Source organism: Arthrobacter sp. 10L430, assembly GCF_056395245.1.
This window is the reverse complement of the sequence record NZ_JBFTJD010000001.1, coordinates 228976-342991: the sequence shown is the minus strand read 5'-3', so window position 1 is coordinate 342991 and position 114016 is coordinate 228976. Positions and strand designations below refer to the sequence as shown.

Genomic DNA, 114016 nt, shown 5'->3' with positions numbered 1-114016 from the left:
TCGAGCAGGTGACAGAGCTCGTTAAGCAGGCGCCAGTCTGGGTCCGGGACTTCGTCGATTCCGACTTCTTCCGCACCGTCGACAACCAGTTCGGAGTGCGCGACCGCATCAACGAGGAGCTGGATAAGTTCGTCAAGAATCCTGAGGCCATGGGCGGCATTTTCGGCGGCGTTGTGGGTTTCGGCTCCACCGTGGCGAATGGCCTCTTTGGGACGCTGATCGTGCTGGTGCTTAGCCTGTACTTCCTCGCCGCCCTGCCTGCAATGAAGAAGTGGGGGTACCGGCTCGCTCCGCGGTCCCGTCGGGCCAGGGTTGAGGCCCTGTCGGAAGAGATCACCCGTTCCGTGGGTAACTACGTGATCGGCCAGGCCGTGGTTGCGCTCCTGAACGCCACGTTCGCCTTCATCGTGATGTCCATCATCGGCGTTCCATTCGCCGTGCTGCTCGCCTTCGTGGTGGCGCTGCTGGCATTCATCCCGCTGGTGGGCGGAATGATCGCGGGCGTCGTGGTCACACTGATTACCCTCACCCTGGGCTGGCAGTCGGCGGTCGCGTACGCCATCTGCTACTTCGCCTACCTGCAGTTTGAGGCCTACTTCATATCGCCCCGCATCATGCAGAAAGCCGTCGCCGTGCCCGGTGCGGTGGCCGTGATCTCCGTGATTGCCGGCGGCAGCATCCTCGGCGTGCTGGGGGCGCTGATCGCCATCCCGACGGCGGCCGCCATCCTTCTCCTCCTCAAAGAGATCTACATCGTCCGCCAGGACAAGCACTAGCCGGATAAGCCTCAGGCTGTCAGCCCGGCGTCACCGCCTAAGCGGTGGCCGTCGCCACCGGTCCGTTCCATTCCTGGGGAAGTCCGGCGGCGCCGGAACCGTCGTGCGTCACGTCGTCAACGATCTCATTCAGCACCCGCGCGGCATGCTTCTCCCCCACCCAAAGGTGCTTGGCGCCGTCGACCCCCACTACCCGCGCCTGGGGCACAACGCCGAACCGCTCAGCGGCGGCGGCCGGCCGGAGGTAGTCGTCGTGCTCGGGCACGAGTACGGTGAGTGGTTTGCCCGAAGCCGCCCACTGCTTCAGGTGCACGTCGGTGGCCCGGTGCAGCGGGGGCGACAGGAGCACTGCACCTTCCACCTGCGAGGCCACCGGCTCAACGGCGCCGTACATGAGCGCAAGTTCGGTTCCGAACGACCAACCCACGAGCCAGCGGTTTGGGAGTCCCCTCTCGACGGCGAACCGTACCGCCGCCTCCACGTCATAGCGTTCCCCGATGCCTTCTTCGAACGCGCCCTCGCTGGTGCCCCGCGGCGACGACGTCCCCCGCGTGTTGAAGCGCAGCACTGCTACGCCGGCCAGCGCAGGCAGCCGGTACGAGGCCTTCCGGTAGACGTGGGAGTCCATGAAACCGCCATGCGTGGGCAAAGGATGCAGCGTGATCAGGGTCGCTGTGATCTCGCCCGACTCCGGCACGGCAAGCTCGCCCACGAGCGTCCGGCCGTCCTCGGTATGGATTTCGATGTTTTCGCGGCGGGCGGGCAGCACCGTTGAGGCGCGGATCGCCGCCGCTTCCGACGGCTGGCTGAAAACGTACGACGACGGGTCAAAAGTCATGCGTATCAGCTTAGCTTCCGCCGGGGGCCACTATGCCCCTGCCGGACTCCCCCGGCCCCAGCCTGCTGCCGCTTCCGGCCGCTGCCGTCCGGTCAGCGGTAACGGAAGTTGCGCGACGTCCAGCAGTTGGTGTGCCAGTGACGGCGCTCGGACAGGCCCGCCTCGGCACCGAACAGGTGGTCGTCGGCCCACACCACCAGATGGGCCACCCCCGCCTGCACGGCGGTGGAGCAGCCCGGGCAGATGTAGGCTTTCTCGGCATTACGGGCCGTCATCGTGCGGACCACCCACTCGCCGTCCGGGGCGCTTTCCCGCCGGGCAATGCCTGCCCTGGCCCGCTCGAGGTCAAGCTCGGGGACCGGCCCCGAACCGCGTTTGCCTCCCGCCGCGGGCTTTCCGGACGAGGAACGCCCTGCTGAGGTACGGCGGGGTCGGTTCGAACGCGGCATGCTTCCATTCTGCCCCAGGCGCCGCTACTCCCTTGCCCCGGAACCGCCCGCCCGCGGTGCCCGGTGGTCCTGCCAACGCGGTAGTGTGTACGGCGTGCGTCTTGTCATAGCCCGTTGTTCTGTTGATTACGTTGGCCGGCTCAAAGCCCATCTGCCCCTCGCCACGAGGCTCCTCCTGGTGAAGGCCGACGGCTCTGTGCTGGTCCATTCCGACGGCGGCTCCTACAAGCCGCTGAACTGGATGAGCCCTCCCGCCACGCTGCGCGTCTCGTCACCCGACGAAACAGACGTCGAGGTGGGGGTCGTTGAACAGTGGACCGTCCAGTCCGCCAAGACGGACGACAGGCTGATCATCAACATCCATGAACAGCTCCACGACACGTCCCATGAGCTGGGCCAGGACCCCGGGCTCATCAAGGACGGGGTCGAGGCAGATCTGCAGCGGCTGCTGGCCGAGCAGATCGAAACACTCGGCACGGGTTTCTCGCTCATCCGCCGGGAGTACTTCACGGCGATCGGTCCGGTGGACATCCTGGCACGGGACTCAGACGGTGCCACAGTGGCCATCGAGCTCAAGCGCCGCGGCGACATCGATGGCGTCGAGCAGCTGACCCGGTACCTTGAACTGCTGAACCGTGACCCGCTGCTGGCACCTGTCCGGGGGATTTTCGCCGCGCAGCAGATCAAGCCGCAGGCCCGGGTGCTGGCGAAGGACCGCGGCATCGACTGCATCACGCTGGATTACGACGCCATGCGCGGCGTGGATGACATCGAATCCCGGCTCTTCTGAGGTCCGCCGGACAGGTATCGCGTCGGTGATCAGGCGTTTACTTGGGATTTGTCCAATTTTTGTCCGATTCTGCGTTTTTCCCGTTGACCAGACCGTACTGTCATGAAATTCTTAGATCAGTCTTTGTGTAGGTGTTTTTTCATGCTCGCAAGACATGTTGCGAGCGCGAAGCTCCTGCAACGCATTTCCGGTCTGACCGGGGCTGCTGCCAGGATTCTTCTCGCGGAGTGACCAAGACCAGTACGAAGTGTGCTGGCCTTAAATTAGTTCCACAATGAGGAGAAATAAATGGCACAGGGAACCGTCAAGTGGTTCAACGCTGAAAAGGGCTTCGGCTTCATCACCCCGGACGACTCCGATGGCGATGTCTTCGTTCACTACTCTGAGATCCAGACGGGTGGCTTCAAGACCCTCGACGAGAACCAGCGCGTTCAGTTCGAGATCGGTCAGGGCGCCAAGGGCCCCCAGGCTACCGGTGTAACACTGGTCTAATCGAGGTTTCTATTCCCTGCGGGGAATCGCCTTGAAAAGAATGATCCTCGGCATTCGTGCCGGGGATCATTTTTTGTGCCACAAATATTTCAGGATCTGAAAGATTCGGAGGGCAGCAGTCAGCGCCACGTTCCAACGCCAATGACCGGGCCGGCTTCAAGCCAGGAAGAAAGGCCGGTATAGGCGTCAAACTTCATGGCCAGGAAAACATCCTGCCCCTCGTACTTCAGCTCCACGATCACGACGTCGGGCGGCACCTTGACCAGCTCGGCCTCGGTGGGCTGGCGCCGCCCCAGCAGTTCCAGGGAACTGCGGGTGAAGCGGTGACGGGGACGGACGCTCAGCGAGAGCAGCTTGAACCACTCCAGCTCATTGTCCTGATAACGACAAACCCCCATCTGCCAGCTCTTTCCAGCCGTGCAAATGGAGGCGTCAACCGTGCCCAGGGCGCGCCGCAGGTTGAAGCGGCGCACCCCGAAAAGGCACAGCGTGAAAATCAGCAACGCAAAGGCGGTTGCTAAGGCGATGAACGGAAAACCAGTAACGTCCATCAAGGTCGTGCTAGCGGATCCCCGCAGTGGCCGCGTCACCCAGCTGGGCGTTGTCAGCAACAATAACCACGCGGTTGTTGTCGACGGAGAAGAATCCGCCGTCAACAACTACAGCGATGCGGTCACCGGAAACCGGCTCAATAGCCATTTCACCTTCGGCCAGAATCGCCAGCAGGGGCGAGTGGCCGGGCAGGATTCCGATTTCACCATCGCTGGTGCGGGCCTTGACCATCTTGGCCGCTCCGGACCACACGAAGTGGTCCGCTGCGACAATCTCAACCTCAAGCTCAGCCATATTACTTGGTCTGTTCCTGGATCTTGGCCCACTGGCGCTCAACGTCATCCAGGCCGCCGACGTTGAAGAACGCCTGCTCTGCGATGTGGTCGAGTTCGCCGTCGCAGATGGCGGTGAAGCCCTCAACGGTGTCCTTGATGGAAACGGTGGAACCTTCGACGCCGGTGAACTGCTTGGCGGTGTAGGTGTTCTGCGACAGGAACTGCTGGATGCGGCGTGCACGCGACACGACGATCTTGTCTTCCTCAGAGAGTTCGTCAACGCCGAGGATGGCGATGATGTCCTGGAGTTCCTTGTTCTTCTGCAGGATCTGCTTCACGCGGACAGCCGTGTTGTAGTGATCCTTGCCGATGTACTGGGGGTCCAGGATTCGGGAGGTCGACGTCAGCGGATCCACTGCCGGGTACAGACCACGGGAGGCGATTTCACGGGAAAGTTCCGTGGTCGCGTCGAGGTGTGCGAAGGTGGTGGCCGGCGCCGGGTCGGTGTAGTCATCTGCGGGAACGTAGATGGCCTGCATCGAGGTGATGGAGTGGCCCTTGGTGGACGTGATGCGCTCCTGGAGGAGACCCATCTCGTCGGCCAGGTTCGGCTGGTAACCCACAGCGGAAGGCATGCGGCCGAGGAGGGTGGAGACCTCGGAACCTGCCTGCGTGAAGCGGAAGATGTTGTCGATGAAGAGCAGCACGTCCTGGTTCTGCACATCGCGGAAGTACTCCGCCATGGTCAGTGCGGACAGCGCCACGCGAAGACGCGTTCCCGGCGGCTCGTCCATCTGGCCGAAGACAAGGGCGGTGTCCTTCAGAACGCCGGCCTCTTCCATTTCAACCCAGAGGTCGTTACCTTCACGCGTACGCTCGCCGACGCCGGCGAACACCGAGGTGCCACCGAAGTTGCGGGCAACACGGGTGATCATTTCCTGGATCAGAACGGTCTTGCCAACACCGGCGCCACCGAACAGGCCGATCTTTCCACCCTTGATGTACGGGGTGAGGAGGTCGATCACCTTGATGCCGGTTTCCAGCATCTCGGTGGAGCCTTCAAGGGTTGCGAAGGCCGGGGCCTTGCGGTGGATGGCCCAGTGGTCCGAAGCCTGGATCTCGGACTCGTCAACATCCAGCGGCTTGCCGAGGACGTTGAAGATGTGGCCCTTCACGCCGTCGCCGACGGGCACGGTGATGGGCGAGCCGGTGTCCACTACGTTGGTGCCGCGGACGAGTCCGTCGGTAGCCTGCAGGGAGATGGCGCGAATGAGGTTGTCGCCCAGGTGCAGGGCGACCTCGAACGTGATGGTCTTGGTCTCACCGTTGAGAGTAATCTCCGTGGTGAGTGCGTTGTAAATCGAGGGGATTGCGTCAGCCGGGAATTCGACGTCGACAACCGGGCCAATAACACGGGCAATACGGCCGGTGGCACCGGACGTTGCGGCTACGTGTTCGGTAGCGGTGGCAGTCATCTCTCTCACTTCACTCAGTAGATGGCGTGGGGGTTAAGTTTATCTTTGGTGCAGGTACAGCTGGATCCGGAACCGTGCTGGCTAGGACGCATTCAAGGCGTCGGCGCCAGCCACAATTTCGGAAAGCTCCTGCGTAATTTCAGCCTGGCGGGCGGTGTTGCGCAGACGCGTGTACTTCTTGATGAGGTCCGTGGCGTTGTCGCCGGCAGACTTCATCGCCCGCTGACGGGCTGCGAGCTCGGAAGCTGCTGCCTGCAACATGGCCGCAAAAATCCGTGATTCGATGTACCTCGGCAGCAGAGCATTGAGAACCTGCTCCGACTCCGGCTCGAACTCATACAAGGGCAGCAGCTCCGATTCGGAGACAGGATGCTCTTCGACGACTTCAAGCGGAAGAAGACGAATGACCGTCGGCTCCTGGGTGACCATGGACTTGAACCGGGTGTAGACAATGTGGATCTCGTCCACGCCGCCCTCTTCGAAGTCGGTCGCGAAATCCTCCAGCAGCGCCGTACCGATTTCCCGGGCGGTCTCAAACTCTGGAGCATCAGTGCCACCGGTCCAGACCCGTCCATAGGGGCGGCCCCGGAAGTCGAAGTACGCCTGTGCCTTGCGGCCGACCAGGTAGGTCGTGACTTCCTTGCCGTCGGCGCGGAGCAGCTCGTTCAGGCCTTCGGCCTGCTTGAGTACGCTCGCCGAATACGAACCTGCCAGTCCACGGTCCGAAGTGATGACCAGGACTGCGGCCCGGCGGATGTTCTCCGGCTCGGTGGTCAGAGGGTGATCGATTTCGCTCTGGCTTGCAACGGCAGAAACGGCGCGGGTGATCGCGTTCGCGTAAGGCAGTGAAGCTGCTACGCGTGCGCGGGCCTTGCCGATGCGCGAGGTAGCGATCAGTTCCATCGCCTTGAAGATCTTGCGCATCGACGTCGTCGAGGCAATCTTCTGGCGGTAGACCCGAATCTGGGCTCCCATACTTATCCTTTCCTAAGATCCCGATGGCCGGGACTGCCGGAACCTTGAAGGGTTCCGGCAGTCCCTGCCAGCGAAACTAGCGCTTCTGCCTGACGATTTTTTCCTGGTCGACCTGGCCCTCGGAGATGGCTTCATGCTCCTCGTGGCCAGCGCCTACCAGATGGTTGTCGCCTTCGCCGAAGAAGCCCTTCTTGAAGTCGACGATCGCGTTCTTCAGCGCCGCGGCGGTGTCATCATCCAGAACGTTGGTCTGAGCCAGCGTGGTGAGGATGGAGGACTTGTGCTTCAGGTGCTCCAGGAACTCGGACTCGAAGCGGCTGATGTCCTCAACCGGAACGTCGTCCAGGTGGCCCTGGGTTCCCGCCCAGATGGACACGACCTGGTCCTCAACCGGGAACGGCGAGTACTGGCCCTGCTTGAGCAGTTCCATCAGGCGCGCACCGCGGGTCAGCTGCTGGCGGGATGCGGCGTCGAGGTCGGACGCAAACATCGCGAACGCCTGCATGTCGCGGTACTGGGCCAGGTCCAGCTTCAAAGTACCGGAGACCTTCTTCATGGACTTGACCTGTGCGGCACCGCCGACGCGTGACACCGAGACACCAACGTCAACAGCAGGACGCTGGTTGGCGTTGAAGAGGTCCGACTGCAGGAAGATCTGGCCATCGGTAATGGAGATCACGTTGGTCGGGATGTATGCCGAGACGTCGTTCGCCTTGGTTTCGATGAGCGGCAGGCCGGTCATCGAGCCGGCGCCGAGCTCGTCAGAGAGCTTGGCACAACGCTCCAGGAGGCGGGAGTGCAAGTAGAAAACGTCGCCCGGGTAGGCTTCGCGTCCCGGCGGGCGGCGGAGCAGCAGCGATACTGCACGGTAGGCCTCAGCCTGCTTGGAGAGATCATCGAACACGATGAGGACGTGCTTGCCGCCGTACATCCAGTGCTGGCCGATGGCCGAACCGGCGTAGGGAGCCAGGTACTTGAAGCCGGCCGGGTCGGAAGCCGGGGAGGCAACGATCGTGGTGTATTCCAGCGCGCCGTTGTCCTCGAGCGTCTGGCGGATGGCCGCGATGGTGGAAGCCTTCTGGCCGATTGCCACGTATACGCAGCGAACCTGCTTCTTCACGTCACCGGAAGCCCAGTTGGCCTTCTGGTTAATGATGGTGTCGATGGCAATGGCGGACTTGCCGGTCTGGCGGTCGCCGATGATCAGCTGGCGCTGGCCACGGCCGATCGGGATCATGGCGTCGATGGCCTTCAGGCCGGTCTGCATCGGCTCGTGCACAGACTTGCGCTGGGTCACGCCGGGTGCCTGGAGTTCCAGGGCACGGGTAGTCTCGGCCTTGATCTCGCCGAGGTCGTCGATGGGAACGCCCAGCGGGTCGACAACGCGGCCAAGGAAGGCGTCGCCAACCGGCACGGACAGAACCTGTCCGGTGCGGTGGACTTCCTGGCCTTCTTCGATCCCGGTGAAGTCACCGAGGATAATGACGCCGATCTCGCGGACGTCGAGGTTCTGGGCGAGGCCCAGGGTGCCGTCTTCGAAGCGAAGCAGCTCGTTCGCCATGACCGAGGGAAGGCCCTCAACACGGGCGATGCCGTCACCTGCGGTTGTTACACGGCCGACCTCTACGCGCTCTGCGTTTCCGGGTTCGTAGGACGCCGCGAACTCGTTCAACGCATTACGGACGTCGTCGGCGTTGATGGTCAATTCGGCCATCTGCAGTCCCTGCTCTCCTGTTTTCGTGATCATCGTTGCTCACGATGACCGGGGTTTCTATCAGTTAAGTTGTGCTTGTCCGGCTAGCCGGCCAGTTGGCGGTGCAGCTCGCCCAGGCGGGTGAGAACAGAAGCGTCGAGCACTTCATCGCCCACCTGTACGCGGATCCCGCCGATCAGCGAAGGATCAACCTTCGTGTTGATCTGGAGCTCACGCCCGTAAAGGGAGTTGAGCCCAGCATGCAGGCGGCTGGTCTGCGTCTCCGAAAGGGGACGCGAGACGCTGACCGTTGCAATCCAGCGCTGCTGGCGCTTGGCTGCAAGCTCGGCGAAACGGCCGACGAGCCTGGTTGCCTTGATGCCGCGGGGCTGCGACACTGCCTGGCCGATGAGGACCTTTGCTTCCTCGCTTGCGCCAGGAACCACCCTCTGGGCCAGTGCGATCTTTGCTGCGGCGCTGGCCTGCGGTTCAGACAGAGCACGCTGCACCTCGTGGCTGGAAGCCACGGCCTGGTTGAATGAGAAAAGGTCATTCTCAAGTTCTTCCAGCCCGGTGATGCCGGAGGCAGAAACGGCCGACTTGTTTTCTGCAACGGCGATGACCACCGTTGCGGCAAGCGTCTCGAGTGCATCGCCGATGTCTCGCGCCGATGCCCAGCGTGAGCTGGCCAGTCCGGCCGCGATCTCCACAGCTTCAGCGGAGACTTTGCCCCTGAACAGTTGCCTGATCAGCGCCGGCTTTTCCTCACCGCTGCGGGACGGGTCAGTCAGGGCGCGGCGCAAGCCAGCCGAGCTGTCCACCGTTCCCAGGATTCCGAAGAGTTCCTTTGCCAACTGCAGCGATGCAAACGGAAGCTTGGCTTCCAGTTCGGTCAGCGCCTTGGTCAGCGATTCGCTCGATACACCTGCCATTACTTTGCTACACCTGCGTTCTGGTTCTCCAGATCAGCCAGGAAGCGGTCAACGACACGTGCCGCGCGCTCGTCGTCGCTAAGGGACTCGCCAACGATGCGGCCAGCCAGCGTGGTGGCAAGGGTGCCCACCTCTGAGCGCAGCGACACAACGGCCGCCTGACGCTCGGATTCGATCTGTACGTGTGCCTGCGCAGTGATACGCGCCGACTCAGCCGCAGCCTTCTCCTTCAGCTCCGCAAGGATCAGGGCGCCTTCGGCACGGGCTTCCTCGCGAATGCGGTTGGCCTCTGCACGTGCGTCGGTGAGCTGCTGCTTGTACTCTTCGAGTGCTGCGGAAGCCTCGGCCTGGGCCTTTTCAGCCTTGGCGATGCCGCCCTCGATGGCCTCGGCACGCTCTGCGAACGTCTTCTCGAACATCGGGACAACAAACTTGACCACGATGAAAAAGAGGACAGCAAAGCCGGCGAGGACGACGCCCATTTCCCAGACATTGGGAACGAGCGGGTTAGCCGCTTCGGCGGTGGCGGCTGAGATGATCAGCTGATTCATTTTTCACCCGTCCTTATCTACTCGGTTCTGAATGTTCGCTTGGTTCTGAAGGTTTACTTGAGAACGAAAGCGAAGACCAGGCCAAGGATGGCGAGGGCTTCAGTCAGCGCAAGGCCGAGGAATGCGATCGGCTGCAGAACGCGCTGTGCTTCCGGCTGACGTGCCACACCGTTGATGTAAGCAGCGAACACGAGACCCACACCGATACCACCGCCGATGGCGGAGAGGCCGTAGCCGATGAGGTTGAGGGAGCCGTTGATGGAGCCTTCCATTTTTCTTCCTTTCAAGATGCCATCTCTGTGGCAGGTTGTTTGGGTTGCTTCATCCCCGTGAGGGGAAGTTTATGGGTGCCTAGTGGCTGTCGGCGTGGAGTGCGCCTTCAATGTAGATCGCCGTCAGCAAGGTGAAGACATAGGCCTGCAGCGCCATGATGAGCGCTTCGAGCATGTACATGGCGATCGCGCCGGCAAGGACGAGAACAGAGGTGCCCTTGAGCAGAACGTTCTCCTGCATGACAAGGTATTCGATTCCTGAACCGGCGATCATGACGATCAGGTGGCCGGCCAGCATGGTGGCAAACAGACGGAGGCTGTGCGTAACCGGACGGACCAGGAAGTTGGAGATGATCTCGATCGGGATAACGATCGGAAGGATGTACACCGGCACTCCGGACGGCACGGTGGCGAGCTTGAAGTACCTCAGGCCGTTCTTCTTGACACCGATGGCGATCCAGGTGATGTACACGATGACGGCCAGCACGTACGCGCCGCCAACATGGGAGAAGCTCGGGAGCTGGATCACGGGGATCGCGCCGTAGATGTTGTTCACCAGGATGAAGAAGAAGAGGCTGAACAGCAGCGGGACGTACTTCATGAAGTCTTTGCCGCCGATGATGTCCTTGGCGATGCTGTTGCGGACGAAGCCATAGGCCATCTCACCCGCGAACTGCAGCTTGCCAGGAACCAGCTGCTGCTTCCGCGCAGCTAGCAGAAAGAATGTAGCGATAATGACGACGGACAGGATTACCAGCAGCATCTGCTTGGAGAATCCGTCTGCCGCACCCCACGGCAGGATTGCCGGCAGGTGCATTTCTTCAATTCCGGGAGGAGTGAACTCTCCTGAATTTTGGGCCGGGAGCGCAAGCGCGATCAACGCGTTTCCTCTCTGCAGTGTCCATCGTTGGGCGTTGGTCGGGTTCCGGCGTGATTCATGTTCGCCCTCCCCCTCGTGAAATTATTTGGCATTACTGTTCCCATCCTCAGACGGGCCGCTGGCTGCACCGCTCCCACCAGCTGGATTTCTCGAACTGGTGAGGCCGTGCATATGGGACAGATAGAACCCTCCCGCAGCTCCAAGCAGAGCGCCTACGAGCACAATCCAGCGGGTTCCCCACAGATAATCCAGACCCCACCCTATCAAACTCCAGACGATGATTCCGCCAACAATGTAGCTAAATACGGCGATTCCAGCGTTGTAACCACCGTCACCATTTTCGGCTGACACGCCAGGAGCTCCGGTCCTTTTGCGAGGGTCACCGGACGCATTATTGTCGGTGCGGTTTCGCCTAGACATCAGGAGTGCCCCTATCGGGCTGGGGGTCGTTATAGATCTGCAGCCGGGCCCTGCTGAAACCATAGATTTCGGCGGCTTGCCAGACGACCACGGCGACGACTGCCCCGATGAGGAACCAGCGTCCGTGAAGCCATTCGGGCGCGCCGAGAGCGAAAAGAACCACCGCAAAGCCAATGACTTTGACGAAATACGTCGCTACGAACAGGCCTATGGCACCTGAGGGGTTGTTCCTGCCCACAAAGTGCCCGATCAGCAGGCTGATGGCAAAGAATGCCATCACCAGCAGACCGCCGAAGGAACTCGAAAATACGCCGACCCAGCCGTTGAAAATGAGGGCCACAATGCCCGTCAGGATCAGGGATGCCCCGGCCGCGGCCGAGCTGAGTGCCAGCAGGCCGAGCCAGAGGGACCGTGTGGGGCCGGAGACACCAACGGTTCCGTTGCCGGACGGAGGTCCGGACTCGGCGTCGGAGGTCATTCGATCCCAATCGTCAGGCCCAAGGGGTGGATTCTGTGCAGGGAAGACCTGCCCCTGAATTCTACACGAGATAGAAATATTCGGAAAAGCAGCGGTCTACCCCTGGGCATTGGTGCCACGGCGGCTCAAATACGGCCATGCCGTGATGAGCCCCATGCCCAAGGTCGCTACCAGGTCCACGGCAAGGACAATCTGCCAGGGGTACACGGCAAAGGCAAGGCCGCCGAAGGACAGAACGGCGGTCCACATGTACATCAGCATCACCGCGGTGCGGTGCGAGTATCCGATATCCATCAGTTTGTGGTGCAGGTGTCCGCGGTCGGCGGACCAGGGCGAGCGCCCCACGGCCGTGCGCCGGACCACGGCAAGGCAAAGATCCAGCAGGGGAAGGAAAAGCACTGCGAAAGGCAGCAGGATCGGGATGATCGTGGGAATACCGTTCACACGGTCGTAAAGCCCGGACGTGATCTGGCCAGTGGACACGACACCTGCCGAGGCCATGAGCAGGCCAATCAGCATGGCTCCCGAGTCACCCATGAAGATCTTCGACGGGAACCAGTTGTGTGGCAGGAAGCCTGCGCAACTGCCCACAAGGATCGCCGTCAGCAGAGTGGCGAGGTCGGAGAAGTCCGTCAGCGGAGCGTTGCGGTGGACCCAGTAGGCGGTGAGGAAGAAGGCAGCCCCGCCGATGATCGCCACGCCGGCGGCCAGGCCGTCCAGGCCGTCAATGAAGTTGAAGGCGTTCATCGTGGTAACGATGAGACCCGCTGTGAGGAGCACGTTGATGATGTCCGAGTCGAAGCGTATGGGTTCCGGGATAAACGGAATGATGGTCATCCGGACACCCCAGATGGCCACCACCAGGGCGGCTATGCTCTGCCCGATCAGCTTGATCCACCAGCGCAGGTCGAGGAGGTCGTCGGCCATGCCGACAAGCACGATGACGGCAGCACCGGCGAGGACACCCCACGGCGCCCCGTTGTGGCGAAAAATGTCCTTGACGAAGAACGACTGGCTGGCGACTACGAGTGCGACGAGCACTCCCGCGAAGATCCCCAGTCCGCCGAGCCGCGACACCGGGCTGGAATGCATGTCCCGGCTGCGGATGGGCGTGAACAGTTCAAGCCGGTTGCCGATGAGTCGGGCACCCCAGGTGGCTCCGTAAGAAACCATCGCCGCAGTCAACATCATGAGCAGGTACATGATCATGGCGTGGCCCCCTCTCCGCGAACGCAGTGCGAAAAGCGTCGGGGTGGCCAACCGGCGCCCGGGCAGTCACCGGCCCGCGGATCATGCCGGCGCAGATCGGGGGTTCGGTTCGGGGGACCATGGGGGTTCGTTAGCTGTGGATCTGACGTGCAATAAATGAAACTTCTCCGTCGCGCCATGCGCACAGACAGGCAGTGCATAGTGCCTGACAGGGCTGTATTACAGTGGACTCTAGTCAAGATACTAACGCCAACGGGTACATGGCTTCGCGTCACACGGCCTATCGCCGGCGGGGAACTTGCCGACGGCAGTGCTGAAAGGAACCCGCAATGTCAGTGTCGGTCGCAGTTGCCGCCGTGACGTTTGACCGTCCCCGCGAGCTGGCCGTCTTGTTGAAGGCCATCAACAGCCAGACGGCTGCCGTAGCCTCCATTTGCCTGGTTGACAGCGGCACTGTGCCGGCCCGGGATGTGGCCGAGCAGCACGCCAACGTGGACTATATCCGTTCGGAAGCCAATCTTGGCGGGGCCGGCGGGTTCTCCCTGGCCGTCCTCAAGGCCGTGGCCAGCGGTGCGGACTGGGTCTGGATGATGGACGATGACGCCGAGCCGGCGGACGCCGAATGCCTCGCCACGCTGATCCGCGAGGCCGAGTCCCGGGAACTTGACGCGGTGGTCCCGCTCGTGGTCGCGCCCGGCCACCCTGACCGGCTGTCCTTCTTCTTCCGGCTGGACGGCAAGGTGACCCACGACCGCGCCGCGTTGGAGAAAGTGGGGTTCCTGCCACAGGACGGGCATTTCTTCAACGGCGCGCTGATCCGCTCGGATGTTTTCTTCAAGGTGGGCCTGCCGGACATGCGCCTCTTCATCCGGGGCGACGAGGTGGACTTCACCATTCGACTGCGCAAGGCCGGCATCCGTTTCGGCACCGTGACGACGGCGGCCATCACCCACCCGCACGCGTTCTCCGAAACCAAGCACGTTTTCGGCGCCCGGTGGCACGTGATTGTTCCGGACTCGGCGTTCAAGCGCTACTACTACTACCGCAACCGCGGCTATCTGATCCGTCGCTACTTCCGCATCAAGTCCCTGACTGCCGACGTTGGCGGATACCTCGGCTACTTCCTGCGCCGCGGTGACTTCCGCGGACTGGCCGACTGGTTCCGGGCGTTTTCGACGGGCCTGCGGGGCAAAGGGTTCGCCCCGCTCAAGGACCAGAAGTTCTAGCCGTGCTGACGGTTTAGCCGTCCTGGGCCGGCCGGCGTTGCAGGCGGCGCCGGACCAACAGCCCCAGCAGCACCCACGGCTCGCCGAAAACGCGGTAGGCGACACGCCGGGGGTGCAGCAGAAGACGCCACGCCCACTCCAGGCCAAGCCGGCCGAGCCAGCGCGGTGCCAGCTTCTGGATTCCTGCAATCTGCTCGATGGCACCGCCCACGGCGCAGTAGACCGCGGGCGGCAGCGAGCCGAGGCGGCGCCGCAGCACCTTTTCCTGGAGTGGCATGCCCAGGCCAATAAGCACGAGCTGCGGGCGCTGTTCCGCCAGCCAGGCTGAGGCAGTTTCCTCAACGTCGTCGTTCCAGCCTTCGCCGGGCATGCCGGAGACGCTTGCCCCCGGCACGATGCTTTGCAGCTTCGCCACCGCGCGGGCGTTGGCAACGGGGCCCGCCCCGATGACTGCGATGCGTTCCAGCCCGCTGACCTGTCCAAGCGCCGGAATCCAGTCAGTTGACCCGAGCCGATAGTCCATGACGGGTCCGGAGGGTTTCCTGCCTCTCCCCCACAGCCACAGGACGGGAGCGCCGTCGATGAGAACGACGTCGCTGTTCTCATAAAACTTCCGGAATTCGGGTTCGGCATGGAACAGCGTCACGCTGTGAAGGTTATGCCCGACGACGGTCCGCGTGGTCCCGTCCGCCACGAACCTGTTGAGCACTCCGGTAAGTCCGGCGACGTCCAGCGGTGTGGCGTCCACCCCGAGAACTGGAATGGTCTGCCGTTGCAGGGTCATTCGGCGTCGGGCGCTATTTCGCCCGCTGGCCCGCTGGATGTCTTTTCGCCGGGCTCTTGTTCTCCGGATTCCGAAAGCTCATCCGCAGCCGGGTCAGGGACGCCAGCAGCCTCCGGCTCCGGAAGCTTCTCCGGCTCCGTGGTGGCCGCAGGTTCAGCAGACTCCTCCGGCTCCCCAGCGTTGCCGTCAATGTCCAGCAAGACGGGAACCACCTCCCGCAGCCGCTCCAGGCTCACCGCTCCCTCGCGGACCACCCGCAGCGGCAGCGACGTGGCGTCCACGATGGTGGACGGCATGGCGTCAGTTCCCTCGACGGGGCGGAAGCCGCCTTCCAGATAGACCTCCACCGATTCAGCGAGCTGGGAACGGGCTTCGAAAGCGGTCTGTGCCGGCGCCTGCCCCGTCCTGTTGGCGGACGAGACGGCCAGCGGACCGGTCAAGGTCAGCAGTTCCTGGGCCACTTCATCGGCCGGGATCCGGAGGGCGACAGTTCCTTTTGTGTCCCCCAGGTCCCAGTCGAGTGAGGGCTGGGCGTGCAGGATCAGGGTCAGTCCCCCAGGCCAGAACGCCTCGGCAAGCTGCCGTGCCTCCGGAAAAACGTCCGTGGCCAAACCGTCCAGGGCATTCAGCCGCGGAATGAGCACAGGAGGAGGCATGCTCCGGCCGCGGCCCTTCGAAACCAGCAGCATGGTGACAGCCTGCGGCGAAAAAGCATCCGCGGCGATCCCGTAGACCGTGTCAGTAGGGAGGACCACGCATTTCTTCTCGAGGATGGCACGCCGTGCGTGTGCCAGTCCTGCGGTACGCTCATCATCGGCCATGCAGTTATACGTAGTGGTCACTGCCCTATTCTTTCATTACTCGGAGTGGGGCTGTTTACTGCGCACGCGGCGCGGCAAGAAGGGCGCTGGTTGCCCGCTCCTTGCCGTTGAGGTCCAGATGCGTGGTGACGTCCGTCCACCTGCCCGCTCTGTTCAGCATCGCCACGATCCAGGCGGCCTGCACCTCGGCGTGTTCCATCACGAAGAAGCCCCCGGGGACCAGGAGCCGGGCAGCGGAAGCTGCTGCCGCCGTCGGAAGTTCCATGCCGTCCGCTCCTCCGCCGTAAAGGGCTTCGGGCGGGTCGTGCAGCGCCACCTCGGGTTCGTTGGGGATTGCCTCTGCGGGGATGTACGGCGGATTGGACACCACGACGTCGAACGTTCCGTTGAGTTCCGGCAGCGCGTCCCGCAGGTCGCCCCGAACGAGGCGGACACCAAGGGGCTGGAGGTTCTTCTGCGCCCAGGCATGCGCGAATTCGCTGTACTCGACCGCATGGACCTCGGCCTCCGGCACCTCATGCGCCACGGACCCCGCGATGGCCCCGGAGCCGGTGCCCAGATCCACCACTTTAGGGCGGAACACGCCTGCCCGTTCCAGCGCCCGGAGCCGGTCGATCACCAACTGGACCACGGACTCTGTTTCCGGGCGGGGAATGAAGACGCCGGGACCCACCGCGAGTTGAAGGTAACGGAAATGCGCCACACCGGTGATGTGCTGCAGCGGAATGCGGCGGGCCCGTTCGGCAACCAATTCCGCATAGCCCGCCGGCGCCGGGGCATCGCCCAGCATCATGGCCCGCAGCCGGCCCAGGCCGACGCCGAGCAGATGGTCCGCCAGCAGTTCGGCGTCGACCCGCGGGCTGGGGACTCCGGCATCGGCAAGCAGCGCCGTGGCCTCGCGGACGGCATCGGCAAGGGATTGGACCGTTTTGGCCATCTGGTGCTTGGACGTCATGTGGTTCAGTGGTTCCGGCTAGTCGCCGATGGCGTCCAGGCGTGCCTGCTCGTCCATCTCGATGGCCGACTGGATGACCGGTTCGAGGTCGCCGTTCATGACCTGGTCCAGGTTGTACGCCTTGTAGCCGGTGCGGTGGTCCGCGATCCGGTTTTCCGGGTAGTTGTAGGTCCGGATCCGCTCGGAACGGTCCATGGTGCGGATCTGCGACTTCCGCTGGGCGGAGTTCTCGGCGTCGATCTGCTCCTGCTGGTGCGCGAGGATACGGGCGCGGAGAACGCGCATGCCGGCTTCGCGGTTCTGCAGCTGCGACTTCTCGTTCTGCATGGCCACCACGATTCCGGTGGGAAGGTGCGTGATGCGCACCGCGGAGTCGGTGGTGTTGACGGACTGGCCGCCGGGACCGGAGGACCGGTAGACGTCGATCTTGAGGTCATTCTGGTTGATTTCGAGCTCTTCCGGCTCGTCCACCTCGGGAAGCACCAGCACACCCGCGGCCGAAGTGTGGATACGGCCCTGCGACTCAGTCACGGGGACGCGCTGCACACGGTGCACGCCGCCCTCGAACTTCAGCCGCGCATAAACGCCTTCGGCGGGATCGTTCGAGCTGCCCTTGACGGCCATCTGGACGTCCTTGTAGCCGCCGAGGTCGGATTCCGTGGCAGAAATGAGTTCGGTCTTCCAGCCGCGCGACTCCGCATAGCGGGTGTACATACGCAGGAGGTCACCGGCGAACAGTGCGGCTTCGTCGCCGCCTTCACCGCCCTTGACCTCAAGGATCACGTTGCGGGCATCGTCCGGGTCGCGGGGAATGAGCAGCCGGCGAAGATTCGCGGCCGCCTTCTCCAGTCCGGCCTCCAGTTCGGGAACCTCAGCAGCAAACTCGGGATCCTCCGAAGCCATTTCCTTCGCAGCAGCGAGATCATCCTGAATCGCATGCCACCTGTGGTACGCCTCCACAATGCCGTTCAGCTGCGCAGACCGCCGCCCCAACTTACGAGCCAGCCGCTGGTCAGCATAGACAGCAGGATCCCCCAGCTGCGCCTGGATAGCATCATGCTCATCAAGCAGGCCCTGTACGGACTCAAACATTTTCAAAACCTCTTTCGACTCTTACAAGTCTAGTAACTGCAAGGCGGGGTCACTTACCGCCCATTTCAACGGCCTTATTGGGCTCGATGTGACCCCGCGTTGCTTTTTGAAGCGGAGGAACCGGTTAACGCAACAACCGCCCGGGAAATTGGCGGCCCGGGAAGGGCCGCCAATTTTCGGGCGGTTACGCGGCGCTACTTGTCGTTATCCGACTTTGCACCAAGCGTCGTCTTCTGAACCTGCATGAGGAACTCGACGTTGCTCTGGGTCTCCCGGATCTTGTTGGTCAGCAGCTCAAGGCTCTGCTGCGTTTCGAGTCCGGAAAGGACGCGGCGCAGCTTCCACATGATCTTGACTTCCTCGGGAGAAAGGAGGTTCTCTTCGCGGCGGGTACCGGACGCGTTGACGTCCACGGCCGGGAAGATGCGCTTGTCCGCCAGCTGGCGGGACAGGCGAAGTTCCATGTTGCCGGTGCCCTTGAACTCTTCGAAGATGACCTCGTCCATCTTGGAGCCGGTCTCGACGAGAGCGGTAGCCAGGATGGTCAGCGAGCCGCCGTTTTCGATGTTGCGGGCTGCACCGAAGAAACGCTTCGGCGGGTACAGCGCTGCGGAGTCGACACCACCGGACAGGATACGGCCGGAAGCCGGTGCTGCCAGGTTGTAGGCGCGGCCCAGACGGGTCATGGAGTCGAGGAGCACAACAACGTCCATGCCCATTTCCACGAGGCGCTTGGCGCGTTCGATGGAAAGCTCGGCAACAGTCGTGTGGTCATCCGCGGGGCGGTCGAAGGTGGAGGCGATGACCTCACCCTTGACGGTGCGCTGCATGTCCGTGACTTCTTCGGGACGTTCGTCAACGAGCACCATCATGAGGTGGACCTCAGGATTGTTGGTGGTGATGGCGTTGGCGATGGACTGCAGGATGAGCGTCTTGCCGGCCTTCGGGGGCGAGACGATCAGGCCGCGCTGGCCCTTGCCGATCGGGGCAACCAGGTCGATGACGCGGGGCCCGATCTTCTTGGGGTCCGTCTCGAGGCGCAGTCGCTCGGAGGGATACAGCGGAACCAGCTTGGCGAACTCGACGCGGTCCTTGAGTTCCTCGGAAGTCTTGCCGTTGACCGACGTGACGCGGACCAGGGCGTTGAACTTCTGGCGGGCGGACTGCTGGCTGCGGTCCTCACCATCGCGGGGTGCACGGATGGCACCGACGACGGCGTCGCCCTTGCGCAGGTTGTACTTCTTGACCTGTGCGAGGGATACGTAGACATCGTTCGGGCCCGGCAGGTAACCGGAGGTGCGGATGAAGGCGTAGTTCTCAAGGACATCCAGGATGCCGGCTACCGGCAGCAGGACATCGTCGTCGGTGACCTCGACGTCGTCGACGTCCGGACCCTGGGCGCGTCCACGACGGCGGTCGTTGCGGTCGCGGAAGCGGTCGTTACGGGAGTTGCTGTCCCGGCTGTCCCGGCTGTCGCGGCTGTCTGACCGTTCGGTGCGGTCATTGCGGTCGCGGCGGTTACGGCGGTTGCGCCGGCTGCCACCATCGGCGTCATCACCATCGCGGCTGTCGTCACGGCGGTTGTCGTCGCGGCGGGTATCGCGGGCGCCGGCAGTTTCCGCTGAGTCGCGGCCACCGCGGGTGCGGCCTTCCCGGCGGTCAGTGCGCTGGCCACCATCGGCGGCCTCGCTTGCCTGCTCACGTGCCTCGGCACCGCGCGTTTCACCAGCACGGGTTTCAGCACCACGGGTTTCAGCACCACGGGTTTCAGGAGCGCGGGTTTCGGCGACGCGGGCCTCAGCACCACGGGCTTCAGGCGCAGCGGCCTCGGCAGGTGCTTCGGCGGTGTCTGTCTGCGGCGTCCCCGCGGCTGCCTCGCCGCGGCGGCGGTTGCGGGTACGCGGCTGGCGGCGTTCGCCGGCGCCTTCACCGGCGGCCTGCTCGGACGTTTCGGCAGCTGCCTGGGCGGCAGGGACCTCGACGGCGGCCGCGGGCTCGGCGGCTGGCTCCGCTGCAGGGGCGGATACCACTCCGTCGCTCACGGCGCGGCGGCTGCGGCCACGGCCGCGGGCACGGGTTCCTTCCTGTGCCGGGGCTTCGGCCGCTTCTGCCGGGGCAGCGGGAGCCGAAGCGCCTGCAACAGCCGCGCTGTTGTCGGTGGCCTTCTCCGCAGCCCGGGCCGGAGCCTTGCTGGCTGAAGAACCCGCACGATGCGCGGAAATGGCCGAGACCAGGTCTCCCTTGCGCATGCGGGAACCGCCTGAAATTCCAAGCTGGCTGGCAAGCGCCTGCAGCTGGGCGAGCTTGAGGCCGGCGAGGCCACTGCTCTTGGCGGGTGCTTCCGTCAACGATCCGGAAGCAGAAGATGTTGTGTCCACAGCTGGCGACAGCTCAGTGGTTTCGGTCACGAAGGATCCTTCCCCCTCGACGGCGTCCAGACTGGGAGCTGGACGCGATGATTTGATCTGGGCTGCAGTTCAGATCTGCAGCCGCGATTTCGGCCTTGCCGGATGGATTTCGGCCAGCAGGGCCGGATACTGATCGCCTTCAACGCTCCGAAATTAGGCGGGGCGGCGGACTGACAGTTCAGGTACAGAAATGATTCTGTAAAGTCCTGGGTCAGGCCAAGGAGACGGCACCGGAAAATACTGCGCATTACGAGATCACAGCAGCAGCAGATCTGAGCAGGTCCGGACCACGAAAGGCAACTGGGCCAAAATCAGGGTCTTTAGTCTGCACGGTCTATTGGCTGCAGGGCCTCTCGACTACAGAGTCGCTGTCTGACTGCAAAAACTGCGGTGACTGAATGCGGGTTTACCGCCGGTGCACTCCCACTTTAGCACCTTCGACGTCCACTGCCAGCTTCATCACACGCCAGTTGATGTCCGGAGTGTTTGCCGAGGTGAAAGCCCCGATAAAGTCCAGGACTGCCGCCGCCTCCGCTTCGCCGTTGGCCAGCACCAGGACGGTGGGCCCGGCACCGGACACCACAGCGGCATGCCCCGCGGCGCGCAGCGCTTTGATCAGAGCAGCGCTGGGCCGCATGGCCTCGGCACGGTAGCTCTGGTGGAGGTAGTCCTCGGTGCCCGCAAGCAGGAACTCCGGCTTGTGGGTCAGCGCGTGGATCAGGAGGGCGGCCCGGCCGGAGTTCATGGCTGCGGCATGGTGCCCCACCGATGCCGGCAGCAGCGCCCGCGCGGCCTCAGTGGACAGCTCGAAGTCCGGCACAGCCACAATCGGGATGACAGCCTCATCCACGGTGGCGCACGTGCTGCTGTACTGGTCACTGTCCTGCCAGGACAGTGCCAGTCCGCCGAATATGGCCGGGGCGACGTTGTCCGGATGCCCTTCGATCTCGCTGGTCAGCTGCAGGATCCAGTCGCGGTCCTGCTGCTCCCCCGTCGGAAGCAAGGCGTTCGCAGCCGTGACTGCGGCCACCACGGCAGAGGCTGAAGAACCCAGGCCGCGGCCGTGGGGGTTCACGTTTTCGGCGACGATCCTGAGGCCGGTGTGGCGGTAACCACGGCGGCCGAACGCGGCCTCCATGGCTCTGACCACCAAATGGCTGGCATCCCGCGGCAGGGAGTCTGCGCCTTCACCGCTGAGCTCGAAGACCAGTTCCCCGGTATCCAGGCTTTCAACGGTCAGGGCGTCGTGCAGAGTCAGGGCCAGTCCGAGGCTGTCATAGCCGGGCCCGAGGTTGGCGCTCGTGGCGGGCACCCGGACCGTGACCTGCTGCCCGGCCTGGATGGCGGGCAGCTGGGCCGTTTGCGGCAGCATGGTTACCAAGGCTATTTGTCTTCCAGTCCCAGTTCGGCGGCGACCGTCACGACGTCGTTGGACACCTTGACGGGCTGAACGTCGCTGCCGTCTTCGGTCCGCAGGGCCCACTGGGGGTCTTTCAGGCCGTGGCCCGTGACCGTGATCACAATGGTCTTGCCGGAGGGAACCTCGCCGGCAGCGTGCTTCTTGATCAGGCCCGCCACGCCGGCGGCCGAGCCGGGCTCCACGAAGACTCCTTCACGGGCGGACAGCCAGCGGTGCGCCGCCAGGATCTCGTCGTCGGTCACGGAATCGATGAAACCGCCGGACTCGTCGCGGGCGGCGATGGCGCCGTCCCACGATGCCGGGTTGCCGATCCGGATGGCCGTGGCGATGGTGTCCGGCTCGGTGATGGGGTGTCCGGCCACGAAGGGCGCGGCACCGGCAGCCTGAAAGCCCCACATCTGCGGGGTCCTGGTGGAAACGGCGGGAAGAGTGCCGGCTGTCTCGGACTCGAACGGCGCGGAGTACTCCTTGTAGCCCTTCCAGTACGCTGTGATGTTGCCGGCGTTGCCGACGGGCAGCACGTGGATGTCCGGGGCATCGCCGAGGGCGTCAACGATCTCGAAGGCACCCGTCTTCTGGCCCTGGATGCGGGCCGGGTTGACGGAGTTCACCAGGAAAACGGGGTAGGACTCACCCAGCTTGCGGGCGATGTCCAGGCAGTTGTCGAAGTTGCCGTCGACCTGCAGCAGGGTGGCGCCGTGGGCGATCGCCTGGCTCAGCTTGCCCATGGAGATCTTGCCTTCGGGAACCAGCACGGCACATTTCAGGCCGGCGGCCGTGGCGTACGCTGCGGCGGAGGCGGAGGTGTTTCCGGTGGAGGCGCAGACCACGGCCTTGGCACCTGACGCCACGGCGGCAGTCATGGCCATCGTCATGCCGCGGTCCTTGAAGGAACCGGTGGGGTTCATGCCTTCCACCTTGAGGTACACCTCCGAGCCGGTCAGCTCTGACAGCTTCTGGGCGTGGACCAGCGGCGTGCCGCCCTCACCGAGGGTGATGACCTTGGTGGATTCGGTGACGGGCAAACGATCAGCATATTCGCGGATGACACCGCGCCATTGGTGAGCCACTTAGACTCCTTCTACCCGCAGTACGGATGTAACGGAATTGATGACGTCCAGGCCCTTGACGGCCTCGACGGTCGCTGCCAGTGCAGCTTCGGTTGCGCGGTGCGTCACGATCCGCAGTTCCGCGGATTCGACGTTCGAGTCGGCATCGCGGTGGATGGTCTGGCGCATGATTTCGATGGAGACGCCGTGCTCGGCGAACAGCTGGGCAATCTTCGCCAGCACGCCGGGCTGGTCCGCAACGTCCAGGCCGATGTAGTAGCTGGTGTACACGGCGTCAATGGGCAGTGCCGGGACGTGCCCGGTGGTGGACTCGATGCGTCCGGGGCCCCCCAGGACGATGCGGCGCGCTGCCGAGACCAGGTCACCCAGCACGGCAGACGCCGTCGGGGTTCCGCCGGCGCCCTGGCCGTAGAACATCAGTTCCCCGGCATTCTCGGCCTCAATGAAGACGGCGTTGAAGGCTCCGCGGACAGCAGCCAGCGGGTGCTCCCGCGGAAGAAGGGTCGGGTGGACCCGGACGGACACGCCGTCGTTGCCGTCAGTGCCGGTCAGCTTCTCGGCGATGGCCAGCAGCTTGATGACGAATCCAGCCTCTTTGGCCGCGGCGATGTCAGCGGCGCTGACGCGCGTGATTCCCTCGCAGTGGACGTTCGCCAGGTCAAACCGCGTGTGGAAGGACAGGGACGCCAGGATCGCAGCCTTGGCCGCAGCGTCCAGGCCTTCGACGTCGGCCGTCGGGTCCGCCTCGGCGTAACCGAGCCGCTGTGCCTCTGCCAGGGCGTCGGCGAACTGCGCGCCGGTGGAGTCCATCTGGTCGAGGATGAAGTTGGTGGTGCCGTTGACGATTCCCAGGACCCGGGTGATGCGGTCACCGGACAGGCTGTCGCGGATGGGACGCAGGATGGGGATGGCTCCCGCAACCGCCGCTTCGTAGGACAGCTCGACGCCGGCTTTGTCCGCTTCTTCGTAAAGAGTGGGGCCGTCCGCGGCCAGCAGGGCCTTGTTGCCCGTGACCACGCTCGCGCCGTTTTGGATGGCCGTGAGGATCAGCGAGCGGGCGGGCTCGAGGCCGCCCATCAGCTCGATCACGAGGTCGGCGTCCTTGACCAGGGTTTCGGCATCCGTGGTGAACAGCTCACGCGGCAGTTCCACATCGCGTTCGGCGTCGAGGTTGCGCACGGCAATGCCGGCCAGCTCCAGGTGTGCGCCCGTCCGCGGGGCCAGGGCGCCGGCGTCGTCAATAAGAATCCGCGCGACCTGGGCCCCTACGTTGCCACAGCCCAGCAGGGCCACTTTCAGGGTTCGCAATTCGGTCATTCAGACTCCCATGTCGCGGTTGAGCAGATCTTCTTCGGTTTCCCCGCGGACAATCAGCCGGACAGATCCATCGCGCACAGCGACAACGCCCGGCCGGGCCAGATAGTTGTAGTTGCTTGACAGGGCCCAGCAGTAGGCGCCGGTACCCGGTACAGCGAGCAGATCACCGGCTGCCACGTCCTCGGGCAGATATACATCTCTAACAACTATGTCGCCGCTCTCGCAATGTTTGCCCACTACTCGGGACAGCTGCGCAGCCGCTGCGGAGGTCCGTGAGGCCAGAATCGCAGAATAATCCGCGTCGTAGAGCACCGGACGGGCGTTATCGCTCATGCCGCCGTCCACCGACACATAGCGCCGGGGGTGCGTAACGTCTTTCCCGGCAGATTCGGCGTCATTGGAGGCCGGAGCATCCACGCGGACTGTTTTCCGGGTGCCCACCTCATACAGCGTGAACGTACTGCTGCCTACGATGGCCCGTCCGGGCTCGATCGAGATCCGCGGGGCGGAAATGCCCAGTTCAGCGCACCTTGAACGGACGACGGCGGCCATCGCCTGCGCGATTTCGGCTGCCGGGCGGGGCGTGTCCACCGGCGTGTAGGCGATGCCGTAACCACCACCAAGATCGAGCTCGGGCAGCCGGATCGAGTACTTCTGCTGCATCTCGGCGAGGAAGCCCAGGAGTTTCTCCGCCGCAAGGGCAAAGCCGTCGGGTTCGAAGATCTGCGATCCGATGTGGCAATGCACGCCGAGCAGTTCGATGCTGGGATAGCTCGTGGCTGCGGCCACAGCTTCCTCGGCCGCCGAGAGGCCGGCGTGGTCTGTGGAGTCTCCGGCCATGGAGAGTCCGAACTTCTGGTCTTCATGGGCAGTGGCGATGAACTCGTGGGTGTGGGCGTGCACGCCCGGCGTCAGCCGCAGCATAACCTTGGCCGCCTCACCCCGTTCCGAAGCGATTTTGGCCACGCGCTCCAGCTCGTCCAGGCTGTCCACCACGATCCGGCCCAGTTTCATGTCCAGCGCGCGGTTGATCTCGGCGTCCGACTTGTTGTTGCCGTGCAGGCCGAGGTTGGCGCCGTCGATGCCGGCGCGGGCGGCTACAGCGAGTTCGCCGCCGGAACAAGTGTCCAGCCGCAGGCCCTCTTCAGCCACCCAGCTGGCCACAGCGGTGCAGAGGAAGGCCTTGCCCGCGTAGTACACATCCACTCCCCCGCAGATGTCGGCGAAGGCCTCGTCAAAGGCGTCCTTGAAGGCGCGGGCTCTCGCCCGGAAATCGGACTCGCTCATGACGAAAAGCGGCGTACCGAACTGCTCCTTCAGCCTGCTGACGGGAATGCCGCCGACGGCGAGTTCGCCGCCGGCGTTCCGTTCCACTCCGGCAGCCCACATGGACGGGTGCAGGGCGTTGAGGTCCGACGGCACCGCGAGCCAGTCCGGGGCGAGCGGCGAGGACTGGTTCAATGCATGGGCGGTCATTCAGTTCACATCCGTTCCGGCGCGGAAACGCCAAGCAAGTCAAGTCCGTTGGCCAGCACCTGGCTCGTGGCGTCATTGAGCCACAGGCGCGTGCGGTTAAGATCGGTGACGGCTTCGTCCCCCAGCGGGGCAACGCGGCAGGCGTCATACCACCGGTGGTAGGCCCCGGCGATGACCTCAAGGTGGCGGGCCACCCGGTGGGGTTCGCGCAGCTCCGCGGCCTTGGCCACGATGGATGGGTAGCTGCCGAGGTAGGACAGCAGCTCATTTTCCGTGGCGTGGTCCAGCAGCGAGGCATCGAAAGCGCTGCGGTCCACGCCGGCGGCCACGGCGTTGCGGGCGGTGCCGCGGGAGCGGGCGTGGGCGTACTGCACGTAGAAGACCGGGTTCTCGTTGCTGTGCTTCTTGAGCAGCTCCGGGTCCAGAGTCAGCGGGGAGTCTGCCGGGAAGCGGGCCAGGGAGTACCGCACGGCGTCCTTGCCGAGCCAGGAGATCAGGTCCTTGAGCTCGATGATGTTGCCGGCGCGCTTGGAAAGCTTGGCGCCGTTTACCGAGACGAGCTGGCCGATCAGCACCTCGATGTTGACTTCGGGGTCATCCCCGGCAGCGGCCGCGATGGCCTTGAGCCGGTGGATGTAGCCGTGGTGGTCGGCACCCAGCAGGTAGATCTTTTCGGTGTAGCCCCGGTCCTTCTTGGACAGGTAGTACGCGGCGTCAGCGGCAAAGTACGTCGGCTCGCCGTTGGCGCGGATCATCACGCGGTCCTTGTCGTCGCCAAAGTCCGTGGTGCGCAGCCAGACGGCACCGCCGTCGTCGAACACGTGGCCCTGCTCGCGAAGGCGGGCAACGGCACTTTCAATAGCCCCGGCGTCGTGAAGTTCCTGTTCGGAGAAGAAAACATCGAAGGAAACGCCGAACTCGGCCAGAGTGTCTTTGATGTCCTTAAGCTGTGCCCGGTACGCCGCCGCCCGGATCACCGGAAGGGCGGCCACATCGGTCAGCTCGCGAATGTCGGGGTGCCGGGTCAGGACCTCATGGCCGAGGTCGCGGATGTACTCACCCGGATAGCCGCCCTCAGGCACATCCCTGCCGTGGAGGCGTGCCAGCACGGAGTTGGCGAACACGTTCATCTGCGAGCCGGCGTCGTTGATGTAGTACTCGGCGGTGACGTCCGCCCCGGAGGCACGCAGCACGCGGGCGATAGAGTCTCCCAGGGCCGCCCAGCGGGTGTGGCCGATATGCAGCGGCCCGGTGGGGTTCGCCGAGACGAACTCCATGTTGACGGTGTGGCCTGCGAGCGCCGAGTTGGTCCCGTACTCCGGTCCGGCTTCGACGATCGCCTTGGCCAGCGCGCCGGCGGCGGCCGCGTCGACGGTGATGTTCAGGAAGCCAGGGCCGGCAATCTCCACTGCGGACACGCCGTGGATCGCTTCCAGGCGAGCGCTGAGGATGGTGGCGAAGTCCCGCGGCCTGGTACCGGCCTGCTTGGCCAACTGCAGGGCGATATTCGTTGCCCAGTCGCCGTGCTCCCGGTTCTTCGGCCGTTCCACGAGGACTGCGTCCGGGACGGCCGCTTCGGAAAGTGCGACCTCGCCGGCGGCAACGGCATCTTTCAGGCAGGCGGATATGGCGAGGGAGAGTTCTTCGGGAGTCACAACCCTAGCCTACCGGGGGGCCCGCCCTGCGGCGGAATTCCGGCGTAGGTGATGGCGCTGTCATGCACAGCAAACACTTAGCAGATTCACAGACTGAACCTTTACGCTGACTTGAGCGTCGTTCACTCGGCAAGTGCCCGTACAAACGAAACGAGACACCGTGAAGCCTTCCGTCCGCAAAAGCGTCTTCGCCGGCATGGCCGGGCTGTCCCTGGCCGGAACGGTAGCCGGCTGCGCGCCTTCCGCCCAGCCCGCCGCCCAGGAAACCCAGCCCGCCGCGACGTCGGCGAGCGCAGCGCCCGGATCGTCGTCCAGCGCATTGGCGGAGTCCGGCGGAGGCTACAAAGACGGCACCTACAGTGCCGACGGAAGCTACAGGTCACCCAACGGCACGGAGACCGTGGGCGTCCAGCTGACGCTGGCCAACGGCACGGTGTCCGAGGTCGAGATCACCGAGCACCCCTCCAATCCGAACACCCGCAAGTTTCAGGGTCAGTTCGCCAGCGGAATCGCGGAGCAGGTGGTGGGCAAGAGCCTTGACGAGATCAAAGTGTCCAAGGTGGCGGGTTCGTCACTGACCAGCGGCGGCTTCAACCAGGCAGTCGAAGAGATCAAGGCCCAGGCCCTGTAGGCGGCTGCAGGCGGCTTCGACGCAGGACATGGACCGCACGTTAAGGAGAGTCCATGCCGCACTCGGGCTGGCAGAATTTCACCTTTGAAGGAATAGGGACCAGCTGGGAGATTTCCACTCCCGCACCATTGGGTCCCGGGCTTCGTAGCCGCCTGCTCGCCGAGGTGGAGCGCTACGACTCCACGTGGTCCCGGTTCCGCGACGATTCCCGGGTAGCCCGAATGTCCGCTGCGCCGGGAACCTACGAATTTCCGGCTGAAGCCACGGCCTTGGCATCGCTTTACCGGATCCTGTATGCGCTGAGCAACGGTGCCATGACGCCGCTCATCGGGGGCAGCTTGGAACAGTTGGGCTACGGCCCCGGCTACTCCCTCAGGCCACGCGGCGCCTCCACACCGCCGCCCGCCTGGGACGATGTACTGGAATGGCGCGGGACCTCAATGACTGCCAAGGCGCCCGTCGTGCTGGACATCGGCGCGGCCGGAAAAGGCCAGTTGGTGGACCTCCTGGCTGAAGTGTTGGAAAGCCAAGGCGTTCCTGAGTTCTTCCTCGATGCGAGCGGCGACCTCTTGAACGGTGGAAACACGCCGCTGACGGTGGCACTTGAGCACCCGTACGACTCCAGCAAGGCGATCGGCACGGTTCCCCTCGCGCAGGGGGCTCTGTGCGCCTCGGCCTCAAACCGCAGGGCTTGGGGTGACGGCCTTCACCACGTACTGGACGGCACCACCGGTGCCCCAGTTCGGACGGTCGTGGCCACGTGGGCCATGGCAGGAACCGCGATGGAGGCCGATGCCCTGGCCACCGCCCTGTTCTTTGTTCCCGGTGAGGTGCTGGAGCGCCACTTCCGGGTTTCCTGGCTTAAAGTTTTTTCCAACGGCAGTGCGGAGTATTCCGCGGAATTCGAAGGAGCGCTGTTCACATGAGCCAGACAACCTTCCGGCCGCGGATGTCGCCGGCCACCGCGGTGGACGCCATGCTGGGCCGCGTGACCATGTACCGGCTGGTGCTGCTTGTTCTCGCTGTGCTCGCCGCGTACAGCCTCCTCCTCGACGCCCTTGGCTGGCTGACATTCGGCATTCCCCAGCTGTTGGCCCACCTGGCGTTGTGTGTGGGGCTGACTTACGCGTCCAACCGGGCACTGGCTGCCCTGTTCCGTGTCCAGCCCCACTCGGAGTCTTCGCTGATCACCGGGCTGCTGCTCTATTTCCTGTTCTGGCCTGCGCAGTTCGGGCAGGCGTTCGCCGGCATCGAACTGGCCGGAGTGGCCCTGGCCTGCGTGCTGGCGTCCGCGTCAAAGTATGCGCTCGCCTGGCGCGGGCGGCATGTCTTCAACCCCGCGGCGGCCGGAGCCTTCATCACCGGCCTGACGGGGTTGAATATCGCCACGTGGTGGGCAGGTACCCCGGCAATGCTGTGGTTGCTGGTTCCCGGGGTCCTGCTGGTGCTCTACCGCACGCGGAAAATGCTCATGGCCGCGGTTTTCACCGTGGTCGCCACGTCTATTGTGGCGGCAGGGCTGTTGCAATCGGGGGTGGACCCGGGAGGGGCGCTGTGGCAACCACTGGCGCAAAGCCCCATCATCTTCTTTGTCGGGTTCATGCTGACGGAACCGCTGACCTTGCCTCCTCGGCGGTGGCAGCAGCTGGCGCTGGCCGCCGTCGTGGGTCTGCTGTTTGCAAGCCCTTTCAACCTCGGCTTCGTGGCGAACTCCCCTGAGCTGGCCCTCCTGGTCGGGAATCTGGTGGCTTTCCCGGCCGGTCAGCGCGGAAGCGTCAGGCTGTTGTTCAGGCACTCGCGCCGGCTCACCCCGACGACGACTGAATTTGTCTTCGAGCCGCGGCGCCGCCTCCGCCACGCCCCGGGCCAGTATCTGGAGCTCGACCTCCCGCATGCGAAGCCGGACGGAAAGGGCCGCCGCCGTGTCTTCAGCCTGACAAGTCACCCCGATTCGCGGCACGTCAAGATCGGAGTGGGCACGGCCGAACCCGTCTCAGCCGCCAAGCAGAAGCTCCTGGCGCTCAAGCCGGGGGATGAACTCACGGCCACCACTGTGGGCGGGGACTTCGTTGTGCCGCGGAGATCCAAAAGCCCGGTCCTGCTGATTGCGGCGGGCATTGGCATCACGCCGTACCTGGCGCATCTCTCCGACGGCTCAGGCGGGCCGCGGGACACTGTCCTGCTCTACCTCGCCCGCAACGCCTCCGAACTGGCGTATGCCGACGAACTGAAGCAGTCGGGGGCCCGCGTCATTGCCCGGCTGGCCGACGGCTCGGCTCCCCCGGACTTCATCGAGGATGCGGCCGCCGGAGTGGAGAACTCAGGCGCGGCAGGCATCGAAGCGGCAGCAGCGGCGCCGATGGCCAGGCTGGACGGACCTGCGCTGCTGCGTCTTGTTCCGGACATCGCCCGGCGCACGGTTTTCATCTCGGGCTCACCGGCCAGCGTCGGCTCCCTGCGGCGTGCAGCCAGGCAGGCCGGCGCCCGCCGGATCCGCGTGGATTCCTTCGCGGGTTACTGACGCGGGCTGCAGCCGAGGGAGCGGTTTTCCATTCGAGGCCACCTTCCTGCTAAGCTCTAGGACGTCCAGCCGGGAACGGCAGGATCCCTGACTGCCCTCGTAGCTCAGGGGATAGAGCGTCTGCCTCCGGAGCAGAAGGTCGTAGGTTCGAATCCTATCGAGGGCACAGAACAAACCCCGTTACTTCCCGTAAGTAGCGGGGTTTTCTGCATCTCCAGTGCGCCTCCATGGATTGTCGGTGGCCGCTCGTAGGCTGATTCGCATGATCTGTTCAATCATTCCGCCCTACATGCTGCGGCGCCTTGCCGCCCAGGACTCGCCGCGGTACACCGCCGTCGCAAGGGCAGCCAAAGAGGCCCTGCTGCACGTGAAGTCCGTGCAGGCAGCCCGCGCCGCTCCCTCTGCCCCGGTGACTGCCCCTGGCATGAGGCAGCTGCAGCCGGCCCCCGTCAACAGATCCGTCTTCGACGCCAAATCCGGCGAATCGCTCCCCGGCCAGCTCGTCAGGAAGGAAGGCGAAGCGGCCATCGGCGACCCCGCCGCCGATGAAGCCTACGACGGGCTGGGCAGCACCCACAGCCTTTACGCGGAAGTCTTCGGCCGGAATTCCATCGACGGCCGCGGAATGCCGCTCAACGCCACCGTCCACTTCAGCAAGCTCTACGACAACGCGTTTTGGGACGGGCAGCAGATGGTGTTCGGCGACGGCGACGGCGAAATTTTTGAACGGTTCACGCGCTCCCTGAGTGTCATCGGACACGAGCTGGCCCATGGGGTGACCCAGTTTTCGGCGGGACTCGCCTACCGGAACCAGGCCGGCGCCATCAACGAATCGCTGTCGGACGTTTTTGGCGCCATGGTGGAGCAGTACTTCCGGAAACAGTCCACGGCCGACGCCAGCTGGCTGATCGGTGAAGGCCTCTTCATGCCGCAGGTTGAGGGTTCGGCGCTGCGCTCCATGAAGGCGCCCGGGACCGCGTATGACGACGACGTCCTGGGCAAGGATCCGCAGCCGGACTCGATGGACTCGTACGTACGCACCAGCGCGGACAACGGCGGTGTGCACATCAATTCGGGCATCCCCAACCGTGCTTTCTGCCTCGTGGCGCAGGCGCTGGGCGGGAATGCCTGGGAGGCTCCGGGGCAGATCTGGTACGAGACACTGACGGGCGGTTCCCTCCCGCCGACTGCCACGTTCAGCGTCTTCGCCAAGGCAACTGCAGCATCTGCCAGGGAACTGTTCGGTGCGGAGTCAGCGGAGCATGACGCCGTGCGCCTGGCGTGGGAAACTGTGAAGGTAAAGCTATAACCCAACGCCGGGAATGCGGCCGATCTGCGTTTCCGGCGGCCCCGGAATAACCAGGACCCCGCCATGAAAATTACAGTCGAGCGTAGCGGCGGGATTGCTGCGCTGACCCGCACCTGGACGGTTCAGGCCACCACGTCCAGCGACAAGAACCACTGGCAGCCCATCGTTGAGGCTTGCCCGTGGGATGCCGTGCCCGACTCCCGGCCAATTACCGAAGGGCAGCCTGATCGGTTCATGTATTCCATCCGCGCCGGTGAACACCGCGCCACCCTGCCGGAGAGGGCCGTCACCGGCCCCTGGCGGGTGCTGGTGGAGACAACCAGAGCTGCCGCGGAGGAACTGCGGACCGGCGGCGGGGCCGGTTTCCGGTCCTAGCCCGCCGAAGCCAGCTGGCCGCGGAATGCCCTGCGGTAGGACTGCGGGCTGGTGTCCAGCACCTTGGCGAAGTGGTGCCGGAGCAGCACCGGATGGCCGAATCCGGATTGCCTCGCCACCTCATCGATGTTCAGTTCAGTGGACTCAAGAAGCTCCTGCGCCCGCAGCACCCGCTGGGAATTCAGCCACGCCGCCGGAGTGGCGCCCGTCTCCGCCCGGAACCGGCGGGCAAAGGTCCGCGGGGACATGTGCAGCCGGGCGGCAAGTTCTTGGACGGGGTGCTCCTCGTCCAGGTTCTGCACCATCCACCGCAGCAGTTCCTCCATGGGCTGAGAGCCGCACTCAGGCATGGGCCTGTCGATGAACTGGGCCTGGCCGCCGTCGCGGTGCGGAGGCACCACCATGTCACGGGCTATGGCCGCGGCCACCGCGGCGCCAAACTCAATACGGACCAGATGCAGACAGGCGTCGATGCCCGCCGCCGTTCCCGCACTGGAGATGATCCTGCCGTCCTGGACGTAGAGAACGTTTTCGTCAACGAGGACCTTCGGAAACTGCGCGGCAAGCTCGCCGGAGTAGTGCCAGTGCGTGGTGCACCGGCGCCCATCCAGCAGCCCTGCCCTTGCCAGCGCAAAGGCCCCTGAGCAGATGGACATGACCCAGGCCCCGCGGTCGTGGGCAGCCCGCAGGGCTTCCAGCACTTCCTCGGAAACATCCTCCTCCCGGCCGTACGGCGTCATGATCACCAGGTCCGCGTCCGCGGCCGCCTCCAGGCCAAGACTGACGTTCATGGTCAGGCCGGTCTTGAGCGGGATGTCGCCGGGCACTGGCGTGCAGACCCGGAAATCAAACTCGGGCACACCGGCTCCGCGGCCGGACCGGTCAATGCCGAACACTTCAAACGCGGTGCCGAACTCAAAGATCGAGAAGTTGGGAACCACGATCACAGCTACTGATTTAAGCATGAATCCAGTATGGCAGAAATTTGCACTTTTTAGGCATTTCTGCCACTTTTTTCCGAGGCCGGCTAAGAGAACCATGGAGGTATGGAAATCTTCGCAATAGCCCTCGTAGTCCTGGTCCTCATCTCAATCGCCGCCACGTTCACCGCCGTCGTGCGGGACGGTCGCGGACATACGCCACCCGAATATTCAATCCGGGACTGGTCCGCGCTGGACCTGCCCAGCAGCAATTACACGATGCGCATCTTCTGATCGCGCACCTGGCTCCCCGCCCATATTCCGCCTCCAACAGAAAGGACCCGGCTCACAGCGAGCCGGGTCCTTTCACGCTATGGGGCCCGTGGGCGCCGGGATTGCCCCTGCACCGCCCTGCTCCGGCGCTTCCGACGGATCGCCGAGCCCCTCCCGGGCCGCAGTAGACTGATACCAGCCATGACTTTTCATATCTCCTACCCCGCCGAGCTGCCGGTCTCCGAGCGCCGCGAGGACCTGATGGCGGCCATTGCCGCCAATCAGGTGACCATCATTGCCGGCGAGACCGGCTCGGGAAAAACCACCCAGATCCCCAAGATGTGCCTGGAACTGGGCCTCGGAGACAACGGGCTGATCGGGCATACGCAGCCGCGGCGGCTCGCTGCCCGCACGGTGGCTGAACGCATTGCCTCCGAACTCGGCGTGGAGATCGGCCAGGAAGTGGGCTTCCAGGTCCGGTTTACGGGCGAGGTCAGCCGGTCCACCAAGGTCAAACTCATGACCGACGGCATCCTGCTGGCCGAAATCCAGCGCGACAAACTGCTGCGCAAATACAACGCCATCATCATCGACGAGGCCCATGAGCGCAGCCTCAACATCGACTTCATCCTCGGCTACCTCAAGCGGATCCTGCCGCAGCGCCCGGACCTGAAGGTGATCATCACCTCCGCCACCATCGATCCCGAGCGCTTCGCGAAGCACTTCGGATCAGAGGAGGCACAGGCGCCCATCGTCGAGGTCTCGGGGCGCACGTTTCCCGTGGAGATCCGCTACCGGCCGCTGTCCCAGCCGGCCGGGGGCGGCGCAGACGACGAGAACGCCTCCGACGACGAGCTCGAGGAAGACCGGGACCCTCTCGATGCGGTGTGTGACGCCGTGGATGAGCTCGCACTGGAGGCACCCGGCGACATCCTCATCTTCTTCTCCGGCGAGCGCGAAATCCGGGATGCCGCGGAAGCCCTGAACGCCAGAATCCAGTCCAACCGGCGCCTCGCCGGCACCGAAGTGCTTCCGCTCTTTGCGCGGCTGAGCCTGCAGGAACAGCACCGCGTATTCAACCCCGGCAGCAAGCGGCGGATCGTGCTCGCAACGAACGTCGCCGAGACCTCCCTGACAGTGCCCGGCATCAAGTACGTCATCGACACCGGCACCGCCCGCATCTCACGATATTCACACCGCACCAAGGTCCAGCGGCTGCCGATTGAACGCGTTTCGCAGGCTTCGGCCAACCAGCGGTCAGGCCGCTGCGGGCGCGTGTCCGACGGCATCGCCATCCGCCTCTACTCCGAGGAGGACTTCGAATCCAGGCCCCTCTACACGGACCCGGAGATCCTGCGCACCAACCTGGCCGCGGTAATCCTCCAGATGACAGCCATGGGAGTGGCCCGCGGGCCCAAGGACATCGAAAAATTCCCGTTCGTGGAGCCGCCGGACTCCCGCGCAATCAACGACGGCGTCACGCTCCTCCGGGAGCTTGGCGCCTTGAGCACGCCCCAAGCTGCCGATGCCGCAGCCTCCGCCGGACGGGGCGGCGGTTCCGGCCGCAACGGCGGCGGGCTTACCGCCGTCGGTCAGCAGCTTGCGCAGTTGCCGGTGGATCCGCGCCTGGGCCGCATGATCGTCGAAGCAGGAAAACGCGGCTGCGTCCGCGAAGTCATGGTCCTGGCGGCCGCGCTGACCATCCAGGACCCGCGCGAGCGCCCCCAGGGGGACGGCTCAGGCAAGCAGCAGCTCGCCGCGGAAAAGCACGCCCGCTTCCGTGATGAGAATTCCGACTTCACCGGCTTCCTGAACCTATGGAACTACATCCAGGAAAAGCAGCAGGAACTGTCCTCCACTCAGTTCCGCCGCCTGTGCCGGAACGAGTTCATCAACTACCTGCGGGTCCGTGAGTGGCAGGATCTGTTCGCCCAGCTCCGGCAGCTTGCCCGCCCCCTGGGCATCAGCCTGGATAACAAGCGGCTGGCAGACCCGGTGGGAACCAACGAGGGCATCCACATCAGTCTCCTCTCCGGCCTGCTCAGCCACATAGGCATCCTGGACGAGCGCAAGCGGGAGTATGCCGGCGCACGCGGCAGCCGCTTCGCGATCTTCCCCGGCTCCGCCCTGTTCAAGAAGTCCCCCACCTTTGTCATGGCCGCGGAGCTCGTGGAAACCAGCAGGCTCTGGGCCAGGGTGGCCGCCAAGTTTGAGCCGTCGTGGGCCGAGCAGGTGGCTCCGGACCTCGTCAAGCGCACCTACAGTGAACCGCACTGGTCCACGAAAATGGGCGCCGTCATGGCCTACGAGAAGGTCACCCTTTATGGCGTGCCCATCATCGCCCAGCGGCGTATCAACTACGGCAAGGTCGATCCCGTCCTCGCCCGCGAGCTGTTCATCCGGCACGCGCTGGTCGAGGGTGACTGGAAGACGCACCACAAGTTCTTCCACCGCAACCGCGCCCTCCTTCAGGAAGTGGAGGAACTCGAAGCGAGGATGCGCCGCCGCGACCTGCTGGTGGACGACGAAACACTCTTCGAGTTCTACGACGCCAGGGTGGGCAAGGACGTTGTCTCGGAGCGGCACTTCGACAAGTGGTGGAAGGAGGCCCGGCAGCAGGACGCGGCGCTCCTGGACTTTGACCAGTCGCTGCTCCTCAGCGAGGATGCCGAGGCACTGGACGACTCTGCCTACCCCAAGACATTGCTGCACAAGGGATTCGAGCTGCCCCTGAGCTACGAGTTCCACCCGGTGGCGCCAGGATCGCCGCCCAATCCCTCCGACGGCGTTACCGCGGAAGTGCCGGTCCTTTTCCTGAACCAGCTCGACGACGCCGCCTTCCGCTGGCTGATCCCGGGCCAGCGCGTGGAACTGGTCACTGCGCTCATCAAATCGCTGCCCAAGCAGATCCGCAAAAACTTCGTTCCTGCTCCGGACGTGGCCCGGCAGGCAGTTGCTGCGCTGGAGGCCGAATTTGATCCCGCCGGGGACGAACTCGAGTCATCGCTGGAGTTGGTGCTGCGGCGGATCCGCGGGCACATCATTCCGCCCGGGTCCTGGAACTGGGACGCCGTTCCCCAGCACCTTCGCGTGAGCTTCAAGGTGGTGGACAGCCGCGGCAAGGTGCTGGATGAAGGCAAGGATCTTGAAGCACTGCAGGAGCGGCTTGCGCCTGCCACCCGGCGGGCCATCGCGGAATCGCTGGGCGCCACACCGGCCACCGCCGCGCCGCGCGCCGCCAAGAAGGGAGCACCCACTGCCGCCGTGCCGACACATGGAGACCGGCAGCAGGTACACCGGGGCTTCGCTGACCAAAATTCGGCTGGCCAGGGCTTCACGGAACAGGCCGGCCTGACCGAGTGGTCCTTCGGCACAATTCAGCGCGAAATCAGCGTTACCGTCAAGGGTCATACTGTGACTGGCTACCCGGGGCTCGTGGATGAAGGGAAGTCGGTGGCGCTGCGCGTCTTCCAGTCGGCCTCGGAGCAGCAGGAGGCCATGCGCGGCGGAGTGATCCGGCTCCTGGCGTTGCGGGTTCCCGCGCCCGACCGTTATGTCCTGGAGCACCTGAACAACACGGAGAAACTGACCTTCAGCCAGAATCCGCACGGGTCTGTCGCGGCCCTGATTGCCGATTGTGCCCTCGCGGCTATCGACAAGCTCACTCCGGCGGGGCTGCCTTGGGACAGGGCTTCATTCGATGCCCTGTTCGAACAGGTCCGCGCGGAATTGATCGACACCGTCTTTAGCGTGACGGCCGTTGTGGAGCGCATTCTTGCCAGCACCCGGCGGATCGAAAAACAGCTCAAGGGCACCACCAGCCTGGCGCTCATCAGCGCGCTCAACGACATCAAGAGCCAGCTGGAGCAGCTGGTTTTCCCCGGGTTCGTCGCCCGGACGGGCTACGCCCAGCTGAGCCAGCTGCCGCGCTACCTCGCTGCCATCGAAAAGCGCCTCGAAAAGCTGCCGGGTAACGTGCAGCGCGATGCGCTTAATATGGCCGCGGTGCAGCGGCTGGAGGATGAGTATGACGACGCTGTGTCAGCCCTGCTGCCCGGCCGCCGGACGGGAGCCGAGCTGACGCAGGTGCGGTGGATGATCGAGGAGCTGAGGGTGAGCCTGTTCGCCGTCGAACTTGGAACCGCCTACTCCGTCTCGGAGAAGCGGATTCGGGCAGTGCTCAACAAGGCCCTCGCGGCCTAGTTCTCAGGCGTCGGGAACGAACTCCCCATGGCCGGCGTCGCGGAGCCCGGCGCGGAGCTTTTCCGCGTTGGCGTCCAGCGTGGCAGGGTCCGGGTTATGGTCCGCGGAGGCGAAATCGAAGTCGGCCATGCTGTTGGACGGCCAGACATGGACGTGCAGGTGGTTGATCTCGTAGCCGGCCACGATGAGGCCTGCGCGGGCTGCACCGAAGGTCTCGACCTGGACCGCGCCGATGCGGCGGGCCACCTCCATGACCCTGGCCAGCGTCTCCGGGGAAGCGTCCGTCCAGCGGTCCACTTCCTCGGTGGGAACCACCAGTGTGTGGCCGTCCGCCAGCGGGCCCATGGTCAGGAACGCGGCGACGTCCGGTTCGCGCCAGACAAACCGGCCCGGGATCTCCCCGTTGAGAATTTTGGTAAACAGCGTGCTCATGCGTCTGCCCTTTCCGCCGGTGCCTGCAGGGTGGTTGTGTCCAAAACGAAACGGTACTTGACGTCGCCCGCCACCATCCGGTCGTAGGCGTCGTTCAGCTGGTCCGCCCCGACGATCTCAACGTCGGAAACCACGCCGTGTTCGGCGCAGAAGTCCAGCATCTCCTGGGTTTCCGCGATGCCCCCGATCAGGGATCCGGCGTAGGCGATCCGGCGCCTGATCAGTGCGCCCGGGTTCACGGGCGGCATGGCGTCGGAAGGAAGCCCCAGCTGGAACAGGGCCCCGTCCCGGCGCAGTGTGCGGAAGAACGGGTTCAGGTCGTGCGGTGCTGCCACGGTGTCAATGATGAGGTCGATGCTCCGGTTCGCGGCGGCCATCGCGTCCTCGTCGCGGGAGAGGATGACGGCGTCGGCGCCGAGTTCCAGGGCCGCAGAGACCTTCGATTCGGACGTGGTGAAGACCCTAACCTCTGCACCCATGGCCTTGGCCAGCTTGACCGCCATGTGTCCCAGGCCGCCGAGGCCCACGACGCCCACAACGTCGCCTTCCTCGACGCCGAAGTGGCTCAGCGGCGAGAACGTGGTGATGCCTGCGCACAGCAGCGGCGCCACGGCGGCGGGGTCCAGGTTTTCCGGTACACGCAAGACGTAGCGGCGGTCGACCACCACGGACGACGCGTAGCCGCCCTGCGTGATGGAATCGCTGTTCCGGGCGTCCTTGGCACCGTAGGTTCCGGTCATGCCCCGTTCGCAGTACTGCTCCAGTCCCTCACGGCAGCTTTCACATTCGCGGCAGGAATCCACGATGCAGCCCACGCCCACGAGGTCCCCGGGGGCGAAATCGTCCACGTCCGAACCCACGCGGCTGACCCGGCCCACAATCTCGTGCCCGGGCACCAGCGGATAGTTCTGTGTGCCCCATTCCCCGCGCGTGGCATGCACATCCGAGTGGCACAGCCCGCAAAACTCAATGGCGATTTCGACGTCGTCGGCCTTCGGAGCCCGCCGGGCGACGGTCAACGGAACCAGTCCCCCGGTGCTGGACACGGCGCCGCGAGCGGCAGCCAGGCGCCCCTCCAGGGGCGATGCCGTTCCAGCGTCTTCGGCGAGCGGGATCTGCAGGGCAAGCGGCGGTGGTACGGGGCGTCCAGGAGTCATACTGCGACGCTACCCTCCGCGGCCGGAACAATGCCAGCCGACGCACGCCCACCGGACTGTGCCGGACGGAACGTGCCGCCGGATCGTTCCGGTCGGAACGTTCCGGTCGCCAGGTCGGGCAGGCCGGGCACGCAGACTCCTCAGCCTGGCCCGGCAACTCCGGGCTCTGCACCGGTTGCCACGGGCCGTGAGGCATCGTTGGACCATTGGGAGAAGGAGCCGGGGAAAAGCGCCGCAGGAATGCCGGCGATCTCAAGTGCCGCGATCTCATGGGCGGCGGTGACGCCCGAGCCGCAGTAGACCGCAGTCTGCGTTGCTTCGTCCACTCCCAGCCGCGAGAAGCGGAGCCGGAGGTCCTGCGCCGGCAGGAAGCGGCCGTCGTCGCCCAGGTTCCCGGTGGTAGGCGCGCTGACAGCCCCGGGAATGTGGCCGGCGCGCGGGTCCACGGGTTCGATCTCGCCGCGGTACCGCTCCCCGGCACGGGCATCAAGCAGCACGCCGCGCGTTGCCCATTCCGCCGCCTGAGCAGCGTCGATAACGCGCATGCCGCCGTCGGCAAGCGTCACGTCGCCGGGGGCGGTCTCCTCCGGCCCGCCACGAAGCGGCAACCCTGCCCGGCGCCAGGCGGCCAGGCCGCCGTCGAGCAGGTAGACGCTGCCGAAGCCGGCGTTGCGGAGCATCCACCAGAGGCGGGCCGCCGAGGTGTTGCCGGCATCGTCGTAGGCGACCACCACATCGCCCGTGCTGATCCCCCAGCGCCGGGCGGCGTCCTGGAGCTTGTGCCGCGGCGGCAGCGGATGGCGGCCACGGGCGGGCTCCGCAGGCTCCGCCAATTCGGTGAGAAGGTCCACGTAGACGGCACCGGGGATGTGATCCTTGAGGTAGTGCCCGTGGCCGTGGGGATCACCCAGCGCCCAGCGGATATCCAGCAGCACGGTGCGCTGCCCGGAGGTCATCCTGCTGTTCAGCGCGGACACGTCTATGAGGGTATCCATCGAATCTCCTGTGGCTTGGATGAATTTGGCTTGGATGAACTTGGCTTGGATGAACTGCACCCGGACGAACAGGGGCTGGTGGCACCGGGGCCGGCAGCACAACTCTAGCGGTGCCCGCCCGCTTCACCGGTAGGCTGAATCGGTGAGCAGAGCACGCAGCGCGGACCGGGCATGGGCAGACGAGGCCATCCGCAAGATCAACGCGGAAAACAACAGGTCGGCGGACACACACCTGTATTCCGTGCCGCTGCCCGAGCACTGGGGCGTACAGCTCTACCTCAAAGACGAGTCCACGCACCGCTCCGGAAGCTTGAAGCACCGGCTGGCCCGCTCCCTGTTCCTGTTCGGTTTGGTGAACGGCTGGATTAAGGAGGGCACCACCATAGTAGAGGCGTCCAGCGGCAGCACGGCGGTCTCCGAAGCGTACTTTGCGCAGCTGTTGGGGCTGCCGTTCATTGCCGTCATGACCCGCACTACGAGTCCTGAGAAGATCGCCCTGATCGAGCAGTTCGGCGGCGCGTGCCTGCTCGTGGACCACGCTTCGGAGGTCTACGCGGCAGCCGCCGAGGTGGCGGACACCAGCAACGGCCATTACATGGACCAGTTCACCTATGCGGAACGCGCCACTGACTGGCGCGGCAACAACAACATCGCAGAGTCCATCTTCCAGCAGCTCGCCCTGGAGGAGCACCCTGTCCCCCGGTGGATCGTAGTGGGTGCGGGCACGGGCGGGACCAGCGCCACGATCGGCCGGTACCTCCGCTATCACCGGCATGAGACGGAACTGGCTGTGGTTGATCCGGAAAATTCGGCCTTTTATCCGGGCTGGCGCAGCGGTGCCGCTGACTTCAGCACGGGCCTTCCCTCACGGATCGAGGGCATCGGCCGGCCCCGGATGGAGCCAAGCTTCGTCCCTGCCGTCATCGACCGCATGATCCAGGTTCCGGATGCCGCCTCGGTCGCCGCCATGCGGCACCTCCATACCCTGGCGGGACTGCACGCCGGGCCCTCCACCGGCACCAACCTTTGGGGCGTGTGGCAGCTCGTGGCGGAGATGGTCGCCGAGGGGCAGCGGGGCAGCATCGTTTCGCTGATGTGCGACGGCGGTGACCGCTATGCGGGCAACTATTACAACGCTGCGTGGCTGGCAGCACAGGGGCTCGATCCCGAGCCCCATGAAGGCACCCTCAGGGCATTTTTCGATTCCGGCGTCTGGAAGCCATAGCCGCCCGGCGGCCCTTCGACGGACCCAAACGGCAACGGAGTCAGACGTCGACGGATTCGCCGCTGGACAGGTGGGTGTACTCCGTGCCGTACCTGGCGCCCAGCCTCTTAACGTGGCCCTCCACCAGCTCCATTCCGGTCCCGTTGAGGAGTGCGTCATGGATGGGAAACGCCCGCGGCGCGCGCACGCCAATCACGAAATCCACCACCTCGCTGACCTTGTTCCAGGGCGCGTGAACCGGCACCAGGAGCGTCTGCACGCTGATGCCATCCGGAATGATGAACGAGTCGCCGGGGTGGTAGACGTTTTCATCCACGAGATAGCCGATGTTGGCCACCATGGGAACGTGGGGGTGGATCAGCGCATGCTGCCCGCCGAAGCTCCGGATCCCGAATCCGGCAGCGTCAAAACTTGTTCCGGGGTCCACAGCATGGACGCGTGACGCGGCGTCAGGTGCTTCGCTGCGGAGGTCCTCCGCTACCCCTGCCGGTGCGAAGAGCTGCAGGTCCCCGTTGTCCGTGAGGGCAGATTTCACGGCCGCCACGTCGATGTGGTCCTTGTGTTCGTGCGTGATGAGGACGGCGTGCGCGCCGTCCAGCGCTTCGGCGGCCTCGGAGAAGGTTCCCGGATCGAGCACCAGCACCTGCCCGTCTTTTTCGAGGCGCACGCACGCGTGGGTGTATTTTGTCAGCTTCATCCGGCCAGCCTAGGGAACCGGCCCCGTCAGTGTCCACGGACGTCCGGCTGGTAATCTAGGACCTTGCCAGTATCCCTTAGCGAAGCGAGTCCATTCATGCCACACGGCGCCAGCGCTGACGGCAGTCCGCTGACCCCTTTGGCGGCAGCCGGCGGAAAAGAGCAGCGCGTCACCAAGCAGCGACTGGCCGTAAGTGCCGCGCTGGACGAGCTTGATGATTTCGTGAGCACGCAGGAGCTGTACCGTATCCTCCAGAACCAGGGGGTCTCGGTCTCGCTGGCCACGGCCTACCGGATTTTGCAGTCCCTTGCGGACGACGGACTCGTGGACGTGCTGCGGAACGCCGACGGCGAGGCTGTCTACCGCCGGTGTGCAGTGACCGGGCACCATCACCACCTCCTGTGCCGTAGCTGCGGCAAGGCAGTGGAAGTCGAAGCCCCGGCGGTGGAAACCTGGGCCGCCCGGACAGCCCAGGAGCACGGGTACTCAGAGGTGGCACATACGGTGGAGATCTTTGGGCTCTGCCCCGACTGCACCGCCCGCAAGGCCGGCGCTAAATAGCCTGCACTGGCGGCGCCGCCCAGACGGCATTATGCCTTCCGAACCCTGCCACCGGCGTTACGCAGGCCGGCGCTGCACCGTCCGCATGACGCGTCCGTTGAGGCCGCGCTTGGCCCGGACGCTTCCGATCACCCTGCAGACCACGTAGATCAGGAAAGACAGTGTGGTCACGTAGGGGCTGATCGGGATGCGGCCGCCGAGGGCCAGGAGGATGCCGCCCACCGTCGCGGCGACGGCAAACAGCACGCTCAGGAGCACCACCAGGCGCGGAGACGACGTGATCCTCAGCGCGGCCGCGGCCGGGGTGATCAGCAGGGCGAGCACCAGCAGCGCACCCACGATCTGGATGGACAGCGCCACGCTCACGCCCAGCAGCACCATGAAGGCCAGTGCCAGCGCACGCACGGGAACACCGCGGGCTTCGGCGAGTTCGGGATCGACGCTCGCGAAGCTCAACGGACGCCAAATGGCGCACAGTGCAGCCATGACCACCACCGCGGTTCCGGCCAGTACCTGCAGCTGCACGGTGTCCACGGAGACGATCTGTCCTGTCAGGAGCCCGAACTTATTGGCCGCCCGCCCTTCATAGAGTGACAGGAACAGGATGCCCAGCCCGAGGCCGAACGGCATGATGACGCCGATAATGGAGTTCTTGTCCCGTGCCCGCACTCCCATGAGTCCCAGCAGGAGGGCGGCCGCCACCGAGCCGATCAGTGACCCGAACACAACGTCCGCGCCTATGAGCAGCGCAAAGGCTGCGCCGGCGAACGAGAGTTCGGAGATGCCGTGCACGGCGAAGGCCAGATCGCGCTTCATGACGAAGGTGCCTACGAGGCCGCCCAGGAGGCCGAGGACGGCTCCGGCCCAGAGGGAGTTCTGCACCAGGACCAGCAGCTCACCGTAATTTTCGAAGTTGAAAATCGACTGCAGGATGCCTTCCGGATCCATCAGGCGCCCTCCCCCGCCGTTGCGTGCGCATCGTCGTGATGGTGGGTGGTGGCGTCCGGGAGTCCGACGACGACGATTCTTCCGTTCGCGTGGATCACTTCCACGTGGCTGTCGTACAGCTCCGAGAGGACGTCCGTGGTCATGACCTCGTGCGGCGTCCCCACACTGAAGCGCCCGCCGGCTAGGTACAGGATCCGGTCGACATAGTCGATGATCGGATTGATTTCGTGGGTCACAAAGACCACTGCGCTTTCCTGCTCATGGCATTGCTTGTTGATGAGTGCGCTGACTGCCTGCTGGTGGTGCAGGTCGAGTGACAGCAGCGGCTCGTCGCAGAGGAGCACCCTGGGGTCGGAGGCGAGCGCCTGGGCCACGCGCAGCCTTTGCTGTTCGCCGCCCGAGAGCTGCCCCACCGGTACCTTGGCGTAGTCGCTGGCCCCGACCAAATCGAGCAGTTCGTCAATCCTGCGGTTGGCTTTGGCGTTTCCCAGCCGGACGCCCCAGCGGTGGCCGTCAACGCCGAGCCCCACCAGATCACGGGCCCGCATGGGCGTGTCCGGCGGGAACGGCTTTTGCTGCGGGATGTATCCAATCAGCCGGCTCCCGCGTTCAACAGGATGGCCGCCAAGACTGGCCTTGCCCGAATGCAGTTCCTGCAGGCCCAGCAGCACCTTAAGGAAGCTGGTCTTTCCGCTGCCGTTGGGGCCGAGGACCGCAAAGAACTCCCCGGGTTTGATGTCGAGGTCCAGGTCTTCCCAGAGCGCCCGCTTGCCAAACTTCAGGGATGCCTTGCGCAGGCTAATGACGGGGTTCAACTTTTTCGCTCCAGGGAGTTGCTGATGTTCCCCACATTGTCCGCCATCCACTGCAGGTAGGTCTTGCCCTCGGGCAGTGTCTCGCTGAAGTTCAGGACCGGCTTACCGGCCGCGTTGGCCGCGTTCTTCAGCGCCTCGGTCTGGGGACCCTCCGTCTGCTCGTTGTAGGCGAGGAAACGGATGTCGGATGAGGCAGCGAGTGCGGTGGCGGCCCTCAGGACGGCGGGAGGCACGTCCGTGCCTTCTTCAATCGCCGTCGTGTACTCAGCAGGGGTGCGGTTGACGAGCCCTGCCGATTCCAGGAGGTAGAGGGGTACGGGTTCGGTCACGGCCACCTGCGACCCGCCGTGGGCGGTCTTGACGGTGGCAAGCCTGGTTTCGATTTTGGTCAGCCCTGCCTTGAAGGAAGCGGCGTTGGCACGGAAGTCTGCCGCGGACCCGGAGTCGATCGATTCCAGTTTGGCTGCCACTGAGTCCGCGAGGCGGGACATGGCCCGGAGGCTGTACCAGACGTGTTCGTTGAATTCACCGTGGTCATGGGCATGGCCGCTCTCGGCATGCGCCGATGCCGGGCTCTCCGCTGCAGGGGCCAGCCCCGATACTTCCACGGCGTTGATGATGTTCTCGTGAGGGATGCCGCTGTCGTCGGCCATGGTGTGGATGAAGTCGTCGTAGCCGCCGCCGTTTTCCAGCACCAGCTTCGCCTTGGAAATCGCCAGCCGGTCCTGGGCGCTGGCCTCGTAGGAGTGCGGGTCCTGGCTGGGACGGGAAATGATGGCCGTGACTTTGACTTTGTCCCCGCCGATCGCCCGGACGATATCCCCGTACACATTAGTCGAGGCGACCACGGCGATGCCGTTGCCGTCCGCCTTGGCGGGGACACCCGCCGTCGGACCGCACGCCGTAAGCAGCAGCCCGAGGCCCGCCACGGCGGCGGTCAGGGACGATCGGACGATTCTGCGCACGGAAAGACCTCGGTTCTGGAAGCGGCATTTTGCGGGATCTGCAACCCTACAAAGTGTAGTCCTAAATGGGAATGATTCCTATTTAGGACTGGTCGGGCCGGGATTGGCAAGGGCCGCGGGGTTCGTTTCCCGCGGCCCTTGCTCCACATGCAGTTCTGTTATTCCCCGTCCGGCTGGCCCAGCCGGCGGATCCCCTTCGCCTGGGTTGCATCCCGGATTTCGCCCACGAGCTGCTCAATCACGTCCTCCAGGAACAGCACGCCCTCCGTTCGGCCGTCCGGCCCGATCACGCGTGCCAGGTGCGAGCCAGTGCGCTGCATGACGGACATCGCGTTTTCAATCTCGTCGTCCCGTGAGAGGTTCGCCAGCGATCTGATGCGACTTTCGGCAATAGGGTGCTGGTACCCGGATTCGGGGATGGAGAGCACGTCCTTGATGTGGAGATAGCCGGACAGCATGCCGTCGTCGTCGAGCATCGGGAAGCGTGAGAACCCGGTGCGGCTGACGGCTTTTTCGAATTCCAAGGGCGTGGTGGCGGCCTTCATCATGACCAGCTTGTCCAGCGGAACCATGACGTGGGCTGCCGCATGTTCGGAGAATTCGAGGGCGCCCGTGATGAGCCCGGCGTCGTCGTCCACGAGGCCGTGCCGGGTGGATTCCTGCACGATGGACTGGACTTCCTCCAGCGTAAACGACGAGTTGACCTCGTCCTTGGGCTCGATCCGCATCAGCCTCAAAATGTGGTTCGCGGACCAGTTCAGCGCAACGATGGCAGGGTTAACGATCCGTGCGATGAACATGAGCGGCGGAGCCAGCAGCAGGGCCGCCTTGTCCGCAACGGAGACGGAGATGTTCTTCGGCACCATCTCGCCGAACGTCACGTGCAGGAATGTCACCACCATCAGTGCCACGCCGAAGGCCGCGACGTCGGCAATTTCCACCGGCACGCCGAATGCTTCAAGGGGCACGGCAAGCAAGTGGTGGATTGCCGGTTCCGCGACCTGCAGGATGAGCAGGGAGCAGACGGTGATGCCCAGCTGCGCGCAGGCGAGCATCAGGGAGACGTTCTCCATGGCGCGCAGTGTGGTCTGGGCGCGCATGGAACCTGCGTCCGCCAGCGGCTCGATCTGGCTGCGGCGCGCCGACATGACCGCGAACTCGGCCGCCACGAAGAACGCGTTGCCGATGAGGAGCACTACCAGCCAGAGAATTCCGGCCCAGTCACTCATGCCGCACCGCCGTTTCCGGAGGTCGCGTTCTGTGAATTCACGTTCTCTGACTTCGCATTCTGCGACGTAGTGTTCCCCGAGTTCTCGTCGTGATGCTCGTGGTCGGGCTTGAAACAGATCCGGTCAATGCGGCGACCGTCCATCCGGGTAACGCTCAGTGTTCCGCCGCCGACCTTTACGGTGTCCCCCACCACGGCTATGCGCCCGAGCTCGCTCATGACGTAGCCGCCTACCGTTTCATAGGCAGCTTCGTCCGGAACGCTGAGCCCGGGAATCTGTTCGGACAGTTCATCCGGCCGCAGCAGGCCGGGGAAATACCAGTCACCCGAGGCGCTTTGCAGCAGGCCCGGCCGCACCTTGTCGTGTTCATCGGCTACTTCGCCCACGATTTCCTCAACGAGGTCCTCCAGCGTGGCGATGCCTGCGGTTCCGCCGTACTCGTCCAGCACCACAGCAAGCTGCAGGTTGCCTTCCCGGAGTTCCGCCAGCAGGGCATCGAGGTGGATGGTCTCCGGTACGCGGAGAACCTCCGTCATGATTGCTCCTGCTTCCAGGTTGGGCCTCCTGCCCGCCGGAACCGCAATCGCCTTCTTGACGTGGACCAGTCCGCGGATATCGTCAGCGGAATCGCCGATCACGGGAAAGCGCGAATATCCGGTGCGGCGGGCGGCGTCAAGAATGTCCGAGACCGGCTGGTCGGCGTCGATGGTTTCCACGCGGATGCGTGGCGTCATGACGTCCGCGGCGGTACGGCCCGAGAAATTCAGGGTCCGGGCGATGAAGTTCGCGGTGCCGGCGTCAAGGGTCCCCATGGCGGCAGACCTGCGCACCAGGGACGCCAGTTCCGCAGGCGTACGCGCCCCGGAGATCTCCTCTTTCGCTTCCAGCCCGAAAGCATTGAGGACCTTGTTCGAGAAGCCGTTAAGCAGAACGATGGCGGGCTTGAAGATCGCCGTGAACATCAGCTGGGGCCGCGCCACCGCCCGCCCGATGCGGAAGGACAGCGCGATCGCCATGTTCTTGGGGACCAGCTCGCCCAGCAGCATGGACAGAAGGGTAGCCACCGCCATGGCGATCACAAGGGAGACGGATCCGGCAACTGCTTCGGGTGTCCCGAAGGCGGTAAGCGGCCCCTCGACCAGCGCCCCGACCGATGGTTCCATGACGTAGCCGGTGAGCAGGGTCGTCATGGTGATGCCCAGCTGGCAACTGGACAGCTGTGTGGACAGCGACTTAAGGCATCTAAGCAGCGGAATTGCCGCCGTGTCGCCGTTGTCCACCGCGCGCTGCACGGTGGGCTGGTCAAGCGCTATAAGGGAAAATTCGACGGCGACGAAGAAGCCGGTGCCGAGAATAAGCAGAAACCCGGCTGCGAGGAGAAGCCACTCCATCTAGCAGCCTGCCTGGATACGCAGAGTGATGCTGTCCCTGCAAGCGGGGCGGCTACAAAGCCTTGGAGAAGGGCCAGGCGGAGGATGGTCGGCCGAGGCCTGCGCTGCTTCCTGGGAGATTCCAGCAAAGTGGAGCGACGGACATTGACGGGATCGTGAACGGGGTTTGCCGGCTCTGCGGGTGGGCTGCGCGGCGGTGCTGATTCTGCTCCGCTGACAGCCCCCAGGCCGGCACCTAGATTTACTGTCCATAAGACTTGCAGTCTACAGGAGCGGGGACGGGACAGGCGGTGCGTGCGCCGCCGCGCGAACTCTCCCGGAGGGGGCTCAGGTGTGCGGCCGAAGCACGCTTCCACCCGGTTTTCAGCCAGGCCCGCGCCACAATTCGGCGGCGACATGATTTGAGTCACCCTTATTGGCAGTTAAGCCGGGATCGTAACTAGACTGGCAGAGGTCTGGGTTCATAGGACACAGAAACTGGTTCGATTGTTGTGCCGTGGCACCGTGGCGACCAGAGGAATTCAAACTCATGGAAGAGGCGTATTTCAAGTGCCAGAGCAGCCTAGCCACCGTCTACCAGAGGAATTTGGCGGAAATGAGTGGCTCGTTGACGAACTGTACGAGCGTTACCAGCAGGACAAGAATACGGTCGACGCTAAATGGTGGCCCTTGTTCGAATCTTTTGATAGCGGCAACGGCCCATCTTCCAACGGCGCCCCGGGCGCGGCGTCCGCGCCGGCCCATCCGGCTACCCGCGAAATGCCCGTGGTAGCGCCTCCGGCTCCGGCCAAGGCCCCCGCAGCCGCCGCGGCTCCCGCGCCACAGCCCCCCGCAGCCCCGCCGGCATCGTCGCCGGCACAGGCCGCACCCGTAAAGAAGGCTCCGGCAACAGTCGCCCGCGACGGCGCAAAGAAGACTGAGGCGGGCACCGGCGCCCAGCCCATTCCGGCCCAGCTCCCCAAAAACGTGAAGGCACCCACCGCGCCCGAGGAAGACGTCGTCTCCGTTCTTCGCGGTCCTGCCAAGGCCATCGCCTCCAACATGGTCACAAGCCTCGAAGTGCCCACGGCCACCTCCGTCCGGGCAATTCCGGCCAAGCTTCTGATCGACAACCGCGTTGTCATCAACTCCAACCTTGCCCGAGCACGCGGCGGCAAAGTCTCCTTCACCCACCTGATCGGCTACGCGGTCATCCGGGCGCTCTCGCAGTTCCCCTCCATGAACGTGTACTACGACGAAGTCGACGGCAAGCCCGTCGCCGTCCAGCCGGCCCACGTGAACTTCGGCATCGCCATCGACATGCCGAAGCCTGACGGCACACGCCTGCTCATGGTTCCGAACATCAAGAAGGCTGAGACCCTCAACTTCTCGGAGTTCTGGCACACGTACGAGGACCTCATTAAGAGGGCCCGTTCCGGCAAGCTGACGGCCGACGACCACGCCGGCACCACGGTGTCGCTGACCAACCCCGGCGGCATCGGCACCGTCCACTCCGTGCCCCGCCTCTCCAAGGGCCAGGCTGCCATCATCGGCGTCGGCGCCCTGGATTACCCTGCTGAATTCCAGGGTGCCAGCGAGAAGATCATTGCGCACAACGCCATCAGCAAGGTCCTCACGCTGACGTCCACCTATGACCACCGCGTCATCCAGGGTGCAGGCAGCGGCGAGTTCCTCAAGCTCGTTCACCAGCTCCTGCTCGGCGCCCAGGACTTCTACGACGAAATCTTCGAATCCCTGCGCATCCCCTACGAGCCGGTGCGCTGGAGCCCGGACCTTCAGGTGGATCCCTCCGACCAGATCAACAAGGTCGCCAGGATCCAGCAGCTGATCCACTCCTACCGTGTCCGCGGACACCTCATGGCGGACACCGATCCGCTGGAGTATGTCCAGCGCAAGCACCCCGACCTCGACGTCCTTACCTACGGCCTGACGCTGTGGGACCTGGACCGTGAATGGCCGACTGGCGGCTTCGGCGGCAAACCCATGCTGGCCTTCCGCGACATCCTCGGCGTGCTTCGTGACGCGTACTGCCGCACCACCGGCATCGAGTACATGCACATCCAGGAGCCCGCCGAGCGCAAGTGGTTCCAGGACCAGCTGGAACACCCGTACTCCAAGCCGAGCCGCGAAGAGCAGCTGCGCATCGTCTCCAAGCTCAACGCCGCAGAGGCCTTCGAGACCTTCCTGCAGACCAAGTTCGTCGGCCAGAAGCGCTTCTCCCTTGAGGGTGGCGAGTCCCTGATTCCGCTGCTTGACGCCATCATCTCCGATGCCGCCGACGACGGACTGGACGAAGTGGCCATCGGCATGGCCCACCGCGGACGGCTCAATGTGCTCACCAACATCGCCGGCAAGACCTACGCCCAGGTTTTCCGCGAATTCGAGGGCACCCAGGATCCCCGCTCCGTGCAGGGCTCCGGCGACGTCAAGTACCACCTGGGCACCGAGGGCACGTTCACGTCGGACAGCGGCAACGAGACCAAGGTCTACCTGGCCGCCAACCCCTCGCACCTCGAGGCTGTGGACTCCGTGCTTGAGGGCATCGTCCGCGCCAAGCAGGACCGCCTGGACCAGGGCGAGGCCTTCCCCGTGCTGCCCATCATGGTCCACGGTGACGCAGCCTTCGCCGGCCAGGGTGTGGTTGCTGAGACCCTCAACCTCTCCCAGCTGCGCGGCTACCGCACCGGCGGCACCATCCACGTCGTGGTCAACAACCAGGTCGGCTTCACCACCGCACCGTCCTCTTCGCGTTCCTCCACCTACTCCACGGATGTCGCCAAGATGATCCAGGCACCGGTGTTCCACGTGAACGGCGACGATCCGGAGGCAGTGGTCCGCATCGGCCAGCTCGCCTACGAATTCCGCCAGAAGTTCCACAAGGACGTTGTCATCGACATGGTCTGCTACCGGCGCCGCGGCCACAACGAGGGCGATGACCCCTCGATGACCCAGCCGCTCATGTACAACCTCATCGAGGCCAAGCGTTCGGTCCGCAAGCTCTACACCGAATCACTGATCGGCCGCGGCGACATCACCGAGGACGAAGCCGAGCAGCTGCTGCGCGACTACCAGGAACGCCTTGAGCGCGTGTTCGCCGAAACCCACGCGGCGCAGACCTCGCCGATCCCGATCATCACTGCGGACTCCGCGGCGGTTTCGGACATCGAGCGGCCCCAGGCTCAGCAGTCGGACTTCGGTACCAACGCCCCGGCATCCACCGCAGTCTCGGCAGATACGCTGGCCCGGATCGGCAAGGCCCACCTCGAGATTCCGGAGGGCTTCACCGTCCATGCGAAGCTCAAGCAGCTGCTTGAGAAGCGTGAGCAGATGTCCCGCGAAGGCGGCATCGACTGGGGCTTCGGCGAGATCGCGGCCTTCGGTTCGCTCATCATGGAGGGCGTACCCGTGCGCCTCGCCGGCCAGGACTCCCGCCGCGGCACGTTCGTGCAGCGCCACGCAGTCTTCCACGACCGCGCCAACGGCAACGAGTGGCTGCCCCTGGGCAATCTCTCGGACAACCAGGCCAAGCTGTGGATCTACGACTCCCTGCTGTCCGAATACGCCGCCATGGGCTTCGAATACGGCTACTCGGTGGAGCGTCCGGATGCCCTGGTGCTCTGGGAAGCGCAGTTCGGCGACTTCGTCAACGGTGCGCAGACCATCATCGACGAATTCATCTCCTCCGCCGAACAGAAGTGGGGCCAGCGCTCGTCGCTCGTGCTGATGCTTCCGCACGGCTACGAGGGCCAGGGCCCGGATCACTCCTCCGCCCGCATCGAGCGGTTCCTGCTGATGTGTGCCGAGGAAAACATGATCGTAGCCAATCCCACGACGGCGGCCTCGCACTTCCACCTGCTGCGCCGCCAGGCGTACAGCCGCCCGCGCAAGCCGCTCATCATCTTCACGCCGAAGCAGCTGCTGCGCCTTAAGGCTGCGGCTTCTGCCGTGGAAGACTTCACCACAGGCGGCTTCCGGCCGGTCATCGGTGAGCATGAGCAGCTGCAGGCGGACGCCGTCGAACGCGTTCTCCTCGTCTCCGGCCGCCTCTACTACGATCTGCTGTCCACCCGGCAGAAGACGGGCGACACCTCGACGGCGATCGTCCGTGTGGAGCAGCTCTACCCGCTGCCGCAGGCGGAAATCGAAGCTGAACTGGCCAAGTACCCCAACGCCGAAGTGGTATGGGCCCAGGACGAACCCGCGAACCAGGGCCCCTGGCCGTTCATGGGCCTGAACCTGCCGCAGGCACTGGACCGCCAGGTTCGCCTGATCTCGCGGCCGGCCTCGGCGTCCACGGCGGCAGGTTCCATGAAGCGCCACGCCGCAGAGCAGGATTCCCTCCTCAAGCAGGCATTCGCCCGTAAGTAGCAGAGCAGCTGCCCGGCCGGACGGTGACATACCGATTCCAGCCGGGCAGTTCTGTTTAATCGGCGTGAGTTAATGGACACAGCCAGTAGCGCCGGCACAGTCTCGGGATTGTGCCGCCGTGCAGTACGGTCCAGCACTCAGGGCACGCCCTCAAAAAAGTGAAGAGGTAGTAGTGGAAGACAGGAAGCTGCGTATTGCGGCGGTTGGAGATGAACTGCTGGCCGGGCTCGGAGACCCTCGGGCACTGGGCTGGCTGGGCCGTGTCCTGGCCCGCACTCCGCAGGACGGCATGACGCTTGAAAGCTACGCCCTTCCCTGCCCCCAGGAGGGCACCGAAGGCCTTGCCGCCCGCTGGCTCGAGGAAGCCGGCCGTCGGTTCAGTGACGGGCACGATAACCGGCTCGTGATCGGCCTCTCGGGTCGTGACGTTGAATTCGGGCTGTCGACCGCCCGGAGCAGGCTCAACCTCGCCAACATTCTTGACTCAGCCACTCAGAAGAGGCTTGAGGTATTTGTCGTGGGACCGCCCCCGACGCTCGACCCGGCGCAGAACGGCCGTCTCGGTGAGCTGAACACCGCGTTTGCCGATGTCACCACGCGTCGCAAGCACCTCTATGTGGACACGTTTTCACCCTTGCTTAACCACGAGCAGTGGCGCCAGGACCTCGCAGCCAATGGAGGCACCCCTGGCCAGGCCGGCTACGGACTGATGGCATGGCTGGTTCTCCACCGCGGCTGGTTCCAGTGGCTGGGCATGGACACTCCCGAGTAAGCGAGACTACTCGCGATATATCTTGATCTTCCGGCAGTTGCGATATATCGTGATCTTACAGTCACGATATATCGCAACCGGAGGAATCATGACAGAGAACTCGTGGACCGTCACCGGTCCGCAGACCATTGACGTCGACGGCGTCTCATTGCTAAGGCTCGGCATTGTCCGCGGTCGGTTCGACATCGTGACCCACGACGAGGACGTGGCCAGGATCGAGGTCTCGGAGGTCCACGGCGACCCGCTGGCTGTCACGGTGGTAGGCGGACGGCTGGAGGTCAGGCACCAGCTGCACGGCCCCCAGGGCTGGTTCAAGAACCTCATGGGTTCGGTCAACAACAGCAGCAACAACTCGGCGGTGATCAGCATTGCCGTACCGGCCGGCGTCGAGGTTGAAGCGGGAACCGTCAGCGGCGACGGACTCGTCTCAGGAATCACCGGGCACACCAGGCTCAACACCGTATCCGGCTCCGTCATGTCGGACAGGACGTCGGGTGATCTTCATGTAAATACCGTCAGCGGCGAGGTCATCGCCAGGAACCACAGCGGCGTACTGACGGCAAAAAGTGTCTCTGGCGAGGTCACGGCGTCGGGCAAATTCAGCAACATCCGGGCCAACACCGTCAGCGGCGACCTGAGCTTTGACCTTCAGGGCTTCACCCACGACTTCGGAGCCAACTCGGTTTCCGGCGACGTGACCATCAGGCTCCCCCACGACGTGGGCGTGGACATAGTAGCCAATACTGCCAGCGGCGCTGTGGTGATCGATGACCAGAGATACGCCCAGCCCGGCGGCAGGGTGCAAACCATTGCAGGCCCGGACGCCAAGCTGATGCTGGTCCGGACCAATTCACTGTCGGGCAAGACGTCCATCTTCCACAGCCAGGCCCCCGCGGACGTCGGAACGGGCCTCTGATGCCTCCGGTCTTTGCCCACGGCGCACTCCGCCTCTACCTGCTGGCGCTCCTCGAGTCTGGCCCCAAACACGGCTACGAACTGATCAAGGCGTTGAGCGAACGGTTCGGCGGCACGTACTCCCCCAGCGCCGGCACCATCTATCCGCGGCTCGGCAAACTGGAAGAAGATGGTCTGGTGGCCACCGAATCGGAGGGCCGGCGCACCAATTACCGCATCACCGACGCCGGCCTGGCCGAGCTGAACGGCCGCAGGGATGAGCTCGCCGGCGTGGAGAACGACATTTCGGCTTCCGTGCGCCGGCTGGCTGACGACCTCCGCGCGGACATCCGGAGCAACATGCGGGGACTCCGGGCCGACCTCGCGGCCACGGCGGAAGCCGCACGGTTCGCTGCCACGTCAGGCGACTACCGCGGCTCCTCGTCCCGGTCCTCCCCTGACGCGCAACGCATGCTCAAGGAAGCCGAGATGCTGCTCCAGGCTTTCCGGGACGATCTGCGGGTGGAGCTCCGCACCCGGGCGGGCGCACATCCCATCACCCCCGTCACAGTGGAGACTGTAAGGACAGTCCTTGAGCAGGCGCGCATTTCGATCAGGAATTCACTAAAGGCCTAAGCCGTGAATACTCCCCAATGTGCCGCCAATGCCGCCGGTTCGCGGCCTGTCCCGTGATGTGGGAGACTTGAGGGCAGCTCTTTTGAGTACCGATATTAAGGAGGCCAGCTATGAGCAAACGTGCACGTAAACGTCGTGACCGTAAGCGTGGCGGCGCTAACCACGGGAAGCGCCCCAACACCTAAGCCACGGCTTGAACCGAAGCTTAAACGAAGTGCCCCGGAACCTGTCGGTTCCGGGGCACTTCGCTTTGTGGTGGGGGGCCGGCGTCAGGCGTCCACTGGCCGGATGCTGTGGATTCTGTCCAAGATTGCGTTCTTCAGGTTCTCCGGAGCGGCTTCGGTGCAGGACCGCTTGACCATGTTGCGGATGACGCACTCGAGGTCATACTGCTGCGTGCATTCCGGGCACTCGTCCAGGTGATGTTTGATCTCCGCAATATCACTGCGGGTCAGGGCACCATCCAGATACTCGTAGATACGTTGCATCCGGGCGTCGTCGCAATCGCCCAATCCCTGGCAGTCGCTCATTTCCTGTTCTCCTGTTTGTTGCTTTCCGCTGCTGCGTTGGGTTCAGCAGCCTTGAATCCCCGTTCAGCGGCGTAATCCGCGAGCATGTCCCGCAGCATCTTTCGGCCGCGGTGAAGCCGGGACATGACGGTGCCGATGGGGGTGTTCATGATGTCTGAAATTTCTTTGTACGCGAAGCCTTCGACGTCGGCGAAGTAGACAGCCAGCCGGAATTCCTCCGGAATCGCCTGCAGCGCGCGCTTGACGTCCGAATCCGGCAGGTGGTCGAGGGCCTCTGCCTCCGCCGAACGGAGCCCGCTGGACGTATGCGACTCAGCCCTGGCGAGCTGCCAGTCCTCGATGGTGTCCGAGTTGGACTGCAGCGGCTCACGCTGCCGCTTCCGATAGAGATTGATGTAGGTGTTCGTCAGGATCCGGTACAGCCAGGCCTTCAGGTTGGTCCCTGGCTTGTACTGATGGAATGCCGAAAACGCCTTGGTGTAGGCCTCCTGGACAAGATCCTCCGCGTCCGACGGGTTCCGGGCCATGCGCATTGCGGCCGAGTACAACTGGTCCACGTACTGCATGGCGTCGCGCTCAAACCGGGCCCGCCGCGCCTCCGGACTTTCAGTGGCGACGTCGATTTCCTCCGCCAGCTCCGCGGCCTGCGGCGCGCTGATCTCCGGCGCGCTAATGTCGTCGGCGGCGTTCCCTGCGTCCTCTTGCGTGGCCTCTAGGGCCGGATCCACGGTGCTCATTGCCTTCAAGTCTACTGTCACCCGCGGAACTGCCCTTGGGCCAGGGTTGGCGCCATAGGGAAGTTCGGCGGACTCCTCCAGCGGCACGTCAAATGCCGACACGTCAATAGGTCCCCGCAGCTCTACAGCGTCTTTCACCAAAGTCAAAGCTCCATCTCCACTCCACTTTCCCGCATGTCGGGCACTCGACACCCCGGGTGCTCGGTGCGCCCCAGGCCGCCAAAGCCCTGTCCGGCGGCACGTCTCCCGCGGACCGGTCCCTTGCGCAGGCTTCTGCGGCAAAAGGCCGTCCGGGACGCCGCCCAACCATGTTTCGATGCCGGCAACGGTCCAGGACTGCTGTCCCGGGGTGTTCCGGACCTGCAGTGCACAACGACGCCAAGCGGGCAAATATTCCGCAAAAGTGCAAGACTAGAACCGACTCCGCCGCAGTCACCGCGGCTCGTCCATCCAGGAGGAAATTCATGTCCTTTGTCCGTTTTCTCGCCCGGCCGATGCTGGCTTCAAGTTTCGTCCTCGCCGGCGTGGACAAGCTCAGGAATGCGGACGACACTGTGGAACAGTTGTCCCCCCTCCTGCGCCGCGCCGCGGAAACGCTTCCGTTCCAGACCAACGAGAAGGTCCTGGCCCGGGTGATCGGCGGAACCCAGGTGGGCGCCGGCGTCCTGTTCGCCGTAGGCAAGTTCGCGCGGTTGTCCGCTACCCTCCTGGCCATCATCTCAGCGCTGAACGCGTTCGTTGAATGGCGCAGTGCGGACATCAGCAGCAAGGAAGGCCGGGACGCACGCCGCAACCAGCTGCTCAAGAACGTCACCCTTACCGGCGGCGTGCTGCTGGCCTCCGTTGATACCGCGGGCAAGCCAAGCCTTGCCTGGCGCGCGGAGCACCTCGCAGCTGACGCCCGGAAAACGGCAAGCCACCTCGCCGCGGACGCCCGCAAGACCACCGGAAAGAAGCTGCACAAGGCCGACAAGGCAGTCCGCAAGGCCGTAGACCACGCGGTAGGGGCATAGGCACGAATGACAGGATCCATCACGGACGCGCCCGCTGACCACACCGGCGCCGCTCCGCACTGGCCCGCGCCGTTTGCGGAGCAGCCGGTGGACGCCACCGTGCGCGTCCCCGGTTCGAAGTCACTGACCAACAGGTATCTCGTGCTTGCGGCGCTGGCCGACGGGCCCTCCCGCCTGCGTGCCCCGCTGCACTCCCGGGATTCCGCGCTGATGATCGGTGCGCTCCGGCAACTCGGCGCCGACGTCCGCGAGGTGCCGGGCGACAGTACCTTCGGCCCCGACCTCGAGGTGACGCCCATCCCGTCCGGTTCCGGCGCCCTGGACGTCGCCATCGACTGCGGCCTGGCCGGCACTGTCATGCGCTTCGTTCCGCCCCTGGCAGCCCTGCGCCACGGTGTCGCTGTGTTCGACGGCGACCCGCACGCCCGGGAGCGGCCGATGGGAACCATCATCCAGGCGCTGGCGGCCCTCGGCGTCACCGTTCGCGGCGACGCCGGCGGGACACCCTCTTCCCTGCCCTTCCGCGTTGACGGGACGGGAGAGGTCCGCGGCGGCCATCTCGTCATCGACGCGAGCGCGTCATCCCAGTTTGTGTCCGCGCTGCTGCTCGTCGGCGCACGCTTCACCGAAGGCCTGCATCTCGAACACTCCGGAGACGCTGTCCCAAGCCTTGACCACATCAACATGACCGTGGCCGTGCTGCGCGGCGTGGGTGTGGAAGTGGACGACTCCACTCCGAACCACTGGATCGTCAGCCCCGGGCCGATCCGTGCCTTTGATGAGAAAATCGAACAGGACCTGTCCAACGCCGGGCCGTTCCTGGCCGCGGCCCTCGCCTCGGGCGGCACTGTGCGGATCCCGGACTGGCCCGAACACACCACCCAGGTGGGCGATCTCTGGCGGAGCATCCTGACGGATATGGGCGCGTCCGTGACGCTGCAGGACGGAACGCTGACCGTCACCGGAGGCAGCGAGATCACGGGCGCCGACTTCGCGGAAACGAGCGAGCTCGCCCCCACTGTCGCTGCGCTCTGCGCCCTTGCCACCGGCCCGTCACGGCTTAGCGGCATCGCACACCTCCGCGGGCACGAGACAGACCGCCTTGCCGCACTCGTCACGGAAATCAACCGGCTGGGCGGAGACGCCGAAGAGACGGGCGACGGGCTGATCATCCGGCCCGCAAAGCTTCATGGCGGTGTGGTCCGCAGCTACGCTGACCACCGGATGGCCACTGCAGGCGCCATCCTCGGACTGGCCGTGAAGGGCGTCGAAGTCCAGGACATCGGCACAACGGCCAAGACCATGCCGGACTTCCCGCAGCTGTGGGCGGACATGCTCACACAGCGGACCGGCCGCACCCAGGGGAACGACGCAGGGACCAGCGGTGGCACGCAGCACTGAGTCCTGGGACGAATCCGACGTCCGGATCCGCCCGAACAAGAAGGGCTCCCGTCCGCGCACCAAAGACCGTCCCAGCCATGACGATGCCGTCACCGGACGCATCATCACCGTTGACCGTGGCCGGTACACGGCAGTGGTGGGTGAGGACTCCGGCGACGAGCGGACGATCATCGCCGCCCGTGCCCGCGAGCTCCGCCGCTCCCCCGTGGTTGCCGGCGACTTCGTATCTCTCGTGGGTGACGTGTCAGGTGCTCCGGACACGCTCGCCCGGCTCGTAAAGATCCAGGCCCGGAAAACGCTCCTGCGCCGGAGCGCGGACGACACTGACCCGATTGAACGCGCTGTGGTGGCCAACGCGGACCAGCTGGTCGTCGTGGTGGCCGCCGCCAATCCGGAGCCCCGCACCGGTTTCATCGACCGCGCGCTGGTGGCCGCCTACGACGCCGGCATCGAGCCGCTGCTGCTCGTGACGAAGGCAGACGTCAAGGACCCCACCGAGCTGCTGGACAACTACCGCCATCTCGACTTCCCCGTCATCATCAGCCGCACGGCGGACTCTGCGGCGTCGGGCATCGACGCCCGCTCCGATGATGGCCTGTCCGCACGCCTCGACCTTGACGCCGTCTCCCAGCTGCGCGCCCACCTGGACGGCAAGGTGACTGTCATGCTGGGCCACTCCGGCGTCGGCAAGTCCACCATGGTGAATGCGCTGACCGGCGCGGAGCGGGCAACCGGCGGCGTTAACGCCGTGACGGGACGCGGCCGGCACACGTCGTCGTCGGCCCTCGCGCTCAAGCTCGCGGACGCGCCCACCGGGAGCTGGATCATCGACACCCCGGGGATCCGCTCGTTTGGCCTCGCGCATGTGGACCCGGACCGAATCCTGCATTCCTTCCCTGACCTGGAGCCCGGCACCGAAGCCTGCGAACGCGGCTGCAAGCACGATGCAACCGCCGTCAACTGCGGCGTGGATGCCTGGGTGGAAGCCGGCCATGCAGGCCCTTCCGGGCCTGCGAGGCTAGCGTCCCTGCGCCGCCTGCTGGGCACCGATCCGCGCATGGAGGCCCAGGAAGCCAAGGAACTGGGAAGCGTCAGCTAGTCTCCCCGGCGGCTCCGGCATGCGGACATCCCCGCCCCGCCGGTCCTTTGACGGTAGTTTGGAACCATGACCCAACCCGCTTCGAGCTACAACGATGACCTGCGACTGGCCCATGTACTGGCGGATTCCGTGGATGACCAGACCATGAGCCGGTTCAAGGCGCTGGACCTTAAGATCGAAACCAAGCCCGACCTGACGCCGGTCACGGATGCCGACAAAGCCGCCGAGGAGTCCATCCGGGGCCAGCTCTCCCGCTCCCGCCCCCGCGATGCCGTCCTCGGCGAGGAGTTCGGCAGTTCGGGCCACGGTTCCCGGCGCTGGATCATTGACCCCATCGACGGCACCAAGAACTTCGTCCGCGGGGTGCCGGTGTGGGCCACGCTGATTGCGCTCGTCGATGAAGGCGAGCCCGTGGTGGGTGTCGTCAGCGCCCCGGCACTCGGCAAACGCTGGTGGGCAGCCAAGGGCGCGGGCGCGTACATGGGGCGCTCCCTTGCCGCAGCCACCCGGCTGAAAGTCTCGAATGTCTCAAATCTTTCGGACGCTTCGCTGTCCTACTCGAGCCTCGGCGGCTGGAAAGAACGCGGGAACCTGGACGAGTTCCTCGCCCTCACCGAAGACGTCTGGCGTACCCGCGCCTTCGGGGATTTCTGGTCCTACTGCATGGTGGCGGAAGGGTCCGTGGACATTGCCTGCGAGCCGGAACTGAACCTGTATGACATGGCTGCGCTGGTGCCCATCGTCACCGAAGCCGGCGGCCGCTTCACCTCGCTTGAGGGAACCGACGGCCCGTTCGGTGGCAACGCACTGGCCACAAACTCCATCCTTCATTCGGAGGTCCTCAAGCGGCTCAACCCGCAGCTGGACGACCTGCTGTAGTTCGGTCCAGCAAACTTTCGAAGAATTTTCGACGGCGGGCGTCCCCTCAGGAGGGCGTCCGCCGGCGTATCTTCGGCATTCCGGCCAGATGAAGCGGGGCTGTAACAAACCGCTTAACATTCACGTTGGCCTTTTCCATCGCCCGCCGGGATGTCCTACGCTCTTTACAGGTCACGAGTGCCAGCGCGAAACCCCGGTTTGCTGGCCGGCAACCCTCCATTCGCGGTGGGGTGCCCCGGGTGACGACCAGGCCGGTCCGGAACGGACCCGGCAAGCGCGGATCCCCGTCACAAAGGGGTCCTTTCACAGCGAGGTCCCATGACTACTGCAACGTTCTCCTCCAACACCGGCGCCGGCCTGCTCGACGATCGCATTGCCGCTGCCGGACGGCCGCTGGCCGCAGTTACCGGCGCCGAGATCCAGGCTCCGCTGATCCAGGGCGGCCACGTGCGTTACGCCAACCTCGATTACGGCGCGTCGGCACCTGCGCTGTCCGTGGTGTCGGCTTACCTCAACGAGATCCTGCCGTTCTACGCCAGCGTGCACCGCGGCGCGGGTTACGCATCGCAGATCAGCACGTCGGTCTATGAGAACGCCCGGAACATCGTCCGCGACTTTGTCGGCGGCCGCCCGGATGACTCCGTAATCTTCACGCGCAACACCACGGACTCCCTCAACCTGCTGGCAGGCTGCCTCCCGGTGGAGGACCACCACCACACGGGGGAAGTCCTGTACCTCGACATCGAGCACCACGCCAACCTGTTGCCCTGGCAGGGCGTGCCGCACCGCAGCGTGGTGGCATCCGCCACCCTCGAGGCCACCATCGCCAGCCTCCGGGCTGAACTGGAGCACGGCGACGTCAGCCTCCTCGCCGTGACCGGCGCCTCCAACGTCACCGGCGAAATCCTGCCGATCCGCCGCCTCGCCGCGCTGGCGCACGAGTTCGGCGCCCGGATCGTTGTGGACGCGGCACAGCTCGCTCCGCACCGCCGCATCAACATCGCCGCGGACGACGTCGACTATCTCGCCTTTTCCGGCCACAAGCTCTACGCGCCGTTCGGTTCCGGCGTCCTGGTGGGACGCCCTGACTGGCTCGACGCCGGCACGCCGCACCTTGCGGGCGGGGGCGCTGTCAGTGAAGCCCGGCTCGACGGCGTCAGCTGGACCACCGGCCCCGCCCGGCATGAAGGCGGTTCGCCCAACGTCCTGGGCGCTGCCACCCTGGCCCGCGCAACGCAGGTGGTCGCTGCCCTGGACCAGGAGCGCTGGCACGCCCACGAGGCGGCCATCCGGTCCTTCCTCGTCGAGGGGCTGCGGAGGATCGAAGGCGTCACCGTGCACCAGATCTTCTCGGACACCGACGCGGACAACGACACGATCGGCGTAGTGAACTTCTCCGTGGAAGGCTACGACGCCGGCCTGGTGGCGGCCTACCTTTCCGCCGAACACGGCGTCGGACTCCGCGACGGCCGCTTCTGCGCCCACCCGCTGCTCAAGCGCCTGGGACTTCCGTCCGGCTCCCTGCGCGCCAGCTTTGGCGTAGGTTCGCGGCTCGAGGACGCCCAGCGGCTCCTCGCCGGCATCGAGGAACTGCGCCGCACCGGCCTTGGCTGGGACTATGTGGTGGACTCGGGACGCTGGGTTCCGGCCAACGACACCCGCAGCTACCCGGACTGGGCACCCAACACGCCCGGCACCGCCGGCGCGGCCCCCTGCGCGCTGGACTGATCCCGGCACTCCGCCAGGGCGCTCCATGCGGTAAATTCGAAGGGTAAATTTTCAGCCTGCCCTAAGGAGACGGCGCGTGGCACGCGGTGGCCCCAAACTCGACCAGTGGCGGCGTCAGGAACTCGGGCAGAGTTTCCAGGACGGCGGCGAACACTACCACCGCGTCCGTCCCGGCTACCCTGCCGAGTCCGCGGACTGGATCATTCCTGCCGGCGCCCGGACAGCTGCTGACATAGGCGCCGGTACCGGCAAGTTCACCGCCTTGCTCGTGGAACGCGGCCTGGCGGTCAGCGCCGTGGATCCCTCGCCGGACATGCTTGATCAGCTCCGCGTTGCCTATCCGGCTGTGGCGGCGGGTGAGGGCACCGCTGAGGAAACGGGACTGCCCGGCTCGGCCTTCGACGTCGTGACGGTGGCACAGGCATGGCACTGGTGCGAGCCGCTGCGGGCCAGCAGTGAAATCGCCCGGATACTGAGACCTGACGGAGTGCTCGGCCTGATCTGGAACCAGCTGGATACGTCGGTGCCATGGGTCCATAGACTCTCGCGCATCATGCACGCCGGTGATGTCCACAAGCCGGACTTCCGTCCGCCCATAGGCCCCGAATTCACGGGCCTGGAAAGCCACCTGACCCGGTGGGAGGACCCGGTCACCACGGCCGACATCCTCGAGCTGACCAAGTCGCGCAGCTACTATCTCGCCGCCAACGGGGCCACCCGCGCCAAGGTCACCGGAAACCTCGACTGGTACCTCCACGACCATCTGGGTCACGCCCGCGGCGAACTGTTGAGCCTCCCCTACCTCACCCAGACATGGCGGGCCGTCAGGGCGTGATGCCGCATCCGCAACGGGTAGGCTTGGATCTGTGAAGACCAGCACGCCATCCTCCTCGATCGAGGACTACGTCAAGGTCATCTACTCTTTCACGGAGTGGCAGGACAAACCCATTACGTCGACGCAGCTGGCCCAGCGCCTTGGCGTAGCCAATTCCTCGGTGTCCGAGATGGTGCGCAAACTGAAGGACCAGGGCCTGGTCCTTCACAAGCCCTACAGCGCCATCACCCTGACCCAGGAGGGCATGCGCCTGGCCCTTTCCATGGTCCGGCGGCACAGGCTCATCGAGACGTACCTGGTGCAGGACCTGGGGTACAGCTGGGATGAGGTGCACGACGAAGCCGAGCTGCTCGAGCATGCCGTCTCCGATACATTCATCGAACGGATGGCGGCCAGGCTCGGCAACCCGACCCGGGACCCCCACGGCGACCCCATCCCTTCCGCTGACGGCACGGTACAGATGCCGTTGGCCTACCGGATGAGCGAACTCGACGAGGGCCATACTGGCAGGATCACCCGAATCAGCGACGAAAATCCGGAGCTGCTGCGCTACTTGGCCGCCGAAGAGATCGACCTGGACTCCGACGTCGAGGTCATGGGGCGCAAACCGTTCGGCGGCGCCCTCGTGGTGCGTATCGCTTCGGCGGGCAGAAGCCGCGACTTTGATCTCGCCGACGAGGTCACCTCGGCACTGTGGGTGCAGAGCGAAGCAGGCCACCCGGGCTGCAGGATGGCCGGCTCCGGATGAACGGCCACGCCATCGCCGGGCGCCCCATGACTGCGGCAGCATGAAGGCTGCGTCGGCTGATAAGGGAACCGCAGTGACGGCGGCCGGCAGCCACGGCTGGCGGACCTGGGCCGCCGTCGCCGCGGGAGGGCTGGCGGGCACAGAGCTGCGGTACGGTCTCGGCGTGCTGTTTCCGGAGTCCGCCGGCGCCGTCCCGTGGACCACGCTGGCCATCAACGTCGCCGGAAGCTTCGTCCTTGGCATGCTGACCACCATCTGGATCGCGCGGCCGCGCACTGCCTTCTGGCTCCGTGCCGCCATTGGGCCAGGTCTGCTCGGATCCTTCACCACCTTCTCAGCGGTGGTTGCTTCAGTGGACCAGCTGGCTCGCGGTGGGCTCCACGCAGTATGGGTTCTCTACCTGTCCCTGTCCGTCCTGCTGGGCCTTGGCGCCGCGGCAGTCGGCTGGAAAGCCGGGAAAGCGTTCGGTGCAGGATACTGGGGCAGTCCATGACGGCCGGGGTCCTGGCTACGCCGCTGCTGGTGGGACTGTTCGGCATTGCCGGCGCCCTCATCAGGTTTGCCGCGGACACCTGGCTGGCCGGCAAGCCAACGCCCCGCCGCCACTGGCCCTGGGCCACGTTGCTGGTCAATGTCGCCGGGTCCCTTGTCATCGGACTTTCCATCGGTCTCAGCAGCCGCTTCGGACCGGAATGGCATGCAGCGCTGGCCACCGGACTGGCCGGCGGCCTGACCACCTTCAGCTCCTGGACCACGGCCACTGTCCGGCTGGTCAGCGAGGATCGGTACCCTGCCGCAGCGCTCAATGTCGGGATCAACCTCGTGGCTGGGCTGGCGGCCGCGGCGGCAGGCATCGCCCTCAGCGGCGGGTAGTCCCCCGGAGGCGGGCCGGCCGCCCAAGCGGCGCCGGCACCGCCGTCGTGCTCCGCTTTCAGGCTTGCTGCTGCGGGACAGGGTTGCGGATTCCGACGGCGGAGGCGGCCGCCCCGAGCAACAGCAGCACCGCCGTGGCAATCAGGGCCCGGTGCAGGCCTTCTGTCGTCAGGACCGGGCCGATGATGAACCCGGCAAAGGCGATGCACACGAGACCGGCAATCCTCGAGACGGCGTTGTTGACGGCCGAACCGACGCCGGCCTGGTCCTGCGGAACGGCACCGAGGATCGCCGTCGTGAGGGGCGCAACGGTCATTGCCAGGCCCAGACCGAAAACCAGCTGCCCGGGCAGCACCTGGGTCCAGTAGCTCAGCGGCGTGCCCACCGTCAGGGTGAGCAGGAAGCCCGCTGCGCACAGTGCCGGCCCGCATGCCATGAACCAGCGGGGACCGTGTTTGCCTGCCAAGCGGCCAAAAAATGACGCCGATACCATGAGGATCACGGTAGACGGCAAGAGCGCAAAGCCTGCCGTGGTCGCCTTCATGCCGCCGATCTGCTGGATGTAGATGCCCAACGCAAAGAAGCCGAGGGAGAATCCGCCGTAGATGGCTGCAGTGGCAACGTTGCCCCAGCCGAAGTTCCGGACGGTGAACATCCCCAGCGGCAGGATTGGTGAGTCCGTCCTGGATTCGTGTACAAGAAACAGAATCAGGCACACGATGCCCGCGGCGAGGGGAAGCCAGACCTGCGGGCTGGCCCAGCCCGCCGTCCCCTGCTCGATCAGGGCATAGACCGGCCCGCCCAGTGCCCCGACTGCCAGCAGCGCTCCCGTAACGTCGATGCTGCTCGCCGGATCGGGCGCAGCGTCCGAACTGCGCAGCTTCGCCAGCACCGGCCAGATGGCGGCAGCAGGGAGGACGTTGATGAAAAAGATGACGCGCCACGAGAGGAGATCCACGGACACTCCCCCGATCAGCGGGGCGACAATGGCGGCGGCGCTGGTCCAGGCAGACCACTTGCCGATCGCCGCACCCTGCGCGCTGTCGGAAAAGTGGTTGACGATCAGGGCCAGGGAGCTGGGAACCAGCAGCGCACCGGCGACTCCCTGCAGGCCGCGGCTTATTACCAGGACCTCCGCGGTCCACGCCGCACCGCAGAGAACTGACGTTGCGGCGAACCCGGCCAGACCCCATTGCAGCACCCTGGCACGGCCGAAGTGATCCGAGAGTGAGCCGGCGGCGAGGATCAGGGCACCCAGCGTCAGGAGGTACGCGTCCACTACCCACTGCTGGATGGGCAGCCCGCCGCCGAGTTCCCGGCCTATTGCGGGGAGTGCAATGCTGACCACAAAGCTGTCCAGGATGGCCATGAACGACGCCACGATGGCCACCATGAGGACCTGGCGCTGCAGTCTGGTAGGAACAGCGCGGGAGGCTGCATCGGTCATGCTTTACCGTATCGTGGACTGTGATGATTAGCAGACGCGATGCGGCAATTGCCCTTGATGTACCTATGGAAATGGCCCAGCGCCACGGCATTCCCAGCCGGCTGACGGAAGCCGAGCTGGGTGAGATCCTGGACAATCCCCCACAGTGGCTACTCCAGTCGCGGGCCAACCGCACGGGAAAGCGCCCGGTGTGGGTTCATCTGCGCTGCGACGTCTGTGGCTACGAGGAGGCCGCGAGGCCCAAAAAATGGTGGCCGGAGTTTACCTACGTCAGCTGCAGCCACCACAGCCCGGCTGACATTCCGGCACCGGCTGCGGGGTTCGTCAGAAGCGAATTCGACGGCGTGGGCAGCCGCTTCGTGGGCATCTCGGACGTTTCCGTCTGAGCCGCAGGTGGCTTCGCCGGGCAGTTACATTCGGCGCGAAACAGGCGTAATTTACGTAGGGAGGGGCACTCTCCTGCTCCTCGGACGAGGGAGCACGCCATGCCGGACAAGTCACCGCACACGCATCAGCTGAAAAAAGCGGGCAAGACCATAAAACAAAAACGCGCGGACAAGAAAGCGAAGGGGCCCCTTGAGGGAGCACCGGATCCCGTCGCGCATCTGAAGAAACGTTCATAGCCGCACGTAAATGCACTGAAGAGCGGGGCCGGTTCCGGCCCCGCTCTTCATGTTTGGCGGTCCCGCTCCCTTGAGCGGTCCTGGTGCCGTCCTAGCCGGGCTCCGCCATTTCCGCCGGGACGGCCACAATCTCCAGCTCGTGCCCGTCCCGCAGGACCACGATGACCATGGGTTCGCCGATGGCGTCGGCGAAAAGCAGCTTTTGCAGGCTTTCGGCGTTGCTCACCGGGCGCGATGCCGCCCTCAGCAGCACGTCGCCCACCTTCAGGCCCGCGTGCTCGGCAGGGGAACCCGAGAGCACTTCAACCACGCGCAGGCCGTCGCGCTGGCCGGTGCGGATGACCGCGCTGGGGCCGAGCCTGATGGGTGTGCTGATCACGCCCAGGTAGGCGCGGCGTACCCGCCCGTCAGCCAAGAGCGCGGCGATGATCCGTCGGGTGGTTTTATTGATCGGCACCGCCAGGCCCAGGCCCGCGCCGGCCACGGCGGTGTTGATCCCCACGATCCTGCTGCGGGCATCCGCCAGGGCACCGCCTGAACTGCCGGCGTTCAGGGCGGCGTCCGTCTGGATGACATCCTCGATGACCCTGCGGTTGCGCCCGGCCCAGACGGGGATGGCCCGGCCCAGGCCGCTGACCACGCCCGCCGTCACAGAACCTGCGAGGCCGAGCGGGTTGCCGACCGCAATGACCAGCTGACCCACACGGAGGGATTCGGCATCGCCGAATTCCGCGGGCGCCACGTGCGGCGCCCGGCCGCGGACCACGGCGAGGTCTGAAAGGGGATCCGCCCCCACCATTTCAAGGTCAGTCGCGGAGCCGTCTGCGAACACGGCACGGCCCTTCTGCGTTCCGGCGACCACATGGGCGTTGGTCAACAGGTAACCGTCTTCCGTAAACAGCACGGCGGAGCCGGCTCCCACCCGGAACCGTCCGTTGCGCCCGTTGCCTGTCATTTCGATCGCGGCGACGTGCGGCGTGACCGTGCTGGCCACCCGGATCACCGTCTCGGAGTAGGAATCGAGGGGCCCGTCGTCTCTGTCAGGACCCGGTGAAGTTGCAGGCGCCGTGGACATGGCGCGCCTCCCTTGGCCGTTTCGTGCTTGGCGAAAATTGATTGGTATCTGGAACAACCCCTGCCGCGGCCCGGCTAGTCCCTGGCGGGCTACGCCGTCGGTGAACACCGACGTAGGTCACATCGCGGCCTGAAAACAGAGCTTAAACACGTACAGCCCGGACGCGGGTCCGGGCTGTACGTGTTCGGCTTTTATACCGTGGAGATGGGGGGAATTGAACCCCCGTCCGATGTCGTGTTGTCAGGGCTTCTCCGGGCGCAGTTTGCGTCGGATTTTCTCGGCCCCAGCCGTCCTGCAAACAGGCGGCTGATCCGGGCCCAGTCATCTAAGAGTCCCGTTTACCCCGATGACGGGGGCAAACAGCAGTGGCTATCTAAATGACGCCAGGATCCGGGGCGATAGCAGCCTCGGGCTGACGGACTGTCTTACTGCTTAGGCAGCAAGAGCGAAGTCAGTGCGCTTAGATTCGGCACTTATTGGTTTGCAGACAGCGTTTACGAGATAATTCTGCATCCTCGGCCCGCTTCACCTGTCGCGACTAACATCGTCGAAACCGATCATCCCCGTATTTTGTTACCAAACCGGCTGGAACCATAAGTTCCTGCCGGACTATTTATCATAACGCATCCGTCGGGCGAGAAATTCCTAGCCGCGGTTGCGTTCCCGCATCACGCGGAGCGCCTCGCGCTTGTCCTGCTGTTCCCGCAGGGTCTGGCGCTTGTCATATTCCTTCTTGCCTCGGGCGATCCCGATCTCCACTTTGGCACGGCCGTCCAGGAAGTACAGCTGGAGCGGCACGATCGTAAAGCCGGACTCCCTGATCTTGTGCGAGATCTTGATCAGCTCCTCGCGGTGCAGCAGCAGTTTGCGGCGCCGGCGGGCGGCGTGGTTGGTCCAGCTCCCCTGATTGTACTCGGGGATATGGATACCCTCCATCCACAGCTCGTCGTTGTAGAACGTGCAGAAGCCGTCAACCATGGAGGCGTGGCCTTCCCGGAGGGACTTTACCTCGGTGCCCATCAGGGCGATGCCGGCCTCGTAGGTGTCCAGGACATGGTAGTCATGCCGGGCCTTCCGGTTGGTGGCCACTACCTTACGGCCACTTTCTTTCGGCACGGTAGAACTCCTCAGATCTTTGAAAGTTGGGTGCTTCGGCTGTCGCGGAGCAAAGTCATTCCAGTGTACGGCAGTCGTTCGGCCGGTTGCGGCGGGGTCCGGCCATCACAGCAGGCGCATGGGGTCGACTGCTTCGCCGTTCAGCCACGTCTCAAAGTGCGAGTGGCAGCCGGTGGAGTTACCGGTGGTACCCGAGTACGCGATCAGCTGCCCCTGGCTGACCTGCTGCCCCACGGAAACCACGACGCTCGTGTTGTGGTAGAAAATCGTTGTCAGAGAATTGCCCTGGACCACGCCGTGGGAGATCTTGACGTTGTTGCCGCCGCCGTCATCTGCCCAGCCGGCCGAGATCACGGTGCCGGCCGCGGGCGCATAGACGGGTGTGCCGCAGGCGGCACCGAAGTCGATGCCGGTGTGCATGTAGCCGCCGGCGCCGTAGAAGTCGATCGTGCCCGGCGGCGTTGCCCGCCAGCCAAAACCGGAGGTGATCGGGATGCCGGCGTCGAACGGGTGGCGGAGACCGAAGGCCGACGGCGGACCCGCCGCCGGCGGCACGTAAGGCTGCACGATCCGGGCCCGGGCAGCGGCTTCCTCGTCACCACGGGCGCGGGCAGCAGCCTCGGACTGGGCGCGCGCCGCCGCTGCGGCGGCCTCAGCGATGCGCCGCTGCTCCGCCAGCCAGGCTTCGCGCAGCTTCCGGTCCCGTTCAACGATCTCGGCAGCAACTTTGTCCTGGCGCGCTTTGACTGCGGCAAGTTTGCTCTGGATGCCGGGTTTGGCGGCTTCCAGCTGCTTGTTCAGGCGTGCGGTGTCCGCGATGAGCTTGTCCACCTTGGCCTTCTTGGCAGCTGCCTCGTCGCGGGCGGCTTTTTCCTTCTCCAGGGCGGCGTCGGCCTTGGCCTTCAGGTCCTGGATCTCCGCCTCAACAGCTTCCAGCCGGGCCTGCGAATTCACGTTGGTGGCATTTTGCTGGCTCAGCTTGTCCATGGCGGAGTTCTGGCTGCGCATGGCCTGGTCTGCAAGGTCGATGGTGTCGGTGAGGCTGCCGGTGTTGTTCGAGCCAAAGAAAAGCGTCAGGTTCGAAGGTACACCGCCGGACTTGTACGCCTGGGTGGCGATCTGGCCGATCAGCTTCTTGGTGCTGGCAATTTTCTGTTTGTCGGAATCAAGCTGCTGGGTGATCTTCGCCTTGTTTTGCTGGGCCAGATCCACGCGGGCAGCAAGGGCTTCCACCTCTTTCACCGCACTCGCCACCCGGCCCTGGGCCTCGAGCAGCGCCTGCTGGGCGCCGGGGAGCTGGCCACGGAAAATGACCAGGTCTCCCGCGGCTTTGGAGATCTTCGCATCAACGAACTCCAGGGATTGCTGGACGCGGGCCGCTTCGTCCTTGAGCGCGGCCTGCTGGTCTTCCAGGTCGCCGGCAAATGCGGGGGCTGACGATCCGAGCCCGGCGGCCAGCACCACCGCAAGTGCGGTGCTGATGATCCTGCGCTGGCGTCCCGAAGGGACGCCCGGCAGCTGCCGGCCGGGCTTTGCAATCATGGGCGTTCCTTCGATATGCATGGCCTATACCCTCAAGTATCGGCGGAGGGTCAACAGAGATGAAGTACCGGCCAGAACTACGCCCAGGCCGATGAGCGCCGGCGCCAGCAGCAGGGTCTGCGCTGGGGAGATAAATGCCGTGTCCGGGTACTGCTTGGACATGTATTCGCCGAGGAAGAAGTGCGCCACCGCCCAGAGGGTGCCTGACGCCAGCGCTGCACCGATCACGGCTGCGATAACGCCCTCCAGGATGAACGGCAGCTGGATCACCGTCTTTGACGCGCCCACGAGCCTCATGATCCCGGTCTCGCGGCGCCGGCTGAAGGCCGACAGCCTGATGGTGGTGGCAATGAGCAGGATTGCGCAGACCGTCATGACCCCGGCGATACTCACAGCCACCAGGGATGCTGCATTCATGACGGAAAACAGCCGCTCCAGGACCTGCCGCTGGTCGATGACCGTTTCCACCCCGGGCTGCGAGGAGAAGGTTTCACTGATGATCTGGTACTTTTCCGGATCCTTCATGTTGATCCGGAAGGACGCAGGAAGCTGGTCCGGGGTGACGGAGTCCACGATGGGAGAGTTCGAGAACTGCTCCTTGAAATGCTTGTAGGCGTCGTCCTTGGACTCGAACTGGAAGTCGTTGATGTACTGGGAAACGGCCGGTGACTCAAGGAGCGTCCGCAAGTTGTCCTGCTGCTCAGGCGTCGCTGAACCCGAAGCGCAACCGGCCGCCGTCGAACCTTCACCGCAGAGGAAGACCGCTACCTGGACTTTGTCGTACCAGTAGCCCTTCATCTGGTTGATCTGCAGCTGGAGCATGCCGGCGGCGCCAACGAACGTGAGTGACACGAAGGTGACCAGGATGACCGAAACCACCATGGACATGTTCCGGCGCAGGCCGCTGCCGATTTCCCCGAGGATGAACTGTAGCCTCACAGCCGGCCCTCCCCTGAACGGTTGGATGTATGCCTTTCCGGCGACACGTTACGCGGGTCGTCCGGCGCGGGGAATCCCCCGCCGGCCTCCTCCCGGCCGCTGGCATCGCGGAGCCTGCGGGACTGGCCGACGATCGGAATCATCGACGTGTAAAGGGCGCGGGCTTCGTCGCGGATGACCACGCCGTTCTTCAGCTCCACGACGCGCTTGCGCATTTCGTTCACGATGTCGTCATCGTGCGTGGCCATGACCACGGTGGTGCCGTTCTGGTTGATCTTGTCCAGAACGCCCATGATCCCCATGGACGTGGTGGGATCGAGGTTGCCGGTGGGCTCGTCCGCCAGCAGGATGCCGGGACGGTTCACCACGGCGCGCGCGATTGCCACGCGCTGCTGCTCGCCGCCGGAGAGCTCGTGCGGCATGCGCTTCTCTTTCCCCTCCAGCCCCACGGTCTTGAGTACTTCGGGGACGGTGTCCCGGATGACGCTGCGGCTTTTGCCGATGACCTGCATGGCGAAGGCGACGTTCGCGAACACGTTCTTTTGCGGGAGCAGGCGGAAGTCCTGGAACACGACGCCGATTCCGCGGCGCAGCCTCGGAACGCGCCAGCTTGAGATGTTGGCGACGTTTTGCCCTGCGACATAGACGGTGCCGGACGTGGCGCGGTCTTCCTTGAGCACCAGGCGCAGGAACGTCGACTTGCCGGATCCGGATGCGCCGACAAGGAAGGCAAATTCACCACGGTCGATTTCAAGGGTGACAGAGTCCAGCGCGGGCCGGGTTGTCTGGTCGTAGACCTTGGTGACATTTTCGAATCGGATCATGACCCTATGTACCCTGCAGGACACGGCCCTGTGGGCCTGGTCTGCAACCGGTGCGGGGGCTTTCTCTTGGGGGAAGGAGAGCTCCGGCTTCTCGACTATACCTACGGGGGCAGGAACTCCCGGGTGAGTCAGAGGGGCGTGTCGCAGTATAGAAAGTCGCAGTATTGAAACCGGAGGCCGGGCGGCTGGTGGCCGGCCTCCCGTCCGTCGCGCGGCCGCGCCCGCGTTGCGGGCCGGCCGGCTCGCCTACTTGTCGGCGTTGCGGTTGTCGGTGCGCCAACGGATGCCGGCCTCGATGAAGTCGTCGATTGCGCCGTCGAACACTGCTGACGTGTTGCCCACTTCGTGTTCGGTCCGGAGGTCCTTGACCATCTGGTACGGGTTCAGGACATAGGAGCGCATCTGGTCGCCCCAGGATGCTTTGACGTCACCGGCGAACGCCTTCTTCTCGGCGTCCTCCTGTTCTTTCTTCAGCAAAAGGAGGCGGGACTGGAGCACGCGCAATGCAGCGGCGCGGTTCTGCAGCTGTGACTTTTCATTCTGCATCGACACCACCGTGCCGGTGGGGATGTGGGTCAGCCGGACGGCGGAGTCGGTCGTGTTGACCGACTGGCCGCCGGGGCCGGAGGACCTGAAGACGTCCACCCGGATCTCATTGTCCGGAATGTCGATGGAGTCGGTCTGCTCGATGAGCGGAATGACTTCCACCGCCGCGAAGGACGTCTGGCGGCGGCCCTGGTTGTCAAAGGGGCTGATCCGGACCAGCCGGTGTGTGCCGGCCTCGACGCTCAGCGTGCCGAAGGCGTACGGGGCATTGACCTCGAAGGTGGCGGACTTAAGCCCGGCTTCCTCTGCATAGGAAGTGTCCATGACGGTGGTGGGGTATCCATGCCGCTCGGCCCAGCGCAGGTACATCCGGAGGAGCATTTCCGCGAAGTCGGCAGCATCGACGCCGCCGGCACCCGAGCGAATGGTTACCACGGCCTCGCGCTCGTCGTATTCGCCTGCGAGGAGCGTGACGACTTCAAGCTCCTTGAGGGACTTCCTGATCGACTCGAGCTCCGCGGCGGCCTCGCCCATCGAATCGGCGTCGTCCTCGTCCTGGCCCAGCTCCACGAGGACCTCAAGGTCGTCGATGCGGGAGACAAGCGTGTTCAGCCGCTCAAGTTCTGACTGGCGGTGCGACAGCCGTGAGGTGATCACCTGAGCGGCGGCGGGGTCGTCCCACAGATTCGGTTCGCCCGCGCGCTCGCTCAGTTCTGCGATGTCTTCCTTCAGCGCCTCCACGTTGGTGACGTTCTCAATGGAGGTGTAGGTGGCGCGCAAGGCGCGGATCTCTGCAGAAAAATCTATTTGAGCCATGGTGGTTTAAGCCTACGCTATTCGCCTCCTTCGGCCGGACGGTGGGATGGGCGGTAGGGGTGCGCACGTCAGCGAGTGAGCCTGGACCGCGCGGTGGAGGCCGCTTCAATCCGTATGCCGTCCGGCACGAGGAAGTTGACCACCGGAGGATGCACTGCCGCGCTGAGAACCACGACGGCGGTGGCACCGTCAGGCGTGCCGGTCGCCGGAGCGACGGCCAGCCCGTCGAAGCGCCCGAACGCGCCGTTCCGCCTGAGGTAGTCAGAGGCGACGTTTCTGATGCGGTCCCCGCTCAGCACGGCCGAGGGGGTGCCGCCGGCCGATTCCACCTGGCCCAGGGTGTAGCTTCCTGCGGCGGCAACGGACGCACCGTCCGCCAGGGACAGGAGTTTCTTGTGCTCGATGTAGAGGCTGGACGCGGCCATCACCACGGTGCTGACCAGGAGTGCCAGCATGACGAATCCAATGATGAGCACGGTCATCTGCCCGTCTTCGGGCCCGGCGGCTACGCTGCCCTTAGCCGCGGCAGCGGACGGTCGGCGCAGTACGGGGACACTCAACGGAACCTGCCCACAACTTGGGTCGCCGAGGCGTTCAGCTGGCTGGCGTTGAGGTGGAATGCTTCGCTGAAGGGTACAAAAGGCAGAGACACGCTGAGATGGACCGTCACGGTGACCGCAGATCCCGCGGCCATGCAGTCCCCACGATCACAGCTCACTTCCACGCGGGCGTTTTCGGCAGGATGGCCGTAGTCCGCGATGGCCAGGGCGGCTGCCTGCTCTGCTGCTGCCCGGCCGGCCGGTTCGTCGGGTTGGGCCACGAAAACCTTGGCCGCCTGGTCTGCCGCGCCGACCACCGCGAATGAGCCGCCCTGGATCTGTGCCACGGTGATGATGAAGTACACCACCGGCACCATGAGGAGCAGGCCCAGGAACGTGAACTCGACGACAGCACTCCCCCGGTCCTCCACGTCGGGCCCGCAGGAAGGCTGGCGCGTTGCAGTGCCAGGCCCTGCATCCAGGATGGATTGCGCCCGCAGATGCGGGTCGGCGCCGTTCCCGCTTTGTTCCGGGACCCGACGGTCAAGGCACAGCGCTTCGCGGAGGCGGCGCACGATTGGCCTTGTTAGGGGGCCAGTCAGAGGACCAGGCCGTGACCGGCGCCCGGACGGCGGGGACAATTCCCGCCTGGACCGTTCGGCTGCGGATGGCCGCTCAGTTATTGATGGCCGCATGGCCCCTGACCTCCAGCAGGTCCCGCGGGCCGATCAGACCGATCACCGGCATCGGCGCCCGTACCGTTACTTCCAGTGTGCGCAGGCCCTGAAACGTGACTTCGCTTGTCTGTATGTCCTGGGCGAAGTCGGCGTTAAGCGCAGTCCCGATGAGTTCGCCCGTGCGTTGCCGTGCATCAATGGCGCTGCGGTCCGCCAAGGTCCCGTACCGCGCGCCCGAGGCCGCGGCGTCGATCAACGTATTACGGACGTGCAGCACCAGTGCGAGCTGAATGATGGCCAGAAAGAACATTGTGAGCAGCCCGCCCACCAGGACGAAGTCGACAACAGCAGAACCACGCTCGCGCTCGGAGCCGTCCGCGGCACCCAGGATCACGAGCTATTTTCCGACCGTGTCCATGGCCTGGTTGAACATTGCTTCAAGTGCCGGTCCGGCGAGCGCAAGCAGCGCAGCCACGAGCACCGCCGACATGAGGGTAATCATGACCCAGCCTGGAACGTCGCCCCGCTCCGCGTCATCGCCGTGGACCGTTTGGTCGCCGTGGGTCGGGAGCCTCGAGGCCGTCGATCTCCTGACGCGAGCCATCAGCGCGCCGAAAAGTGCGATTCCGTGCTTGGCTATGGATGTCATTTACTTCCCGTTTCTTTGCGATAGCGGTTGCTGGATAGAGGAATTCGGTCTTCTGCAGGGAGGTCGGGTAGGGGCGGCATCAAAGGCTCAGGCTCAGCGCAGCGAGGCCGGGGAACACGGCGAAGACAACCGTGAGCGGCAACACTCCAAAGACCAGGGGAACCATCATGGCGATTTCTTTCTTTCCGGCGGACTCCATCAATTCGCGCTTGGCGGTGTCCCTGACGTCCTGCGCCTGGGCCCGCAGGACGTCGGCCAGGGGTGTGCCCCTCTCCACCGCGACGATGATGCCGTCGACAAAGCGGATCAGCGGTCCGAGGTCCGTCCGGGCGGAGAACTCTTGAAGCGCTTCCACCAAAGGCTTGCCGGCACGGGTTTCTGCAAGCACTTTTTCGAACTCCTTGGACAGCTCCCCTCGGGCGCTTCTGCAGACCCGGTCCAGAGCACCGGTGGCACTTTCTCCCGCGCCCACAGCGAGCGCCATCAGCTCGGCAAGGCTCGGAAATTCAGCCATCATCCTGGTTTCCCGTTTTTTGATCTGGACACCCAGCCAATAGTCACGGAAGAGGATTCCGCCCAGCGCGCTTCCGGCCGAAGCCACGACGGCCAGCACCGGACTAAATCTGCCGGCCGCGGCGCCCAAGGCGATGATGCCGACAGCCGCCACGAACCCGGACACAGCCCAGAGCAGTTGTTCGGCACGGAAATGAACAGGCGATTTGCTGATCCCGGCCTGCGCCAGTTTCAGGGTAAGCGCGGAGGTTCCAAGGTTGAACCTGGCCAGCTTCGCCATCCCGTCCCTGATAAGCGGACGCACAATACGTTCGAGCGGTCCGAAGGGCGTGAGGTTGTGGTCGGCAGCCCTCAGCAGGCGGGACTCCATGTTCTGGGATTTGAGCTGCGGTTCGATGCGTTCGACAAAGGTGGTGGGCCGCATGAACGGGAGCCGGACTAGCAGGAGCCACAGTCCGGCGCCAAGAACTATGCCGCACACGACAGCGGCGGCCGGGACGGTCGTCATCGCAGAACCCTCTCTTCCTCGGGCAGAGCACCGATCCGCAGCATGATGGAGTAGCAGACCAAGGAGACCACCAGCCCGCCGAGCAGGACCCCGGCCCCCATGGGGGTGTTGTAGGCGGCAACCGCTTCCGGGCGGCTCGCCAGCAACACCATCACGATCCACGGGGCGGCTACTGCGAGGCGGGCCGCGTTGACGGTCCAGGACTGCCGGGCTTCCAGTTCACTCCGGGTCCTGGCACTTTCGCGGAGAAATTCGGCCAGGGTCCCGAGCAGCTTGCCGAGATCCGAGCCTCCGACTTCCCTCGTGAGCCTGAGCGCCTCGATGATGCGATCGGCGACCGGATCGGCCAGGCGCTCCTTTAGTTTGTTCAGCGAGGCATCGAACTGGCCGCCCGCCCGATAGTCGGAGCCGAAGTCGCGGAACACGTGGCGGAGTTCCTCCGGCCCTTTCTCCCCCAGCTGAATAAGAGCTTCGGGCAGTGACAGCCCTGCCCTGATGGCGGATCTGAGGTGATCCACCACGTCTGGCCACAACCGCCGCAAAACTGCCGTCCGGCGTCGGGCCCTCCATCTGACCACCACCACCGGAAGCCAGGCCCCGAACAGACCGAAGCAGAAGGAAATCGGCCACGATTTACTCAGGACGAAGAACACCAGGGTTACGAATAATCCGAGCCCCAGGCAACTGCCGACGAGACCTGCCCCCGTGACCCTTTCAATGCCGGCGGCAAGCAGCAAATCCTGCAGGCGGCTGGTCCGGGGGTCGCGCTTGGCGGCCGCAGGCTGCTCCCAAGCCGACCACCAGATCAGGAACAGTCCCGCCCCGGTCAGCACGCCAAGCAGCGGCGCCGTCAACGGGACTCCAAGAGGGCCGCGACGTCGTAACCTGCCCTCGCGAACTTTTCGGCTGCGGGCATCGAGCTGGCTTTTGGCTGAAGCTGGCCGTCGGTCACGGAGAAAACCATGGACGACTCAATGATGCCGTTCTCGACGCGCCTGCCGAGGGAGAGGATCTCCGTCACCTGCCTGCGACCGTTCGCCTGCCGGCTGCAATGGACCACGAGGTCAATGCACGAGGCCACAGTCGGGACAACAAAGGCGCTAGATATGTTGTCGCCTGCCAGCAGCGGAAGCGTGCAGATCTTGGTCACCGCATCGTGCGCAGAGTTCGCGTGGACCGTGCACATGCCAGGCAGCCCCGAATTCAAGGCTATGAGCATGTCGAGGCTTTCTGCTTCCCGGACCTCTCCGACCACCAGGCGGTCCGGCCGCATTCGGAGGGCCTCTTTGACCAGCCGCCGTAGAGGTATTTCGCCCTCACCCTCGAGGTTGGGCTGGCGGCACTGAAGTCCCACGACGTCGCGCAGCGGAAACTGGAGTTCAAAGATTTCCTCCACCGTGATGACCCGCTCACGGCTGCCGATGCTGGCGGCCAGGCAGTTCAGCATGGTCGTTTTACCCGCCTGAGTGGATCCTGACACGAGAATGTTGAGGCCGCTGGCCACCGCTGCACCAAGAAACCGAGCAGACTGAGGCGTCAGTGTCCCCAGCTCAACCAGGTGCTCAAGGCGGCTCGCCTTGACCACGAACTTACGGATATTGATGGCCCAATGGCGTCTGGTCACGTCCGGGATGACCACGTGGAGCCGAGACCCGTCTGGCAGCGCTGCATCCACGAACGGTGAGGACATGTCGAGGCGCCGGCCTGAGCTTTTCAGCATGCGCTCCACGAGGTCGCGCACCTGCTGGTCCGTGAGGCTGAGCGACGTCAGCTCGGACTCACCGTTCCGGGCCACGTAAATTTCGGTGGGGGCGTTCAGCCAGATTTCCTCGATGCTCGGATCATCCAGAAGAGGCTGCAGGGCACCGAAGCCGGCCACCGCGTCGAAAACGAACCTGCGGGCCGGCTCCAAAGGGCCGAGGGGCGGAAGCGGTCCCATCAGGGCACGCTCGTCGTAATCGCTCACTGCCGCGTCCACCAGTCGCCTGACCTCACCGGTCTGCCGCAGTGGGTCAAGACCACGTCTGCGAATCAGCTCCCGGACTTCGTCCTCGACTATCCGTACAGCATCCATGCGTTCCCCCGAACGACTGCCGCCCCCAGCGGAGACAGTCCAATTGGGTTAAAGCTAAAGGATGGCGACCCCCGAATGAAGTCATATGGGGAAGTTGTGGATAAACAGGAAGGTCCGGCCGAGAGGCGGACAGCCAACTGGAGGTCTGCATTCGCGGCGGCACGCAGCTTCGCAATAAAATTGCTCATTGTGTCAGCAATCCGGATCCTGGAAACGCCAGAAAAGCGCCCGCTCGCAGACCGCGGGCCGCTGACGCCGAGTCCATATCAACCTGAAATCCAAGGACTGCGGGCTATCGCGGTCGTCATTGTCGTGCTGTACCACCTCTGGCCACAGCGGTTGACCGGCGGCTATGTCGGCGTCGACGTCTTCTTCGTCATTTCCGGTTTCCTGATCACTGCGCACATGTATCGCGAAGTCCGGGACGGTTCAAAAGTAGGACTCACTCGGTTCTGGGCCCGGAGGATCCGTCGGCTGCTCCCCGCTTCGATACTGGTCCTGCTCGTGTCGCTGCTCGGAGTCTTCTTGTGGGTCCCCTCCACTCTCTGGGAAGTTGCTGCCCGTCAAATCGGCGCCAGTGTCCTGTATGTCCAGAACTGGATCCTTGCCGGCGACTCCGTTGATTACTCGGCACAGCATAACGACGCCTCAGCCGTCCAGCACTACTGGTCGCTCTCGGTGGAGGAGCAGTTCTACTTCGTCTGGCCCCTCCTGGTGGCGGCGCTGCTGTTCGTTGCCAGACGGCCCGCGGTCGCCAGGCGTTTGGGCCGTCTTGGCTCACCCAGAGCAATGATGATTGCAGGTATCACGGCAGTCGGCACCGCATCGCTGGTCTATTCAATCGTTCTGACGGCACTAAATCCCTCGGTCGCCTACTTTGCAACCCCCACCCGCGTCTGGGAATTCGCCGCCGGCGGCCTGATGGCCCTCGTCTTCAATGGAAGGCAATACTCCGGACGGCTGTCCTCGGCTCTCGCCTGGGCCGGACTGCTCCTGATCGCCTTTTCGGCGCTCACGTACGACGGCGGCACCCCCTTCCCCGGGTGGACGGCCGTGGTTCCCGTGGCCGGAACAGCCCTCGTACTGGTCTGCAGCGGGAACACTGCGGTCATGAACGCGCGTTGGTGGCTCTCCCGGAAGCCCATGACGTTCCTGGGCGATGTGTCCTACGGCCTATATCTCTGGCACTGGCCGCTGATCGTCATTGTCCCGTTCGTCCTTGGCCACGCGATGACCACACCAGAAAGAATTCTGCTTTTGCTGGCATCGATCCTTCTGGCATGGATCACCAAGCTGACCGTTGAGGATCCGTTGCGCCGCGGCCGGGCACTCAAGACTTCCCCGCGGGCCTACGCCTTCACGGCAGGCGGCATGATCCTCACCGTCGCGTTGTGTTTTGGCCTGACGGCATCCGCCTACTCGACGCCGAGCGCTGACCGTGCGGCTGAGCTTGGAGACTGCTACGGACCTGGAGCACTGGTTCCGGCTAATGGCTGCGGTCCGGTCGTAGGCAAGGAGTCACCGAGCCCCGCACCCGCGCTTGTGGCCAAGCAGAATACGCAGCCCCTTCACCCGGGGTGTCAGGCCGACGCCGTCGGGACTGACATCGTGAGTTGCGACTTGGGGGTGGACGCCGAACAGGCGCGGGAAACAGTGGCCGTGGTCGGTGACTCCCACGCGACAGCCTGGTTCCCCGCCCTTGAGACGCTGGCAAAAGACCGCGGCTGGCACATCAAGACCTACACCAAGAGCTCCTGCCCCGTCACGGCCGCACTTCGCGTCCAGCCGGGGGAGAAGACCGATTCAAATCAACGTGACTGTTTCGCTTGGGGACAAAAAGTGACTGACGAACTGGTGGCGGACAAGAAGATCACCACCGTCTTCGCCGCTTCCTACTCCACTGCCTTTGCGTTCATGTCCCCAGACAGCAAGAAGCTGCAGAACCCCGCCGTCGACGGATTCGCCGAAGTGTGGCGTCACTGGATGACCGCAGGCAAGCGTGTAGTGGTATTCGATGACGTTCCGCGGACCAACGGCGAGTACGTTCCTACCTGCCTCGCACGCCATCAAAATGCTCTGGATTGCGCCGTTCCAGTCGGCAAGGCGTATCCCGCCGGTATCGCCATCACCAACGCCGCAAAGGCCATGGCTTCCGAGGGCGTGCACCGCATAAACCTTCGTGACCAGTTTTGCGACAAGGCCCTTTGCTACCCTGTTGTGGGCTCCATGATTGTCTACAGGGACTTCTCCCACATCAGCGCTGAGTATGCACGGGCACTCGCTCCGTACATGGCCAAGCAACTCCCCAAGCCCTAGCCGCCCGGGGCATCCTGCCCGGCAAGCAACGGAACAATCAGGCTTTTCCTGCGTAGCCGAACGGGTTTGAACTCTGCCAGCGCCAGTGATCCTCGCACATCTGTGTCAGGTCCCGGTGTGCAGACCAGCCCAGATCGGCCAGAGCCGCCGAGGCGTCGGCGTAACTTACAGCCGCATCGCCGGGCCGCCGAGGTGCGAACTCGTACGGAATGGGATGCCCGGCCGCGGCGCCGAAAGCCTCGATGACTTCCAGCACGGAAGACCCCCTTCCCGTCCCGAGGTTCCACCGGAAAGCGCCGGTCTTGGTCTCCAGGTAGTGCAGGGCGGCCAGGTGGCCGGCCGCGAGGTCCATGACGTGGATGTAGTCCCGCACTCCTGTGCCGTCGGGCGTGGGATAGTCGTTGCCGAACACCATGACCTTCTCCCGGCGGCCCACCGCCACCTGGGCCACGAACGGCAGCAGGTTGTTGGGAATGCCGTGGGGGTCTTCACCGATCCGCCCGGAGTCGTGCGCGCCCACCGGGTTGAAGTACCGGAGCAACGCGATGCTCCAGCGCGGATCCGCCGCGCTCAGGTCGGAGAGGATGTCCTCGATCTGTTCTTTGGTCCTGCCATATGGATTGGTCGCGTCCAGCGGCGACTTTTCGATCAGCGGTACGTGCTCCGAGGCGCCGTACACCGTAGCAGACGAGCTGAAGACCAGCCGCCGCACGCCCGCCTTCTCCATGCTCTCCAGCAGGTTCAGCGTGCCCACAACGTTGTTCTTGTAGTACCAGAGGGGCTTCTCGACCGACTCCCCCACCGCCTTGAGGCCGGCAAAGTGGATGACGGCGTCGAAACCGCCTTCGGCAAACACGCCGTCGACGGCCCCATAGTCCAGGAGGTCGCCCTCCCGGAAATCGATCCTCCCGCCAGTGAGCTCCTCGACCCGCCGCACGGCATCGACACTGGAGTTCATCAAGTTATCCAGCACCACGACCTCATGCCCGTCCTCAAGCAGGCAAAGTGCAGTGTGTGATCCGATATAGCCGGCGCCCCCAGTGACCAAAACTTTCATGGCCACAAGTCTAGGGCAGCTGACTACTACTTCTTCATCGGCTCGGGCTTTCCTGCCTTCCGCGGTAAAGTGGCGCGTTGTGTCGCCAACCCAAACCGTAGAATCGCCTGAAGTGCACCAACGCGCGACCAGCCGTCAAGCGAAGAGCAGCCAGTTTCGGCCGGAGATTCAGGGCCTGCGCGCCGTCGCTGTCCTCTGTGTTGTGCTCTACCACTTCTGGCCGCGTGCCCTGACCGGTGGCTACGTCGGTGTCGATGTCTTCTTCGTCATTTCGGGGTATTTGATCACCTCCCACATTTACCGAGACGTTCGCGATGGATCTCCCGTAGAGCTGCTCAAGTTTTGGGCCCGACGGATCCGCCGGTTGCTGCCTGCATCAATGCTTGTGCTGCTGGCGTCTTTACTGGCAGTTTTCCTGTGGGTTCCTTCGCCCCTTTGGGAAGTGTCTGCGCGGCAGATAGGGGCCAGCGCACTTTATGTACAAAACTGGATTCTCGCCGGGGACTCCGTCGACTATTCCGCTCAGCACAACGACGCCACGGCCGTCCAGCATTACTGGTCGCTCTCGGTCGAGGAGCAGTTCTATTTCTTCTGGCCGCTCCTACTGATGGCCCTCCTGTACATCTCTCGAAGGCCCGCCTTCGCCGTCGGCATGAGGCGGCTTGCAGCCACCCGTACAACAATGGTTGCAGGGATTGGTGCATTGGGCGTGGCCTCGCTCACCTACTCCGTCGTCCTCACTGCACAGTCGCCGTCAGTCGCCTACTTTGTAACACCAACGCGTGTGTGGGAGTTTGTCGCCGGAGCGCTGGCAGCCCTCCTCCTCTACGGGCGGCAATCCTCCGGGCGGCGGGCTTCCGGCCTGGCGTGGACGGGCCTCGCGCTGATCGCGTTTTCCGCCGTCAATTTCGACGGCGGCACGCCCTTTCCGGGGTGGACGGCACTTGTCCCGGTGGCTGGCACGGTACTTGTTCTGCTCTGCAGCGGCAACACCGGGGCTCTTCACCCTCGTTGGTGGTTGTCCCGCAAACCCATGACCTTCCTGGGGGACGTGTCCTACGGTCTCTATCTCTGGCACTGGCCATTAGTCGTGGTGGCGCCCTTTCTCCTTGGCCATACACCAGCGCTGCACGAAAAGATCGCGATACTTCTGGCATCCGTGGGACTGGCTTGGGGCACAAAGATAGCAATCGAGGATCCCGTGCGCCGCGGACCGCTTTTGGCCAACTCGCGAAGATCATTCTCATTCAGCGCCATCGGCATGGCGCTGACGGTGGCGCTATGCTTCGGATTAACCGCGTCCGCCTACACGTCGCAGAACGGCGACCTCGCCGCGGAACTCGGCGTCTGCTACGGACCAGGCGCGCTGAATCCGGCCAACGGTTGCGGGCCTGTGCCAGGAAAGCAACCTCCCAGTCCCACGCCCGCGCAAGTGGCAAAGGAGAACAGTGAGCCTCTTCATCCGGAATGCCAGGCAGGTCTTGCCGGAGCGGACGTCGTAAGTTGCGAGCTGGGCGTCAGCCCTGCCAAGGCCCGCGAGACAGTTGCAATTGTGGGCGACTCACACGCAACGGCCTGGATCCCGGCGATTGAAGCGCTTGCCCAGAACCGCGGTTGGCACATCAAGGCCTATACAAAGAGTTCCTGTCCCGCCACGGCAGCGCGTCGCGTGTTGGCCTCCGAAAAAAACGACGCGAACCAGCGCGACTGTCTCGCCTGGGGCCGAAAGCTCAATGACCAGCTCCTCGCCGACAAGACGATAACAACGGTTATCACTGCCGCCTATTCCACCGCGTATACATACATGTCCCCGGAAGGCCTGAAGCTCCAAGATCCGGGCCCTGACGGATTTTCCCAGGAATGGCGACGATGGATGACCGGGGGCAAACGCGTCGTCGTCTTTGATGACGTTCCGCGAACTAGTGGGCAATCCGTTCCCACCTGTCTGGCGAAGAATACCGGCAATACCACAGCGTGTGCCGTTCCGGTGGGGCAGGCACTTCCCCCTGGTGCGGCTATAACACGGGCCGCACAATCCATGGTTCGGCAAGGCGTCAAACGGCTCTCTCTGCGCGACCTCTTTTGCGACAACTCCACGTGCTATCCCGTAATAGGTTCCATGATCGTCTACAGGGATTACTCCCATCTGAGCGCCGAGTATGCGCGGGCGCTGGCTCCTTACATAGCGCGGCAACTCCCAAAGAGTTGAAAGTGCTCCCCTACGACCGTGAGTTGACAAGAGTCACAGCAGTCACATTCGTCACTTCTATACCGTGAATGCTAGGATGAGCCGCGAACACCGCCGCAGGTGTGAAGGGGGACTCAACTCGGGGATAGCAGTCCAGCACCCGAGGCCACTTCAGCTGGCAGTTCTAGGCTACGGAGTACTACATGGATCGTTCCTCTAATTGCAGACTGTCCTTCGCCTTCGCGGTGAAGGCCAGGCGACTGGGTCTTCTGGGGAGCTCCGCCCTGCTGTCCGCAATGCTGTGCACCGGAGGTGTACTTCCTGCCCAGGCTGCCCCCGCACCGCCCGCAGCCCCAGGCTCTGGCGACATCGCTCAAGCCCCCGCGCCGAAGGTGACTCCTGGGGTGGACAGCGCTCCGCCCGCTGCCGAGAGCGCACCGGCCACTTCAGCCGCCAAGGTCACCGGGGTCACAGCACCGGCTGAGGAGCCGACCCCGCAGCCGGTAGACATGGAAGCTCTTCGTGCGGAGATCGGAAAAAACGGCTCCTTCATGGGCCAAGGCGCCAAGAGCCATGCCACCTCACTAGCCAGGCAGCCTGGAAGAGCATCGACCTATGCGCTAACCCCGGAAGCCGCCAACACCTGGATGGCCCCCGGCATCCAGGGCCTCGATGTCAGCAGCCATCAGCCCACGGTCAACTGGGCGTCCCAGTACAACCTCGGCGCCAGATTTGCCTACGTTAAGGCGACGGAGGGTACGTCGTATAAGAGCGAGACCTTCGGAGCCCAGTATGACGGCGCCGTCGGGGCGGGCCTGATTCGCGGCGCCTACCACTTCGCACTCCCAAACGTATCCACCGCTTCCGCTCAGGCCGACTATTTTGTCAATAATGGCGGCGGATGGACCGGTGACGGGAAAACTATGCCGCCCCTTCTCGACATCGAGTACAACCCGTACACGACACTGGGCAACACGTGCTACAACATGAGCCCAACCGCCATGGTCAACTGGATCGCTGCCTTTTCCAACAGGGTTCTGGCCAGGACCGGGCGGCTGCCCATGATTTACACGACCACGGACTGGTGGACTACGTGCACCGGGAACTCCGGCGCTTTTGGCAACCAGCCCTTGCACATTGCGTCCTATTCAACGTACGTAGGCAATATGCCAAACGGCTGGGGCACTTACAGTGTTTGGCAGTACAGCAGCTCAGGCCCATTTGCCGGCGACTCCAACGCCTGGAACGGCGACTTCGCGGGCCTGCAGAAGTTTGCGTCCCAACCCGACGGCGCTGTCCCCAGCCCATCCATCACGTCCCTTGGGGACGTAGTCGCGGCGGACGCCGCCGGCGTCCTGTGGGATTATCCCGCAACCGGCAGCGGATCGCTCCGCACGCGGAAGCAAATTGGCCAAGAGTGGCGAGGCCTGCGTTCAATCAACGCCATCGACTGGAATGCGGACGGCGTCCTGGATCTTGTTGCCCAATGGACGTCCGGCCGCGTAAACGTATATTTAGGAGTCGCAGCCGGCGGCTTTACGGCCGGTCCCGTCCTTGCAGCTGCCGGCTGGGCCAATTACCAGCTAACTATCGGATATTGGCTCAACAGCAGCTACTATCCCCAGATCATCACCCGTGACGATTCTTCTGGGGCTCTAAGTCTTTGGCGCAACAGTGGGGGCTCCACCCTTAGCCAAGGCACCTCGCTGGGGCAGGGATGGGGCGGGATTAACCTGACCATGTTGGACTTCGACGGCGATGGCAGCCAAGATGTCCTCGCTCAGGATCCCGCCGGCGTCTTGCGCCTCTACCGCTCAAACGGCAGCGGCGCCTTTGTTGCCGAAGGCCGTCCCACCGTGGGAAGCGGGTGGCAGCGCATGACGAGCGTGACGGTCACCACTAACTTTAAGGGCGCCGGCACGGGTGGTCTAATGGCCAGAGACGGCGACGGCCAGCTCAGCTATTACCCGGTGCCCGGCAATTCGGCCTGGGGCCAGGTGTCCCCAATCGGTGTCGGCTGGAACGGCTACCTCATCGCCGGCGGTGAGAACATCAACACCGCTGCTCCATCTCCCGCACCGAAGCCGACGCCGTCAATCACCACTGCCGCAGACATCCTAACCATTGATGCGGCGGGAGACCTCTATCGCCATGCCTCGGGCACAGGGTATATAGGAACGGCCGTCAAGATCGGCACTGGGTTCACCGGCTTCGCCTCGGTCCACGTCACTGACTGGAATGCCGATGGCCTCCAGGATTTAGCCACTTTAAGCACGGCCGGAGCACTCAGCATCCGCTTAGGGCTGTCCGCCGGCGGCTTTGCCGCCCCGTCGGTTCTGGCATCCGGCCTTTCCGGCGCCGAAGTCGCAATTGGACCGTGGTTGAAGACCTCTAAGTATCCAGGCGTCGTTGTACGCAAAAACGACGGGTCCCTCCAGTTCTATGCCAATGCTTCGGGCGGTGCTCTCTCGCCTGCAGCTGCCATCGGCTCAGGATTCGTCCGCATTCACATCGCCATCATTGATGCAGACGGGGACGGCAACCAGGACATCACCGGTGTCGACTATCTGGGCTCGATGAAGCTGTTCCGATCCAACGGCTCAGGCTCGTTTATTAGCGAACCGCGGAAGGTCATCGGCACTGGGTGGAACGCCATGAACAGCATCAGTTCGGCAAAGGGATTCACGGCGCCTACATCGAACGGAATCCTTGCCCGCGACGGCGCCGGCACGCTGAACTATTACCCCCTCGCGCAGAGTGCCTTCGGCAAGAAGTCTGTACTTACCTCAGGCTGGTCAAACACCCTCATTTCGGGGAGCCCCTTCCTCGCTTCCGGACGGGCGATCACAAGCACGGCCGATGTGCTCACAGTTGATTCGACAGGCGGACTGTGGAACCGCCCGGCAGGCGGCTCCGCGGGCGTCGGCGGCGCCTACCAGATTGGCATCGGCTGGTCAGGAATGAAATCCCTCAACGTTGTGGACTGGAACAGCGATGGCGTGCCGGACGTCCTGGCCCAAAAGTTCACGGGCGGGCTGTCTGCGTACCTGGGTTCAAAGACAGGCGGCTTCAGCGGACAGATTGCGGTCGCCACAGCAGGCTTTGACCGAAGCACGATTGTTCCCGGCAAATGGGTTTCCGGGTCCACATATCCGGGCCTGGTCGGCTATGGCGCCAACGGTGAATTGAACTACTGGGCCAATGGTTCCGGAGGCGCCGTCAGCGCTCCTGTCAGGATCGGCACCGGCTGGGGTGGCCTCAGGCTGGCCATGGTCGACTTCGACTCCGATGGAAAGCAGGACCTTCTGGCTGTCAATACAGTGGGCTCCATGAAGCTCTACCGCTCCACCGGACTCAACAAATTCATCCCGGAAACCAGAAAGGTAGTCGGCTCCGGGTGGCAAAACTTCCGCCAGTTCTCCGCCACCGCCGGTTTTGCGGGCGCTGCCAGCAAGGGTGTCCTGGCCGTGCGGACCTCGGGAGAACTGCGCTATTACGCGGTGCTCGCCGGCCGCAGGTGGGGAACGGCGTGGACGGCAGGGTCGGTGGGCGCGGCGGCACTCGTTTCGGCGTCGTCCGCCGCGGGCTAGACGCCGGCTGCAGGCAAGAACGGCGGCTCCCATTCGGGAGCCGCCGTTCGTTAATGGCGTCGGCAGGCTTCTAACAGGCTAGGCGCGGGCGTGCCGGGACCCCACGATGTCCTCGACCGCTTTCTGCCAGGCCATCACCTGGGATTCGGCTGAGAGCGGCCGGGCTGCAGCATCCGCAGCCCTCTTCCACATTGATATCTTTTCGGCGGTTAGGCTATGGAGTGTTTCGCGCAAAGAGCCGGCAGAAAAATCCAGTGTCACGGCGCCCAATCCGTACTGCTCCACGATCGACACCATGGCCGGTGATGGGCCTACGATCAGGCCGATGCGCGCCTGGACGGCTTCGAAGAACTTATTCGGCAACGCGTTCTTGAGATTGAAGTTGGTGGGCGGCAGGAATACGAGTGAGACGTCATATTCGCTCAGGGTGGACACCAGCTGGCTGTACGGCACAGGGTCGCGGAAGCGGATCGCCGGCACTGCTGCAGCCTTCTCTTTGAGCTCATTGACGTATTCCGGCTCGTTGGGCATGACGATCATGTCAAGGGTGAGCCAATCCGGCGCGTCCCGCATTGCCTCGATGAAGTTTTCAAGCTTCCGGTAGCGCTGCCCGGCAGCGCTGTGGATCAGGCGCACCGGCGAACTGACAGGGCGCACGTCCCGCTCGGAGTATGGTGCCGCGTTAGTCACGACTCCGGCCGCCACGCCGTAATCCTTGGTGTACTCGTCCGCGATGCCTTGCGAGACGGTGGTGACCGAGGCGGCGAGGGACAAGTAGCGGCGGCAAAGCCATCGCATAAACGGTGCAACGAACAGGCGCCATTTCAGATCGTCCTCTTTTTCGCGCGGTGCGAACTCGTGGAGGTCTGCATGGACGCCGAGCCGTGGCTGGAGCTCCAGCGCCAGCGGCAACGTGTTCAGGTCATTCGCCAGAATGACGTCAAATTCGCCGCGCGGCAAGATCTTCCGTGCAGCCGACACGGCAGTCAGTCCGTCATAAACGCGGGAATAGCGGCGGGACACGAGGCCCAGCTTGTCCGACGGCCAGCCGCGCGAATCATCGGGCAAAGGGAAATGACCTTCGGTTCCCTCCGGGGCCCCACCGTAGGCACACGTGAACACCCTGTACTTGTCCTTGAACAGCTCGACCTGCTTGAGGACCCTCGGATCCGAGCGTATGGGTGAGAAGGTCAGGATCAGCAGCGAGGGGAGCTCAGTCATATGACTCATTATCCCAGACGCCCGCGCGCCTGTTAGCCGGAGACCTGACCTGCCGGCCTCCCCTGGGGCGAATGCACGGGGGACGGCCGGAAGGACTAGAAGATGCTTCTGAGCAGAGGAACGCGCCGCGCGGCCAGCGAAACGGCAAAACTGCCAACCACTGTCACGGCATAGGCAGCGAAGATGGCGGCCAGAGATTTACCGGCGGCAACTTCCGGAAATTGAAGCCGGATGACTTCAAAGATGACGAGGTGTACCAGGAAGACGCCAAAAGTTGCATTCGACAGAGCCACGATTGCCCTGCCCGCCCGCTTCACGGTGAGATTGGCTGTGAGGGAAAGCGTCACGACGAACACGCCCAGCGCTGCTAGGGCCACGAGCACGCCAACGTAGGAAACGGAGGAAACCGCATCGAGGAGCGGAAAGACGCCCTTATGGCTGTAATGCCAAATGGCTGCCGCAATGAGGCAACCCGTCGCCACAGCGGCAAGCGCCAGCTTGAACCCCTTGAGCCGGATATCCTTCAGAGCATAGCCGGCCAGGAAGTAACCCACGTAGGGCATCCAGTGGGTGAGGAAGTTGAGATGAATCGGGCGCGAAATGCCAAAGAGGACCAGGATTCCAGGAATCATGTAGAAGACCAGCGCAGCGGCAAGAAACGATGCGGCGGCAGTCGCAGCCCTTACTCGGCCGCCGCCCCGCAGGAACGACGCCAAGAATGGCGCCACGGCGTACAGCCCGGCGATCAGCCAGAGAAAGTAGAGCTGGGTGAACACCGACCCGTCAACCAGCAGCTGCATAATCCGCGGCAGCGGGATAACTTCGCCGCGCATCCAGAACCGCACGCCAACCAGGTAAATGAGGTTCCAGGCGATCAGTGCGGGTACCAGGCGGGCCGCTCGACGTCGATAGAAAATCCCAGGGCTCTCCGTGAGTTGCTTGGACCCAAGCATCAGCGCGCCGGAAATCATGACGAACACAGGCACAACCCAGATCCAGCCCACGTCGATCGCCATCGCAATCCACCACGCACGGCTGTCGCGCGGCGCGCGTCCAACCATGTGGCCGAAAACGTGGATCGCCACAACTCCGCAGATACTGGCGATCCGCAGTATGTCGAGGCCAAAGTCCCGTGTACGGGGCCGCTCGGACATGCGGGTCCCGCTCAGTTGCGTGCCGGCCTGAACCGAACTCATTGTCCCCCGGTGGCCGGCGGTGTCAGACGCCGGTGGTCCTGCGTGCCCTCGCTCTGGGGCTGCTCCGCCTTGCCGGGGAGTCCCACCTCATCCAAGGCTATCCTGCGCGACAGCTTCGTAAGCGTCGCCTCCATATGACGGAACCGCTGGTACGTGGTGGCCATGAACACCAGGAAACTCACCACAAGGCCGTAAAGGACCAGGTCCGTTCCACGGCCGATGCCCAGAAGCCTCGCGACCCGCGTCAACAACTCAGGGAAGAAAATGGAAAACGCAGCCACCAGGGCAAAGAGCACCAGCATGATGCGCCGGATGGCGAGGTGCCGGGCGTTGGACCCTCCGCGCATTAGTGCCAGCGACATGACCACAACGGCCAGGACAAGAACTATCTGGACAATAATCTGCACAATTTCACCTAAAAAAGAGATCAGCGACGATATTGACCGAGTTCAACAAGGACTGGCCCTTCGATTTGGAATAGTCCGTATAGACGATTTCAACCGGTTGCTCGACCCAGCGCGGGTTCATCTCCGCCAGCTGGTGGACAAGTTCAGAAGCGTGCGCCATCCGGTTTTGCTGCAGATTGATGCCCCGGGCAACGCCTGGGCTGAACGCCCGCAGGCCGTTGTGCGCGTCGGTGAGGGCCATGCCCGTCGCCATGCGCGACTGTACGGCGGCCGTCCTCAGGACAAGTCGCTTCAGCGGCGTCAGCTTCGTCCTGTCATCGAGGAACCTCGACCCAAGAACGACGTCGGCTTCGCCCGACAGGATGCGGTCCGCCATGGCACGGGCGTCGACTACGCGGTGCTGGCCGTCGGCGTCAAAAGTGATGATGCAATCCAACTCCGGGTCCTGCAGTGAATACTCAATGCCCGTCTGGAGCGCGGCCCCCTGGCCCAGATTAACCGGATGCTGAACGACGACGGCGCCTGCTTCCCTGGCGACCTCCTGGGAGCCGTCGGTGCTGCCATCGTCGACACACACAACGTTGGGGAATTCTTTCCTCAGCCCCTCAATGACGGTACCGACGACAGACGCTTCGTTGTACATGGGGATGACTATCCAGGTTCGACTCACCCGTCAAGTATTCCATAGGGCATGCAGCCGTCGGGTACTTGGAGCCCACGGCACAGACGTGCGGACGGAACGTGTGGGGGTGTGGAACGCAGCCATGAACGGCTGGAGCGGTGACCGGCCGTTGGCGGCCCGCACCGGTCCGGCCGCACTTAGACGGTAAAATTTCCTGTTGTGTCTGCAACTAACCTCGTGATTGACCCGGCTTCAGGACTCCGCACGGCAGAGCAGCGGCCCGTTCAGGCCCCGTTCCGCCCGGAGATCCAAGGCTTGCGTGCCATCGCCGTGGCGGCCGTCGTGCTGTACCACTTCTGGCCGAACCGGCTAACGGGAGGGTACGTGGGCGTGGACATTTTCTTTGTCATCTCGGGATACCTCATCACGTCCCACATGTACCGGGAGATCCTGCGGACATCTTCGATCGGCCTGCTGAAGTTCTGGGCCAGGCGCGTAAGACGGCTGCTTCCGGCTTCATTCCTTGTCCTGTTCGCTTCGCTGCTCTCAGCATTCCTGTGGATGCCGTCAACGGTCTGGGAAGTTACGGCACGGCAGCTGGCAGCCAGCGGGTTCTACGTTCAAAACTGGGTACTGGCCGGCGACTCGGTGGATTACTCGGCGCAGCACAATGACGCGACGGTCGCCCAGCACTACTGGTCCCTCTCCGTCGAGGAGCAATTCTACGTCGTCTGGCCCCTGCTGGTGCTCGGCCTGCTGTACATCGTTCCGAAGCTTGCCCGCTCAAAGGGCAGGGCGACGTCTCCACGGTCGATTCTCATCGGCGGCCTGTCGGTCATCGGGATAGCCTCCCTGGCCTACTCAATGGCTGTGACGGCGCTCGCCCCGTCCATGGCGTACTTCGTCACCCCGGCCCGTGTCTGGGAATTTGCGGCCGGCGCGCTCGTTGCCCTCGTCCTAATGGAGCGGACCCTCGATGGCTGGATCGCCACCGTCCTGGGCTGGGCGGGCATTGGCCTGATTGCCGGTTCGGCCCTCATGTTCGCGGCCCAGACGCCGTTTCCCGGCTGGACCGCGGCCATTCCTGTCGGCGGAACCGTGATGATCCTGATAGTATCCGGGACGGCGACACCGGCCGGAGCCCGTTGGTGGCTGTCATCCAAGGCCATGACGTTTGTGGGGGGCATCTCCTACTCCCTTTACCTATGGCACTGGCCGATCCTGATCGTGGCCCCGTACGTAATGGGCAGGCCAGCCGGCCTGCTGGACAAGTGCCTCCTCCTGTGCCTGGTGGTCCTGCTGTCCTGGATCACGAAAATCACGGTGGAAGACCCGCTGCGGACCGGCCGCCTCTTGTCGACGAACGTTCGCGCGTATTTGGTCGCCGCATCCGGAATGGCCATCGTGCTGGGCCTCTCGGTCGCGCTGACGTCATTTGCCTTCGTCGGAAGCGACGGCAAGTCGGCGCAGGTGAACAGCCCTTGTTATGGCCCGGGGGCGCTCAACCCCGCCAACAACTGTGATTCCGTCACCGGGGCCGGACTTCCGGATCCTGCTCCGGCGGTGGTTGCCCGCCAAAATACGGCACCCCTGTACAAGGGCTGCCAGGGCGACTTCTCCGGCACGGACCTGGTTTCCTGCGACTTTGGCGTCGAAGAAAGCCAAGCCACGGCCACTGTCGCCCTCGTAGGTGATTCCCATGCAACAGCCTGGTTGCCGGCTATCGAGGTTCTCGCCGAACGGCACAAATGGCATGTCAAGACGTATACAAAGGGATCGTGTCCGCTCACGGCGGCGTTGCGCGTCCTGCCCTCGGAAGCGACTGACCGAAACCAGGCAGACTGTTGGGCGTGGGGCAAGAAACTTCAGGAAAAGCTGGCGGCGTCCAAAGAAGTCAGTATGATTTTCACGGCCTCCTATTCGTCGGCCTACACCTACAAACCGGCGCCTGGCGTTGAACTCAGGGACCCTGCGGTGGAGGGCTTCACCACGGTATGGAAGGGCTTGCTCGCTTCAGGTAAGCGGGTGGTCGCTTTCGACGACGTTCCGCGCACCAACGGCCAGTCTGTTCCAACCTGCCTCGCGGCCAACAGCCGGGATCCGCTCGCCTGTGCCACCACTGTGGAAAAGGCCTTCCCCAGGGGAACGGCGATAACGCATGCAGCGGCGAACTTTAAAGCCGCCGGATTCACCCGCATTCCGCTCAGAAACGAGTTCTGCGATGCAAAGCTCTGCTATCCGCAGCTCGGCGCTGTGATTGTCTACCGGGACTACTCGCACATTAGCGCTGAGTTTTCGCGGGCGCTGGCCCCCTTTCTTGACTGTCACATCTCCTGAGGCGGGTTGGCGACCGTCCCCCGCCCACCATGGGCGCCGACGGCGGCCGGGCTGCTGGAGCTCGGCATCCTCCCCCGCCGCCCGTACCGCTTCATTTGCACGTCACCCGGTCTCCGGAAACAATGGCTCGAGCCGTCCACCCGCGATCGGATCCAACGCACCACCCCTAAGTGCTGGCTATCTGCCGCAGCACATGCATCATGGCAATAGGTCCGTGAACCAGTTGGGCGGGGGTTCGTTTTCGTAACTGCCATACTGAGCGGTCCGCAATGAGGTCAGCGGCAACAACAATGTCTGAGTTACAGAACGTTGCGGCGACATCTGGCCATTTTCCAAAAGTCTTAGCCAGTCGTCGGGATGCAAGATTATCTCTTACAAGGCGTCCTGCAGCCCCCGTAGGACCGCCCTTTTCCGCGAGGGCGGACCAAATCTGAGCGCATAACCCTCCCCGCGACACTTTCAAAGCAATTACGTTCAGCCCCGGCCCTGACGCCGTCACTTCCGACCGGCCGTCGTCAACATAGACGACCGTCCCCGAAAGCCTGCGGCCCTCTTGAGTCACATGATTACTGGCACGCATCCACAAGTCGTCGATGACGGCCTGGGCGTGTGTACTGCGTCCAATCAAGATACTGACGTCTAAGAGCTTCGGCTCGTTCACGACTAGCTCCTCTCCTCATCCAGAAGAGCCGCATCTGACTCGGCGTAACCGGCTATTAGCCGCAGTTCAGAGATGATGGGCTTCAAAATTAGTCTCCTGTCAAACCTCTGGCCATATTCCCACGCTGCGTTCCAACGGACTGGATCCGGATCCTTAAGGGCCTCAGCGCACGCACGTAAAGCTTCAGCAATGCCCTGAGGAGTCAGCTCCTTCGCCGGAAACCACAGCGGATAATCACGAAGCTGGTCCGTGGCTGCTATGTCCAGGTCGTGGGCGGAAACAATAGGGAGACCGGTGGCCAAGTATTCGGCCGTTTTCCCCCCAGTCACGTACTTCCCGCTGGGTAGAAGCAAGATAAGCGCGTCCAGCGATAGATAGAATCCAGCGACGTCACGCTTGGAGATGGGCCCGAAGTGATTGAGCCCATCCGCTTTTACTTTAGTAAAAGCTCCCAGCATTTCAGGCGAAACGGCGCCGGAGGAGCTGAGCTTTCCTTTGAAGACTGCTGTTGTACCGCCAGTGGGTCCTCCGCCAGGGAAGGCGAGGTGCCAACCATCGAGCAAGCACTGGGTCGGCATTTTCTCGTACAGCAACGTGCCTAGGTAGCCAAATGTAGGATCTAACGTTTTCCGTGGCTGCGGTTTTGCATGTCCGGGCTGTGGATCGAACCCGTTCGCTACGACGCGCATTTTAGTGCCAGCCGAGGGGTATCTGCGCTCGTACTCACTTTTGATCTGATCGTTTACGAACCACACTTGGGACGCGCCGTCCAAGTATCGCGCCTCAAGCTGTCCGACTTTCGAATCCGGCTCGTGTTTCGAAACTTCCGTGAACGTATTGAAGGCCCAAGCGTCGCGGTAGTCGAGCACATAAGGGACTCCCTCGAGAGTGCGGGCCACTTCAAATGAAACATACGGAACTGCAGACGCCATGACCAAGTCAACGGGTTTTTGCTCGTGAATTCGACGGGCTTCGCTTGCCGCAGGCTTCAACCAAAATCCGTGCAAGTCTTCAGGGAAGTGGCGGCGGCTAAGCCGTCTCCTAAATTCCTTCCACACATACGGTGCCTCGATCCGGAAACGGGAATACCTGCGAAGGTCACCACGGGCGGGCTCTTCCGATCCCCCATCATCTACGGGAACGACTGTAATTCCAGGGTCAACGGTTTCGGCGAGCTTTTGGTCCACTCCCGATATTTGCGACCAGACTTCAGGATCAACGGTCAGAACGGTCACGTCCCAGCCTTCACTCGAAAATGCATTCGCAACGGACGTACACCGGTAGACCGACGAGGCTGTGCTCGGCGGAAAGGCAAAAGCTATGTACAAGAGATGGGGCTTGGTCATTGCGCATCTCCTAGAACTTTGGCATAACCAGCTAATAATCGTGGCAACAGAACGGAGGCACTGTGGTTGTTCCGGACAAAAGATGGCCCATCCAGCCGCCGTGATAATACTGCCGGATCCGCGAGCGACTCCCTGACCGCCTGGCCGACCTCGGACTTTTCAACGCTTACTGTCGCCAAGTCTCCAGGATATCCATCCACTTGATCGACAAAGATTGTGGGCACTCCTATGCCGATCGCTTGTAGCTCGCTGAGTCCGAGGACCCCCGTGACCTGACCAACAGCCACGTGCGCCGTAGACAGTTCCCTGAGGAATTGGCGCTTGGGCATCTTTGGCAGAAGTGTGACTCCCAGCCGGGCAGCTTCGGCCGCGCGATTTCCCCAATCAAGGCCGACGAAATCGACGTTGGACCGGGCACCGACTGCCGAAATCACATCCGAGGCGGTTTGCAGCAACGCGTCGCCTCCTTTGGAGGCATCCCATCGGGACGGGAAGAACACGCGCGGCTTGGGGGCCGGGACCCAGCCAGGTAGCTCATCCGTATTCACAGGCGCCGGGAGGTACTCCGCGTCTACCCTTGCTCGCTCTGCCTTCTCGCGGAGGTCGGGAGTCGTGTACCAGACGTGCCCCGCCCCCTCGATATCCGCTTTAATGACGGCATGATGCTGGTCCTGCCAGTAACTTTCCCGAATATCAGTGCCGTGGAGCGTTAGAACGTAAGGGCGGGCAAAGGCGCCCCTCGCCCATTTGGCCCGGCCGCCCATGTTCACATGCCAGATCTGGGTGCGAGGATATGCCAAGGCCTGCTCCAGGCGGAACCGGTAGTACGCAGCCTTCGTTCCGCCCCGGCTCCATGGCCCCTGGACCAACTTCCAGGGCTTTCCCTGCCGACGGGCCTCTCCAACAAAGGTCTTGGCAACGTCTGCACAATCAAACAGTTGTGTGACCCGAATTTGCTGACTCATGCCCAACATCATCTCATCCGCAACCGTACAATCCCGCGGCTGCCTGTCACCGCCTGCGTTCAGTTCCGCCTGGTTGCACCAGCACGCCTGCCTGCGTCTTCAAGGGCGGCGCGTAGTATTGGGAGGGATTCTGTCCCTTGCCGTTCTGGAGTAATTCTTGAAACACCTGCGCCGCACCATGCGCGAGCTGCTGCCGCTTCTGCCGTCCAACGCAAGACGGTTCCTCCTTCTCTTCGGCGTACTATCGGCCGTGCTGGCGCTTCTCGACTCCGCTGCTTTGGGCGTATTCGCGCTCGTGCTGAACCAGATCCTTAAAGGTGGAAGCATGAGCCTTCCTGTCTTCGGATCTGTGAGCCAGGAGTTCGGTCTACTCCTGCTGGTCTCGTCCGCGATGGTCATGATCCTCAAGTCTGTGCTCAACATCTGGCTGCAATGGATCTCCACCCGCAAGTTCGCAGACTATGAACTTGAAATCGGCACGGTTCTCTTTCAAAGCTACATCCGCGCGCCGTGGACGGAACGAATGAAGCGCTCCACTACGGAACTCGTGCGCATGATCGACGTCGGAATCGCTAATACGGTTGCGGGCGTCCTGTTTCCTGCTGTGACTCTTCCGGCGCAAGTGTTGACGTTCGCCTCCGTGCTGGTGGTGCTTATCGGCGCTTCGTGGCAGACCGCGCTCGTTACGGTCATTTATCTCGGCGCCATAGCTGCATTCCTCTATCTCTGGCTTTCGAAAAAATCCTACGAAGCCGGCAAGGTAAACCGGGACGCTGCCATGCGCATGTCCAAACTGGTCTCCGAGATGCTTGGCGCGCTCAAGGAAATCACCCTGCGTGGCAAGGCAGACGAAGTCGGCGCCGTTGTCATGCAGAGCCGCGAGAGGGCCGCACGTTCCCGTTCCAACATCAGATTCATGGCGTCCGTGCCAAAGTTCGTGATCGACATGGCGTTGATTGGCGGCTTTCTCCTCATAGGCACTGTCGGTTATCTGATCGGAGGTATTCAGGCCGCAATGTCATCTGTGGCGATCTTCGGTCTAGCCGGTTTCAAGATGGTCCCGGCCCTGACGACGGTCCAGTCTCAGCTGACACTGGTGCAGTCGACACTGCCCTACACCGAAACGGTCATGGGCGACATCCGCGACGCCGCGGAGTACCGCAAAAACGCAGAGAAGCTCGGCAAGACCCCCATCAAGCATGAGCCGAAGATGCTCGAACTGAAGAACGTGGAGTTTACCTATCCAGGGGCCGGTGGGCCTGCCGTTCAGAACATCAACCTTCGGTTGCCGATTGGTTCCTCGGTGGGCGTCGTGGGACAGTCCGGGGCTGGCAAGTCCACGCTCATCGACATCTTCCTTGGCCTACTGACCCCGTCCAAAGGCACCATGACGCTGGACGGCGTTCCGCTGGAGGAAGTCCTTTCCGACTGGCGCAAACGCGTTGGCTATGTTCCGCAGGAAGTCGCTATCTTTGACGGATCGGTGGCCCAGAACGTGGCCCTAACATGGGGCAAAGACATCGACGAGGAAAAAGTTCTCAAGGCCTTGGAACGGGCCCAACTCCTGGAAACCATCGAATCGCGCAAGGACGGCATCCACGGCCGCGTCGGTGAGCGCGGGCTCGCTCTTTCGGGTGGCCAGCGCCAACGACTCGGCATCGCGCGCGCCCTGTACATGAATCCCCTCATACTCGTGCTTGATGAGGCCACGAGTGCCCTGGACACCGGAACAGAAGCTGCCGTTGCCAAGGCGATCAGCGAACTGCACGGCGAGATGACCGTGATCTCCGTAGCGCACCGCCTCTCGACTATCCGAAACAACGATCTGGTCTGCTTCATGAAAGAAGGAAGCATCGTCTCCCAGGGATCGTTTGACGAAGTCGTGCAACAAAACCCTGACTTCGCCGAGCACGCTGCACTTGCGGGCCTGCACAACCGCGATGGTGACGACTCCGGCGACGACTCTGGCGAGGAAGACGCCGGTGACGCCGGACAGAACGCGGCTCAGGAGTTCGTTGCCAAGCAGCCCCTGAGTACGCGCGGCGCTGGGTCCTAAGCACCGGATCAGAAGTACCCAGAAGGCCCGGACTCAGCGTCCGGGCCTTCTTGGTTCAGCGGTTAGCGGGGAATCCGGCGGTAGAGCGCATCCAGCATGTGCACGTATCTGCCGGCATCGTATCTGGGCACAGCCCACCCGCGGCCACCCAGCCGCGCTGACTGGGCGTGCGGGTCGGCGAGCGTTCCGACGATCTGCTCGACAACTTCGTCGACGTTCCCCTCCATCACGGGGGGAACCGTGCCGTCGTCGGGTCGCGGCAGGCGGCTTCCGAGGGCAGCCACCGGCAGGCCGATGCACAGGGCTTCGAATTCGCTGGTGGAGAAGTAATTTGAAGCCTGCCCCACTCCCACCCAGGCGCGGCTGAGCTTCTCGTAATACTCCTGCTGCGGCAGCTTGTCCAACATGGTGACGCCGAGCCGCTGAGCCTGCGATGCACCGGGGCCCCAATTAAGGCCAACGACCTCAGCCTTGCCTTGAAGGGCCCGGCAAAGCTCCTCCGCCAGGCCCAGCTGCTGGGTCACACCTTTGTCGTCGTCCCATCGTGAGATAAACAGCACTGTGGGTGGTCCCACAGGCGACCACGACGGCAATCCGGCCACATCAACCAGGGACGGAAGGAATTCCGAATCCGGACGGGCCGCGCGTGCGTCGTGCTCGTTGTCGGCATTCGCGTAAAAGACGTGTGCCGCGCCATCGATGGCCCGCTGGATCTCATCGTGGAAGCTTGGATCCTTCCACTGCCTTCTGATGTCGGTTCCATGCAGGGTGAGGACGTACGGGCGCCGCGGCATTCCGCGTTCCTTAATCAGCCTGACGCTCGTGCCGTAGTGCACGTGCACGACGTCGGCTGCCCGGAGCTTGACGGCCCGCCGTGCAACGTACGGGATGAACCGCGCCTTGGCCAGCAGCGGATTCTTCGGCGCCACTGTCATCGGACGGACCTGCTCCGGCGGCAGGTAGTCCCAGCTGATGCCCGCGCGCGCCGCAGCGCGGACCATGTTCCGCGCCACAAAGGCGCAGTCATTGAACTGAAGAACCTTGGGTTCGGACTTCACAGTTCCCCTCCGAGAGTGTGTGCAATGATGCCTGTAACGCCCGTGGCCTCAGGCACGGGCCAGAGCAGCCGTATATGCGCGGTCGAAGAGCTCCCCCACTGCCTCCGGCGAAAACCGTTCGCGGATGGGACCGGCAATGTCTCCGGCAGGAACATCCTTGAATGCGTCCCGGGCATCCAGGACCGCTCCTCCCAGCGTCTCAGGGGACACGTCGTCGACCAGTCTGCTGTTGGAGCCGTCGGCGTAGTCGCTGAAGCCGCCCACCCGGGTGGCCACGACAGCGCGGCCCGCCGCCAGTGCCTCTGCGGCCGAAGTGAAGAAGTTTTCCTGGGCAGTGGGAAGAAAGAAGAGGTCGGCGTCAGCCAGTTGGCCGGCAACTTCTGCGGGCTTCACCGAGCCTGTCAACGTCACCTGGTCCTCAAGCCCGAGCCTCGCAATCAGGGCCTCACATTCCCCGCGAAGCGGGCCTTCACCCACCCACGTCAGGTGCGCGTCCGTGCCGTGGTCGCGCAGCCAGGCAATGGCCCGCACCGCTTCCAGCGGCCGCTTGCGGGCAATGAGTCCGCCCACGGCAGCGAGGCGGAGCGGGGTACCGAAGGAGGAAGGGACGACGGCGCCGCGGGCCTTGACCACGCACGGCACCACGACGGCGGCGTGCGGGCGCGCAAACCGCTGCATTTCCCGCGTGAGCTGCCCGGTCACACCGGTGACGACGTGGGGCAAACGCAGGACGCCGCGCACCCAGGACAGCTTGGCCCAGAGGGGTGAGACACTGGCCGGGTTCACGACGCCGTTCCAATGCTCTGTATGGACCCATGCTGGCCGGCGGCCCGTCAGCGCGCGTGCGGCCCACGGCATCATCGTGACGAGGATCGAGGAGAACGCCATGGTGTGGACCACGTCAGCCCAGGCCATTTCCTTGGCCAGCGTCCGGCTGGCAGCCAGGACGGTAGACGGCCGTTTCGGGTCCGCGGCCACCCGCCGCACGGGCGTGCCCTCCCACAGGCCGGAAGACTGCCGCGGCAAGGCGAGGGTGGTGCCGAGCCGGACGTGGATCACGCGGACCTCGTGTCCGCGTCCCCGGATGGCTTCCACGTGCTCGGAGTTAAACGGCGCCTCGGTGGGATTTTCGTCATGCGGATACCACGTTGCGACTACAAGGATCTTCATGTGTTCTTTCGACGGAATCGGGGAGTTTTCAGGGGGCGTCGGAGCATGGAAGCCGTGCTCATCCCGGCGTGACGCGCTAGACCAGCGCCGAGGCGCTCATGAACCTCAGTGGCGCCTCGGGATGCAGGGCGTGCGACAGGCTGCGCGGCAGCCAGGTCTGCGGGCTCGCAAACCGGCGCCGGGCCAATGCCAGCGCCTTCATCACGGCCACGTCCGCCTCTTCGCGGGCCACGGCGTCGAGCAGTCTTCTGTCCGCGAGTGAAAGCGGTCGCGCAGCGTGCGGTGCCCGGAACAGCAGTTTCTGCAATTCGCGCGCCATCTCGGCGGCATCGGCCGAACTCCATGTTCCGGCCTCGGCACGCAGCAGGACGTGCCCAAAGATGTGCACCCTGATGATCTTCGTGACAATTGCTTCCCTGGCCCGGTGAGGCAAATCCTCGAACCATCCGGACGTGACCAAGTCGGTTGCGAATGCCAAGTCCTCTGCCACGGGGCGCGGCGTGTGGGTGACACGGAGGGCAGCGTCGGCGTGCACCAGGTATCGCGGGAGGCCGCGGCCGTAGCTGATGTTCGCGCCCGAAAACCACAGCTTCGCCGAAAACGACTGGTCCTCGCCGGTGGCGTAGCGGGTCGGAAATGTGAGTCCCAGCCGGCGCACGAGCGAAAGCCGCAACAGTCCGAGCGGCGCTGTCCGGTACGTCAGGCGGTCGGCCACTGGATCGAGCCGGGCGTGGCGGGTGCGCCTCACCACAGGCGTGCGAATGGGACCACCGCCGGCGTGGCCCATGGGGGCTATCAGCACGTCGGCGTGGTCGCGCTCAGCAGCTTCAACCCATCGTGCCAGCGCGCCGGGTTCGACGGAATCATCGCTGCCCATGATGGCCACCCACGTGCCGGAGGACTCAGCGATTCCGTGGTTGAAGGGGCCCGCGGGGCTCTTGATGCCGTCCACGTAGTGGTGAAAGCGCACGAGGCCACGGTGCTCGGGAGCCACCCGCTCCCGGATCGGATCCACATCCGTGTTGTGGCAAACCACGTTGATCCGCAGCCGCCGCTGCGCACCGGGAGCCGTAGGCAGACCGCCGTCGACCAGCGACGCTACGGCGCGCCCCACGGGCCGGTCGGGGGTGTGCACGGCGATCACCAGGTCGAGCAGCACTGAGTCCTGTATTTCGTTGTCCACCCAGTAAGGTTATCGCGGGACCCATGAAACCCTGCCGAGGAGCACGCACCCCGTGATTCTAGTCACCGGTCCCCGGGCGAAATATAGACGGCCTGCCTCTAAACTTGAACCCATGCGAATTCTCAGCGTCGTTGGCGCACGTCCCCAGTTTGTGAAACTTGCACCGATAGCAGCGGCGATGGCCGGACAGGCCGAACACCTGATCGCCCACACGGGCCAGCACTATGACGAGCTCATGAGCGATGTGTTCTTCCGCGATCTCGGCATCCCGGCACCGGATTTCAATCTTGGCGTCGGCTCCGGCAAGCACGGTGCCCAGACAGGTGCCATGCTCCACGGCCTGGAAGGCATCCTTGAGGAGTCAGCCCCGGACTGTGTCCTGGTTTATGGCGACACCAACTCAACCCTCGCGGCGGCCATCGCGGCCATCAAGATGCACATCCCCGTTGCCCACCTGGAGGCCGGGCTCCGGTCCTTCAACCGCCGGATGCCGGAAGAGCACAACCGCGTCCTGACGGACCACAGCGCTGACCTCCTGCTTGCACCCACCGAGGTGGCGGTGAAGCACCTCGCCACGGAAGGCCTCGCGGAGCGGACGGTACTAGTTGGCGACGTCATGACCGACGTGCTTTTCAAGGTCCGCGACATGCTAGACGCCACCGAGCAGCCCCTGCCCGTCGATGCAGCGCCGGGCGAATACTACGTCTGCACCATCCACCGGCCCGACAACACCGATTCTCCTGAGCGACTGGGAGCCATCATCGAGTCCCTGGCCAGCCTGGAAAAGCCGGTCTTCGTGCTGGCCCACCCGCGGCTCGTCAGCCTGGCGGCCAAGCACGGCCTCGATCTGGAGCAGGGTTCCGTCCGGGTTGCTGCACCGCTGGCCTACCCGCAGCTGGTCCATGCCGTCCGGAACAGCGCCGGCGTGATCACCGATTCCGGCGGACTCCAGAAGGAAGCCTTCCTGCTCCGCACCCCCTGCACCACCATCCGTCCGGAAACCGAATGGGTGGAGACGGTCGAACTGGGCTGGAACGTCCTGGTCAGCGAGGACCTGAGCATCCTGGCAGACACTGTCCGCCGTCCCGCGCCGCCCGCAACCGACGCCACGCCCTACGGCGACGGCCATGCCGCCGAGCGTACGGTCGCGGCGCTGATCGAGGCGTTCGGCAGTTAGGTTCCCTGGGCCCCGCCCATGGAAAAGGCCTCCGGAACGGCAGCTGACAGGCTGCCTCTCCGGAGGCCTTTCGCGTGGGTTCGGGTCCCGCTTGCGGTGAAAGCTATTTGGCGGCGGTGGCCGGGTCGCAGGCCACTACTTTGAACAGCTTGGCCGCTCCCTCTTGGTCCACCAGTTCCACGGCCTTGGAGGAATCCAGGTTCTGCAGTCCCGGGAACGTGCGGCTGGACGGATGGTTCAACAGGTACTGCTTGCCGAAGTCGAGCGCGTACGAAACCTTCGTTTCCCGCACGGCATCGCACACAGCCGGCGACGAGTCCGCCTTGGAGAGCGAGTCCGCGATGACACGTTCGCTCTTTGATTCCCGCTGTCCCATGTGGAACTCAAGGACCTTCCGGTCCGCAAATGCATAGGCCAGCGCCCCGCCGTTCCAGGGGTTGACCGCGATGACAGCATCCTCCGGAACCCGGGAATCGATACGGGCCAGCAGCTTGTACTCGTCCGAGGAAAGGATCGAATCCTTGGTGTCGCGCTCATAGAAAATATGGTTGGACGCAACATAGTCGCGGACGGGGCCGGTCTGGGTGGCCCAGGCGAGAATCACGCAGGCGATGACCATGCCGGCGAGGCCGGGAAGAAAGGCTCCGCGGCCCTTCATAAGGGCGCTCCCCCGCAGCCGCGGCGTCAGGCGCTCGAAAGCTGCCGTGGCCCAGTCCGCAAGGACCAGGACACCCAGGGCAGCGAGCACGGCGCTGAAGATGGGCACGTACGCGGCCAGCCGGTACGTGTCCTGGTACCAGGTTCCCGTGAAGAATGCCCTGGCCCACCCCGCCTCGAAACCGGCGTCGACAACGTAGAGGAATCCAGCGACGAAAAAGCAGCCAAACAGCCAGAACTGGGACCGCTGGCGGACGATTCGGGCCAGTCCGATCAAAGCCAGAATGGAGATCGCGACGGTAACGTCGGTTTTCATCGGCGCATTCGCGACGACTTCACCAATGGCTCCGGCCACCGTCTGATGGGCGGTCCAGCCGTTGTAGGCTGCCGGCCTGAGTTTGTCCCAGATGACCAGTGCAAGGGCAATCCCGGCTGCCGTTGCCACTGCGGTGACGGCGAACCTCCCAGGAGAAGCCTTGGCGCGGACCATCGTCCGGACGTGCAGTGCCAGCCTCCACAGCACGATGGGGACGCTGAAGGCAAGCAGGGCGTTGATGGCGCTCATGTGGGACAGCGCCAGTCCGGGAAGTGCAAGCACGAGTACGAGCCAGTTCCGGACCGGGACGTCCTGCGACGTGGGCGCCAGCCGGCAGGCAAGGACCACGGCGGCAACACCGGCCGGCAACACAGCGACCGAGAGCAGGTTGGGGAACAGCGGTCCCCACACGAGCAGGAGGTAGGGGAAGGCCAGGAACCCGGCCGATATGACGCCGGCCGCCAGCAGGCCGATCGGCCGCGGCCCAAGAACCACCCGCGTCAGGAACACCACCGATATTGGCCAGATCACCGCCGAGGCCACCAGATTCACCGCATTGACTGATACCGGCACGGATGCGCCCGTCAGCTGGGTCACGAGTGCGGCCAGCGAGTGCCACACGGCGGGGTACACCGAGGACAGACCTCCTGTTCCCCCTGTCATGCTTCCCAGGTTCAACGTGGAGGCGTTGCCCGTGTCCAGCACGAAGCGGACAGCGTTCAAATGAAAGACGTTGTCATAGCGCTGGGAAATGTTGTCCGGAACCCCGACCAGCTGGACGTACCGGCGCGCAATCAGAAAGGCGCCGGCAGCAATACCAATCGCTGCCGTTGCCAGCACGGTCCACTTTTCCTGGGTATCATCCGTCGGCGTCCGGCGGGGTCGGGCCCAGCGCGTCCGCATGATGGCCCATGCAGCGGCGGAAGCCACCAGGGTGGTCGCAATAACAACCCAGATGCTCCAGCCCACGTGGACAAACGGGGCGAGAATGGCGCCGATGCCCGCAATGGACAGCGACAGGGCCGGTGCAAAACCGAGAAGGCTGGTCCGCCGGAAGCCCAGCGCCCATCCCAGGGCTGCGCCCGGAAGGAGCACCACTGCTACCGCGATGAACAGGGCCGGCAGCGACGTCAGCCAGGACACATTTCCTCCAAGATTGGGTTATGTAGGTACACGGTCCGTCCGAATGCGTCCGGTCCGCAGCAAAACGGTGGGTCAGTTCCCGGCCGGCCAAGCATGGGCCTCGGCCGGCGGCCTGACCCGGATCTAACGGTTCCGGAGCCTGCTGATGACTTCGTCAACGGGGCCGTCCATGACCACCGAGCCATGTTCAAGCATCACTCCGCGTTCGCAGACATGGGACACCAGATCCAGGTCATGGCTGACGACAATCAGGGTCTTCCCCGCGGCGGCCAGCTCCTTGATCTTCGCAAGGCACTTCTTCTGGAACGGCTCGTCGCCCACGGCCAGGATCTCGTCAACGAGGAACACGTCCGGGTCCGTGTGGACTGCAACGGAAAACGCCAGCCGAAGGTACATGCCGGAGGAATAGAACTTCACTTCCGTGTCGATGAATTCGCCAATCTCGGCAAACTCAACAATCGAGTCGAACTTTTCCTTGATCTGCGCTTCCGTCATGCCGAGGATCGCGCCGTTGAGGTAGACGTTGTCCCGTCCTGACAGGTCAGGGTGGAATCCCGCACCGACCTCAATCAGTCCTGCCACGCGGCCACCGGTGCGGACGGTGCCCGAATCGGGCAGCATGACGCCGGAAATGTGCTTGAGCAGCGTCGATTTGCCGGAACCGTTGAGTCCCAGGAGGGCCACTGTCTCACCGTGTTCGACGTCGATCGAAAGGTCCCGGAGGGCATGGAACTTCTTGGAGAGATCGCCCTTGCGGCCCCGGATCAGCCACACGAGTGCTTCCTTGAGTGATCTGGTGTGGCGCAGGACAAACTGCTTGTTGATGTTGCGTATTTCTATGGCGGTGGTCATGTCACAGCTCCTGCGCGAAACGGCCTTCGAGCCTGCGGAAGGTCCACTGGCCGAGGAACAGAATGAGCAGGGACACGAGCAGGCCCACCGGGATCCAGACGGTGACCAGGTTGGGCGGGCTGCCTTCCGCCCCGGCCGTGGTGGGAAGCCAGAACGCGTGGTGAAACGACTCGACGGCGATCGTGATGGGGTTGAGCTGGTACACGGAGAACCAGAAGTCCCCCGCCTTGGCCTGGACCATCCGCCAGGAATACAGCACAGGCGAAACCCAGGTGGCAACCATCAGCAGCAGGTCGACGAAATTCTCCGAGTCCCGGAAATAGACGTTCACGGCCCCGAAAAAGAGCCCCAGGCCCGTGGCGAGGAGGGCAATGATCAGGAACCCCGCAACGGCGGTGTACGCCTCGAGAAGCCCCGGCCGCCACCCGCTGAACAGGCAAGCGACCACCAGCACGCACGCCTGCGGCAGGAAATGCACCGCCGAGACCCAAACCGACGAGACCGGGAACAGCTCGCGGGGCAGGTAGATCTTGTTGATCAGGCCGCTGTTGTTGACGATCGAGCGCGTGGCAGTGCTCAGGGACTCCGTGAAAAAGTTCACCATGATGATCCCGGAGAACAGGTAGACGGCGTAATTCGGCAAGCCGCCCCTGTTTGTCGGGCTCTGCTCAAGGCCAAGGAAAACGCCCAGCGCCAGGTAGAAGGCAACAAACTGCACGCCAGGCTTGACGTAGGTCCAGAGCAGTCCGAGGACGGATCCGCGGTAACGGATCCTGAGCTCCTTGCGGACCAGGAGTTTCAGAAGGAACCTGGACCGGAAAACGTCAGCAAGACCGTTCCCGGTTCCCGGAACGACCAGGGCGCGGTCGGCGCCCTGGCGTGTCGGGGATGTACGTCCGTTCGTCACTTATTGGGCTTCTGCTGTTCAGGGCTGGAGTCGGACATGGACTCAAAGGTCTTCGTCCAGGCTTCGGGTGACGTGAACTCACTGAGTCCACCCTTGTATGCCGCCGAGAGTTCGTCCCAGCGCGCCAGGACCCTTGCGTGCAGCGTCATGCTCCGCAGCAGCTGCTTGCGGAAACGGACGTTGTCCCGGCGGTACCAGGATGCGCCGGTTCCGTCGGAAGCAGAGACGATGGCCGAGTCCAGGTGCGACAGCCGCCACCAGCGCGCGTCTGCCGCAGGCACGACTGCTTCGGGGTGCTGGGAGGCCTCCGGGTTTACGCCTCGCAGCTGGCGAACAGCACCGGAAAGCGCACTGGACACTGTCTGAACGATGTTCTTGGGCCGCGTCGGGACCATGCCGAACTTGGGCAGGTGCACGCGCTTGACGGCGGGGAACTCGGTGATGTCCTTCGTGACCTGGGCGTCCGGGAAGCCGGAACGGACCTGGCGGATTTCCGGAAGCTTGCCGCCGATGGTCCGGTGCAGGTGCGAAGGCCCGTCGAGCAGGTCCTGGAGGGCGCGGTTGCGGAGCTCCACGGCCGAGTACTGCAGCGAGAGCAGGTGGCGGACGTCCTGCAGGAAGCTTTCGACCGGCAGCCGTCCGCCCTTCTCGTACTGTGAGTACAGCAAGGCCGCCACCCACCGGTTCCGCTGGTGGAAGTACGCCTGCCAGTCAATGGTGTCGTCCTTCTCCGTCCACGGCATATGCCACACGGCTGCTCCGGGCAGGCTCACGGTGGTGTATCCGTTGGCCTTGGCGCGGATGCCGTATTCGACGTCGTCCCACTTGATGAAGACGGGGAGGGCGAGCCCGATCTCCTTGATGATCGAGGTCGGGATCAGGCACATCCACCAGCCGTTGTAGTCGACGTCGATCCGCCGGTGCATCCAGGGCGTGGTCCGGAGGTTGCTGGCAGCGAAGTCGTGGGCTATCTGCCCCTCGCCGATCGGTTCGTACTGGAACCGGTACTCGTTGATGCCTTCACCAAAGTTGTGGATCACCGATCGCTCAAACAGGTTGAACATGTGGCCGCCCACAATGGTGGCGCTCCGCGTGAAGTCTGCAAAGTTGACGGCACGCAACACGCCCTCGGTCTCCACCACGACGTCATCATCCAGGAGCATCACATACTTGCTCTGGCCGTCCTGTACTGACTCGTGCATTCCGCGGGCGAACCCGCCGGAGCCTCCAAGGTTTCCCTGTTCAATGAGCTTGAACTTGTCGCCGAGTACGGCGGCGGCTTCCTCGAAGCCCTGCTCGTCCCTGACCTTCTGGTTTCCCTGGTCGGTGACGATGAGCCGGTCCATGACCGCGAGCAGGTCTTCTGATTCGGCGAACGTCCGCAGGTGCTTGACGCAGTAATCCGGACGGTTGAACGTGGTGACCGCGATGGAAAGCGTGCCAGGGCTGAAGCCTTCCGGTTCCGGAACCGCCCAGTCAGCCTGCTGCAGGGTCACGTCGTCACCGTGGGCGACGAGGTCGAACCAGTACCAGCCGCCGTCGGCGAAGGTGGTCAGCGACAGTTCACACGTCGCGGTGGCCCCTCCCGTGACATGCATGCTTTGAACGCGGTTTGAACTTCCGCGGGGGCTGGACTTGTACACAATGACGGTTGCCTCGGCATCCACCTCAATGCTGAGCCGGACTTTCTGCACGTCCGTGTGGGCCCGCCAGTAGCTGGCGGGGAATGCGTTGAAGTACGTTCCAAACGAGACCCGGCGGTGGGCCGGCAGCGACAGCCGGCGGCGGCCGAGGATGAAGTCGGAACGGACCTGGCTGCGCTGTGTGGCGATAGGCGTGGTTCCGCCGCGCTTGGAGGTCGACTCCTGGCCATCGACGACACGGCGCGCGGCATCGAAGTCAACGTACAGGGGCAGGGTGTCCGTGTCGCCGTCGACCGGGAAAACCACCCGATGGACTGTCTTCCAGACGGTATCGTCTGTGGCCGATTCGGCTCCCTGCCGGAACTCTGTCGCTACGCTCATGCGTCTACTCCTCCGCTTTCCAGCTTCGCACCGCCGCTGAAGTGCGGCTTGATCTTGTTGTCAAACATGCTCAGGGCCGATCCGATGGCCATGTGCATGTCGAGGTACTTGTACGTCCCCAGCCGTCCGCCGAACAGCACGGAATCTTCACCGCGGGCCAGGTCCCGGTAGGCCAGCAGCTTCGAACGGTCGACGGCGGTGTTCACCGGGTAATAGGGTTCGTCGCCCTTCTCCGCAAAACGGGAGAACTCCCGCATGATCACCGTGGCGTCCTTGGTGTAGTCGCGTTCGGGGTGGAAGTGCCGGAATTCGTGGATTCGTGTGTAGGGGACTTCCTCGTCCGGGTAGTTCATCACGGCGCAGCCCTGGAAGTCCTCCACGGGCAGGACCTCTTCCTCAAGGTCGATGGTGCGCCAGGAGAGGTCACCTTCGGCGTAGTTGAAGTATCGGTCCACCGGTCCCGTGTAAATGACGGGGACCTGGCCACGCACAGAAGCCTGGCCGAACTCTCCGCCGTCGAAGAAATCAGTGTTGAGGTGAACCTCGATGTTCGGGTGATCGGCCATGCGCTCGATCCACGCCGTGTAGCCGTCAACCGGGAGACCTTCATACGAGTCGTTGAAGTAGCGGTTGTCGTAGTTGTAGCGGACGGGAAGGCGGGAAATGATCTCCGCGGGCAGGTCCTTGGGGTCCGTCTGCCACTGCTTGCCGGTGTAGTACTTGATGAACGCCTCATAGAGGGGCCGGCCGATCAGCTGGATGCCCTTGTCGTTCAGGTTCTGCGGATCAGTGCCCGCAAGCTCCCCTGCCTGCTCCTGGATCAGCGCCCTGGCTTCTGCGGGTCCCATGGACGCGCGGAAAAACTGGTTGATGGTGCCAAGGTTGATGGGCATCTGGTACACCTCGCCCTTATGGCTGGTGTACACCTTGTGCTGGTAGTTGGTGAAGGCCGTGAAGCGGTTCACGTACTCCCAGACCCGTTCGTTCGAGGTGTGGAAGAGGTGGGCGCCGTAGCGGTGGACCTCAATGCCGGTCTTGGGTTCATTTTCGCTGTATGCGTTGCCACCGATATGGTGACGGCGGTCCAGGACTGCAACCTTAAGCCCAAGCTCCGTGGCGGCGCGTTCCGCGATTGTCAGGCCAAAAAAACCTGAACCGACTACGACGAGATCAGCGTTCACAACTCTCCTGTGTTCTTTGGTGGCAGGCAATTTGTCTATGTCCGCCCGGTCAAGATTACCCGATCCGCTTTGCGTGGCCGGTATCGGCCGCTGCCCCGACGTCTGGCACTCAGCGGCGGATTGAAGCGATCTTTTCGGCGCCGTAGTACCTGAAATTGCTTTCAAACCGTAGGTTGTCCCACAGCCGGGGGGTCAGGATCTGCGTCCGGTAGCCTCCCGACGGCCAGACAGTCAATGCGTTCGTAAAGGCCTCCAGGCTGGATTGGGGCGCTTCGGCGAGCCGCAGCAGCTCCAGCTCGGCGACGCTGAGCGGCCGCTCAACGGACGGAGCCAATGCCTTGATTGCATTCACCGCCGCAGCCAAGGCTGCCCGGTCATCGGCAGTCCAAGGAAAGCTGCCTCCGCGCCGGTACATAGCCGACAGGACGTGAACGCGAAGGATCTTAACAGCTATGGCGTACCGGGCGGGGCCCCGCAGTTCCCGGACCCACTCCGCCGTGACCACATGAAGAAGCGCCCGGAACTCCTCGGCCAGTGGCAGCACAAGACCCGTAACGCGCTCCACGGCGTCCTCTCCCAGGACATAGATACCGCCGGGGTGCGCCATCTCGATCTTGCCGCCGCCAAACCACATGCGAAGGCTGAATTCCATGTCCTCACCACTACGCAGACCGGCAGTAAACTGCATGCCGAGCCGCCCAACTGTGGAACGCCTCATGATGCCAAAGGGCGTAGTCCGGTAAGCAAGACGATCACGGACAGGGTGCAGCGGCCCGCTGCGCAAAAGGCGCAGTCGCGGAGAAGGGACCGGCGTGCCGCTCTGAAGGCGTACTCGGGCGACTACAGCGTCCGCCTGGCCTGCGTCCGCCTGATCAATCCACATGGAGAGAGCAGGTCCCTCCAAGTAGTCGTCGGAGTCCAAAAACGAAATATATTTGGTGCCAGCCCGGTCGATCCCCGCATTTTTCGGTCCAGCCGGAGAGGAAATACCGTCCGCGAATTCCAGCAGCTCGATATGTTCCTGCGGCAGTTCCGTGAGTCGCTTGCGGACATCGTCCCCGGAAATCTCATGGCAGACCACAAGGACTTTCACCTGCCCAGGTTTACCGGCAGCAAGCGCCGATTCCACGGCCCGGGCGATGGGACGGTTCAGCTGATGCACCGGAATAACGACGGTGACCGCATAGTCGCTGGTCATTGTTTTTCTCCTACTTTCGGCTCGCTGGCCGCAGGTTCTGAACGGACTACGGTCGCAAGGACTTCCTGCGCGGCATGCTGCCCCGAGGTTTCCAGCGAGGCGTGCTGCTGCACCCAGCCCGCTCTGGCGGCCCGGCCGCCGTCGTCATTTCCTGAGTATTCAGCGGCCAGCACGCGGAGCATGGCCCCGGCGACACTGTCGACGTCGTAACCTGGCGCTTCACCCAGTCCGTTGTCCGCAACCAGGGCAGCGCCCTCTCCGGCGCCAGCGAAGACCACGGGGGTGCCGCATCCGGCGGCGGCGTAGATTTTGGTCGGCTTCGCGAAGTCGTAGCCCTGGCCCGGCTTGATGCTGACCAGGGCTGCCGCAGCGCCGCGGATCCACTGCGCCGCATCCGCCGGAGGAATGACCCCGCCGAAGTGCACGTGTCCGGGAACGGTTTCCGCGGCGAGTTCCCTGAGATGCGGCTCATCGGAACCCTGGCCGAAGAACCGGATGCCCGCACCCGGGTGCTCAGCCAGAACGGCAGGCAGTGCCCGGATAAAGACGTCCGCGCCCTGCCACTCCGACATGGTCCCCGTGTAGACGAAATACGGTGCCTGGGTTTCCGCTGAATCCCCGGCCGGCCCGAAGACCGAAGTGTCGATGCCGTTCCCGACGACGGCCACGCGGTCGGCGTGGACGCCGAACTGCCGGACCTTTTCGGCCACGGCGTCCGAGATCGCGATCACCTTGGCGGCACGCCGCAGCGCAAAGCCCTCGGCCGCGCGCATCACCCGGATGACGACGCCCGGAACATCCGTTGCTGACAGGGCCTCGGTCCAGACATCCGCCGCGTAGTACACGAACGGACGACGTCGCAGCGCTGAACTCAGGGCAACCACCACGCCCGTCGTGGGGGGCGGTTCGGACACGACGACGTCGGCATTGGTGAAAAGCAGCCGAAAGAAGGCTGGCACGTCGAAACTCATGTACTGGACATAGCCGCGCACGTTGCCGCCGGCATCCCGCAGCACCGGCCAGCGGGAAAGCCTGTACTGCGGGCTGAAGGCCGGGGAGCCCTTGGGCGGCCTGGTGGTTACGACGCTGACTTCCGCGCCGTTTGCCCTCAGGCCATCCACCAGCGCCTGCAGCCTGAAGGATGCCGCCCCCACCTCGGGGGTAAAGAGGCGTGAGGCTACGGCGACCCTCGGGGGTTTTTTAGCAGTCACGAATTGGCAATCTTCACGATCTGCCGGCTCGTTGCGGACTCCAGGACTGCCTCGGCAACCCTGAGGGTATCCAGCCCCTCCTGCATGGTGACCACGTCACTGCGCAGGCCAAGGACGGCGTCGCGGAAGGCTTCGTGTTCGGTCCGCAGCGGCTCCGGCTTGGCGATGGCGAGGCGCGTGACGTTGCCTTCGGAGACTCCGCGGAACGCCGCCATGGACTCCCATTCCGTGGCAACCGTGCCGTTTTCGAAGAACGTCAGGTCGGCGGTGATGGTGTCAGCCACGAAGGCGCCCTTCTCACCGGTGACAATGGTCAGGCGCTCCTTCATCGGGGAGAGCCAGTTGACCAGGTGGTTGGTGATGACGCCGTTCCTGAGCTGCCCGGTGGCCGCGACCATGTCCTCATGCGGACGGCCGCTGCGGGTGGTGGTGCGGGCGAAAATCGACTCGAACCGGCTCTGCGCGAGCCAGGCTGTGAGGTCGATGTCGTGCGTGCCAAGGTCCTTGACCACGCCGACGTCGGCGATCCGGGCCGGGAACGGCCCCTGGCGTCGGGTCGCGATCTGGTAGACATCGCCGAGCTCGCCGGCTTCAATGCGCTTGCGCAGCGACTGCAGGGCAGGGTTGAACCGCTCGATGTGGCCAACAGCCCCCACGAGGCCCTTTGCCGCGAAGGCGTCGACGAGACGCTGCCCGGCCTCGGCGCTGTCGGCGATGGGCTTTTCAACGAGCGTGTGGACGCCGGCCTCGGCCAGAGCCAGCCCTACTTCCTCGTGCAGGCCGGTGGGAACGGCCACGACGGCCATGTCGATGCCGGCTGCAATGAGTTCCTCAACGGAAGAGAGCAAGTCCAGCTGGCCTGCGACACCGTGGGGATCCCCGAAGGAGTCCGCGACAGCCACGAGGTCGACGCCGTCGAGTTCCCGCACCACGCGGGCATGGTGACGGCCCATCATGCCCAGCCCGATCAGGCCAACGCGAAGGTTTGCCATCAGGCACCTGCCTGGACAAGCTTGTTGACCGCCGTGACGATGCGTTCCAGGTCACCCTGACCCAATGAGGGGTGCACCGGCAGGGAGAGTACTTCCTTGGCCGCGGTTTCAGTGTTGGGCAGGTCTTCCGTGCGGTTGAACGACGGGAGGCGGTGGTTCGGGACCGGGTAGTACACGCCGGTACCGATGTTGTACTCCTCGCGCAGGGCCTTGGCCAGTCCGTCGCGGTCCTCGGTGACCCGGATCGTGTACTGGTGGTAAACGTGGGATGCGCCCTCGGCGACCTTGGGCGTGCCAACACCCTGCAGGTTCTCGGTGAGGAAAGCAGCGTTCTGCTGGCGCTGTTCAGTCCAGCCCAGGACCTTCTTGAGCTGGACCCGTCCGATGGAGGCGTGCAGGTCAGTCATCCGGGCATTGAAGCCGATAAGTTCGTTTTCGTACTGCTTTTCCATGCCCTGGTTCCGCAGGAGGCGCAGGTTCCGTTCGACCGTTGCGTCGGGGGTGGAGACCATGCCGCCCTCACCGGAGGTCATGTTCTTGGTGGGGTAAAGGCTGAACATGGCAAATTTGCCGAACGTTCCCACCATCTGGCCGTTAAAGCTGGCGCCGTGAGCCTGGGCCGCGTCCTCGTACAGGTCGATGCCACGCTCGGCGGC

The 114016-nt window shown here is 64.1% G+C and carries 105 protein-coding genes, 1 tRNA gene, 1 other RNA gene and 1 riboswitch (2 of these 108 running past the window's edge); of the genes, 36 read left to right on the top strand and 71 right to left on the bottom strand.

The genetic code is table 11. The features are described from left to right. Positions 1–776: the 3' portion of an AI-2E family transporter gene (locus tag AC1DDG_RS01540; protein ID WP_476874698.1), read on the top strand. Its footprint begins 541 nt before the window's first position; only the last 776 of its 1317 coding nucleotides appear in the window; its start codon lies beyond the left edge, outside the window; its stop codon occupies positions 774–776. Positions 777–813: 37 nt separating this feature from the next. On the opposite strand, the gene AC1DDG_RS01535 is transcribed toward AC1DDG_RS01540, so the two are convergent. Continuing rightward, positions 814–1614 carry an alpha/beta hydrolase gene (locus AC1DDG_RS01535; protein WP_476874697.1) on the bottom strand — a complete coding sequence of 267 codons (801 nt, stop codon included), beginning with the start codon at positions 1612–1614 and terminating at the stop codon, positions 814–816. A 92-nt stretch (positions 1615–1706) separates the two neighbouring features. Then, on the bottom strand, positions 1707–2063 hold the full coding sequence (locus AC1DDG_RS01530) for an ATP/GTP-binding protein (protein WP_230116901.1): 357 nt from the start codon (positions 2061–2063) through the stop codon (positions 1707–1709). A gap of 94 nt (positions 2064–2157) precedes the next feature. Between AC1DDG_RS01530 and nucS the strand changes: the two genes are divergently transcribed. Together nucS and AC1DDG_RS01520 are read left to right on the top strand one after the other, a co-directional pair. After that, positions 2158–2853 (top strand): endonuclease NucS, encoded by a 696-nt coding sequence (nucS, locus tag AC1DDG_RS01525; protein WP_476874696.1) that lies wholly within the window; start codon positions 2158–2160, stop codon positions 2851–2853. A 288-nt stretch (positions 2854–3141) separates the two neighbouring features. Beyond that, positions 3142–3345, top strand: coding sequence for a cold-shock protein (locus tag AC1DDG_RS01520; RefSeq protein WP_011692441.1), 204 nt, complete (start codon positions 3142–3144; stop codon positions 3343–3345). A gap of 119 nt (positions 3346–3464) precedes the next feature. Here the strand turns inward: AC1DDG_RS01520 and AC1DDG_RS01515 are convergent, their stop codons facing one another. From AC1DDG_RS01515 to AC1DDG_RS01460, 12 genes are all read right to left on the bottom strand, one after another. Beyond that, the gene (locus AC1DDG_RS01515) at positions 3465–3896 is read right to left on the bottom strand and encodes a DUF2550 domain-containing protein (RefSeq protein ID WP_476874781.1); all 432 of its coding nucleotides are present in this window, start codon (positions 3894–3896) and stop codon (positions 3465–3467) included. A 10-nt stretch (positions 3897–3906) separates the two neighbouring features. After that, a complete protein-coding gene (locus AC1DDG_RS01510; protein WP_205653639.1) occupies positions 3907–4191 on the bottom strand; it encodes a F0F1 ATP synthase subunit epsilon in 285 nt (94 codons plus the stop codon). 1 nt (position 4192) lies between these two features. Then, a complete protein-coding gene (gene atpD, locus AC1DDG_RS01505) occupies positions 4193–5647 on the bottom strand; it encodes a F0F1 ATP synthase subunit beta (protein WP_209743680.1) in 1455 nt (484 codons plus the stop codon). Positions 5648–5728: 81 nt separating this feature from the next. Further along, the gene (locus tag AC1DDG_RS01500; protein WP_476874695.1) at positions 5729–6622 is read right to left on the bottom strand and encodes a F0F1 ATP synthase subunit gamma; all 894 of its coding nucleotides are present in this window, start codon (positions 6620–6622) and stop codon (positions 5729–5731) included. Between the two features lie 76 nt (positions 6623–6698). After that, entirely contained in the window at positions 6699–8336 is a 1638-nt protein-coding gene (gene atpA, locus AC1DDG_RS01495) for a F0F1 ATP synthase subunit alpha (RefSeq protein WP_230117051.1), read from the bottom strand. A gap of 83 nt (positions 8337–8419) precedes the next feature. Further along, positions 8420–9247: a F0F1 ATP synthase subunit delta gene (locus AC1DDG_RS01490; RefSeq protein WP_230116904.1), complete on the bottom strand. Its 828-nt coding sequence runs from the start codon at positions 9245–9247 to the stop codon at positions 8420–8422. Further along, positions 9247–9798: a F0F1 ATP synthase subunit B gene (locus AC1DDG_RS01485; RefSeq protein WP_230116905.1), complete on the bottom strand. Its 552-nt coding sequence runs from the start codon at positions 9796–9798 to the stop codon at positions 9247–9249. Before AC1DDG_RS01485 ends, AC1DDG_RS01490 begins: the two co-directional genes overlap by 1 nt. A 53-nt stretch (positions 9799–9851) precedes the next feature. After that, a complete protein-coding gene (atpE, locus tag AC1DDG_RS01480; RefSeq protein ID WP_003804776.1) occupies positions 9852–10070 on the bottom strand; it encodes an ATP synthase F0 subunit C in 219 nt (72 codons plus the stop codon). Positions 10071–10149: 79 nt separating this feature from the next. Further along, positions 10150–10950: a F0F1 ATP synthase subunit A gene (atpB, locus tag AC1DDG_RS01475; RefSeq protein WP_230116906.1), complete on the bottom strand. Its 801-nt coding sequence runs from the start codon at positions 10948–10950 to the stop codon at positions 10150–10152. Between the two features lie 81 nt (positions 10951–11031). Then, the gene (locus AC1DDG_RS01470; protein ID WP_476874694.1) at positions 11032–11370 is read right to left on the bottom strand and encodes an AtpZ/AtpI family protein; all 339 of its coding nucleotides are present in this window, start codon (positions 11368–11370) and stop codon (positions 11032–11034) included. After that, on the bottom strand, positions 11363–11848 hold the full coding sequence (locus tag AC1DDG_RS01465) for a hypothetical protein (protein ID WP_476874693.1): 486 nt from the start codon (positions 11846–11848) through the stop codon (positions 11363–11365). The genes AC1DDG_RS01470 and AC1DDG_RS01465 overlap by 8 nt, the downstream gene beginning before the upstream one ends. Positions 11849–11944: 96 nt before the next feature. Then, positions 11945–13057: an MraY family glycosyltransferase gene (locus AC1DDG_RS01460; RefSeq protein ID WP_476874692.1), complete on the bottom strand. Its 1113-nt coding sequence runs from the start codon at positions 13055–13057 to the stop codon at positions 11945–11947. A 329-nt stretch (positions 13058–13386) separates the two neighbouring features. Between AC1DDG_RS01460 and AC1DDG_RS01455 the strand changes: the two genes are divergently transcribed. Beyond that, complete coding sequence (locus AC1DDG_RS01455; protein ID WP_476874691.1) at positions 13387–14283, top strand: glycosyltransferase; 897 nt, start codon at positions 13387–13389, stop codon at positions 14281–14283. A gap of 13 nt (positions 14284–14296) precedes the next feature. On the opposite strand, the gene AC1DDG_RS01450 is transcribed toward AC1DDG_RS01455, so the two are convergent. From AC1DDG_RS01450 to argS, 10 genes are all read right to left on the bottom strand, one after another. Beyond that, the gene (locus tag AC1DDG_RS01450) at positions 14297–15067 is read right to left on the bottom strand and encodes a WecB/TagA/CpsF family glycosyltransferase (RefSeq protein WP_476874690.1); all 771 of its coding nucleotides are present in this window, start codon (positions 15065–15067) and stop codon (positions 14297–14299) included. Further along, entirely contained in the window at positions 15064–15909 is an 846-nt protein-coding gene (locus AC1DDG_RS01445; RefSeq protein ID WP_476874689.1) for an L-threonylcarbamoyladenylate synthase, read from the bottom strand. Before AC1DDG_RS01445 ends, AC1DDG_RS01450 begins: the two co-directional genes overlap by 4 nt. Positions 15910–15943: 34 nt before the next feature. Further along, positions 15944–16843, bottom strand: coding sequence for a peptide chain release factor N(5)-glutamine methyltransferase (prmC, locus tag AC1DDG_RS01440; RefSeq protein WP_476874688.1), 900 nt, complete (start codon positions 16841–16843; stop codon positions 15944–15946). 18 nt (positions 16844–16861) lie between these two features. Further along, a complete protein-coding gene (gene prfA, locus AC1DDG_RS01435) occupies positions 16862–17935 on the bottom strand; it encodes a peptide chain release factor 1 (RefSeq protein WP_476874687.1) in 1074 nt (357 codons plus the stop codon). Between the two features lie 194 nt (positions 17936–18129). Beyond that, a complete protein-coding gene (gene rho, locus AC1DDG_RS01430; RefSeq protein ID WP_476874686.1) occupies positions 18130–20343 on the bottom strand; it encodes a transcription termination factor Rho in 2214 nt (737 codons plus the stop codon). A 406-nt stretch (positions 20344–20749) separates the two neighbouring features. Then, positions 20750–21715, bottom strand: a complete 966-nt coding sequence (gene thrB / locus AC1DDG_RS01425; protein ID WP_476874685.1) for a homoserine kinase — start codon at positions 21713–21715, stop codon at positions 20750–20752. A gap of 11 nt (positions 21716–21726) precedes the next feature. Next, complete coding sequence (gene thrC / locus AC1DDG_RS01420) at positions 21727–22833, bottom strand: threonine synthase (protein ID WP_476874684.1); 1107 nt, start codon at positions 22831–22833, stop codon at positions 21727–21729. Then, positions 22834–24150, bottom strand: coding sequence for a homoserine dehydrogenase (locus AC1DDG_RS01415; RefSeq protein ID WP_476874683.1), 1317 nt, complete (start codon positions 24148–24150; stop codon positions 22834–22836). Continuing rightward, positions 24151–25626, bottom strand: a complete 1476-nt coding sequence (lysA, locus tag AC1DDG_RS01410) for a diaminopimelate decarboxylase (protein WP_476874682.1) — start codon at positions 25624–25626, stop codon at positions 24151–24153. Between the two features lie 5 nt (positions 25627–25631). Beyond that, positions 25632–27281, bottom strand: a complete 1650-nt coding sequence (gene argS, locus AC1DDG_RS01405) for an arginine--tRNA ligase (RefSeq protein ID WP_230116920.1) — start codon at positions 27279–27281, stop codon at positions 25632–25634. A 160-nt stretch (positions 27282–27441) separates the two neighbouring features. Between argS and AC1DDG_RS01400 the strand changes: the two genes are divergently transcribed. The 6 genes from AC1DDG_RS01400 (at position 27442) to AC1DDG_RS01375 (ending at position 32117) form a co-directional block, all read left to right on the top strand. Further along, a complete protein-coding gene (locus AC1DDG_RS01400; RefSeq protein ID WP_476874681.1) occupies positions 27442–27912 on the top strand; it encodes an FMN-binding protein in 471 nt (156 codons plus the stop codon). Positions 27913–27965: 53 nt separating this feature from the next. Beyond that, positions 27966–28838 carry an FAD:protein FMN transferase gene (locus AC1DDG_RS01395; RefSeq protein WP_476874680.1) on the top strand — a complete coding sequence of 291 codons (873 nt, stop codon included), beginning with the start codon at positions 27966–27968 and terminating at the stop codon, positions 28836–28838. Next, positions 28835–30433 (top strand): ferredoxin--NADP reductase, encoded by a 1599-nt coding sequence (locus tag AC1DDG_RS01390; protein WP_476874679.1) that lies wholly within the window; start codon positions 28835–28837, stop codon positions 30431–30433. The genes AC1DDG_RS01395 and AC1DDG_RS01390 overlap by 4 nt, the downstream gene beginning before the upstream one ends. Positions 30434–30526: 93 nt before the next feature. Beyond that, a tRNA-Arg gene (locus AC1DDG_RS01385) sits at positions 30527–30599 on the top strand. Positions 30600–30695: 96 nt separating this feature from the next. Then, complete coding sequence (locus AC1DDG_RS01380) at positions 30696–31742, top strand: M4 family metallopeptidase (RefSeq protein WP_476874678.1); 1047 nt, start codon at positions 30696–30698, stop codon at positions 31740–31742. A gap of 63 nt (positions 31743–31805) precedes the next feature. After that, positions 31806–32117: a protealysin inhibitor emfourin gene (locus AC1DDG_RS01375; RefSeq protein WP_476874677.1), complete on the top strand. Its 312-nt coding sequence runs from the start codon at positions 31806–31808 to the stop codon at positions 32115–32117. On the opposite strand, the gene AC1DDG_RS01370 is transcribed toward AC1DDG_RS01375, so the two are convergent. Next, positions 32114–33082, bottom strand: coding sequence for a GlxA family transcriptional regulator (locus AC1DDG_RS01370; protein WP_476874676.1), 969 nt, complete (start codon positions 33080–33082; stop codon positions 32114–32116). The genes AC1DDG_RS01375 and AC1DDG_RS01370 overlap by 4 nt on opposite strands. An 81-nt stretch (positions 33083–33163) precedes the next feature. On the opposite strand from AC1DDG_RS01370, the gene AC1DDG_RS01365 reads away from it, so the two are divergent. Both AC1DDG_RS01365 and hrpA read left to right on the top strand, forming a co-directional pair. Beyond that, a complete protein-coding gene (locus tag AC1DDG_RS01365) occupies positions 33164–33331 on the top strand; it encodes a hypothetical protein (protein WP_476874675.1) in 168 nt (55 codons plus the stop codon). A 180-nt stretch (positions 33332–33511) separates the two neighbouring features. Then, the gene (hrpA, locus tag AC1DDG_RS01360) at positions 33512–37513 is read left to right on the top strand and encodes an ATP-dependent RNA helicase HrpA (protein ID WP_476874674.1); all 4002 of its coding nucleotides are present in this window, start codon (positions 33512–33514) and stop codon (positions 37511–37513) included. 3 nt (positions 37514–37516) lie between these two features. On the opposite strand, the gene AC1DDG_RS01355 is transcribed toward hrpA, so the two are convergent. From AC1DDG_RS01355 to AC1DDG_RS01345, 3 genes are all read right to left on the bottom strand, one after another. Beyond that, complete coding sequence (locus AC1DDG_RS01355; protein WP_230116929.1) at positions 37517–37945, bottom strand: HIT family protein; 429 nt, start codon at positions 37943–37945, stop codon at positions 37517–37519. Then, the gene (locus AC1DDG_RS01350) at positions 37942–39102 is read right to left on the bottom strand and encodes an NAD(P)-dependent alcohol dehydrogenase (RefSeq protein WP_476874673.1); all 1161 of its coding nucleotides are present in this window, start codon (positions 39100–39102) and stop codon (positions 37942–37944) included. The genes AC1DDG_RS01355 and AC1DDG_RS01350 overlap by 4 nt, the downstream gene beginning before the upstream one ends. 140 nt (positions 39103–39242) lie before the next feature. After that, positions 39243–40097: a sulfurtransferase gene (locus tag AC1DDG_RS01345; protein ID WP_476874672.1), complete on the bottom strand. Its 855-nt coding sequence runs from the start codon at positions 40095–40097 to the stop codon at positions 39243–39245. 142 nt (positions 40098–40239) lie between these two features. Between AC1DDG_RS01345 and AC1DDG_RS01340 the strand changes: the two genes are divergently transcribed. Beyond that, positions 40240–41322, top strand: a complete 1083-nt coding sequence (locus tag AC1DDG_RS01340; RefSeq protein ID WP_476874671.1) for a PLP-dependent cysteine synthase family protein — start codon at positions 40240–40242, stop codon at positions 41320–41322. Positions 41323–41362: 40 nt separating this feature from the next. Here AC1DDG_RS01340 and AC1DDG_RS01335 read toward each other — a convergent pair whose 3' ends face one another. Further along, the gene (locus AC1DDG_RS01335; protein ID WP_476874670.1) at positions 41363–42019 is read right to left on the bottom strand and encodes an MBL fold metallo-hydrolase; all 657 of its coding nucleotides are present in this window, start codon (positions 42017–42019) and stop codon (positions 41363–41365) included. Between the two features lie 96 nt (positions 42020–42115). On the opposite strand from AC1DDG_RS01335, the gene AC1DDG_RS01330 reads away from it, so the two are divergent. Beyond that, the gene (locus tag AC1DDG_RS01330) at positions 42116–42580 is read left to right on the top strand and encodes a Fur family transcriptional regulator (RefSeq protein ID WP_290369697.1); all 465 of its coding nucleotides are present in this window, start codon (positions 42116–42118) and stop codon (positions 42578–42580) included. Positions 42581–42637: 57 nt separating this feature from the next. Here AC1DDG_RS01330 and AC1DDG_RS01325 read toward each other — a convergent pair whose 3' ends face one another. The 5 genes from AC1DDG_RS01325 to AC1DDG_RS01305 all read right to left on the bottom strand — a co-directional run bounded on the left by AC1DDG_RS01325 (position 42638) and on the right by AC1DDG_RS01305 (position 47928). Beyond that, entirely contained in the window at positions 42638–43528 is an 891-nt protein-coding gene (locus AC1DDG_RS01325) for a metal ABC transporter permease (RefSeq protein ID WP_476874669.1), read from the bottom strand. Next, entirely contained in the window at positions 43528–44343 is an 816-nt protein-coding gene (locus tag AC1DDG_RS01320) for a metal ABC transporter ATP-binding protein (RefSeq protein WP_476874668.1), read from the bottom strand. Before AC1DDG_RS01320 ends, AC1DDG_RS01325 begins: the two co-directional genes overlap by 1 nt. Next, positions 44340–45308, bottom strand: coding sequence for a metal ABC transporter solute-binding protein, Zn/Mn family (locus AC1DDG_RS01315; RefSeq protein WP_476874667.1), 969 nt, complete (start codon positions 45306–45308; stop codon positions 44340–44342). Before AC1DDG_RS01315 ends, AC1DDG_RS01320 begins: the two co-directional genes overlap by 4 nt. Positions 45309–45466: 158 nt before the next feature. Further along, complete coding sequence (locus AC1DDG_RS01310; RefSeq protein ID WP_230116937.1) at positions 45467–46537, bottom strand: hemolysin family protein; 1071 nt, start codon at positions 46535–46537, stop codon at positions 45467–45469. Next, positions 46534–47928, bottom strand: a complete 1395-nt coding sequence (locus tag AC1DDG_RS01305; RefSeq protein WP_476874666.1) for a hemolysin family protein — start codon at positions 47926–47928, stop codon at positions 46534–46536. The genes AC1DDG_RS01310 and AC1DDG_RS01305 overlap by 4 nt, the downstream gene beginning before the upstream one ends. A 549-nt stretch (positions 47929–48477) precedes the next feature. On the opposite strand from AC1DDG_RS01305, the gene AC1DDG_RS01300 reads away from it, so the two are divergent. The 5 genes from AC1DDG_RS01300 to AC1DDG_RS01280 all read left to right on the top strand — a co-directional run bounded on the left by AC1DDG_RS01300 (position 48478) and on the right by AC1DDG_RS01280 (position 54783). Further along, positions 48478–52296: a multifunctional oxoglutarate decarboxylase/oxoglutarate dehydrogenase thiamine pyrophosphate-binding subunit/dihydrolipoyllysine-residue succinyltransferase subunit gene (locus AC1DDG_RS01300; protein WP_476874665.1), complete on the top strand. Its 3819-nt coding sequence runs from the start codon at positions 48478–48480 to the stop codon at positions 52294–52296. 172 nt (positions 52297–52468) lie between these two features. Then, a complete protein-coding gene (locus AC1DDG_RS01295) occupies positions 52469–53068 on the top strand; it encodes a GDSL-type esterase/lipase family protein (RefSeq protein ID WP_476874664.1) in 600 nt (199 codons plus the stop codon). Positions 53069–53156: 88 nt separating this feature from the next. Beyond that, positions 53157–53984, top strand: a complete 828-nt coding sequence (locus AC1DDG_RS01290; RefSeq protein WP_476874663.1) for a DUF4097 family beta strand repeat-containing protein — start codon at positions 53157–53159, stop codon at positions 53982–53984. Then, a complete protein-coding gene (locus AC1DDG_RS01285) occupies positions 53984–54598 on the top strand; it encodes a PadR family transcriptional regulator (RefSeq protein WP_476874662.1) in 615 nt (204 codons plus the stop codon). The genes AC1DDG_RS01290 and AC1DDG_RS01285 overlap by 1 nt, the downstream gene beginning before the upstream one ends. Positions 54599–54708: 110 nt before the next feature. After that, positions 54709–54783, top strand: coding sequence for a 50S ribosomal protein bL37 (locus AC1DDG_RS01280; RefSeq protein ID WP_369299106.1), 75 nt, complete (start codon positions 54709–54711; stop codon positions 54781–54783). Between the two features lie 84 nt (positions 54784–54867). On the opposite strand, the gene rsrA is transcribed toward AC1DDG_RS01280, so the two are convergent. Next, positions 54868–55128 carry a mycothiol system anti-sigma-R factor gene (rsrA, locus tag AC1DDG_RS01275; protein ID WP_230116943.1) on the bottom strand — a complete coding sequence of 87 codons (261 nt, stop codon included), beginning with the start codon at positions 55126–55128 and terminating at the stop codon, positions 54868–54870. Beyond that, entirely contained in the window at positions 55125–56012 is an 888-nt protein-coding gene (locus AC1DDG_RS01270) for a sigma-70 family RNA polymerase sigma factor (RefSeq protein ID WP_476874661.1), read from the bottom strand. Before AC1DDG_RS01270 ends, rsrA begins: the two co-directional genes overlap by 4 nt. A 317-nt stretch (positions 56013–56329) precedes the next feature. Between AC1DDG_RS01270 and AC1DDG_RS01265 the strand changes: the two genes are divergently transcribed. The 9 genes from AC1DDG_RS01265 (at position 56330) to AC1DDG_RS01225 (ending at position 64441) form a co-directional block, all read left to right on the top strand. After that, positions 56330–56878: a DoxX family protein gene (locus tag AC1DDG_RS01265; RefSeq protein ID WP_230116945.1), complete on the top strand. Its 549-nt coding sequence runs from the start codon at positions 56330–56332 to the stop codon at positions 56876–56878. A 6-nt stretch (positions 56879–56884) separates the two neighbouring features. After that, a complete protein-coding gene (aroA, locus tag AC1DDG_RS01260) occupies positions 56885–58279 on the top strand; it encodes a 3-phosphoshikimate 1-carboxyvinyltransferase (RefSeq protein ID WP_476874660.1) in 1395 nt (464 codons plus the stop codon). Continuing rightward, complete coding sequence (gene rsgA / locus AC1DDG_RS01255) at positions 58263–59378, top strand: ribosome small subunit-dependent GTPase A (RefSeq protein WP_230116947.1); 1116 nt, start codon at positions 58263–58265, stop codon at positions 59376–59378. The genes aroA and rsgA overlap by 17 nt, the downstream gene beginning before the upstream one ends. A gap of 66 nt (positions 59379–59444) precedes the next feature. After that, positions 59445–60257, top strand: coding sequence for a histidinol-phosphatase (hisN, locus tag AC1DDG_RS01250; protein WP_230116948.1), 813 nt, complete (start codon positions 59445–59447; stop codon positions 60255–60257). Positions 60258–60426: 169 nt separating this feature from the next. Then, positions 60427–60540: riboswitch (SAM riboswitch) on the top strand. 35 nt (positions 60541–60575) lie between these two features. Continuing rightward, the gene (locus AC1DDG_RS01245; protein WP_230116949.1) at positions 60576–61985 is read left to right on the top strand and encodes an aminotransferase class V-fold PLP-dependent enzyme; all 1410 of its coding nucleotides are present in this window, start codon (positions 60576–60578) and stop codon (positions 61983–61985) included. A gap of 76 nt (positions 61986–62061) precedes the next feature. Further along, complete coding sequence (locus AC1DDG_RS01240; protein ID WP_476874659.1) at positions 62062–62820, top strand: class I SAM-dependent methyltransferase; 759 nt, start codon at positions 62062–62064, stop codon at positions 62818–62820. 31 nt (positions 62821–62851) lie between these two features. Further along, the gene (locus tag AC1DDG_RS01235) at positions 62852–63568 is read left to right on the top strand and encodes a metal-dependent transcriptional regulator (RefSeq protein ID WP_476874658.1); all 717 of its coding nucleotides are present in this window, start codon (positions 62852–62854) and stop codon (positions 63566–63568) included. A gap of 40 nt (positions 63569–63608) precedes the next feature. Beyond that, on the top strand, positions 63609–64061 hold the full coding sequence (locus AC1DDG_RS01230; protein WP_476874657.1) for a fluoride efflux transporter FluC: 453 nt from the start codon (positions 63609–63611) through the stop codon (positions 64059–64061). Beyond that, positions 64058–64441 (top strand): fluoride efflux transporter FluC, encoded by a 384-nt coding sequence (locus AC1DDG_RS01225; RefSeq protein WP_476874656.1) that lies wholly within the window; start codon positions 64058–64060, stop codon positions 64439–64441. The genes AC1DDG_RS01230 and AC1DDG_RS01225 overlap by 4 nt, the downstream gene beginning before the upstream one ends. Before the next feature lie 58 nt (positions 64442–64499). Here AC1DDG_RS01225 and AC1DDG_RS01220 read toward each other — a convergent pair whose 3' ends face one another. Next, positions 64500–65888, bottom strand: a complete 1389-nt coding sequence (locus tag AC1DDG_RS01220) for an MFS transporter (RefSeq protein ID WP_476874655.1) — start codon at positions 65886–65888, stop codon at positions 64500–64502. Positions 65889–65911: 23 nt separating this feature from the next. Here AC1DDG_RS01220 and AC1DDG_RS01215 point away from each other — a divergent pair, with 23 nt between their 5' ends. After that, on the top strand, positions 65912–66274 hold the full coding sequence (locus tag AC1DDG_RS01215) for a hypothetical protein (RefSeq protein ID WP_230117053.1): 363 nt from the start codon (positions 65912–65914) through the stop codon (positions 66272–66274). 99 nt (positions 66275–66373) lie between these two features. Then, entirely contained in the window at positions 66374–66511 is a 138-nt protein-coding gene (locus AC1DDG_RS01210; RefSeq protein ID WP_230116955.1) for a hypothetical protein, read from the top strand. 91 nt (positions 66512–66602) lie between these two features. On the opposite strand, the gene AC1DDG_RS01205 is transcribed toward AC1DDG_RS01210, so the two are convergent. From AC1DDG_RS01205 to AC1DDG_RS01140, 14 genes are all read right to left on the bottom strand, one after another. Next, on the bottom strand, positions 66603–67586 hold the full coding sequence (locus AC1DDG_RS01205; protein WP_230116956.1) for a S1C family serine protease: 984 nt from the start codon (positions 67584–67586) through the stop codon (positions 66603–66605). A 196-nt stretch (positions 67587–67782) separates the two neighbouring features. Further along, positions 67783–68151, bottom strand: a transfer-messenger RNA (tmRNA) gene (ssrA, locus tag AC1DDG_RS01200). Between the two features lie 80 nt (positions 68152–68231). Further along, complete coding sequence (gene smpB / locus AC1DDG_RS01195) at positions 68232–68702, bottom strand: SsrA-binding protein SmpB (protein ID WP_476874654.1); 471 nt, start codon at positions 68700–68702, stop codon at positions 68232–68234. A gap of 105 nt (positions 68703–68807) precedes the next feature. Continuing rightward, a complete protein-coding gene (locus AC1DDG_RS01190) occupies positions 68808–70244 on the bottom strand; it encodes a peptidoglycan DD-metalloendopeptidase family protein (RefSeq protein ID WP_476874653.1) in 1437 nt (478 codons plus the stop codon). Between the two features lie 24 nt (positions 70245–70268). Beyond that, positions 70269–71183, bottom strand: coding sequence for a permease-like cell division protein FtsX (gene ftsX, locus AC1DDG_RS01185; RefSeq protein WP_230116959.1), 915 nt, complete (start codon positions 71181–71183; stop codon positions 70269–70271). Further along, positions 71180–72007, bottom strand: a complete 828-nt coding sequence (gene ftsE, locus AC1DDG_RS01180; protein WP_230116960.1) for a cell division ATP-binding protein FtsE — start codon at positions 72005–72007, stop codon at positions 71180–71182. The genes ftsX and ftsE overlap by 4 nt, the downstream gene beginning before the upstream one ends. Before the next feature lie 246 nt (positions 72008–72253). Continuing rightward, complete coding sequence (gene prfB, locus AC1DDG_RS01175) at positions 72254–73369, bottom strand: peptide chain release factor 2 (RefSeq protein ID WP_230116961.1); 1116 nt, start codon at positions 73367–73369, stop codon at positions 72254–72256. Between the two features lie 68 nt (positions 73370–73437). After that, positions 73438–73851: a pilus assembly protein TadG-related protein gene (locus AC1DDG_RS01170; protein ID WP_476874652.1), complete on the bottom strand. Its 414-nt coding sequence runs from the start codon at positions 73849–73851 to the stop codon at positions 73438–73440. A 74-nt stretch (positions 73852–73925) separates the two neighbouring features. Further along, positions 73926–74483: a hypothetical protein gene (locus tag AC1DDG_RS01165; protein WP_476874651.1), complete on the bottom strand. Its 558-nt coding sequence runs from the start codon at positions 74481–74483 to the stop codon at positions 73926–73928. 100 nt (positions 74484–74583) lie between these two features. Beyond that, positions 74584–74979: a TadE family protein gene (locus tag AC1DDG_RS01160; RefSeq protein WP_476874650.1), complete on the bottom strand. Its 396-nt coding sequence runs from the start codon at positions 74977–74979 to the stop codon at positions 74584–74586. A 3-nt stretch (positions 74980–74982) separates the two neighbouring features. Next, the gene (locus AC1DDG_RS01155) at positions 74983–75234 is read right to left on the bottom strand and encodes a hypothetical protein (protein ID WP_476874649.1); all 252 of its coding nucleotides are present in this window, start codon (positions 75232–75234) and stop codon (positions 74983–74985) included. 79 nt (positions 75235–75313) lie between these two features. Next, on the bottom strand, positions 75314–76255 hold the full coding sequence (locus tag AC1DDG_RS01150) for a type II secretion system F family protein (RefSeq protein WP_476874648.1): 942 nt from the start codon (positions 76253–76255) through the stop codon (positions 75314–75316). Then, a complete protein-coding gene (locus AC1DDG_RS01145; RefSeq protein WP_476874647.1) occupies positions 76252–77109 on the bottom strand; it encodes a type II secretion system F family protein in 858 nt (285 codons plus the stop codon). Before AC1DDG_RS01145 ends, AC1DDG_RS01150 begins: the two co-directional genes overlap by 4 nt. Beyond that, positions 77106–78329, bottom strand: coding sequence for a CpaF family protein (locus tag AC1DDG_RS01140; RefSeq protein ID WP_476874646.1), 1224 nt, complete (start codon positions 78327–78329; stop codon positions 77106–77108). The genes AC1DDG_RS01145 and AC1DDG_RS01140 overlap by 4 nt, the downstream gene beginning before the upstream one ends. 189 nt (positions 78330–78518) lie before the next feature. On the opposite strand from AC1DDG_RS01140, the gene AC1DDG_RS01135 reads away from it, so the two are divergent. Further along, on the top strand, positions 78519–80645 hold the full coding sequence (locus AC1DDG_RS01135; RefSeq protein ID WP_476874645.1) for an acyltransferase family protein: 2127 nt from the start codon (positions 78519–78521) through the stop codon (positions 80643–80645). 37 nt (positions 80646–80682) lie between these two features. Here the strand turns inward: AC1DDG_RS01135 and galE are convergent, their stop codons facing one another. Continuing rightward, positions 80683–81702 carry a UDP-glucose 4-epimerase GalE gene (galE, locus tag AC1DDG_RS01130; RefSeq protein WP_476874644.1) on the bottom strand — a complete coding sequence of 340 codons (1020 nt, stop codon included), beginning with the start codon at positions 81700–81702 and terminating at the stop codon, positions 80683–80685. A gap of 112 nt (positions 81703–81814) precedes the next feature. Here galE and AC1DDG_RS01125 point away from each other — a divergent pair, with 112 nt between their 5' ends. Further along, positions 81815–83911 carry an acyltransferase family protein gene (locus tag AC1DDG_RS01125; RefSeq protein WP_476874643.1) on the top strand — a complete coding sequence of 699 codons (2097 nt, stop codon included), beginning with the start codon at positions 81815–81817 and terminating at the stop codon, positions 83909–83911. 383 nt (positions 83912–84294) lie between these two features. Next, positions 84295–87480, top strand: coding sequence for a GH25 family lysozyme (locus tag AC1DDG_RS01120; protein WP_476874642.1), 3186 nt, complete (start codon positions 84295–84297; stop codon positions 87478–87480). A 78-nt stretch (positions 87481–87558) separates the two neighbouring features. On the opposite strand, the gene AC1DDG_RS01115 is transcribed toward AC1DDG_RS01120, so the two are convergent. The 4 genes from AC1DDG_RS01115 to AC1DDG_RS01100 form a co-directional block, all read right to left on the bottom strand. Beyond that, positions 87559–88701 (bottom strand): glycosyltransferase, encoded by a 1143-nt coding sequence (locus AC1DDG_RS01115; RefSeq protein WP_476874641.1) that lies wholly within the window; start codon positions 88699–88701, stop codon positions 87559–87561. 95 nt (positions 88702–88796) lie between these two features. Further along, positions 88797–89897, bottom strand: coding sequence for an acyltransferase (locus tag AC1DDG_RS01110; protein ID WP_476874640.1), 1101 nt, complete (start codon positions 89895–89897; stop codon positions 88797–88799). Beyond that, complete coding sequence (locus tag AC1DDG_RS01105; protein WP_476874639.1) at positions 89894–90304, bottom strand: DUF2304 family protein; 411 nt, start codon at positions 90302–90304, stop codon at positions 89894–89896. The genes AC1DDG_RS01110 and AC1DDG_RS01105 overlap by 4 nt, the downstream gene beginning before the upstream one ends. A gap of 4 nt (positions 90305–90308) precedes the next feature. Then, entirely contained in the window at positions 90309–90947 is a 639-nt protein-coding gene (locus AC1DDG_RS01100; RefSeq protein WP_476874638.1) for a glycosyltransferase family 2 protein, read from the bottom strand. A 198-nt stretch (positions 90948–91145) separates the two neighbouring features. Here AC1DDG_RS01100 and AC1DDG_RS01095 point away from each other — a divergent pair, with 198 nt between their 5' ends. Further along, positions 91146–93263 (top strand): acyltransferase family protein, encoded by a 2118-nt coding sequence (locus tag AC1DDG_RS01095; RefSeq protein ID WP_476874637.1) that lies wholly within the window; start codon positions 91146–91148, stop codon positions 93261–93263. A 166-nt stretch (positions 93264–93429) separates the two neighbouring features. Here AC1DDG_RS01095 and AC1DDG_RS01090 read toward each other — a convergent pair whose 3' ends face one another. Genes AC1DDG_RS01090 through AC1DDG_RS01080 form a run of 3 tightly spaced genes read right to left on the bottom strand, consistent with a single transcriptional unit; the run spans position 93430 to position 96235 of the window. Continuing rightward, positions 93430–93924 (bottom strand): hypothetical protein, encoded by a 495-nt coding sequence (locus tag AC1DDG_RS01090; protein WP_476874636.1) that lies wholly within the window; start codon positions 93922–93924, stop codon positions 93430–93432. 2 nt (positions 93925–93926) lie between these two features. Further along, positions 93927–95270 (bottom strand): glycosyltransferase, encoded by a 1344-nt coding sequence (locus tag AC1DDG_RS01085; protein WP_476874635.1) that lies wholly within the window; start codon positions 95268–95270, stop codon positions 93927–93929. Beyond that, complete coding sequence (locus AC1DDG_RS01080; protein ID WP_476874634.1) at positions 95267–96235, bottom strand: glycosyltransferase family protein; 969 nt, start codon at positions 96233–96235, stop codon at positions 95267–95269. The genes AC1DDG_RS01085 and AC1DDG_RS01080 overlap by 4 nt, the downstream gene beginning before the upstream one ends. A 157-nt stretch (positions 96236–96392) precedes the next feature. Here AC1DDG_RS01080 and AC1DDG_RS01075 point away from each other — a divergent pair, with 157 nt between their 5' ends. Next, positions 96393–98291, top strand: coding sequence for an ABC transporter ATP-binding protein (locus AC1DDG_RS01075; RefSeq protein ID WP_476874633.1), 1899 nt, complete (start codon positions 96393–96395; stop codon positions 98289–98291). A 62-nt stretch (positions 98292–98353) separates the two neighbouring features. On the opposite strand, the gene AC1DDG_RS01070 is transcribed toward AC1DDG_RS01075, so the two are convergent. The 3 genes from AC1DDG_RS01070 to AC1DDG_RS01060 form a co-directional block, all read right to left on the bottom strand. Further along, positions 98354–99349 carry a glycosyltransferase family protein gene (locus tag AC1DDG_RS01070; protein ID WP_476874632.1) on the bottom strand — a complete coding sequence of 332 codons (996 nt, stop codon included), beginning with the start codon at positions 99347–99349 and terminating at the stop codon, positions 98354–98356. Between the two features lie 48 nt (positions 99350–99397). Continuing rightward, positions 99398–100519, bottom strand: a complete 1122-nt coding sequence (locus AC1DDG_RS01065; RefSeq protein ID WP_476874631.1) for a glycosyltransferase — start codon at positions 100517–100519, stop codon at positions 99398–99400. Positions 100520–100595: 76 nt separating this feature from the next. Beyond that, positions 100596–101702 (bottom strand): glycosyltransferase family A protein, encoded by a 1107-nt coding sequence (locus AC1DDG_RS01060; protein WP_476874630.1) that lies wholly within the window; start codon positions 101700–101702, stop codon positions 100596–100598. Between the two features lie 112 nt (positions 101703–101814). Between AC1DDG_RS01060 and wecB the strand changes: the two genes are divergently transcribed. Next, a complete protein-coding gene (gene wecB, locus AC1DDG_RS01055; RefSeq protein WP_476874629.1) occupies positions 101815–102879 on the top strand; it encodes a non-hydrolyzing UDP-N-acetylglucosamine 2-epimerase in 1065 nt (354 codons plus the stop codon). A gap of 103 nt (positions 102880–102982) precedes the next feature. Here wecB and AC1DDG_RS01050 read toward each other — a convergent pair whose 3' ends face one another. From AC1DDG_RS01050 to AC1DDG_RS01010, 9 genes are all read right to left on the bottom strand, one after another. Continuing rightward, positions 102983–104995: a DUF6541 family protein gene (locus AC1DDG_RS01050; protein WP_476874628.1), complete on the bottom strand. Its 2013-nt coding sequence runs from the start codon at positions 104993–104995 to the stop codon at positions 102983–102985. Between the two features lie 123 nt (positions 104996–105118). Continuing rightward, positions 105119–105847 (bottom strand): ABC transporter ATP-binding protein, encoded by a 729-nt coding sequence (locus AC1DDG_RS01045; protein WP_230116988.1) that lies wholly within the window; start codon positions 105845–105847, stop codon positions 105119–105121. 1 nt (position 105848) lies between these two features. After that, complete coding sequence (locus AC1DDG_RS01040; protein ID WP_476874627.1) at positions 105849–106754, bottom strand: ABC transporter permease; 906 nt, start codon at positions 106752–106754, stop codon at positions 105849–105851. Then, complete coding sequence (locus AC1DDG_RS01035; protein WP_476874626.1) at positions 106751–108778, bottom strand: glycosyltransferase; 2028 nt, start codon at positions 108776–108778, stop codon at positions 106751–106753. The genes AC1DDG_RS01040 and AC1DDG_RS01035 overlap by 4 nt, the downstream gene beginning before the upstream one ends. Further along, entirely contained in the window at positions 108775–109959 is a 1185-nt protein-coding gene (gene glf, locus AC1DDG_RS01030) for a UDP-galactopyranose mutase (RefSeq protein ID WP_230116991.1), read from the bottom strand. The genes AC1DDG_RS01035 and glf overlap by 4 nt, the downstream gene beginning before the upstream one ends. 109 nt (positions 109960–110068) lie before the next feature. Further along, positions 110069–111157 (bottom strand): glycosyltransferase family 2 protein, encoded by a 1089-nt coding sequence (locus AC1DDG_RS01025; protein ID WP_476874625.1) that lies wholly within the window; start codon positions 111155–111157, stop codon positions 110069–110071. After that, complete coding sequence (locus tag AC1DDG_RS01020) at positions 111154–112368, bottom strand: glycosyltransferase family 4 protein (protein ID WP_476874624.1); 1215 nt, start codon at positions 112366–112368, stop codon at positions 111154–111156. Before AC1DDG_RS01020 ends, AC1DDG_RS01025 begins: the two co-directional genes overlap by 4 nt. Then, complete coding sequence (locus AC1DDG_RS01015; protein WP_230116994.1) at positions 112365–113360, bottom strand: Gfo/Idh/MocA family protein; 996 nt, start codon at positions 113358–113360, stop codon at positions 112365–112367. The genes AC1DDG_RS01020 and AC1DDG_RS01015 overlap by 4 nt, the downstream gene beginning before the upstream one ends. Further along, a protein-coding gene (locus AC1DDG_RS01010; protein WP_476874623.1) for a DegT/DnrJ/EryC1/StrS family aminotransferase crosses the window boundary here: on the bottom strand, positions 113360–114016 show its 3' portion. Its footprint extends 435 nt past the window's final position; 657 of the gene's 1092 nt are visible here — the last part of the coding sequence; its start codon lies off the right edge, out of view; the stop codon is at positions 113360–113362. Before AC1DDG_RS01010 ends, AC1DDG_RS01015 begins: the two co-directional genes overlap by 1 nt.

Excerpts from the sequence above, each read along its gene's own strand:
- AC1DDG_RS01535 (WP_476874697.1), bottom strand. The coding sequence starts at position 1,614 with ATGACTTTTGACCCGTCGTCGTACGTTTTCAGCCAGCCGTCGGAAGCG.
- AC1DDG_RS01530 (WP_230116901.1), bottom strand. The coding sequence starts at position 2,063 with ATGCCGCGTTCGAACCGACCCCGCCGTACCTCAGCAGGGCGTTCCTCG.
- AC1DDG_RS01520 (WP_011692441.1), top strand. The coding sequence starts at position 3,142 with ATGGCACAGGGAACCGTCAAGTGGTTCAACGCTGAAAAGGGCTTCGGC.
- AC1DDG_RS01515 (WP_476874781.1), bottom strand. The coding sequence starts at position 3,896 with ATGGACGTTACTGGTTTTCCGTTCATCGCCTTAGCAACCGCCTTTGCG.
- AC1DDG_RS01510 (WP_205653639.1), bottom strand. The coding sequence starts at position 4,191 with ATGGCTGAGCTTGAGGTTGAGATTGTCGCAGCGGACCACTTCGTGTGG.
- atpD (WP_209743680.1), bottom strand. The coding sequence starts at position 5,647 with ATGACTGCCACCGCTACCGAACACGTAGCCGCAACGTCCGGTGCCACC.
- AC1DDG_RS01500 (WP_476874695.1), bottom strand. The coding sequence starts at position 6,622 with ATGGGAGCCCAGATTCGGGTCTACCGCCAGAAGATTGCCTCGACGACG.
- atpA (WP_230117051.1), bottom strand. The coding sequence starts at position 8,336 with ATGGCCGAATTGACCATCAACGCCGACGACGTCCGTAATGCGTTGAAC.
- AC1DDG_RS01490 (WP_230116904.1), bottom strand. The coding sequence starts at position 9,247 with ATGGCAGGTGTATCGAGCGAATCGCTGACCAAGGCGCTGACCGAACTG.
- AC1DDG_RS01485 (WP_230116905.1), bottom strand. The coding sequence starts at position 9,798 with ATGAATCAGCTGATCATCTCAGCCGCCACCGCCGAAGCGGCTAACCCG.
- atpE (WP_003804776.1), bottom strand. The coding sequence starts at position 10,070 with ATGGAAGGCTCCATCAACGGCTCCCTCAACCTCATCGGCTACGGCCTC.
- AC1DDG_RS01470 (WP_476874694.1), bottom strand. The coding sequence starts at position 11,370 with ATGTCTAGGCGAAACCGCACCGACAATAATGCGTCCGGTGACCCTCGC.
- AC1DDG_RS01465 (WP_476874693.1), bottom strand. The coding sequence starts at position 11,848 with ATGACCTCCGACGCCGAGTCCGGACCTCCGTCCGGCAACGGAACCGTT.
- AC1DDG_RS01460 (WP_476874692.1), bottom strand. The coding sequence starts at position 13,057 with ATGATCATGTACCTGCTCATGATGTTGACTGCGGCGATGGTTTCTTAC.
- AC1DDG_RS01455 (WP_476874691.1), top strand. The coding sequence starts at position 13,387 with ATGTCAGTGTCGGTCGCAGTTGCCGCCGTGACGTTTGACCGTCCCCGC.
- AC1DDG_RS01450 (WP_476874690.1), bottom strand. The coding sequence starts at position 15,067 with ATGACCCTGCAACGGCAGACCATTCCAGTTCTCGGGGTGGACGCCACA.
- prmC (WP_476874688.1), bottom strand. The coding sequence starts at position 16,843 with ATGACGTCCAAGCACCAGATGGCCAAAACGGTCCAATCCCTTGCCGAT.
- prfA (WP_476874687.1), bottom strand. The coding sequence starts at position 17,935 with ATGTTTGAGTCCGTACAGGGCCTGCTTGATGAGCATGATGCTATCCAG.
- thrB (WP_476874685.1), bottom strand. The coding sequence starts at position 21,715 with ATGCTGCCGCAAACGGCCCAGCTGCCCGCCATCCAGGCCGGGCAGCAG.
- AC1DDG_RS01415 (WP_476874683.1), bottom strand. The coding sequence starts at position 24,150 with ATGACCGAATTGCGAACCCTGAAAGTGGCCCTGCTGGGCTGTGGCAAC.
- lysA (WP_476874682.1), bottom strand. The coding sequence starts at position 25,626 with ATGACCGCCCATGCATTGAACCAGTCCTCGCCGCTCGCCCCGGACTGG.
- AC1DDG_RS01395 (WP_476874680.1), top strand. The coding sequence starts at position 27,966 with ATGCCGCACTCGGGCTGGCAGAATTTCACCTTTGAAGGAATAGGGACC.
- AC1DDG_RS01390 (WP_476874679.1), top strand. The coding sequence starts at position 28,835 with ATGAGCCAGACAACCTTCCGGCCGCGGATGTCGCCGGCCACCGCGGTG.
- AC1DDG_RS01380 (WP_476874678.1), top strand. The coding sequence starts at position 30,696 with ATGATCTGTTCAATCATTCCGCCCTACATGCTGCGGCGCCTTGCCGCC.
- AC1DDG_RS01375 (WP_476874677.1), top strand. The coding sequence starts at position 31,806 with ATGAAAATTACAGTCGAGCGTAGCGGCGGGATTGCTGCGCTGACCCGC.
- AC1DDG_RS01370 (WP_476874676.1), bottom strand. The coding sequence starts at position 33,082 with ATGCTTAAATCAGTAGCTGTGATCGTGGTTCCCAACTTCTCGATCTTT.
- AC1DDG_RS01365 (WP_476874675.1), top strand. The coding sequence starts at position 33,164 with ATGGAAATCTTCGCAATAGCCCTCGTAGTCCTGGTCCTCATCTCAATC.
- hrpA (WP_476874674.1), top strand. The coding sequence starts at position 33,512 with ATGACTTTTCATATCTCCTACCCCGCCGAGCTGCCGGTCTCCGAGCGC.
- AC1DDG_RS01355 (WP_230116929.1), bottom strand. The coding sequence starts at position 37,945 with ATGAGCACGCTGTTTACCAAAATTCTCAACGGGGAGATCCCGGGCCGG.
- AC1DDG_RS01350 (WP_476874673.1), bottom strand. The coding sequence starts at position 39,102 with ATGACTCCTGGACGCCCCGTACCACCGCCGCTTGCCCTGCAGATCCCG.
- AC1DDG_RS01345 (WP_476874672.1), bottom strand. The coding sequence starts at position 40,097 with ATGGATACCCTCATAGACGTGTCCGCGCTGAACAGCAGGATGACCTCC.
- AC1DDG_RS01335 (WP_476874670.1), bottom strand. The coding sequence starts at position 42,019 with ATGAAGCTGACAAAATACACCCACGCGTGCGTGCGCCTCGAAAAAGAC.
- AC1DDG_RS01330 (WP_290369697.1), top strand. The coding sequence starts at position 42,116 with ATGCCACACGGCGCCAGCGCTGACGGCAGTCCGCTGACCCCTTTGGCG.
- AC1DDG_RS01325 (WP_476874669.1), bottom strand. The coding sequence starts at position 43,528 with ATGGATCCGGAAGGCATCCTGCAGTCGATTTTCAACTTCGAAAATTAC.
- AC1DDG_RS01310 (WP_230116937.1), bottom strand. The coding sequence starts at position 46,537 with ATGAGTGACTGGGCCGGAATTCTCTGGCTGGTAGTGCTCCTCATCGGC.
- AC1DDG_RS01305 (WP_476874666.1), bottom strand. The coding sequence starts at position 47,928 with ATGGAGTGGCTTCTCCTCGCAGCCGGGTTTCTGCTTATTCTCGGCACC.
- AC1DDG_RS01290 (WP_476874663.1), top strand. The coding sequence starts at position 53,157 with ATGACAGAGAACTCGTGGACCGTCACCGGTCCGCAGACCATTGACGTC.
- AC1DDG_RS01285 (WP_476874662.1), top strand. The coding sequence starts at position 53,984 with ATGCCTCCGGTCTTTGCCCACGGCGCACTCCGCCTCTACCTGCTGGCG.
- rsrA (WP_230116943.1), bottom strand. The coding sequence starts at position 55,128 with ATGAGCGACTGCCAGGGATTGGGCGATTGCGACGACGCCCGGATGCAA.
- AC1DDG_RS01265 (WP_230116945.1), top strand. The coding sequence starts at position 56,330 with ATGTCCTTTGTCCGTTTTCTCGCCCGGCCGATGCTGGCTTCAAGTTTC.
- aroA (WP_476874660.1), top strand. The coding sequence starts at position 56,885 with ATGACAGGATCCATCACGGACGCGCCCGCTGACCACACCGGCGCCGCT.
- hisN (WP_230116948.1), top strand. The coding sequence starts at position 59,445 with ATGACCCAACCCGCTTCGAGCTACAACGATGACCTGCGACTGGCCCAT.
- AC1DDG_RS01245 (WP_230116949.1), top strand. The coding sequence starts at position 60,576 with ATGACTACTGCAACGTTCTCCTCCAACACCGGCGCCGGCCTGCTCGAC.
- AC1DDG_RS01230 (WP_476874657.1), top strand. The coding sequence starts at position 63,609 with ATGAAGGCTGCGTCGGCTGATAAGGGAACCGCAGTGACGGCGGCCGGC.
- AC1DDG_RS01225 (WP_476874656.1), top strand. The coding sequence starts at position 64,058 with ATGACGGCCGGGGTCCTGGCTACGCCGCTGCTGGTGGGACTGTTCGGC.
- AC1DDG_RS01220 (WP_476874655.1), bottom strand. The coding sequence starts at position 65,888 with ATGACCGATGCAGCCTCCCGCGCTGTTCCTACCAGACTGCAGCGCCAG.
- AC1DDG_RS01215 (WP_230117053.1), top strand. The coding sequence starts at position 65,912 with ATGATTAGCAGACGCGATGCGGCAATTGCCCTTGATGTACCTATGGAA.
- AC1DDG_RS01210 (WP_230116955.1), top strand. The coding sequence starts at position 66,374 with ATGCCGGACAAGTCACCGCACACGCATCAGCTGAAAAAAGCGGGCAAG.
- AC1DDG_RS01205 (WP_230116956.1), bottom strand. The coding sequence starts at position 67,586 with ATGTCCACGGCGCCTGCAACTTCACCGGGTCCTGACAGAGACGACGGG.
- AC1DDG_RS01190 (WP_476874653.1), bottom strand. The coding sequence starts at position 70,244 with ATGATTGCAAAGCCCGGCCGGCAGCTGCCGGGCGTCCCTTCGGGACGC.
- ftsE (WP_230116960.1), bottom strand. The coding sequence starts at position 72,007 with ATGATCCGATTCGAAAATGTCACCAAGGTCTACGACCAGACAACCCGG.
- prfB (WP_230116961.1), bottom strand. The coding sequence starts at position 73,369 with ATGGCTCAAATAGATTTTTCTGCAGAGATCCGCGCCTTGCGCGCCACC.
- AC1DDG_RS01170 (WP_476874652.1), bottom strand. The coding sequence starts at position 73,851 with ATGACCGTGCTCATCATTGGATTCGTCATGCTGGCACTCCTGGTCAGC.
- AC1DDG_RS01155 (WP_476874649.1), bottom strand. The coding sequence starts at position 75,234 with ATGACATCCATAGCCAAGCACGGAATCGCACTTTTCGGCGCGCTGATG.
- AC1DDG_RS01150 (WP_476874648.1), bottom strand. The coding sequence starts at position 76,255 with ATGACGACCGTCCCGGCCGCCGCTGTCGTGTGCGGCATAGTTCTTGGC.
- AC1DDG_RS01140 (WP_476874646.1), bottom strand. The coding sequence starts at position 78,329 with ATGGATGCTGTACGGATAGTCGAGGACGAAGTCCGGGAGCTGATTCGC.
- galE (WP_476874644.1), bottom strand. The coding sequence starts at position 81,702 with ATGAAAGTTTTGGTCACTGGGGGCGCCGGCTATATCGGATCACACACT.
- AC1DDG_RS01115 (WP_476874641.1), bottom strand. The coding sequence starts at position 88,701 with ATGACTGAGCTCCCCTCGCTGCTGATCCTGACCTTCTCACCCATACGC.
- AC1DDG_RS01110 (WP_476874640.1), bottom strand. The coding sequence starts at position 89,897 with ATGAGTTCGGTTCAGGCCGGCACGCAACTGAGCGGGACCCGCATGTCC.
- AC1DDG_RS01100 (WP_476874638.1), bottom strand. The coding sequence starts at position 90,947 with ATGTACAACGAAGCGTCTGTCGTCGGTACCGTCATTGAGGGGCTGAGG.
- AC1DDG_RS01085 (WP_476874635.1), bottom strand. The coding sequence starts at position 95,270 with ATGACCAAGCCCCATCTCTTGTACATAGCTTTTGCCTTTCCGCCGAGC.
- AC1DDG_RS01080 (WP_476874634.1), bottom strand. The coding sequence starts at position 96,235 with ATGAGTCAGCAAATTCGGGTCACACAACTGTTTGATTGTGCAGACGTT.
- AC1DDG_RS01065 (WP_476874631.1), bottom strand. The coding sequence starts at position 100,519 with ATGAAGATCCTTGTAGTCGCAACGTGGTATCCGCATGACGAAAATCCC.
- wecB (WP_476874629.1), top strand. The coding sequence starts at position 101,815 with ATGCGAATTCTCAGCGTCGTTGGCGCACGTCCCCAGTTTGTGAAACTT.
- AC1DDG_RS01045 (WP_230116988.1), bottom strand. The coding sequence starts at position 105,847 with ATGACCACCGCCATAGAAATACGCAACATCAACAAGCAGTTTGTCCTG.
- AC1DDG_RS01035 (WP_476874626.1), bottom strand. The coding sequence starts at position 108,778 with ATGAGCGTAGCGACAGAGTTCCGGCAGGGAGCCGAATCGGCCACAGAC.
- AC1DDG_RS01025 (WP_476874625.1), bottom strand. The coding sequence starts at position 111,157 with ATGACCAGCGACTATGCGGTCACCGTCGTTATTCCGGTGCATCAGCTG.
- AC1DDG_RS01015 (WP_230116994.1), bottom strand. The coding sequence starts at position 113,360 with ATGGCAAACCTTCGCGTTGGCCTGATCGGGCTGGGCATGATGGGCCGT.